This window comes from Streptomyces sp. NPDC046197 (assembly GCF_040646295.1).
GTDB lineage: Bacteria > Actinomycetota > Actinomycetes > Streptomycetales > Streptomycetaceae > Streptomyces.
Genome location: NZ_JBEYZY010000015.1, coordinates 1 through 115343, shown reverse-complemented (window position 1 = coordinate 115343; position 115343 = coordinate 1). Strand labels below are relative to the sequence as shown.

The window sequence follows — 115343 nt, the reverse complement described above, 5'->3', positions numbered from 1 at the left end:
CCCGCGGGAAACCGATGTGATGCGGCCGGGTAACGTCCACGTCGCACGCTGCGGTGCATGACCTCGAAAACGCGTGTGGTGGTGATCGGCGCCGGCCTCGCGGGTGTGACGCTCACCCGGCGGCTCGGTGAGCTCGGCACGCCCTCGCTGCTCGTCGGCGAGGAGGAACACCGCCCGTACAACAGGGTTCTGCTCGCCGAGGTGCTAGCCGGCCGCTACGCCCCGGAGGTGACAGCCCTTCCGGCGCCCGCGCGGCTCGTCCGCGCCCGGGTCACCGGCATCGACCGCGCCGCGCGGCGGGTACGGTGCGCGGACGGATCGGCGATCGCCTACGACACCCTGGTCCTGGCCACCGGCTCCAACCCCGTACTCCCGCCGCTGCGCGGTCTGTTCGCCCCGGGCCGCCACGAACTGCCCGAGGGCGTGCACGCCTTCCGGACCATGGACGACTGCCTGGGCCTGTCCAAGGCGGTCCGGCCGGGGGTGCGGGCGGTCGTCGTCGGCGGCGGGCTGCTCGGCGTGTCCGCCGCCCGCGCGCTCGCCGTGCGCGGCGCCCAGGTGGTGCTCGCCCAGCAGACGGAGCGGCTCATGGAGCGGCAGCTCGACCCGGCCGCCTCGCAGCTGGTGCTGCGGCACCTGACGGACCTGGATGTCGAGGTGCACACCGAGTGCCGGGTGCGGGACGTGCACTGCGCCGGGGGCGCGGTCCGCTCGGTGGAGCTGGCCGACGGCTACGCCCTCGACGCCGACCTCGTCGTCCTCGCCTGCGGCGTCCACCCGCGCGTGGGGCTCGCCGAGGACGCGGGGCTCGCCGTGCACAAGGGCGTCCTCGTCGACGACGAGCTGCGCACGTCCGACCCGCACGTCCACGCCGTCGGCGACTGCGCCCAGCACGACGGCACGGTGTACGGCCTCGCCGCCCCCGCCCTCGAACAGGCGGAGGCGCTGGCCAGGTTGCTCGCGGGTGACACGCAGGCCCGCTACACCGGCACCCGTTCCCTGACCCGCCTCACCCTGGCCGGGCAGGACTCCCCCTTCGACCTCGCCGCGTTCGGCGAGACCGAGGCCCACCCCGGTGACGACGTGGTGCGGCTCGCCGACGCCACCCGCGGCACCTACCGCAAGGTCGTCGTCCGCGGCGACCGCCTGGTCGGCGGGGTCCTGGTCGGCGAACTCGGCACCGTCGGCGCGCTCGCCCGCGCCTGGGAGGGAGCGGAGCCGCTCCCCACGGACGGCGGCCCGCTGCTTCATCTGCTCACCCATGACGGAGGCTCCTGAATGAACGCCACCCTGGGGGCAACCCCCACGATCGTGCTCGTCGGCCACGGCATGGTCGGCCAGCGCTTCCTGGAGGCACTGGCCGAGCGCGGCCTGACCGCCACGCACCGCGTGGTCGTGCTGTGCGAGGAGCCGCGCCCCGCGTACGACCGCGTGCAGCTCACCTCGTACTTCTCGGGACGGACGCCCGAGGACCTGTCCATGACGGACATGGAGTTCATCGCCACGCACGGCATCGAACTGCACATCGGCGACCCGGCCCAGGTGATCGACCGCGCGGCGAGGAAGGTCACGGCCAGGTCCGGCCGGGTCTTCGAGTACGACACCCTCGTCCTCGCCACCGGCTCGTACCCCTTCGTACCGCCGGTTCCGAACAAGGACGCCGAGGGCTGCTTCGTCTACCGCACGATCGAGGACCTGCTCGCGATCGAGGAGTACGCGAGGACGAGGGCCACGACCGGCGCGGTGGTCGGCGGCGGTCTGCTCGGGCTCGAGGCGGCCGGAGCGCTGAAGGGCCTCGGACTGACCAGCCACATCGTGGAGTTCGCGCCGCGTCTGATGCCGGTTCAGGTCGACGACGGCGGCGGCGCGGCCCTGCTGCGCACCATCGAGGACATGGGCCTGACCGTGCACACCGGCGTGGGCACGCAGGAGATCCTGGTGGGCCCCTCGGGCGCCGTCACCGGTATGAAGCTGTCCGACGGCTCCGAACTCGCCACCGACCTGGTGGTGTTCAGCGCCGGTGTCCGGCCCCGCGACCAGCTGGCCCGCGACTGCGGTCTGACGGTCGGCGAGCGCGGCGGCATCACGGTCGACGAGCAGTGCCGTACCGTCTCCGACCCGCAGGTGTTCGCGATCGGCGAGTGCGCGCTGGCCGCCGACGGCCGGGTGTACGGCCTGGTGGCCCCCGGCTACGAGCAGGCCGAGACGGCGGCCGCGACCATCGCGGCGGACGAGGCCGCCTTCACCGGCGCCGACCTCTCGACCAAGCTGAAGCTCCTCGGCGTCGACGTCGCCTCCTTCGGTGACGCGCACGGCACCACCGAAGGCTGCCTGGACGTCGTCTACTCCGACTCCCGGGCCGGCCTCTACAAGAAGCTCGTCATCGGCCGCGACGGCACCCTGCTCGGCGGCATCCTGGTCGGCGACGCCGAGGCCTACGGCACCTTGCGCGCGCTGACGGGTTCGGTGCCCCCCGTCTCCCCCGAGTCCCTCGTCCTGCCCGCCGGAGCGGACTCGGGGGTCCGGCTCGGCCCGGCGGCCCTGCCGGACGAGGCGATCATCTGCTCCTGCCACAACGTCAGCAAGGGCACCATCCGCGGCGCGGTCACCGAGCACAGGTGCACCACCGTGCCCGAGGTGAAGAAGTGCACCAAGGCCGGTACCGGCTGCGGCAGCTGTGCGAAGGTGCTCGGCCAGCTGGTCACCGCCGAGCTGGAGGCGTCCGGTGTCGAGGTCGACAAGGGCCTGTGCGGCTGCTTCGCCCAGACCCGTGAGGAGCTCTACGAGATCCTCCTCGCGCTGCGCGTCAGCACCTACCAGGACCTGCTCGACCGTTACGGCCGCGAGGGCGCCCGGGGCGGCGACGGCTGCGAGGTCTGCAAGCCGGCCGTGGCCTCGATCATCGCCTCCCTCGCCCCGACGATCGGCGCGAGCGGCTACGTCCTGGACGGTGAGCAGGCGGCCCTGCAGGACACCAACGACCACTTCCTCGCCAACCTGCAGAAGAACGGCTCGTACTCGGTGGTGCCGCGCATCCCCGGCGGGGAGATCGCGCCCGAGAAGCTGATCGTGATCGGCGAGATCGCCCGTGACTTCGGCCTCTACACGAAGATCACCGGCGGTCAGCGGATCGACATGTTCGGCGCCCGGGTGGAGCAGCTCCCGCTGATCTGGGCCAGGCTGGTGGACGCGGGCTTCGAGTCCGGGCACGCGTACGGCAAGTCGCTGCGCACGGTGAAGTCCTGCGTCGGGCAGACCTGGTGCCGGTACGGCGTCCAGGACTCGGTCCGCATGGCGATCGACCTGGAGCTGCGCTACCGGGGGCTGAGGTCGCCCCACAAGCTCAAGTCCGCCGTCTCCGGGTGTGCCCGCGAGTGCGCGGAGGCCCAGTCCAAGGACTTCGGCGTGATCGCCACCTCCAACGGCTGGAACCTGTACGTCGGCGGCAACGGCGGGGCCACCCCGCGCCACGCGGACCTGCTCGCCCAGGACCTGTCCGACGCCGAACTGGTCCGGCTGATCGACCGGTTCCTGATGTTCTACATCCGCACCGCCGACCGGCTGGAGCGCACCTCCACCTGGCTGGAGCGGATCCCGGGCGGCCTGGACCACGTACGGGACGTGGTGGTGCACGACTCGCTCGGCATCTGCGACGAGCTGGAGACGCTGATGGCGGCCCACGTCGCGAACTACCGGGACGAGTGGGCGGACACCGTCAACGACCCCGAGAAGCTGGCCCGGTTCGTGTCGTTCGTGAACGCCCCGGACACCCCGGACCCGGTGGTCGCCTTCGTCCCGGAGCGCGACCAGATGAAGCCCGACCTGCCGCTGCTGACCCTCGGCACCCGACCCCTGGAAGGAAGCGCCCAGCGATGACCCTGGCACCCGAGACGACCGAGCTGAAGGTCCGGCTGCGGCTGGACGAGGACTGGTTCACCGTCTGCGACCTGTCGGTGCTGATCCCCGGCCGCGGGGTGGCGGCGCTCCTGCCGGACGGCCGTCAGGTGGCTCTCTTCCGGGACCGCGCGGGGTGTCTGTACGCCATCGACAACCGTGACCCGTTCGGGGGCGCGGCGGTCCTCTCCCGCGGCCTGACCGGCACTCACCAGGGCCGCCCGTTCGTCGCCTCGCCCCTGCTGAAGCAGCGCTTCGACCTGGCGTCCGGGCAGTGCCTGGACGACGAGTCGGTGCGGGTGACGGCGTACGAGGTCGAGGCGGCCTGAGACCGGGGCGCGCCCGGGTCCCGGACCGGGGCACAAAGTGTGCGCGGGCGGAGGCGTGGTGCTCACATCCCTCCGCCCGCGTGCTGCTGCGTCAGGCCTGCGGAGCGCTGTTCCGTCAGGCCTTCAGAGCGTCGTACGACACTCCGGTCAGTTCCTCGGAGGCCGTCCACAGCCGCTGTGCGGCCGTGTCGTTCAGGGTCCAGGGCGCCCGCCAGGACGGTGCCGGGGCGCCGCGCCACATGGCCAGGGACGGACCGGTGAAGGAGTCGGGGCGCACGCCGGGGGCGGTGGCGGCGTACAGGATGGGCAGCGCGCCGGCCTCGGCGGGCTGCGCGAAGACGCGGTTGGTGATCGTCATGAGCCGCTCGGCGCCCCGGCGCCCCTCGGCCCGTGGCCCGGCGGTCTGCAGGTTGGTCGCCGCGTATCCCGGGTGGGCGGCGGCCGCGACCACGTCCGCCCCGGCCGCCGCCAGTCGGCGGGCCAGTTGGTGCGTGAACAGCAGGTTGGCGGTCTTGGAGCGGGCGTAGGCGATCCACTTCCGGTAGCGGCGCTCGCTGTTGAGGTCGTTCAGGTCGAGGCCGGCCAGCGCGTGCATGATGCTGGAGACGGTCACGACCCGGGCCGAGGGGGTGTCGAGCAGCACCGGCAGCAGCAGCCCGGTCAGCGCGAAGTGCCCGAGGTGGTTGACCCCGAACTGCGTCTCGAACCCGTCCGCGGTGGTCCCGTACGGCGGCGCCATCACCCCCGCGTTGTCGACCAGCAGATCCAGCCGGTCGTAGGGGTAGGCGGCCGCGAACTCCCGTACGGAGGCGAGGTCCCCCAGGTCCAGCCGCGCGCACTCGGCGCGGGCCCCGGGCACTTCGGCCACGATGCGGTCCACCGCGGCGGTGCCCCGCGCCTCGCTCCGGCAGCCGAGCACCACCCGGGCGCCCCGGCGCGCCAGCGCCCGCGCGGTGACGTATCCGAGTCCGCTGTTGGCCCCGGTGACGACGGCGATACGGCCGCTCTGGTCGGGGATGTCGGACGCGCCCCAGCCGGATGCGTTCATCACGAAATCATCACCCTTCCCTCATCGCACGGCAGCCGGGCACTACGGTCGTCCGCACCTGTCACATCAGGGGGGACCATATGACCAACCCGTACACCACGCCACCCGTGCCACAGCCCGTCCGGCCCGCTCCGGGATGGGCCCGCAAGCGGTACGTGCTCCCCGCGCTCGCGATGGCCCTCTTCGTGGGCGCCGGGATCGGCGCCGGCGGCCAGGACCCGGCGAAGGACGACGCGAAGCCGGCGGCCGCCAGGCCGCAACCGACCGTGACGGTGACCACCACGGCGACCGCGACGCCGAGCGCGGCACCCGCACCGGCCCCCACGGTGACCGCCACGAAAACCGTCAGGGTCACCAGGACGGTCACCGCCCGGCCGGCGGACGACGGCTCCGGCGGTTCGGTCTCCGGCGGCTCGGGGTCGGGCGGCGCCGGCGGCTCCGGTTCCGGGGGCGGCAGCGTCTACTACGCCAACTGCAGCGAGGCCCGGGCGGCCGGGGCCGCGCCCCTGCACGTGGGCGATCCCGGCTACGACTCCCATCTGGACCGGGACGGAGACGGGGTGGCCTGCGAGTAGCAACGCGGAGGGGCGGCATCCCCGCACAGGACGCCGCCCCTTCTCGTGGACCGGAGTCCTCGTCGCAATCGGTAGTGAGGGTCGGGGACCACGACGAGGACTCCGGGGCTCTACCGGTGGTCGCTGCCCTCCGACCGGGAGGCGGCGCGGCCGGCCTCCAGGCGGGCCACCGGGATGCGGAACGGGGAGCAGGAGACGTAGTCCAGGCCCACCTCGTGGAAGAAGTGGACGGACTCGGGGTCACCGCCGTGCTCGCCGCAGACGCCGAGCTTCAGGTCGGGGCGGGTCTGGCGGCCGGCCTGGGCGGCGGCCTTCACCAGGGAGCCGACACCGTCCCGGTCGATCGTCTCGAACGGGCTGACGCCGAAGATGCCCTTCTCCAGGTACGCGGTGAAGAACGAGGCCTCCACGTCGTCCCGGCTGAAGCCCCACACCGTCTGGGTCAGGTCGTTGGTGCCGAAGGAGAAGAACTCGGCCGCCTCGGCGATCTGACCGGCGGTCAGCGCGGCCCGCGGCAGTTCGATCATCGTGCCGATCGCCAGCTTCAGCTCCGTGCCCGTCGCCGCCTGGACCTCGGCGATGACCTGGTCGGCCTCATCACGCACGATCTCCAGCTCCTGGACCGTGCCGACCAGCGGGATCATGATCTCGGCACGCGGATCGCCCTTGGCGGCCCTGCGCTCGGCCGCCGCCTCGGCGATCGCGCGGACCTGCATGGTGAACAGGCCGGGGATGACCAGGCCGAGGCGGACGCCGCGCAGACCCAGCATCGGGTTCTGCTCGTGCAGGCGGTGCACGGCCTGGAGCAGGCGCAGCTCGTTCTCGTGCGGCTCCTGGCGGGACTCCGCGAGGGCCACACGCACCGACAGTTCGGTGATGTCGGGCAGGAACTCGTGCAGTGGCGGGTCGAGCAGGCGGATGGTGACGGGGAGGCCGTCCATCGCCTCGAAGAGCTCGACGAAGTCGCCCTTCTGCAGCGGCAGGAGCTGCTTGAGCGACTCCTCGCGCTCCGCCTCGGTGTCGGCCAGGATCAGGCGCTCGACCAGCTCGCGCCGGTCGCCGAGGAACATGTGCTCGGTGCGGCACAGGCCGATGCCCTGGGCACCGAAGCGGCGGGCCCGCAGCGCGTCCTCGGCGTTGTCCGCGTTGGCGCGGACGCGCAGGCGGCGCTTGCGGTCGGCGAAGGCCATCATCCGGTGGACCGCCTCGACCAGCTCGTCCGCGTCGTCGGCGCCCGGGTGCATCCGGCCCTCGAAGAACTCCACCACCGGGGACGGGACGACCGGGACCTCGCCCAGGTAGACCTTGCCCGTCGAGCCGTCGATCGAGATGACGTCGCCCTCCTCGACGACGTGTCCGCCCGGCACCGTCATCCGGCGGCGCTTGGTGTCGACCTCCAGCTCCTCGGCGCCGCACACGCAGGTCTTGCCCATGCCGCGGGCGACCACGGCCGCGTGGGAGGTCTTGCCGCCGCGGGAGGTCAGGATGCCCTCGGCCGCGATCATGCCGTCGAGGTCGTCGGGGTTGGTCTCGCGGCGGACCAGGATGACCTTCTCGCCCGAACGCGACCACTTCACCGCGGTGTAGGAGTCGAACACCGCCTTGCCGACCGCCGCGCCCGGCGAGGCCGCGATGCCCCGGCCGACCTGCTCGACCTTCGCGTCCTCGTCGAACCGCGGGAACATCAGCTGCGCGAGCTGGGCGCCCGTGACGCGCTGCAGGGCCTCCGCCTCGTCGATCAGGCCCTGGTCCACCAGCTGGGTGGCGATACGGAAGGCCGCGCCCGCCGTGCGCTTGCCGACCCGGGTCTGCAGCATCCACAGCTGGCCGCGCTCGATGGTGAACTCGATGTCACAGAGGTCCTTGTAGTGGTTCTCCAAGGTCTCCATGATCTGCATCAGCTGGTCGTACGACTTCTTGTCGATGCGTTCCAGCTCCGCCAGCGGGACGGTGTTGCGGATGCCCGCCACGACGTCCTCGCCCTGGGCGTTCTGCAGGTAGTCGCCGTAGACGCCCTGCTGGCCCGAGGCGGGGTCGCGGGTGAAGGCGACGCCGGTGCCGGAGTCGGGGCCGAGGTTGCCGAAGACCATCGAGCAGACGTTGACGGCCGTGCCCAGGTCGTGCGGGATGCGCTCCTGGCGGCGGTAGAGCTTGGCGCGCTCGCCGTTCCAGGAGTCGAAGACCGCCTTGATGGCGAGGTCCATCTGCTCGCGCGGGTCCTGCGGGAAGTCCCGGCCGGCCTCGGTCTTGACGATCTTCTTGAACCTGGTGACCAGCTTCTTCAGGTCGGCGGCGTCCAGCTCGGTGTCGACGGCGACCTTCTTGGCCTCCTTGGCCTTGTCCAGGGCGTCCTCGAAGAGGTCGCCGTCGACGCCGAGGACGGTCTTGCCGAACATCTGGATGAGGCGGCGGTAGGAGTCCCAGGCGAACCGCTCGTCCCCGGCCTGCTTGGCGAGGCCCTGCACGGACTTGTCGGAGAGGCCGATGTTCAGGACCGTGTCCATCATGCCGGGCATGGAGAACTTCGCTCCGGAGCGGACCGACACGAGGAGCGGGTTGTCGGCCTGGCCGAGCTTCTTGCCCATCTTGCGCTCAAGGGCGTCGAGGTGCGCACTCACCTCGTCACGCAGTGCCGCCGGCTCCTCGCCGCTGTCGAGGTAGACCTTGCAGGCCTCGGTGGTGATGGTGAAGCCCGGCGGGACCGGGAGGCCCAGGTTGGTCATCTCGGCAAGGTTGGCACCCTTGCCGCCCAGGAGGTCCTTGAGATCCTTGTTGCCCTCGGTGAAGTCGTAAACGAACTTCACGCCCTCAACGCTCTGTCCCTGCTCGGCTACCTGAGGATCTTTGTTTTCCGACACGGGTCTCGACTCCTTGAGGCCGCGGTGGCTGCCCTGACGGCGAGGAACATACCCAGATCAAAGGCGCCTGGGTACGTCTACTTGTGCGTCATGCGCCTGTAACCAGTCGTCCGCCAGCGGATCGAAAGTCAAGGCTCGGCAACTCGTCAGGGCCGGATGTTTTCACTTCTTGAACGAGTCAACCCCCGTAGACCCGTCCGATCGCTCACATGAGCGCCACACGGCACGACTGAGTTCGATCGATGAACGATCACGGGGTGGCACTCAGTGCCACCCCTTGGAGAAGTGCAGTCGCTCATGATCCGCTCATCTGAGCGCCACACCTATCAAGGGTGGCGAGAATCACGCTGCCACAGGCGACGGCATTTCACCATGCGGACCTGACAGCGGGGCCGGACGCGGCGTTCTGCGACCGCTCGAAACGACCGCCGCCGGTCACACCCCGAGCGCCAGCAACCGCTCTTCCACCCGCTCCGGCGCATACAGGTGCTCCACCACCAGTCCCGCGGCACCCACCAGCCCCGCCCGCTCCCCGAGCCGCGAGGTGACCACGTCCAGATGGGCCGTGGAACGCGGCAGCGCCCGCTGGTACAGCAGCTCCCGCACCCCGGTGAGGAACGGCGTCCCGGCCAGGTCCCCCGCGATCATCAGCACCCCGGGGTTGAGCAGCGTGACGACGGTCGCCAGCACGTCCCCGACGAGCCGCCCCGCCTCGCGCGCCAGCGCGGCCGCCTCCGGGTGCCCGGCCGCCAGCAGGTCCCGCACGTCCGACCCGGAGGCCGCGGGCACCCCTGCCTCGGCCAGCCGCCGCGCCACGGCACCTCCGCTCGCGACGGCGGCGAGACAGCCGTAGGACCCGCACCGGCACAGCGCGTCCGCGCCGACCCGGATGTGTCCGATGTCCCCGGCGCCGCCGTCCACGCCCCGGTAGATCGAGCCGTCGACCACCACCCCGGCGCCGATGCCGGTGGACACCTTGACCAGTACGAAGGCCGAGCAGTCCGGGTGGCCGGTGCGCTGTTCGCCGTAGGCCATCAGGTTCGCGTCGTTGTCGACGAGTACGGGCACGGCCGGCGCGCCGGTGTGCTCGGTGAAGGCCCGGGAGAGGCGGCCCGTTATGTCGTAGCCGTCCCAGCCGGGCATGATCGGCGGCTGCACCACCCGGCCGGTCCCGCTGTCCACCGGGCCCGGTACGGCCAGCCCGATGCCGCACACCTCCTCCGCCCGGTGCCCGGCCTTCGGAAGCAATCGGGCGAACCAGCGGCCGAGTTCGGCCAGCACGGCGTCGGGGCCGTCCTCGACGACCAGCGTCCCGGTGTGCTCGGCGAGCAGTTCGCCGGTCAGTGTCAGGACGGCGGCGCGCGCGTGCCGGGTGTCGAGGTCGGCGGCGAGGACGACGGCGTGGGCGTCGTCGAACTCGAGGGTGATGGACGGGCGGCCGCCCAGCGGCGAGTCCACGGGGCCGCCGGCGCCCTCGCGCAGCCAGCCCGCGCGGAAGAGACGGTCCAGGCGCTGGCCGACGGTGGCCCGGGACAGTCCGGTGACCTGCTGGAGCGCACCGCGCGTGGTGGCCCGCCCACTGCGCACCAGTTCCAGCAGATCGCCGGCGCTCGCCTGACTCCGTCCGTTCATGCGCACCCCCTTGTGTTTCCCAACCCTGCATTACATATTGAGTTTTGCGTGTTAAATAGACGTAACCCTACGGTAGCCATGACCGAACCGGCTCGGCCGGACGTCTTTCGGGGAGTCCCGAGTGGATCGCACTGCCCGCCTCACCAGCAGCCCCGCAGGGCGCGCCATTGCATACGATCCGCCGCCGGTGCCGGATTCGCTGCACGTCAGGGCCGCGCAGGCACTGGCGGACAACTGGACCGGCACCTCCACGGTGCCCTCGCGCGGCCTGTACCCGCACCAGTGGTCCTGGGACTCGGCGTTCATCGCCATCGGCCTGCGGCACGTCTCGCCGTTACGGGCCCAGACGGAGCTGGAGACGCTGCTGGACTCCCAGTGGGGCGACGGGCGCGTCCCGCACATCGTCTTCAACCCCTCCGTCCCGCTCGACGCCTACTTCCCCAGCCCCGACTTCTGGCGGTCCTCGACCGCGGGGCGCGCCGCGGGCGCCCCGCGCACCGTACAGACCTCGGGCATCGTGCAGCCACCGGTGCACGCGCTGGCGGCCTGGCTGGTGCACCGCGCCGACCCCGAGCTGTCGGCGGAGCGCGGCTTCCTGGCCCGGGTGTATCCGCGCCTGGCCGCCTGGCACCGCTATCTGCTGCACCGGCGGGACCTGGGCGGCGGCGGGCTGGCGTCCGTCGTCCACCCCTGGGAGCAGGGCATGGACAACAGCCCCTGCTGGGACGCCCCGCTCTCCCGCGTCACCCCGGCCCCGGCCCGCTCCTTCCGGCGCGCCGACCTCGAGCACGGCGCCCCCGAGGACCGGCCGACGGACCTGGACTACGGGCGGTACGTGCGGCTGGCGACGGACTACCGGGACGGGGAATATGCCGATGGCACGGGCGAGTTCGCGGTGGAGGACCCGGCCTTCAACGCCCTGCTGATCGCCTCCGAGCACGCGCTCGCGCGTATCGCCCACGAACTGGGCGCGACCGGCACGGCCCGGCACACGCGCGCGCAGCGGCTGACGGCGGCCCTGATCGACCGGCTGTGGGACCCGGCCGAGGGCATGTTCTTCTGCCGGGACCTCGCCGACGGGCGGCTGATCGGCGAGCGCAGCGTCTCCGGCCTGATCCCGCTGCTGCTGCCCGAGCTGCCCCGCGACATCGCCGGCGCCCTCGTACGCACCCTGTCCGGTCCGCACTTCGCGCTCGGTACGGGCGCGGGCCTGGTGCCGAGTTACGACCTGCTCGGCGAGGCCTTCGATCCGCACCGGTACTGGCGCGGTCCGGCCTGGTTCAACACCGGCTGGCTGGTGGAGCGCGGGCTGCGCACGCACGGCGAGCGGCAGCGGGCCGACGCGCTGCGCGAGGCGATGCTGCGCACGGCCGACGCGACCGGGTTCGCCGAGTACGTCGACCCGCACACCGGCGAGGCCTGCGGGGCGCTCGGCTTCGGCTGGAGTGCCGCGCTCACGCTCGACCTGCTGCACGGGCCGCCGCCGCACGGCGTGTCCCCGGCGGGCACCGGCGCGTTCGACCAGAAGGACAAGGGAGCAAGGGCCGTCAACGGCGTCAAGGGAGGGGACCGGGGATGACGGAGCGGCATCATCTGCTCGTGCACGGGGCGACGTTCGCCGCCGTGGGCGACGCGGGCAACATCAGCGGCGTACGGAACGGCAGCCTGCCGGACGGGTTGTTCGTGCGCGACGCCCGGCACCTGAGCCGGTGGCAGCTCACCGTCGACGGGGCGGTGCCGGAGACGCTGGCACCGGTGGCGGACGAGGGCACCGCACGCTGCGTCCTCGTGCCGCGCGGCGGCCGCACCGAGCCGCCCTCCTGCACACTCTTTCGCGAACAGGCCGTCTCCGACAGCGCGTTCGTCGAGTGTCTGCGGGTGACCAGCAACCGTCCGGTGCCGACGACGGTCCGCCTCGCGGTCACCGTCGACGCCGACTTCACCGACCAGTTCGAACTGCGCTCCGACCACCGCACCTACGCCAAGACCGGCGTCGTGCGCTCCCGCCAGATCCTCGACGACGGGGTGGAGTTCAGCTACCGGCGCGGCGAATGGCGGTCCTGTACGACGGTGACCGCCGACCCCGCCCCGGACGGTGTCGAGGAGACCGGCACCGGCGCCCGCCGCCTGGTCTGGGCCCTCGATCTGGAACCGCACGGCACCGCGGAACTGACCCTGCGGGTGATGGCCCGGCCGCACGGCGACAAGCGGGCCGTGCGCGTGCCCCGCTCCCCCGCCGCGGTGAGCGACCAACTCCGCGGTCTGGAGGAGGCGTTCGCGGAGGGCGTGGCCTTCCCCACCGACTGGCCGGAACTGGCGGCGGCCTGTGCCCGGGGCCTGGCCGACCTGGCCGCGCTCCAGGTCCCGGCCACCGGCCCGGACGGCGAGGAACTGCGCGTTCCGGCGGCCGGTGCGCCCTGGTTCCTGACGCTGCTGGGCAGGGATGCCCTGCTGACGTCGTTGTTCGCGCTCCCCTACCGGCCACGGCTGGCCGCCGCGACGCTGCCCGCCCTGGCCGCGACGCAGGCCACGCAGACCAGCGCGGGCTCGGTGGCCCAGCCCGGCAAGATCGTGCACGAGGTGCGGCACGGCGAGCTGGCGCACTTCGGGCAGGTGCCGTTCGGGCGGTACTACGGCTCGGTGGACGCCACCCCCCTCTTCCTCGTCCTGCTCGGCGCCTACGTCGAGCAGACCGGGGACGCCGCCATGGCCCGGCGTCTGGAGCCGCACGCCCGGGCGGCGATCGGGTGGATGCTGGACCACGGCGGGCTGACCTCGCGCGGGTACCTGGTCTACCGCGCCGACGAGGGCGGCCTCGCCAACCAGAACTGGAAGGACTCCCCCGGCGCCATCTGCTCGGCCGACGGCACCCGCGCATCCGGCCCGGTGATGGCGGCGGGCGCCCAGGGGTACGCCTATGACGCGCTGCGCCGCACGGCCTGGGTCGCCCGCACGGTCTGGGAGGACGAGGTCTACGCGGCCCTGCTGGAGCAGGCGGCCGGTGATCTGCGGGACCGCTTCCAGCGGGACTTCTGGATGGGGGACCGGTCCTTCCCGGCGCTCGCACTGGACGGCCACGGCCGCCAGGTGGACGCGCTGGCCTCGGACGCCGGGCACCTGCTGTGGTCGGGGCTGCTCGACAAGCAGTACGGGGAGCTCGTGGGCCGCAGGCTCCTGGAGCCGGACTTCTTCTCGGGCTGGGGCGTACGGACGCTGGCGTCCGGGCAGCCCGCCTACCACCCGCTCTCCTACCACCGCGGTTCGGTCTGGCCGCACGACAACGCGCTGATCACGCTGGGGCTCGCCCGCTACGGCCTGCACGACGAGGCCCGCACGGTCGCCCACGCCCTGGTCGACGCGGCGACCGCGACCGGCCACCGCCTGCCGGAGGTCCTCGCCGGCTACGGCCGCGGCACCCACGCGGAGCCGGTTCCCTACCCGCACGCCTGCGTCCGCGAGTCCCGCTCGGCCGCGGCCCCGCTGGCACTGCTCACGGCGGTCGGCGGAGCGTAGGGGGGCGTTTGGATCACCTCGGGTCCGCGCTGATCCAAACGCCCCCCAGCTCTCTCCTCCGTGCCGTTTGACGAGGCATTTGCCGGGTGTTTGCCGTGCTTCCTGAACAGGGGTGGGGGGGCGGCCGTACGGGTGGGTGGCGGGCCCTGCCTCCCCAGCGCGGTCCGCCACTCCGCCATGCCGCGCACGGAAGGACCTCCGGGGTGCCTCAGCACACGAGTACACGCCAGTCATCGGGTACGGCCGGGGCAACCGAGGTCGACGTCCTGCCACCGGACGAAGCGGCGGACGCGGAAGGTCCGGCGAACGGGGCGCCGGAATCCGCCGTACGGTCGCCGGGCACCGCGGAGGCGGAACCGGCGGAGGGCGATGCGCCCACGGAGGGCGACGCCCCTGCGAAGGGTGATGCCCCGGCGGACGGAACCCCACAGACCGGCCCGGACGCCCACGGAGCTCCGGACGCCGAATCCCATCCGGACACCGCGCCCAAAGCCGAAACCCCTCCGGAAGCCGCACCCGACACCGAAGCCGGCCCGGCCCGGCTCGCGGAGCCCGCCCCGGACGCGCCCGCACCCGCGAGCGACGACACCGACACCGACACCGACACCGACACCGACACCGACACCGACAGCGTGCCCCGCGCCGCGCTCCCCCTCCGTGTGCTTCGTGTTCTCGACCCCCGTACCCCGCGCGGTGCCTGGCGGCGCTGGAAGGCCGCGCACCCGGTTCCGGCGCAGGTCGTTTCCCTGTCGGTCACGGTGCTGGCCCTGGGCCTGGTCCTCCTCGCTCTGCTGCTGCCGAACAAGAGGGAGCAGTTCCAGGCGGCCGAGTTCACCCGCATCCCGGTGGAGGCGCTGCTCGGCGCGGCGGTACTGATCGCGCTGCCGCGCAGGCCGCGCGTGCTCGTGGCGGTCCTCGGCGGGCTGGCGCTCGGCGTGCTGACCGTGCTGAACCTGACGGACATCGAGTTCAACCAGTACCTGGGCCGCAGCTTCAACGTGGTCCTGGACTGGCAACTGCTGGGCGACGCCCAGTCCTACCTCAAGGACACGCTGGGCGGGACCATGGCCCTGCTCGCCGCCGTCGCCGCCGTGCTGATCGTGCTCTCGGTGCTCGCCGTGATGGCGCTGGCGGTGGTCCGCGTCGGGAACTTCCTCGGCCGCAACAAGGCCCGCTCCACCCGCGGCCTGCTGCTCGTCAGCGCGGTCTGGATGACGTGTTCGACCCTGAACCTGCAGGTCTCCGGTGTCCCGCTGGCCGCCGAGCACACGATCACGATGCTCAAGTACCACGAGCAGGCGCTGCGCGAGACGATCCGTGACGAGCGGGCGTTCGCGAAGGAGGCCCAGTCCGACGCCTTCGGCGCGACCCCGGGCAGCCAGCTCGTGCCCGACCTGCGCGGCAAGGACATGATCTTCACGTTCATCGAGAGCTACGGCCGCAGCGCGATCGAGGACCCGGCCGAGGCACCCGGCGTCGACAAGACTCTCGGCGTCAGCACACAGGCCCTGGCCAAGGCCGGTTTCCACGCCAAGAGCGGCTGGCTGACGTCGGCGACCTACGGCGGCGGCAGCTGGCTCGGCCACTCCACCACGATGTCGGGCCTGTGGATCGACAACCAGAGCCGGTACCGGACGGTCACCGCGGGCGACCACCTCACCCTCACCAAGGCGTTCCAGAAGACCGGTGCCTGGGACACGGTCGGCGTCATGCCGGGCGTGCAGAAGGGCTGGCCGGAGGCCAAGTGGTACGGCCTCGACAAGGTCTACAACGCATTCCAGATGGGCTACCGGGGACCCAAGTTCAGCTGGTCGACCATGCCCGACCAGTACGCCCTGGAGGCGTTCCAGCGCCTGGAGCACGGCAAGAAGCGCGACAAGCCCCTGATGGGATTCGTCATCCTCACCTCCAGCCACCAGCCCTGGGCGCCGATCCCGAAGATGGTCGGCTGGGACCAGCTGGGCAACGGCTCGGTCTTCGACGCCATCCAGAAGGCGGGCAAGAAGCCGGAGGACATCATCACCAGCTCCCCCAAGTCCCAGCAGGAGTACGGCAAGTCGATCCAGTACTCGGTGACCGCCCTCACCCAGTGGCTGGAGCGCTACGGCAACGACAACACCGTCCTGGTCTTCCTCGGCGACCATCAGCCCATCGCCCGGGTCAGCGGCAACCACGCCAGCCGGGACGTCCCGGTCTCGATCGTCGCCAAGGACCCCAAGGTCCTGGACAGGATCGCCAGTTGGGGCTGGACCGACGGTCTGCGCCCGGCCCACGACGCGCCGGTGTGGAAGATGAGTTCCTTCCGCGACCGCTTCCTGACGGCCTACGGCTCGACCCCGCACCCGTCCAAGGACTGACCGCTCCGAGGACGCCTCCGGCGCGGGGCGCCGCTTCGGCGAACCGCGACCGGCTCAGCCCCCGGAGGTGTCCAGCTCCGCGTCCTCGGTGACGCCCGCGCAGTCGTACGGGTCCTTCAGCCAGCCGTCCGGCAGCACCACCCGGTTGTTGCCGGAGGTGCGGCCGCGGGGCCCGTCGGCGCCGGTGGGCCAGGGCTGGTCGAGGTCCAGCTCGTCCAGACCGGTCCGCAGTTCCTCCAGGCTGGAGGTGATCGCGAGCCGCTTGCGCATCTGCGAGCCGACCGCGAAACCCTTGAGGTACCAGGCGACGTGCTTGCGGAAGTCGATGACGCCGCGCGCCTCGTCACCTATCCACTCGCCGAGCAGGGTGGCGTGGCGGACCATGGCGTCGGCGACCTCGCGAAGCGGCGGCCGTACGAAGTGGTCGGGCCGGCCCTCGAAGGCCGCCACCAGATCCGCGAACAGCCACGGCCGGCCGAGACAGCCGCGGCCGACGACCACACCGTCGCAGCCGGTCTCGCGGACCATCCGCACCGCGTCCTCGGCGGACCAGATGTCGCCGTTGCCGAGCACCGGGATCTCCGGCACGTGCTCCTTCAGGCGGGCGATCGCCTCCCAGTCGGCCGTGCCGCCGTAGTGCTGGGCGGCCGTGCGGCCGTGCAGGGCGATGGCCGTGACGCCCTCCTCGACGGCGATCCTTCCGGCGTCGAGGTAGGTGAGGTGGTCGTCGTCGATGCCCTTGCGCATCTTCATCGTGACCGGCAGGTCACCGGCTCCGCCGACCGCCTCGCGCAGGATCGACCGCAGCAGGTTCCGCTTGTAGGGGAGGGCGGATCCGCCGCCCTTCCTGGTCACCTTGGGCACCGGGCAGCCGAAGTTCAGGTCGATGTGGTCGGCGAGGTCCTCGTCCGCGATCATGCGGACGGCCTTGCCGACGGTGGCCGGATCGACGCCGTACAGCTGGATCGAGCGCGGCTTCTCGGTCGCGTCGAAACGGATCAGCTGCATGGTCTTCTCGTTGCGCTCGACCAGGGCCCGGGTGGTGATCATCTCGCTGACGAACAGGCCCTTGCCACCGCTGAACCCCCGGCACAGGGTGCGGAAGGGCACGTTGGTGATCCCGGCCATCGGCGCGAGCACGACGGGCGGCTGCACCGTGTGCGGGCCGATCTGCAACGGGGTGACGGGCGTGGACGACGGCTTGGACATTGCTCCATTGTCCCGTACGCCGACGGGTGCTTCCCCCGGCCTGTGGACAACCGCCCACCGTGATCGTGTACCAGTCATTAGTTAACCGCACTATCGAATCGCGTACCATGAACGCATGCCCGAGCTCAGCCACCGACGACGTCTGCTCGTCCTCGCGATCTGCTGCATGAGCCTGCTCATCGTGAGTCTGGACAACACCGTCCTGAACGTCGCCCTGCCGTCGATGCAGCGCGACCTGCACGCCACCACGTCGGGCCTGCAGTGGACCATCGACGCCTACACCCTGGTACTGGCCTCGCTGCTGATGCTCGCGGGCTCCACGGCCGACCGGATCGGCCGCAAGCGCGTCTTCATGGCGGGCCTGATCGTCTTCGGCGTCGGCTCGCTGCTGTGCTCCCTCGCGCCCAGCCTGGAACTGCTGGTCGTCTTCCGCATGGTCCAGGCGGTCGGCGGCTCGATGCTCAACCCGGTCGCCATGTCGATCATCACCAACACCTTCACCGGCCCGCGCGAGCGCGCCCGCGCGATCGGCGTGTGGGGTGCCGTGGTCGGCATTTCCATGGCCGCGGGCCCGCTGGTCGGCGGCCTGCTGGTCGAGTCGGTCGGCTGGCGCTCGATCTTCTGGGTCAACCTGCCGGTGGGCCTGGCCGCGCTGCTGCTCACCCTGCGCTTCGTACCCGAGTCCCGGGCGCCGAGGGCCCGCCGCCCCGACCCGGTCGGCCAGGTACTGGTGATCGCCCTGTTCGGCTCGCTGACGTACGCGATCATCGAGGCCCCCGACTCGGACCTGGCCACGGTCCTGCCCTTCGCGACCATGGCCCTCGCGGCCCTGCTCGCCCTTGTGTGGTACGAGCCGCGCCGCACCGAACCGCTCATCGACCTGCGGTTCTTCCGTTCGGCGCCGTTCAGCGGGGCCACGGTCATCGCGATCAGCGCCTTCGCCGCGCTCGGCGGCTTCCTGTTCCTGTCCACGCTCTACCTGCAGAACGTGCGCGGGCTCGACGCCCTGCACGCGGGCCTGTGGATGCTGCCGATGGCCGGGCCGACCTTCCTGTGCGCGCCGCTGTCCGGGCGGCTGGTCGGCAGCCGGGGGCCGCGGCTGCCGCTGCTGGTCGCCGGGTGCGCGATGACGACGAGCGCCGTGCTGTTCGCGGCCTTCGAGGCCGAGACGTCCAACGCCACGCTCTTCGCCGGTTACGTGCTGTTCGGCATCGGCTTCGGCTTCGTGAACGCCCCCATCACCAACACGGCGGTCTCCGGCATGCCCCGCGCCCAGGCCGGGGTCGCCGCCGCCGTCGCCTCGACCAGCCGGCAGCTCGGGCAGACCCTCGGGGTCGCGGTGGTCGGCGCGGTACTGGTGTCCGGGGTGGGTTCGTCGTCGTACAAGGACGCGTTCGTCCCGGCCGCGCGGCCCGGGTGGTGGGTGCTGGTCGCGTGCGGGGTCGCGGTGCTGACCCTCGGCGCGGTCACCTCCGGCCGGTGGGCCAGGAGGACGGCCGAGCGCACGGCCGAACGGCTGGAGGCGGCGGAGGTGCGACAGGCGGCCGGGGTCTCGGCGTAGAGCAGGATCAGTGGCGGGCCGGGCCGGTCCACACCTGACCCGGTCCCGGCGGCACGGCCCCCTGCGTCCGCTGTACCGAACGCCTCTCCAGCGCGATGGCGTGCAGCTTCTCCAGTCGCTCCCGCGACTCCTCGTCGGCCGGCACGTAGGTCACCATGCGCGAACCCACCTCGGGGCTCAGCCACAGGTCGGTGTGGTCGACGGTGATGCGGCCGACGTGGGCGTTGCGGAACTCCTTGCGCTTGGTGCGCGCACCCACCACCTCGTGCCGGTCCCAGGCCTCGCAGAAGTCGGGGGACTCCGCACGCAACCGTTTGAGCAGCATCTTCCAGGCGGGCTCGCCCAGATGACCGGCCATCGCCGCGCGGAAGCGGGCCGCCATCAGCCGCTGGGTCGCCTCCAGATGGACGATCGAGGAACGCCACTCCTCGTGCGTGTACGAAAGGATCATGCAGTTGCGGTCCTCGGGCGGCACCGCGTCCAGGTCGCACAGCAGCAGGGAGTACGTGCGGTTGTAGGCGAGGATGTCGTAGCGGCTGTTCTGCAGGCACGCGGGCACGGGTTCGAGTTGCTCCAGAACCGCCCGCAGGGCCGGGGTGACCGACGGGCAGTTCGTCGCGGGCGTCGGGTCGGTGGCCCCGGCCAGCTGGAAGAGATGGGCGCGCTCGCTGGGGTCCAGCAGCAGCGTGCGGGCGAGCGCGTCGAGGACCTGGACGGAGACCTGGATGTCCCGGGCCTGTTCGAGCCAGGTGTACCAGGTGACGCCGACCGCGGACAGGTGGGCGACCTCCTCGCGGCGCAGCCCCGGGGTGCGGCGCCGGCGGCCGCGGGGCAGGCCGACCTGCTCGGGGGTGATGTGCTCGCGCCGGTGGCGCAGGAAGGCGGCGAGTTCGTGCCGCCGGATCGCCGAGGCGGCCGCTTCGCGGCTTCGGGGGGCCTGGGGTTCACGGACCGGCGTCGCCTGGGCCATCGTGGTCATGTCTCCAGCCTGCCGTCGCCCGGACCCTGTTTCCAGGTACTGCTGCTACCAGGATAAGAACACTCTGGTACCCGTCTGAGTGTGGAAGCAGGCTCGGTGTCGTGACGACCGAAACCATCACCTCACCCACCCTCCGATCGCCCGCGGCGCCACCGGCGCTCAGCGGGCCCGGCCTGTTCACGGTGCTGCTGGCCGCGGCACTTCCGCTCATCGACTTCTTCATCGTCAACGTCGCCCTGCCCACCATCGGCAAGGACCTGAACGCGGGGGAGGCCGTTCTCGAACTCGTCGTCGCCGGATACGGAGTGGCGTACGCCGTCCTGCTCGTCCTCGGCGGCCGGCTCGGCGACCTGTTCGGCCGCCGCCGCCTCTTCCTCGGCGGCATGGCGGCCTTCGGCCTGACCTCGCTGGCGTGCGGGCTGGCGCCCGGCGCCTGGTCGCTGGTCGCCGCACGCGTGGCGCAGGGCGCCTCGGCCGCGGCGATGCTGCCGCAGGTGCTCGCCACCATCCAGGCCGCCACCTCGGGTCCCCGGCGCGCCAGGGCCATGGGCCTGTACGGCGCAACCGCCGGCCTGTCCATGGTGGCCGGGCAGATCCTCGGCGGCGTCCTGGTCGCCGCAGACATCGCGGGGACCGGCTGGCGCTCGGTGTTCCTGGTGAACGTGCCGGTCGTGGTCGCCGGACTGGTCCTGGGCGCCCGCGCCGTCCCCGAGACCCGGTCGCAGCACCCGGAGCCGGTGGACGGGCCCGGCACCGTGCTGCTGGCGGCGTCCCTGCTGGCGCTGCTGGCCCCGCTGACCGAGGGCCGGGCGGCCGGCTGGCCGCTGTGGACGTGGTTGTCGCTGGCCGCGTTCCCGTTCCTGGCGGCCGCGTTCCATGCCGTGGAGCGCCGTGCCGACCGGCGGGGCCGTACGCCGCTGGTGCCGCCGAGCCTGTTCGCGCTCGAGTCACTGCGCCGGGGTCTGGTGATGATCGTGCCGTTCTCCATCGGGTTCAGCGGTTTCATGTTCGTCGTCGCGGTGGCGTTGCAGCGCGGGGCGGGCCTCGGCCCGGTTCCGGCTGGTGTGGCGCTGGCCCCGATGGCCGTGGTCTTCTTCTTCGTCTCGCTCGCCGGGCCGCGGCTGGTCGGCCGGTACGGCACGCGCGTGGTGACGGCGGGCTCGCTGATCCAGGCGGTGGGCGTGGGTCTGATGGCGCTGGCCGCCTGGCGGTCCTGGCCGGACCTGGGCTTCGTCGAACTGCTGCCCGGTGCGGCGGTCGCCGGAGCGGGCCAGGCGCTCCAGTTGCCGATCCTCTTCCGGATCATCCTCTCGGAGGTTCCGGCCGTCCGGGCCGGTGTCGGCAGCGGTGTCATGGTCACCACCCAGCAGTCGTCCCTGGCCCTCGGTGTGGCCACCCTCGGAACGCTGTTCCTCTCGCTGGTCCCCGCCATGGGCATGCGGGACGCCCTGGTGACCACGCTGCTGGTGCAGCTGGCGGGCGTGGCCCTGACCGGTCTGCTCAGCCTGCGGCTGCCCCGCACCGTCAGGTGAGGGCGGGGCAGCCGACCGTCCAGCCGAGGCAGCGTCAAGGAGCGCTGCCCACAGTCTCCTTCGTCAGCCGACCACCTGCTGGGTGACCACGATGTGGCCCTGGTCGGGGTTGAGGACGCCGCCGAGCCGGTCGAAGGCCCCGTCGGTCAGGTCGAGGCACTTGGGTACCTGGGGGGTCTGCTGGAAGGTGCCACGGTCGTTGATGCGCACGACCAGCGACCGGCCGTTGACGACGTTGGTCACCTTCACCTTGGTACCGAACGGCAGTTGGGGGTTCCGGGTCAGGGAGGTGGCCGCGGTGTTCGCGTTGTTGTCGAAGAGTTCACCGCTGGCGGTCAGGGCGCCGGGGGGCTGGGGGCCGTAGTGCGTCGCCCAGCACGTGTCGGCAGCCGGGCGGGCAGTGCCCGCGGGCGCCGCCACACTCGTGGGCGCCAAAGCCAGCACCGCGCAGAGTGCGGCGGCCGCGGTTGCCGGCCGGACGAGCGCTGTGGCACGACTCATTGGTGTTTGCCTCTCTCAGGTGTCGTCGTACGAACGGGAAGTGGAAGCACGCGGAAGAAGGCCGAAGATCGCGGAAGAACGCCGAAGAACGCCGAAGAAAGCGGAAGGAAGCAAAAGGAAGCGACGGAAAGGGACAGAAGGGGGATGGGAGGAAGGGAGGAAGGGAGGAAGGGAGGAAGGAACGAAGGGGGAAGCGGCGGCGCGAGGGGTGGTCGGCCTCGCTCAGCCGGCCGCGCGGTAGGCGGCGCCGACCTGTGTGGCGTTCGGACCGGTGTAGAGACCGGTGCCGTCGCCGCGGCTGGTGGAGAGCGTGAACCAGGCGTAGCGCTCGACGAACGGCAGTCCTTGGAGCATCGCGGTCGACTGCCGTACGAAGGCGGCCTGTTGGGCCTGCGTCGGATACCGCGGTGTGCCCGAGGAGAAGTCGATCAGCGCGTACTCGGTGAGCCAGATCGGCTTGTGGTAGCGGTCGTAGGTGGCCTGGAGGCAGGTCCGCAGCTGGTTGGTGGCGTTCGTGGCGTCGAAGTCCGCGCCGTACCAGTGCAGTGGGACGAAGTCGACCTTGTAGTGGCGGGCGGCGGCGCCCTGCAGGAAGCGGTCGAGCCAGCCGCCGGGGACGTTCGCGCCGGTGGCCACCGCCGGGGCGCCCATCCGCAGACCGGTCGACTGCAACCGGGGCCACAGGTCGAGGGCCTGCTGCACGGTCATGTTCGACTGCCCGGCCATGTCGGGCTCGTTGAACCCCAGCAGGGTGCTGCCCTGTTGCCGGGCCCGGTTCAGTTCCGCGTCGGTCACGGAGCCCGGCCCCCAGATCATGGGGACGAACTCGACGCCGGGCGGGGGGCTGATCCGCTGTGTGTCCGAGGCCCAGGTGTAGAACCAGCCGGACCGGGAGTCCTTGAGCGCGTCGGTGACCCCGGGGAAGTCCCAGGCGCTGACGCCCTTCTTCCACACCGCGTCGGCCGACGCACCGCTCGCGGTGGTGGACGCGCCGGCCTGCGGACCGGCCCACAGCAGGGTCAGCGCCGCGAGCAGTACGGCGAGAACCCGTAATCGGCGCACGGCCTTTCTCCTTCCTGTTCGTGGATGTGTCGTCGGGTGTGCGGCGTCGCGGCCGTCGTGCAGCCGGTCACGCGCCGGGGAGAGCCGGTCACGCGCCGGGGAGAGCCGGTCACGCGCCGGGGTGGAACTCGACCGTGAAGCCACGGCACCGGGTGCACTGCTGCATCACCTGGTTGCCCGGCTCCTGGTCCTGCCGTGACCAGCCGTACGCCTTGGGGCAGTTCGCGGCGATCATGTCGCTGTAGGCGGTCCTGGCGTCGCGGTTGGGGTTGGCGCACAGCATCGGCGTGCCGTCCGGCCATCGCGTCAGGTTGGCGGCGGGGCACTTCGGCAGCAGGTTCTGCGTGCAGCCCATCACGGCGCAGCCGCCGCTGCCGGGGGTCACGGCGGCGGGCGTGATGGTGATGGGCACCGAGAACGCGTTCACGTAGCTGACGTCGTACCAGGGAGCCAGGCCGTCGTGCGGATCGAAGTTGAACTCCGCGAGACTGACGGGCTGTTCGCCGGTGTTCGGCGCGCAGTGGTCGGCGAACACGCCGCAGTCGCCCAGTGCGCAGTGGAAGGTGCTGCCCGGCGTTCCGGTGCATCCCATACGGGCGAAGAACTTGCCGCGCCAGTGGCCGGGTGCCGCCGTCTCGGGGATGGTGACCGTGGCCGACTGTCCCGGCTCCAGGATCGGCAGGGTGGTGAACTGCCGCGATCCGTCTGCGTTGACGTCACTGCCCACCCACACCTTCCGTCCCGTCCGGTTGACGAACGTGACGGTGTGGTCGAACGCCGCGACCGCGGCCGGCACCGCCGTGCGCGGACCCGGGGCGCCGTCGGCCGGTCTCGTCCCGGCCTGGGGCGCGAGCAACACCAGGGCGGCGGCCGCGGCGGCGGCCAGGGTGGTCAGGATCTTGCGCACGACTCCTCCGTCGGATGACGCGATGGGGGCCGGACGAGGCACGGCGACGCTGTCGGGCCTCTCGATTGTTGAGTTCACGACAATCCGTCCCCGAAGAAACCCCTGAGAGCGCTCACAGGACTGGCGGCTCCCTATGACAGTCAGCTCGACCGTGACCTGTCAATGGTCCGGACCAGTTGTCGCGTGGTTTCCGGCCACCCGGCCGCGCGGCCACAGGTTGGCCAACTCGGCGCGAGGAAAACTCCTGTTGATGTTGGTCTTGCTGCACACTCCTTGCTGCACACTCCTTGCTGCACGATCACACAGCACGTTCCGGACTTCGCGGACCGCCGGAGGGCGTCATGCCGCAGATCGACACGAGCAAGGTCAGCCGCTGGGACCAGCACGGACGGGAGCACGTCGTACGGGTGCGGCGCACGGGGGTGCAGCGCACGATCAGATGCGAGACGTGCGGCTGGCGCCGGGGGGCGCAGTTCCTGCCCTGGCTGAAGGCCGAGGAGCACCTCGCCGAGGCGCATCAGGCGACGGTGGACCCGACGGCGGCCTGATCGGTACGGCGGCCCGAGTGGGCTCGGTGCCCACCGACGGCAGCGCCCCCATGGCCCAGGACTCCACCTTCCGTATCGTCTCGACCACCAAGCCGATCACGGCCGCGGGGATGCCGATGCCGGTGGAGGACGGCCGGATCGTACCGAAGGCGTGGCCGAGTGGCAGTCGATCACCGTCGAGGACCTGCCCAGTGGGACCAAAGGTAAGAGTGAGGTAAGAGACGCACGGTCGCCACCCCTGCCCCACCTGCGACTTTACGAAAGCAATGTGCCCTTTTGGTAGCTTTTGTGCCCGTGTCGACATGCCGCGCACCGGGAGAGGGGACAGCCTGGAGTCACGCGGTCACCCAACGGAACGGCTTGGTGACGCGTGGGGGAATCCGTCGACCAACGGGAGTTCGAGATGACGTCCACTGACCGGAGCCGCCGCGCCCGCGCACTCGCCGCCGGCGCCCTGTCCGCCGCCCTGCTGTCGGCCGGATCGGCCGGGGCCGTTGCCGCCACCGGCACGCCGAGCCCGACGCCCACCAGGACGCACACGGGCATGCCGACCATGAAGCCCACCAGGACGCCGAGCCGCACGCCGTCCATGATGATGGGCTCGATCACCGCCAAGCCCAACCACAAGGCCGTACGGGTCGGGAACACCGTGGTGATCACCGGAAAGGTCAAGGACCTGAAGCCCGGGACCAAGCTGGTGGTCCAGCACCTGAAGAACAGCAAGTGGACCACGCTGCAGGCGAGCACCACCGTCACCAAGAACGGCACCTACGTGCTCAAGGCCAAGCTCAACAACAAGGGCCTGGAGCAGCTGCGGGTGGCCGCCGGCAACGTCCACTCCCCGTCGTTCAACGTACGGGTGAGCTGAACGGGCCTAGGCCCGCAGTCCTCGCAGCAGGAGTTCGACGACTGACCTGAACTCCTCCTCGATCCCCGGCCGCTTCCACTCCCGCGCGTAGCACGGGTCGTGGAAGCGGCCGGTGGCATGGAAGAGGGCACGGGCCGTGGCCGCCGGATCCGGCGCGACGAAGACGCCGGCGTCGGCGCCCGCCCGGACGATCCGGGTCAGCTGGTCCGTCAGGTCGGCGATGTGCTCGCCGACCGCCGCGCCGTTCTCGTCGGCCAGAACCGAGTACGTGGCGAACAGCTCGGGGTCGTCGCCCGCCTTGCGTCGCTTGGCCTCGAACAGCGCGCCGAGCCAGTCCCGCAGGCGCGCCTGCGGGTCACGCTCCTCGGCCGCGATGCCGGACAGGGCCGTGGAGGTCCGGTCCAGCCACCTTTTCGTCACCGCCTCGCGCAGAGCCGCCTTCGTACGGAAGTGCCGGTAGACGCTGCCGTGACTGACGCCGAGCGCGCGGGCCACGTCCACCACGGTGGCCTTCGCCGGACCGTGACGGCGCAGTACCTCCTCGGTCGCCTCAAGGATGCGATCGGCGGTCAGGGTCTCGGGGGTCGGTGACATGCCCTAGACCGTACCCGGCACCCCGATCAGCGTTCGCTGTCGAGGTGTGCCATCTGCGCCTCGGGGTAGCGCTCGCCCGCGGCCGCATCCGCCGGCACGGCCTGCTCGATCGCCGCCAGGTCGCCCTCGTCCAGCACCACGTCGAGCGCGCCGAGCGCCTCCGTGAGCCGCTCCCGGGTGCGGGCGCCGACCAGCGGCACGATGTCCTCACCCCGGGCGAGCACCCAGGCGATGGCGATCTGCGCGACCGTGACGCCCTTCTGTTCGGCGATCTTGCGCAGGGCCTCGACCAGGCTCAGGTTGTGCCGGAGGTTCTCCCCCTGGAAGCGGGGCGAGTGGGCACGGAAGTCGGTCGCGGCCAGCTGCCGGTCGCGGGAGAAGTGGCCGGAGATCAGTCCTCGGGAGAGCACGCCGTACGCGGTGATGCCGATGCCCAGCTCGCGGGTGGTGGACAGGATCTCCTGCTCGATGCCGCGGGAGATGAGCGAGTACTCGATCTGCAGGTCGGCGACCGGGGCGGTGGCGGCGGCCCGGCGGATGGTCTCGGCGCCGACCTCGCTGAGGCCGACGTGCCGGACGTACCCCTTCTCGATCAGTTCGGCGATCGCGCCGACGGTGTCCTCGATCGGCACCTCCGGGTCGAGGCGGGCGATGCGGTAGACGTCGATGTGGTCGACGCCGAGGCGCTGGAGGGAGTAGGCGGCGAAGTTCTTCACGGCGGCCGGGCGGCCGTCGTAGCCGCTCCAGTTGCCCTCCGGGTCGCGCAGGGCGCCGAACTTCACGCTGGTCAGCGCCTGTTCGCGGCGGGCGGCCGGTGCGGTGCGCAGGGCCTCGCCGATCAGCATCTCGTTGTGCCCCATGGCGTAGAAGTCGCCGGTGTCCAGCAGGGTGACGCCCGCTTCCAGGGCGGCGTGGACGGTCGCGATGGACTCGGCGCGGTCGGCGTCGCCGTAGAGCGCGGACATGCCCATGCAGCCGAGGCCCAGGGCGGAGACCCGGGGGCCGGCGGTTCCGAGGGTTCGGGTTCGCATCGTCATGCCTTCACCCTGCCATGACAGCTGACAGATTTCAATATCTGTCAGCTGTCATTTGTCATCCGTTGTCTGCCGTTCCCGCTCTGTCACTGCGGCGACATCAACCAGCTGTGCACGCAAAACGCCCACCCACCGGCCCGGGGATCCGAGCGGGTGGGTGGGCGAAAACGGCTGGGGCGCCGCGGAGGTCAGCAGCCCAGCAGACGGCCTGCGAGGTACCCCTCGATCTGGTCCAGCGACACGCGCTCCTGCTTCATGGAGTCCCGCTCGCGGACGGTGACCGCGTTGTCCTCCAGCGTGTCGAAGTCGACCGTGACGCAGTACGGCGTGCCGATCTCGTCCTGGCGGCGGTAACGGCGGCCGATGGCGCCGGCGTCGTCGAACTCGATGTTCCAGTGCTGGCGCAGGGTCTGCGCGAGGCCCTTGGCCTTCGGGGACAGCTCCGGGTTGCGGGAGAGCGGGAGCACCGCGACCTTCACCGGGGCCAGGCGGTGGTCCAGGCGCAGCACCGTGCGCTTCTCCATCTTGCCCTTGGCGTTCGGCGCCTCGTCCTCGACGTAGGCGTCGAGGAGGAAGGCGAGCATCGCCCGGCCGACACCGGCCGCGGGCTCGATGACGAACGGCGTCCAGCGCTCGCCGGCCTCCTGGTCGAAGTAGGAGAGGTCCTGGCCGGAGGCCTTGGCGTGGGAGGAGAGGTCGTAGTCGGTGCGGTTGGCGACGCCCTCCAGCTCGCCCCACTCGTTGCCGCCGAAGTTGAAGCGGTACTCGATGTCGGCGGTGCGCTTGGAGTAGTGGGAGAGCTTCTCCTTGGGGTGCTCGTACCAGCGCATGTTCTCCTCACGGAGACCCAGGCCGGTGTACCAGTTCCAGCGCTGCTCCATCCAGTACTCGTGCCACTTCTCGTCCTCGCCCGGCTTGACGAAGAACTCCATCTCCATCTGCTCGAACTCGCGGGTGCGGAAGATGAAGTTGCCCGGCGTGATCTCGTTGCGGAACGACTTGCCCATCTGCGCGATGCCGAACGGCGGCTTGCGGCGCGAGGTGGTCTGCACCTGGGCGAAGTTGGTGAAGATGCCCTGGGCGGTCTCCGGGCGCAGGTAGGCGACGGAGCCGGAGTCCTGCGTCGGGCCGAGGTGGGTGGACAGCAGGCCGGAGAACTGCTTGGGCTCGGTGAACTGGCCCTTGTTGCCGCAGTTCGGGCAGTTGATGTCGGCGAGACCGTTCTCGGGGAGGCGGCCGTGCTTGGCCTCGTACGCCTCCTCCAGGTGGTCGGCGCGGAACCGCTTGTGACAGGAGGTGCACTCGGTGAGCGGATCCGTGAAGGTGGCGACGTGGCCGGAGGCGACCCAGACCTCGGGGGCCAGGATCACGGACGAGTCGAGACCGACCACGTCCTCGCGCGACGTCACCATGTAGCGCCACCACTGGCGCTTGAGGTTCTCCTTGAGCTCGACACCCAGAGGCCCGTAGTCCCAGGCGGCGCGCTGGCCGCCGTAGATCTCACTGCAGGGGAATACGAAGCCACGGCGCTTGCTCAGGCTGACGATGGTGTCGATCTTGTCGGCGGCCACGGTGCTCTCTTCATTACGACGACGGGCGACGAAGCGAGACGCTTCAGAGCGAATGCTTCAGGGTACCGGCGGGTGCTCCCCCTCAATCAAATCGGTTCCACCTGGGGACCTCCGCGGGCCCCTGACAAGGCTTGTTGACAACGGTTTCCATCTTTGTTGAAAATGACAGTCATGAACATACGGCGACGCCTCATGTCCGGGGCCGCGGCAGCGGCGGCCACCGCGCTCGGCCTCGGAGCCCTCTCCGGCTGCTCCCCCACCGCCGCGGCGGGCAATACGGACAGGTTCGATGTCGTCGCGTCGTTCTACCCGATGGCCTTCCTCGCCGAGCGGATCGGCGGAAGCCACGTCCACGTCACCAGTCTCACCCAGCCCGGCCAGGAACCGCACGACCTGGAGATCAGCGCCCGGCAGACCGCGCAGCTCCAGGAGTCCGACGCGGTGCTCTACCTCAAGAACCTGCAGCCCTCCGTCGACGACGCCGTCGCCCAGTCCGGCATCGGGACGAAGATCGACGCCGCCACCCTGACCTCCCTGGAGGAGCACGGCAACGAGGTCGGCGGCCACGCCGCCGCACACGACACCCACCAGGGCGAGGAGTCCGGCGGCAAGGACCCGCACATCTGGCTGGACCCGGTGCGCTACGCCCAGGTCGCCCAGGGAGTGGGCAAGGCCTTCGAGAAGGCGGACCCGGACCACGCGGCCGACTACCGGAAGAACACCGCGGCCCTGGTCAAGCAGCTCGACGACCTCAACACCCGGTACGCGACCGGGCTGAAGCACACCGGGAGCAAGGTCTTCGTCACCACCCACGCCGCCTTCGGCTACCTCGCCGAGCGCTACGGCCTGACCGAGGAGGCCATCAACGGCCTCGACCCCGACTCCGAGCCCAGCGCGGCCCGGGTGCGGGACCTGGAGACGATGGCGAAGGCCGACGGCGTCACCACCGTGTTCTACGAGACGCTCGTCAGCGACAAGACCGCGAAGACCGTCGCCAGGGACGCGAACCTGAGGACGGACGTCCTCGACCCCATCGAGGGCATCACCTCCAAGTCCCGCGGCAGCGACTACTTCCAGGTGATGGAGTCCAACCTCAAGGCCCTGCAGACGGCCCTGGACGCCAAGTGATCATTACGGAGGACGTCATGGACGCCATGGACGCCAAGGGCGAGCCGGTCATATCCCTACGCGGTGTCCGCGCCGAGCTGGGCTCGCGCCCCGTGCTGCGCGGCATCGACCTCACGGTGCACCGCGGTGAGGTCGTCGCGCTGCTCGGCGCCAACGGCTCGGGAAAGTCGACGGCCGTGCGCAGCGTCATCGGCCAGGTGCCCGTCAGCGCCGGCCGGATCGAGGTGTTCGGCACCCCGCAGCGCCGCTTTCGCGACTGGGCGCGGATCGGGTACGTCCCGCAGCGCACCACCGCCGCGTCCGGCGTACCGGCGACGGTGACCGAGATCGTCTCCTCGGGCCGCCTGTCCCGGACCCGCTTCGGCGTCTTCCGCAGCGCCGACCACGCCGCCGTGCGGCACGCCCTGGAGCTGGTCGGCATGGCGGACCGGGCGAAGGACCCGGTCGACGCCCTCTCCGGCGGACAGCACCAGCGGGTGCTGATCGCCCGCGCGCTCGCCGCCGGACCCGAGCTGCTGATCATGGACGAGCCGATGGCCGGCGTCGACCTGGCCAGCCAGGAGGTACTGGCCCGGACGCTCGCGGAACAGGTCTCCCAGGGCACCACGGTCCTGCTGGTGCTGCACGAACTGGGCCCGCTGGAGCCCCTGATCGACCGGGCGGTGGTGCTCCGCGACGGCTGCGTGCTGCACGACGGCCCGCCCCCCAAGGCGGTTGGCCAGCATGCCCTGCCCGGCCACGACCACGTACACCCGCACGACGCCACGGGCGCCGAACCGATCCGCACGGGACTGCTGAGCTGATGGACTTCCTGAACTACGCCTTCATGCAGCGGGCGCTCCTCGCGGCCGTCCTGGTCGGCATCACCGCCCCCGCCGTCGGCATCTACCTGGTGCAGCGCCGCCAGGCCCTGATGGGCGACGGCATCGGTCATGTGGCCATGACGGGTGTCGGCCTCGGCTTCCTGCTCTCCACCTCCCCGGTGTGGATGGCGACGGCCGTCTCCGTCGTCGGTTCGGTGCTGATGGAGCTGATCCGCTGGTACGGCCGCACCCGCGGCGACATCGCCCTCGCGATGCTCTTCTACGGCGGCATGGCTGGCGGCGTGATGTTCATCAACCTCGCGCCCGGCGGCTCCAACGCGAACCTGACCTCGTACCTCTTCGGCTCCCTGTCGACGGTCTCGCAGTCGGACGTCCTGGCGATCTGCCTGCTGGCGGCCTTCGTGGTCCTCGTGACGCTGGGCCTGCGCCGTCAGCTGTTCGCGGTCAGCCAGGACGAGGAGTTCGCGCGGGTGACGGGTCTCCCGGTGCGCGCCCTGAACCTGCTGACGGCGATCACGGCGGCGGTGACGGTGACCGTGGCGATGCGGGTGGTCGGACTGCTGCTGGTCTCGGCGCTCATGGTGGTCCCGGTGGCGGCGGCCCAGCAGCTCAGCCGCAGCTTCGCGGCCACGTTCGCGATCGCCGTCGCGATCGGCGTGAGCGTGACGATCGGCGGCACGATCACCTCGTACTACCAGGACGTGCCGCCCGGCGCGACGATCGTGCTGCTGACCATCGCCGCGTTCGTCGTCCTGACGGCCCTGGCCGCTCCGCTGGCCCGGCGCCGCGCCCGGGCGCTCGCCGCGGCACAGCCCGCCGGGGACCCGGCGGAGTGCGCGATTCCAGCCACTCGGGGGGTCGCCGACGAGGCCGGCGTCTGACCGCGCGCAGCCCGGGCTGGCACAATGGCCCGGCAGGTGCAGACATGAGGAGGCAACCGGTGACGACCGCTGGACCGCCCGTGAAGGGCCGCGCCACCCGGCAGCGTGCCGCTGTGGCGGCGGCCCTGGACGAGGTCGACGAGTTCCGCAGCGCCCAGGAACTGCACGACATGCTCAAGCACAAGGGTGACACGGTCGGACTCACCACGGTCTACCGCACCCTGCAGTCCCTCGCCGAGGCCGGTGAGGTCGACGTCCTGCGCACCTCCGAGGGCGAGTCGGTCTACCGCCGCTGCTCGACCGGCGAGCACCACCACCACCTGGTCTGCCGGGTCTGCGGCAAGGCCGTGGAGGTCGAGGGGCCGGCCGTGGAGAAGTGGGCCGAGGCGATCGCCGCGGAGCACGGATACGTCAATGTCGCCCACACGGTGGAAATCTTCGGCACCTGCGCGGACTGCGCGGGGACCGAGAAGAGCTGAGCGAGCAGGCCTGTCCGGCGGATCAGAGCCGGGTCAGGTTGCGGTCGAGGATCGCGCGCAGCCGGTCCACGTCGGCGGGGCCGGTCAGGCCACGCTTGGGCAGCACGGTGAAGCAGGTGGCGTTCTTGTCGTCGCTGTACATGACGAACAGCTCGCGGGTCTCCCGATAGCGGGGCTGCGCCGCCCAGTTGATCGTGCTGGAGCTGTTGTCGGCGCTCACCGTCAGCCCGGCCTCGGCCACGACCACCCGGAAGACACCGTTGCGCGCGGCGATGCGCTGCACCGCGCGCCCCTGCAACTGAGGCATGAACAGCAGCATCACCGCGGTGAGGGCCGGCCAGATCAGCAGGAACCAGTCCGTCTTCCCGCCGGTCAGCGTGGTGGCGGCCTGCACGGCGGTCAGGGCGAACATCGCGCCTATCGCCCAGTAGCCCCTGCGCCCCGCCCTGCTGAACCGCCGCCGTTCCCGCAGCGCCGATGTGAAGTCCTTTGCGGTCGGCCGGTACTCCAGCCCGACCGTCTCCGGTACGGCATCCCGCCCCATGTTCATGCCCATGACCATGAGGCGGGATCGTACAGTGCGTGACCGGGAGTCGATCACGCGCGCCCGAAGCAGCGCTCCAGCTCGTCGAGGTCGTAGAAGGCGCTGTTCCTGGTGATCGGGCGGCAACCGGCCTTGAACGCGGTCTCCTTCTCGTTGTAGAGCATGCGTACGAGGTAGCGGTCGCCGTTGCGGAAGACGTCCCACTGGATGTTGGCGCCGAGCGGGGCGACACGCGCGCCGCGCCAGGGATTGCCGGCGTGGGTGTAGGGCTCCCCGGGCGTCGCCGGGCGCGTGCTGCCCGGCAGCCGCATCAGGGCGGCCAGCGGGATGATCTCCTCGGCGTGGGTGAAGCGCAGCTCGGCGCCCAGCGTGCTGGTGCCGTCCCGCTTGGCCTCGGCCTGCTTGAAGAAGTCGTCGAGGAGGACGTCGGCCATGCGGTAGGTGATGTCGCTGTCCGCGAAGCTCGGGCCCTTCTCGTAGAAGTCCTCGGCGTCGCTCAGGTACCCGAACCAGGCGGCGTCGCGCGGGGCTAGGTACCGCTCGAAGTGCCGGCCCTCGCCGTCCGGGCTCTCCTCGCTCATGGCGGGGGCGATGGCGTAGAGGTTGTAGACGGCCTGCGCGGCGCCGATGTCGTCCGTGACCGACGCGAACTCCCCGTCGGCGACGCGCTGCACGAAGGCGGGCGCGAAGAGCCTGCCGAGGACACGCCGGGCGGCGCGGTGGGTGGCCGGCTGGTCGGTCACCGCCTTGACGGTGTCCGCCAGCCGCCGGTCGGTGGCGAGCCACTTCCGATAGGCGGCGCCGCCCGCCGACTTGTGGAAGTACAGCAGGTCCTTGTCGACGCGGGCGGGGCCGACCAGCGGCTTGAGCGCCGGGTAGGAGTCGGTCAGGGCGGTGGTGAAGACGGTCCCGCTGTCGACGGCGCGCTCCTGGCCGGAGCTGACGACGTCGATGCCCTCGCCGTTCGCGGCGACGGTGCGGAACAGCCCGGGCAGCCGCTGCTCGAGACGGACGGCGGTGGCCCGAAGCTCGTCCTTTCCGCGCCCGCTGAGAGCGCCGTATCCGACCTTGCCCATGGCGGCCTCGAGCGCCCGCACGTCGGGGCCGAACTCCTCACCGAGCGGCGTGAGCTCTCCGTCCGCCTCGGCCTTGTCCCACAGCCGGAGGATCAGGGCGCCGTCGTCGCCGCCGGTCGCCGCCCGCGACCCGTGCCGGGAGACGTTCTCGGTGAAGACGGGGACGTAGCCGGCCGGGGGCCGCTGGTAGGTGCGGGGGTTCTGCCCGGGCGCGTAGGGGGACTTGGTGCCGTAGCTCTCGTAGTCTCCGTAGTCTCCGTGGCCTCCGTGGCCTCCGTGGCCGGTGGTCCCCTCGTCCGCCGAGGCGGTCAACGGGGTGGCCAGCAGTGCACAGAGGCCGAGGACCAGGGCGGGGGTGAGACGTCTCATGTCGGACCGTTTCGTCGATGCGGGAGACCGGAGCGGAACTCCCGCATCGTCGGCGGCCGTTGTGAACGCCCGGTGACTACGAGGTGGCCTCGTGGCCCTCCATGCCCAGCAGCTCCTCGTTCGGCACGGCGCCGCCGAACCGCCGGTCGCGGGAGGCGAATTCGATGCAGGCCCGCCACAGGTCGCGCCGGTCGAAGTCGGGCCACAGCACGTCCTGGAAGACCATCTCGGCGTAGGCGCTCTGCCAGATCAGGTAGTTGGAGGTGCGCTGTTCGCCGCTCGGCCGCAGGAAGAGGTCCACATCCGGCATGTCCGGGTAGTACAGGTACTTCTGGATGGTCTTCTCGGTGACCTTGGCCGGGTCCAGTCGTCCCGCCCTGACGTCCTCGGCCATGGCCTTGGCCGCGTCGGCGAGCTCGGCCCGTCCGCCGTAGTTCATGCAGAAGTACAGGGTGAGCCGGTCGTTGCCCTTGGTCTGCTCCTGGGCGACCTGGAGCTCCTTGGCGACCGACTTCCACAGCCTGGGCATGCGGCCCACCCAGCGCACACGGATGCCGAGTTCGTCGAGCTGGTCGCGGGTCTTGCGGATGAAGTCGCGGTTGAAGTTCATCAGAAAGCGCACCTCGTCGGGCGAGCGCTTCCAGTTCTCGGTGGAGAAGGCGTACAGGGAGATGCTCTTGACGCCGATCTCGATCGCGCCCTGCAGCACGTCCAGCACGCGCTCGGCGCCGACCTTGTGTCCCTCGGTGCGGGGCAGCCCGCGCTCCTTGGCCCAGCGGCCGTTGCCGTCCATGACGATCGCGACGTGGTTGGGGACGAGTTCGCCCGGAAGCTTGGGCGCTCGGGCACCGGAGGGGTGCGGCTCGGGCGCCCGGTACTCGCGGCGCTGGCGTCCCAGGAATCCGCGTACGGCCATCTGCTTGTCGTCTCCTCGTGCTTGTTTCAGGACTTCTCTACGTACCGCAGGGAGCGCAGCCCGCGCTCCAGATGCCAGTGCAGGTAGGCGGACACCAGCCCGCTGCCCTCCCGGACGTACCGCGGCTCGCACGCGTCCGCGGTCTCCCAGTCTCCCGTGAGCAGCGCGCCGAGCAGTTCCAGGGCCTGCGGCGAGGGTACGACGCTGCCGGGCACCCGGCAGTCGGCGCAGACGGAGCCTCCGGAGGCCACCGAGAAGAACCGGTTCGGCCCGGGCATGCCGCACCTGGCGCAGTCGCTGAAGCTCGGCGCGTAGCCGTTGACGGCCAGCGACCGCAGCAGGAAGGCGTCGAGCACCAGGTGCGGTGCGTGCTCGCCGCGGGCGAGGGTGCGCAGGCCCCCGACGAGCAGCAGGTACTGCTGCACCGCCGGTTCGCCCTCGTGGTCGGTGAAGCGCTCGGCCGTCTCCAGCATGGCGGTCCCGGCGGTGTACCGCGCGTAGTCCGCGACGATCCCGCCGCCGTAGGGGGCGATGGTCTCGCTCTGCGTGCACAGCGGCAGCCCGCGGCCGACCAGGTCGCTGCCCCGGGCGAAGAACTGCACGTCGACGTGCGAGAACGGCTCCAGCCGCGCCCCGAACTTCGACTTGGTCCGCCGCACCCCGCGCGCCACAGCCCGGACCCTGCCGTGGCCGCGTGTGAGCAGCGTGATGATCCGGTCCGCCTCACCCAGCTTCTGGGTGCGCAGCACGATGCCGTCGTCGCGGAACAGACTCATGACGCCCATTCTCGCCTACGACGCCCCGGCTCCGGGCCGGGTGTCCCCGCGCCGGCGATACCGCCGCCGATGACCAGAGCCCACTTCGTCATGCCGTCTCCCCTGGTGGACACCCGGGTCCTCTGAAAGACTTCTCTCGACGCTCGACCAACTTGACAGTCGAGACGGTTTTAGCTTGCTAGTCGAGGTACTTGAATGCCAAGGGAATCTCTGGAAGAGCTGCGCGCCCGGCTCGGCGAGGAGTCGCAGGGGTACCAGGCCGCGGTCGACGCGGTGGACGAGGCCGCCGCCGTGCGCCTCGGCGTCAACCGGACCGACCTGCGGTGCCTGGAGATCCTGCTCGGGCAGGAAAGCGTGGCCCCGAGCAGGCTCGGCGGCGCGCTGGGCCTCACCACCGGCAGCGTCACCGCCATGCTCGACCGCCTGGAGCGCCTCGGCTACCTGACCCGGACGCCCGACCCCGACGACCGGCGCCGGACACAGGTCCGCATCACACCGGAGGCGGCCCGTCTGGCCTGGGAGATCTACGGGCCCATCGCCGAGGAGGGCGCCGCCGAGACCGCCTCCTACACCGCCGAGGAGCTCGCCACGATCCTGGACTACCTGCGCCGCGGCCGGGCCCTGCAGGAGCGCCACCGCGCCCGGATCGAGGCCATGGCACCGGCACGCGGCCGCGACGGCGGTGAGCCGGGCGAAGCACGGGGCCGCGGCCGCCGGTGAGCCGGGCGCAGCACGCGGCCGCGGCCGGCGGTGAGCCGGGCCGCCAGGGGGTGTCGTTTGGATCACCGCGGGTCCGCCACGCCTGGCACGGCACCTCGCCGCGTCGTCGCGTCACCCGAGTACGTCCAGTACGCGGGTCATGCTCCGCCTTGCGATGCACCGCACCACGCGCCGCGGCCTGATCCGCGCTGATCCAAACGACACCCCCTAGCCGGCCGACACCAGCCCCGCCTCGTACGCCATGATCACCAGCTGGACGCGGTCCCGTGCGTCCAGCTTGGTCAGCAGGCGGGTCAGGTACGTCTTCGCGGTCGCCACGCTGATGCACAGCTCGGCGGCTATCTCCGCATTGGACAGACCGCTGCCGACCAGGGTCAGGACCTCGCGTTCCCGGTCCGTGATCCCGGACAGCTCGCGGCGCGGCCGGGCCGGTCCGGGGCGGCCGGCGAAGTCCTGGATCAGGCGGCGGGTGACGCTCGGGGCGATCAGGGCGTCCCCGGCGGCCACCACCCGTACCGCCCCGATGATGTCGTCCAGCGCCATGTCCTTGACCAGGAACCCGGACGCGCCCGCGCGCAGCGCCCCGTACACGTACTCGTCGTCGTCGAAGGTCGTCAGGACCACCGTGCGCGCGTCCGTCGTGCCCCGGGTGATCCGGCGCGTCGCCTCCAGGCCGTCCATGCCGGGCATCCGGATGTCCATCACCACCACGTCCGGGCGCAGTTCCTCGGTCAGGGACACGGCCTGCGCGCCGGTGGCCGCCTCGCCGACCACCTCCAGCCCCTCGATGTCGGCCATCACCATGCGCAGGGCGGTACGGATCAGCTGCTGGTCGTCGGCGAGGACCACCCGGACCGTCACCGGACACCCGCCGGTACCGGCAGCCGTGCCGCCACCCGGAAGCCGCCCTCCGGACGGGGCGCGGCGGTGAAGTCCCCGTGCAGCAGCGCCACCCGCTCACGCATCCCGGCGAGGCCGAACCCCGTGTCCGTCGACGTGCCGTGGCCCCGGCCCTCGTCCATGATCTCCAGGGCGAGTTCGTCGTCGCCGTAGTCCACGGTCACCCGGCACGCGTCCGTACCCGAGTGCCGTACCACGTTGGTGACCGACTCCTGGACGATACGGAACGCCGACAGGTCGATGTCCGGGGGCAGTTGGCGCGGCACGCCACGGCGTCTCACCTCCACGCGCACGCCCGCCGCCGTCGTCGCGGCGGCCAGCCGGTCGACGTCGTCCAGACCGGCGGGCCACACGGCCGGGTCCGCGCCGTCCCCGTGGCCGGCGTCGGCCGCCCGCAGCACCACCAGCATCCGCCGCAGCCCCGCCAGCGTCTCCCGGCCCGTCGTCTCCACCGCGCGCATCGCCTCGCGCGCCGCCTGCGGCTGGGTCGCCGCCACCCGGGCCGCGGCGCCCGCCTGGAGGGCGATGATGCCGATGCTGTGGGCCACCGTGTCGTGCATCTCCCGGGCGATGCGCAGCCGTTCGGCCGTCACCGCCTGCGCCGCCGTCCGCGCGCTCATCCGCTCGGCGTGCTCGCGGGCCTGGTGCGCGGAGTTGCCGAGCAGCCAGCCGATCACCGTCACCAGGGCCACGGCCAGCTCGGCCGACATGCCGACGTCCCACCGGCACAGCATCCGCCCCGCGATGTACGCGACCAGCGTGCCGACCCCCATGGCCAGGGCGGCGGTCGCGGTGCGGCGCGGCCGGGTGGCCGCGATGAAGTACAGCGCCAGAACGGTCGTGAGGTACTGCGCCATCGGCAGTTCGCCCACGCCGAGCGTGGTCGTCTCGACGACCGAGGCCAGGATCAGCAGGGTGAGGCAGGCCAGCGGCCGCCGGTGCAGCAGCCGAGCGCCCGCAAGCACCAACGCGGCCGCCACCGCGTGGAACAGCAGGCCGTCCCAGCGGTACAGCTGGGCCGCCGGCCAGTTCTGCGGCTCCGTCTCGCCGGGCAGCCGGAACGTGGTCAGGAGCGTGAACAGCGTGCTCGCGCACCAGACCAGCGCGATCCACGCGCTCGACGGCACGCGTTTGAGCAGGGGCAGCGGCGACGTGGCGGGCATGCCGTGATCGTAGGTGCGGGGCCCGGCGGCGGTCATCGGACCGCGGACGTACAACCACGGTCGACTGTGGCCCGCGGCGAATGTCAGCGGCGGCCCGATGCCCCGCGACGGCCGGCCGCGCGACCGTGGTCCTCGTGATCGAAGTCAACCAACTCACCAAGCGCTACGGCGACACCACCGCCGTCAACGAGCTGTCCTTCACCGTACGCCCCGGCCGGGTCACCGGCTTCCTCGGCCCGAACGGCGCGGGCAAGACCACCACCCTGCGGATGCTGCTCGGCCTCGTCGAACCGACCGCCGGCACCGCGACCGTGGGCGGCCACGCCGTCCGCCGGCATCCGCGCGCGCTGCACCACGTCGGTGCCCTCCTCGACGCCGGGGACGTGCACGGCGGCCGTTCCGCGCGGGCGCATCTGGGGGCGCTGGCCCGCGGCAACGGCATCGCGGCCCGCCGGGTGGACGAGGTCCTGACCGAGGTGGGGCTCGCCGGTGCCGCGGCCCGGCGCCGGGTCGGCGGGTACTCACTCGGCATGAGGCAGCGCCTGGGGATCGCCGCCGCGCTGCTCGGCGACCCACCGGTCCTGCTCTTCGACGAACCGCTCAACGGGCTCGATCCGGAGGGCGTGTTGTGGGTGCGGCGGCTCTTCAGGAAGCTGGCCGCCGAGGGCCGCACCGTCTTCGTCTCCAGCCACCTGATGTCCGAGATGGAGCACACCGCCGACGAGTTGATCGTCATCGGCCGGGGCGAGCTGATAGCGGCCGAGAGCCTCGCCGAGTTCGCCGCGCGCGGCACCCGGCCCACCGTGACCGTACGGTCGCCCGACGCGGCCGCGCTCGCCGACCTGCTGAGCGCCGAGGGAGCGGCCGTGGCCCCGTACGACGAGCAGACGCTGAAGGTCACGGGGCTCAGCTCCGACCGGGTCGGCGAGATCGCCTTCGCACACCGCCTGCTGCTGCGGGAGCTGGCCACCGAGGCCGCCTCCCTGGAGACGGCCTTCATGGAACTGACCGCCGACAGCGTCGAGTACCTCGCCGGAGAGCCCCGATGACCACGACCGTCGCCCTGCCCGCCACCCGCTTCACGGACCTGCTGGCCGCCGAGTGGCTCAAGCTCCGCTCCCTGCGCTCCACTTACTGGGCGCTCGGCGCCGGCGCCCTAGCCGTCATCGCCCTCAACACCAACGCGGCCCGCGCCGACTACGCCAACTACCCGCACTACGGCGCGGTCATCCAGACCCACTTCGTCTCCTGGGCGCTGCGCGACGCCTTCACCCAAGGCGCGGCCATGACGATGCTGCTCGTCACGGCCAGCATCGGCGCGATCACGATCGTCGGGGAGTACTCGACCGGCCTGATCCGTACGACGTTCGCGGCCGTCCCGGACCGGCGGGCGCTGATGACCGCGAAGGTGCTCGTCGTGACCGCCGTCATGACGGTGTACGGGGCGGTAGTCGCGGGCGCCTCCTTCGCCGCGACACAGGCCGTCCTCGACGGCCGGGGCCAGGGTGTGCCGATCTCCCACCCCGGCGCGCTGCGCGTGGTCGCGGCGTCGGCGCTCCTCGCTCCGGTGTGCGCGCTGGTCGGCATGGCGCTGGGCGCGCTGATCCGGCACAGCGCGACCACCATGGTCCTCATCACGTTCGTCCTGCTGTTCCTACCCACCTTCGTCACCGACCGCTACCACTGGACGGCCTGCCTCAGGAACGCCCTGCCCTTCAACGCCTGGGTCCGCCTCGTCGACATCGAGTACGGCCACGACCCCTTCACGCTGGTGCCACGCTGGCCGACGACCGTGACCGGCGGCTGGCTCGTGTTCGGCGCGTGGGCGGTGGTGGCGGCAGCCGTCACGGTGGTCGCCGTGGACCGGCGGGACGTGTGAGGGACGCTCAGCGCCGCTCACGGCACCTCACCGCGGCTGCGGGCGTTGGCGTACGCCGTGGCCGCGCTGAGCCGCTCGGCCGGGGTCGCGGCCCGCACCAGCTCCGGCGCACAGTCCCACTCGCGGCCGCCGCCGAGGGGCCGCAACTGTACGTACGGCCCCTCGCGCCCCATGACGACCCCGACCCGGCCCGTCGCGGTGTCCACGGCGTACGAGCCCAGGGGCGGCCGGACCGCGCTCATCGCAGGACCGCGGCGAGCCGGGCGGCCGTCTCCACGGAGCAGCGCCCCAGCTCGACGAGCGGACAGGGAGCCTCGCGGGCGAGCCCCGCCGGGTCCAGCCGCAGCGAGGGCAGGGTGATTCCGGCCTTTTCGAGTGCGGTCCGCAAATCGACGAGGATTTCCTCCGCCTCCTCGACGCAGACCGCCGAGTGGACCGGGTTCCGTGCTGCCACTGTTCGCTTCCTTCCCTTTCTGCGATTTCTCCGATTCGGCGAAGTGTTCACGCTTCGCAGCCCCAAGGTGACGCTCCGCCCCTACACTCCGGAAGGGGCTCGGGCCCTACAAGCACGGGGCAGCACAAGGGGGTTGGCGATGGCCAACGGTTCACGCCAGGCGGCGTGGGAGTTCTTCGGCGCGGAACTCAAGCGGCGACGGGAGGACGCGGCGCTGACGCAGGTGGAGCTGGGGGCGCGGGTCTTCGTCTCCGGCGGCTATATCGGCCAGTTCGAACAGGCGATCAGGAAACCGCAGTTGGACGTGGCCCAGCGAATCGACGTCGTACTGCAAACCGACGGTATTTTCGAGCGGCTGTGCAGGAAGCTGATTGACGATCCGCGGTATGCGGATTACTTCGCCCACGTCGTGGAGCTGGAGCGGCTGGCCACGAGAATCTGCGAGTTCGCGCCGACGGTGGTTCCGGGCCTGTTGCAGACGGACGCGTACGCACGGGCGGTCACGATCGCCGCGAACCCGTTCAAGACGGACGCCTACGTCGACGAGATCGTCAGCGCACGCCTGGAACGGTCACGGATCCTCGACGACGCCGCACGGCCCGAGTACTGGGTGACCCTCCACGAGAACGTACTGCGTATCCCGGTGGGCGGCCCGCAGGCCATGGCGGCCCAACTGGAGCGGATCACACGGCTGACGCGCGAGCGCACAGCGGTGGTGACAGTGCTGCCGTACGCGGCCGGGGCACACGCGGCCATGAACGGGGCACTCAAACTCATGGAGTTCGAGGACGCGCCCCCGGTCGCCTATACAGAGACGTCGTTTTCGGGAACGCTGGTGGACGATCCGGCCGTGGTGAAGCGCGCGTACCGCGCATACGATCTGCTAAGGGTCGCCACGCTGTCGCCGGAGGCGTCCCTGGCCCTGGTCGAATCGGCGGCGGAGGACTTCAGACGATGCGTGAGTACGACCTGACCAACGCCCGCTGGTACAAGAGCAGCTACAGCAACGGCGAGGGCGGCGACTGCGTCGAGGTCGCGTACGACTTCCCCGGCGCCGCCCGCTGGCGCAAGAGCAGCTACAGCGACGGCAACGGCGGCAGCTGCGTCGAGGTCGCCGACGGAGTCCCCGGCGTCGTGCCCGTCCGGGACAGCAAGGTGCCGGACGGTGCCGTGCTGGTGATCGCGGGACCCGCGTGGGCCGAGTTCGTGGGTGCCCTGGGGGCGTCCCGCCTTCAGGAGCCTTGATGGCATTCCCCGCGTCCAGTGATCCCGGGGCCGTCAGCGGCCCCCGGTCGAACCGGTCACCGCTGTTCACCGGGATCGTCCCGCCCGTCTGCACCCCCCTGACACCGGAACGCGAGGTGGACGTCCCCTCGCTGCTCAGGCTGGTCGACCATCTGGTGGCGGGCGGGGTGCACGCGCTGTTCCTGCTCGGGTCCACCTCGGAGGCCGCCTTCCTGACCGACCGGCAGCGCCGGCAGGTGGTGGACGCGGTCGTCGGCCATGTCGCCGGACAGCTGCCGGTCCTGGCCGGGGCGATCGACATGAGCGCGCCCCGCGTCCTCGACCACGTCGCCTCGGTGACCGCGGCCGGTGCGCAGGCCGTCGTGGTCACCGCCCCCTTCTACGCCCGCACCCACCCGGCGGAGATCAGCCGCCACTACCGGGCGGTAGCGGCCCGCAGCCCGGTTCCGGTGCTCGCCTACGACATCCCGGTGTCGGTGCACACCAAACTCCCCGCCGGCCTGGTCCTGGAGCTCGCCGCCGAGGGCGTCCTGGCGGGCCTGAAGGACTCCAGCGGTGATCTGGGCGCCTTCCGTGAGGTCGTCACCGGCATCCGGGCCTTCCCCGGCGCCACCGGCTTCAGTGTGCTGACCGGCTCCGAACTCGTCGTCGACGCCGCCCTGGCGCTGGGTGCCGACGGGGCGGTGCCCGGCCTCGCCAACGTCGACCCGCACGGCTACGTCCGTCTTCACCGCCTGTGCCGGGCGGGCGACCAGGAGGCCGCCCGGTCCGAGCAGGAGCGCCTGTGCGCCCTGTTCGGCCTGGTCGGCGTCGGCGCCCCGGCCCGGATGGGCGCCGGCTCCTCGGCGCTGGGCGCGTTCAAGGCGGCGCTGCACCTGCGGGGCGTCATCGACTGCCCGGTCACGGCGGAACCGCAGATCCCGCTGTCGCGCGAGGAGGTCGAGCAGGTGGGGAAGTTCCTGGCCGCTGCCGGACTGCTCTAGTGCCCCGGCACTAGAGACCGTTCACGGGCAGCCGCCGGAACTCGATCCTCTCGTACGGACCGCTCGCGCCGGTCTCGTAGAGGACGCCGACCGTCTGCGGGTTCACCGGGACGAGATCGGAGTAGGCGGCGGGCCGCCGTGACAGGGTGAGCGCTCTGGAGAAGGTCCGTCCGCCGTCCGTGCTGCGCCACAGCGCCATGGCCCTGCGCGCGGTGGGCACGGACGGCGCGCAGAACAGCAGCGGGGCACCACGGCCGGGCAGTTGCAGGACGCTGCCCTCGACCACTGGCACGTCGTCCAGGGTGGCCTGGACGGCGTAGGGACGGTCCAGGGTCTCGCCGCCGTCGCGGGAGTAGCTGTCGAGACGGTTGCCGCGACTGCTGCCGTTCTGGTTGCGGGCGCTGAGGTACAGGCGGCCGTCGGGAAGCTGGGCGAGGGCCGACTCGTTGGCGTTGTCCACGCCGTCGTAGGTGTCGTCGACGAAACCGAGGTGCCAGGTGCGCCCGCCGTCGTCGCTGTAGATCGCGTGGGCGCCGTAGTACCTGGCCTCCCGCCCGGTGTCCGGGGAACCCCGGGGCGGGGCGGCGGAGTGGTCGGCCGGAACCACCAGCCGGCCCGCGTGCGGGCCCCGGGTGAGGGCCACGGCGTGCCCGGGCCCGGTGGCGTACCAGCGCCAGTTCCTCGGCTTCACCGCGCCGGTGATCTCGCGTGGCGCCGTGAAGTGGCGCCCGTCGTCGGAGCTGCGCTGCACGAAGACGCGCCGGCCCTGCCGGGGCGCGACCTCGCCGCGCATGATCTGCGCCTCGGTCACCCCGCCGCCGTTGTAGGAGGTCACCAGCACCACCGCCCCGGTCCGCGGATCGACCACCGGCGCCGGGTTGCCCCGGGTGTCCCCGTTCCCGGCGGCGACCACCCGCGGCGGGCCCCAGGTGCAGCCGCCGTCGGTGGACCGCCTGAGGACGACGTCGATGTTCCCGGTGTCACCGGCACCGGCCTGCCGTCCTTCGGCGAAGGCGAGGACGGTGCCCCGGCGGGTGGTGACGGCGGCCGGGATCCGGTACGTGGCGTAGCCGCCCCCGCCCGAGACGTACGGCACGGAGGACGCGCAGCCGGGGGCCGCCGAGGCCGCGTGCACCGCGCCGAAGGCGGTGGGAAGGGCGGTGGTGAGAAGCACGGTGCTGAGAAGGACGGTGGTGGCCAGGAGGCTGCGGCTCAACGGGCTCCGGCTCGGGAAGGGCATCGCTCTGCCTCACGGAGTGGCGGACACTGACCTGTCCGTCCCATGCTCTCCGGCTCCACCGCTCCGGGCGCGCGGACCGGCACCCGCTCACCGGTCCCGGTGACTACGAGGGCGTACCGGTGACTACGACGGCGTCCCGGCACAGACGAAGGCGTCCCAGCGCCGACGAAGGCGTCCCAGCGCCGACGGCGGCGTCCCGGCGCAGACGAAGGCGTCCCAGCGCCGACGGCGGCGTCCCGGTGACTACGACGGCGTCCCGGCACAGACGAAGGCGTCCCAGCGCCGACGAAGGCGTCCCAGCGCCGACGGCGGCGTCCCAGCGCAGACGAAGGCGTCCCGGTGACTACGACGGCGTCCCGGCGCAGACGAAGGCATCCCGGTGACTACGACGGCGTCCGCGCCGCCGCCAGCAGGCGGGTCACGTCGTCGGTGCAGATGGTGAGGGCGGCGCCCACGGTCGCGAGGGCCTCGCGCTCGGCGGGCGTGTAGGGGCCGTCGGCCAGGGCGATGCGGGCGGCCTGGAGGAGGATCGATTCGCGGCCGGCGGGGGCGAGGTGCGGGGCCAGCGGATCGAGGGCCTCGTGCAGCTCTATGGCCAGGCTCGCGCTGCACGGCGGGTCGTCGTGCACGCGCCCGGTGTCCGCGGCCAGCGCCTCGACCAGCGCGGCGAGCTGTTCCTCGGTGCAGTCGTCGAACCCGGCCGCGCGGACCGTGGTCGCGGCGGTGTCCAGCGCCGTGCGGGAGCAGGTGCCGCCCGCGGCCAGCACCGCCAGGGCGACGGTGTGCACGGCGTCGCGGAGCATCGCGGAGAAGCGGGTGGTGGTGGGGTGGTCGAGGACGTCGGTGCCGAAGTGGTGCCCGCAGGCGGCGCACTCGACGGCCGGCCCGGTCACCCCGCGGGGCAGCAGGGGCACGCCGAGGACGGTGAAGCGCCGGCGTCCGCTCAGGCGCTGGTAGTTGCGGTCGCCGCCGCAGCCGGGGCAGAAGAACTCGCCGTCGCCGACGGCCGTCCATGTGGTCCGGGTGCCCAGTACGCGCGCACGTGGGGCAGCACGGCCGTCTCGTCCCCGTCCAGGCAGCACGTCGCACCTCCGTAACCCCGCGGCAGCGTCGCCGCGCTGGCGTGATGTTAGCCACATTGATGAGGCGGAGTCAGCACCCCGGACGAGACCTTTCCGTGACCTCCAGGGCCCCTTGGCCGGTATACGACGGGGTCCCGCCCGCCGGAGAGCGGCGGACGGGACCCGAAAAGGCCGGTCAGGGAGGTCAGCGGGCGGCGCGGTTGACCGCCGAGACGACCGCCTTCAGCGACGCACGTGTCGTGTTCGCATCGATGCCGATACCCCACAGCACCTTGTCCTCGATGGCGCACTCGATGTAGGAGGCGGCCTGGGCGGAGGCGCCCTCGCTCATCGTGTGCTCCTGGTAGTCGAGCAGGCGTACGTCGATGCCGATGGACTGCAGGGCGTCGAAGAAGGCCGAGATCGGACCGTTGCCGGTGCCGGTCAGGACGGTGTCCTCGCCGTCGACCGTCGCCTCGACGGTGAGCGTGTCCACGCCGTCGGTGTCGGTGGTCGACTGGCCGGTCCGCACCTGGATGCGGCCCCAGGCGTTGTCGGGGTTGGGCAGGTACTCGTCCTGGAAGACCGCCCAGATCTCCTTCGGCGTGACCTCGCCGCCCTCGGCGTCCGTCTTCGCCTGGATGATCTTCGAGAACTCGATCTGCATCCGGCGCGGCAGCTCCAGCTTGTGGTCGTTCTTCAGGACGTAGGCCACACCGCCCTTGCCGGACTGCGAGTTGACCCGGATGACCGCCTCGTAGGAGCGGCCGACGTCCTTGGGGTCGATGGGCAGGTACGGCACCGCCCACTCGATGTCGTCGACCGTGACGCCCTTGGCCCTGGCGTCGGCCTCCATGGCGTCGAAGCCCTTCTTGATGGCGTCCTGGTGGGAGCCGGAGAAGGACGTGTAGACCAGGTCGCCCACGTACGGGTGGCGCGGGTGGACCTCCATCTGGTTGCAGTACTCCCACGTACGACGGATCTCGTCGATGTCGGAGAAGTCGATCTGCGGGTCGACGCCCTGCGAGAACAGGTTCATGCCCAGGGTGACCAGGTCGACGTTGCCGGTGCGCTCGCCCTGCCCGAACAGGCAGCCCTCGACGCGGTCGGCGCCCGCCATCAGCGCCAGCTCGGCGGCGGCGACGGCCGTGCCGCGGTCGTTGTGCGGGTGGATGGACAGGCAGACGTGCTCGCGGCGGGAGAGGTTGCGGTGCATCCACTCGAAGCGGTCCGCGTGCGTGGACGGCGTCGAACGCTCCACGGTGGCGGGCAGGTTGAGGATGATCTCGCGGCCCGGGCCGGGCTGCCAGACGTCCATGACCGCCTCGCAGACCTCCAGCGCGAAGTCCAGCTCGGTGTCGGTGAAGATCTCGGGGCTGTACTGGTAGCCGAACTCCGTCTCGCCGGCCTCGGAGCCCAGCAGCTTCTCCGCGTACTCCATCACCAGCCGGGTGCCGTCGACGGCGATCTGCTTGATGTCGTCCTTGGAGCCGCGGAAGACGACCCGGCGGAAGACGGGGGCGGTGGCGTTGTAGAGGTGGACGTTGGCGCGCCGGGCGCCCTTCAGGGACTCCACCGTCCGCTCGATCAGGTCCTCGCGGGCCTGGGTCAGTACGGAGATCGTCACGTCGTCCGGGATCGCGCCCTCTTCCTCGATGATCGAGCGCACGAAGTCGTAGTCGGTCTGGCCGGAGGCGGGGAAGCCGACCTCGATCTCCTTGTAGCCCAGCCTGACCAGCAGGTCGAACATGGCGCGCTTGCGGGCGGGCGACATGGGGTCGATCAGGGCCTGGTTGCCGTCGCGCAGGTCGGTGGAGAGCCAGCGGGGAGCGACCGTGATCCGGTTGTCCGGCCAGGTGCGGTCCGGGATGTCGACCTGGTCGTACCGGCCGTACTTGTGGATCGGCATGGAACTGGGCTGCTGGCGGTTCGCCATGATTGCGTGGGCTCCTCGAAGTGTCCGCGGGTCCGCGGGTCCGGAAGGACGGCCGACGGCGCAACGCCAAACTCCGCGGGGAGGGGGTCGGCCTCGACTACAGGCCCTCGCCGCGGCAGCTAAGGAGAAGCAGCCCGAAATGCATGATGCTGCGCAGCCTAGCCGAGCCGCACCCGACACGGGGGCCCGTTCCAGTATGCGAAACCCCCGAGGAGAAAACAGGTGCAGCCGGGACAAAGAGTGCGCCATATCACTCTGCGGGACCCTCCTACCACTTCACCGGAGGTCAATGGTCCACTTGCCCCGATATTTCACCAATCATGGTTGCCCGTAGTGACAGCGAAATAACACAGTGCAATGGTGCGTCCATGACGACCAACGGGGGCTTCGAGCCCGTCTTCTGCACCATCGTGCCGCCCCATGTCCTGGACCGCCTCGCGCGGCAGGAGGACCCGGCGCTCGCCCATCCCGCCCGCCGCACCCTGGAGCGCGACGCCTACGAGCGCACCCACCGCCGCCTGACCACGGTCATCGGCGCACCGTCCGTCGCCCCGCCCGCGGCGGCCGAGCCAGGAAAGCCGCACCGCACGATCTACGACGCCCGGCACGGCACGGACCTGCCCGGCAGCAAGGTCCGCAACGAGGGGGACAAGGACAACAGCGACGCGACGGTCAACCGCGCCTACGACGGCCTCGGCGCCACCTTCGAGCTGTACCTGAAGGCCTACGAACGCGACTCGATCGACGGCAACGGCCTGCCGCTGGACGCCAGCATCCACTACGACCAGCAGTACAACAACGCCTTCTGGAACGGCCAGCAGATGGTGTTCGGCGACGGCGACGGCGAGATCTTCCTCGACTTCACCATCCCGATCGACGTCATCGGCCACGAGCTGACCCACGGCGTCACCCAGTACAGCGCCAACCTGACCTACTTCGGCCAGTCCGGCGCCCTCAACGAGTCGATCTCCGACGTCTTCGGCTCGCTGATCAAGCAGTACTCGCTCGGGCAGACCGCCGCCGAGGCCGACTGGCTGATCGGCGCCGGGCTGCTGGCCCCGCGGGTGACGGGCAAGGCGCTGCGCTCGATGAAGGCACCGGGCACGGCGTACGACGACGACGTCCTCGGCAAGGACCCGCAGCCGGCGACGATGGACGACTTCGTGCGCACCGGCCGCGACAACGGCGGTGTTCACATCAACTCCGGCATCCCCAACCACGCCTTCTACCTGGTGGCCACCGCCCTCGGCGGCCACGCCTGGGAGAAGGCCGGGCAGGTCTGGTACGACGTGCTCACCGGCGGCCGGCTGAAGCAGGACGCGCTGTTCACGGACTTCGCCACGCTCACCGTCGCGGCGGCCCGGGAGCGCTACGGCGCCGGCGAGGAACTGGAGGCGGTGAGCAAGGCCTGGGAGCAGGTGGGGGTGCGCACGCTGTAGATCCGTACTAGAGATAGGTCCCATGCGTATTCAGGTGACGCGCACGGGCGGCTTCGCGGGCATCGAGCGGCACGCCGAGGTGGACACCTCGGGGCGGCCCGATGCCCACGAGTGGCAGGTCCTGGCCCGGCAGGCGCTGGCCGCGGGTCAGGACACGCCGCCGATCGGGGTGCCGGACGGTTTCGGTTACGAGATCACCGTGGACGGCAGGACCGTCTACGCGGCGGATCCCGGGCTGACGGACGAGCAGCGCAGGCTCGTCTCCCGGGTCCTGAAGGAGGGCGCGTGAGCCCGCCCCGGGGATCCCCCGCTTCCGGGTAACTACCGGTTCGCGCCCGGGCGTTGACTTCTGTTACCGGCGGTACGGATGATCCGCGCATGGCGACGAACCCGATACCTCAGTTCCCGGCCGGCTTCCTGTGGGGCGTGTCGACCTCGGCCCACCAGATCGAGGGCGCGGCGGACCGGCGGGAGCCGTCCGTGTGGGACGCGTTCACGGCCGAGCCGGGCCGGGTGAAGGACGGCTCGACCGCGGCGGTGGCCTGCGACCACTACCACCGTCACCGCGAGGACGTGACGCTCCTGGCCGGCCTCGGCGTGGACGCGTACCGCTTCTCGATCTCCTGGCCGCGGGTGAACTCCCCCGGCGGCCTCGGCTTCTACGACCGTCTGGTGGACGAGCTGTGCGCGGTGGGCGTCAGGCCGGTGCCGACGCTGTTCCACTGGGACCTGCCGCTCGCCGTGCACGAGCGGGGCGGCTGGCGGGAGCGGGACACGGCGGCGCGGTTCGCCGAGTACGTGTCGGCCGTGGCCGGCCGCCTCGGCGACCGGGTCACCAAGTGGATCACCCTCAACGAACCCGCCGAGCACACGCTGCTCGGCCATGCGCTCGGCATCCACGCCCCCGGCGAGCGGCTCCTCTTCGACGCCCTCCCGGTCGCCCACCACCAGCTGCTGGCCCACGGCCTGGCGGTCCGGGCGCTGCGCGCGGCCGGGGCCGCGGACATCGGCATCGCCAACTCGCACGGCCCGACGTGGCCGGCCTCCCGGGAACCGGCCGACGTGGAGGCGGCCGAGTTCTACGACGTCCTGCTCAACCGGCTGTTCTGCGATCCGCTGCTGCTGGGGCACTACCCCGAGGGCATCGGTGAACTGCTGCCGGGCGGCCCCGCGGACATCGAGGCCGACCTCGAGGTGATCGCCGAGCCGCTCGACTGGTACGGCATCAACTACTACGCCCCCGTCAGGGTGGGCGCCCCCACCGGCACCGAGATCGAACTCGGCGGACTGACCCTCCCGGCCGGGCTCCCCTTCTCGCTGCGGCAGATCAAGGGCTGCCCGGTGACCGACTTCGGCTGGCCCGTGGTGCCCGAGGGGCTGACCGAACTGCTCACCGGCTTCCGGCGGCGCTACGCCGACCGGCTCCCGCCCGTCGTCATCACCGAGAACGGCTGCTCCTACGAGGGGCTGGACGACCAGGACCGCATCGCCTACCTGGACGGGCACCTGCGCGCCCTGCACCGGGCGGTGGCGGCGGGCGTGGACGTGCGCGGCTACTTCGTCTGGTCGCTGCTGGACAACTTCGAGTGGGCGGAGGGGTACGCGCGCCGGTTCGGGCTGGTCCACGTGGACCATGCGACGCAGCAGCGGACACCGAAGGCGTCGTACGCCTGGTTCCGGGACGTGCTGCGGGCACAGAGATGACGGCGGCCGACGCGGTGCCGTCCCCGCCGGCCGCCCTCGCCGAGCCCGTCGCACGCGTCGGCCGCGGCTGGACGGCCGCGCTGGCGCTCGCCAACGGGGCGATCTGGGTGGGCTGGTACGGCCCGCTGCAGATCCTGCTCGCCTCCCAGGCCAAGGGCTTCGCGCCGGGCTCCGGCATGTCGAAGGAGACGATGCTGGCCTGGGTCACCGGCGCGGGCGCCGCGGTGTCCCTGGTGGCGAACCCGCTCTTCGGCGCGCTGTCGGACCGTACGACGGCACGGTGGGGCCGCCGCACCCCCTGGATCGTGGCCGGGACGGCCGGCGGGGCGCTGTCGCTGCTGCTGCTCGCGGGCGCCGGCGGGGTGGGGACGATGGCGGCCGGCTGGTGCCTGGCACAGCTGACCCTGAACGCCGCGTTCGCGGCGGTGACGGCGGCGGTGCCGGACCGGGTGCCGCGGCGCCAGCGGGGCTCGGTGGGCGGCTGGCTGGGGGCGGCGCAGATCCTCGGGGTGGTCGGCGGGACGGGCCTGGCGACGGCGGCCGGCGGGACCCGGGCCGGCTACCTGGCCTGCGCGGTGTTCACGGTGCTGGGCGTGCTGCCCTACGTCGTGGGCCACGCGGACCTGCGGCTGGCGGCGGCGGACCGTCCGGCGTGGTCCTGGCACGGCTTCCTCGCGGGCTTCTGGCTCAGCCCGCGCCGCCACCCCGACCTGGGCTGGGCCTGGCTGACCCGGTTCCTGATCAACCTCAGCAACGCGTTGGTGCTGCTCTACCTCCTCTACTACCTGCGCGACCGCCTCCACTACCCCGACCCCGACCGGGGCGTGCTGATCCTCACGGCCGTCAACGGGGTCACGCTGCTGGCCACGGTGGTGGCCGGCGGCCTGTGGTCGGACCGGGTGGGCCGCCGCAAGCCGTTCGTCGTCTGGTCGGGCGTGCTGATGGCGGTGGCGACGGCGGCGCTGTCGGGCCGGCAGACCTGGCCGGGCGCGATCGTGGCGGCCGCGGTGCTGGGCGTGGGGTTCGGGGTGTTCACCTCGGTGGACCTCGCGCTGATGACGGACGTCCTGCCGAAGGCACTGGACCGGGGCAAGGACCTCGGCGTCATCAACGTGGCCAACGCCCTGCCCCAGGTGGCCGCCCCGGCGCTGGCCGCGCCGCTGGTGACGTATCTGGGCGGCTACCGGGTGCTGTACCTGGTGGCGGCGGTGATCGGGCTGGCGGGGGCGCTGCTGGTGGGCCGGATCCGCGGGGTGGACTGACGGGCGGACCAGATCCCCGCCAGGGGGCCGGTTCCGTCGGGCGGTGCGCCTTGGCCGGGCAGTTGGGCACCGAGGTACGAAAAGCCCTTCGGCCTTGTCACTGCCGCGTCGTACCCTGGACATCGCGAGGCCGCCCTCAGCTGTGCGGCCATGACGAGGAGGAACCGCAGGCCTTCAGCGCCGGCCCATGACTCAGACACCCACAGCTCACACCCCCGCGCAGGGGCAGGCGAGAACACAGATCACCGTCCCCGCCCAGCACCCGATGGTGATGGTGCTGGGTTCGGGCGACTCCCTGCTGCGCGTGATCGAGACGGCCTTCCCGGGGGTGGACATCCACGTCCGGGGCAACGAGATCAGCGCGGTCGGCGATCCGGTGGAGGTCGCCCTGATCCAGCGCCTGTTCGCAGAGATGATGCTGGTGCTCCGCACCGGGCAGCCGATGACGGAGGACGCAGTGGAACGCTCGATCGCCATGCTCCGGGCGAGCGACAACGGCGAGGGCGACGGGCCGGAGACCCCGGCCGAGGTACTGACGCAGAACATCCTGTCCTCGCGGGGCCGGACCATCCGCCCCAAGACCCTCAACCAGAAGCGGTACGTCGACGCGATCGACAAGCACACGATCGTCTTCGGCATCGGTCCCGCAGGTACCGGCAAGACCTACCTCGCCATGGCCAAGGCGGTGCAGGCCCTGCAGTCCAAGCAGGTCAACCGCATCATCCTGACCCGCCCGGCGGTGGAGGCGGGAGAGCGCCTGGGCTTCCTGCCCGGCACGCTGTACGAGAAGATCGACCCGTATCTGCGCCCGCTCTACGACGCGCTGCACGACATGCTCGACCCCGACTCGATCCCGAGGCTCATGGCCGCGGGCACGATCGAGGTCGCCCCGCTGGCGTACATGCGCGGCCGTACGCTCAACGACGCCTTCATCATCCTGGACGAGGCCCAGAACACGAGCCCCGAGCAGATGAAGATGTTCCTCACCCGCCTCGGCTTCGACTCGAAGATCGTGATCACGGGTGACGTGACCCAGGTGGACCTGCCGAACGGCACCAAGTCCGGTCTGCGCCAGGTCCAGGAGATCCTGGAGGGCGTCGAGGACGTCCACTTCTCCCGTCTGTCGTCCCACGACGTCGTACGGCACAAGCTGGTGGGCCGTATCGTCGACGCGTACGAGAGGTACGACATCAAGAACGGCACCCACAAGGGCGGCCGCGGCAAGGCCGTCCACGGGCACAAGGGGAAGTAGACCAGCACGACCATGTCGATCGACGTCAACAACGAGTCCGGAACCGAGGTCGACGAGCAGGCGATCCTCGACATCGCCCGCTACGCACTCGCGCGGATGCGCATCCACCCGCTCTCCGAACTCTCGGTGATCGTCGTGGACGCCGACGCCATGGAGCAGCTGCACGTCCAGTGGATGGATCTGCCGGGGCCGACGGACGTCATGTCCTTCCCGATGGACGAGCTGCGCCCGCCGTCCAAGGACGACGACGAGCCCCCGCAGGGCCTCCTCGGCGACATCGTGCTGTGCCCCGAGGTCGCCGCGAAGCAGGGCGCGGATGCCCCGACGCAGCACACCATGGACGAGGAGCTGCAGCTGCTCACCGTCCACGGCGTGCTGCACCTGCTCGGTTACGACCACGAGGAACCGGACGAGAAGGCCGAGATGTTCGGCCTGCAGGCCGCCATCGTCGACGGCTGGCGCGCGGAGCGGGGCATGACCGGCCCGTCCCCGGCCCCGACGGTCTCGTAAGCGGGTCCGATGAGTCCGCAGATCGTCGTCGGCGCGATCGCCCTGGTCGTCGTCGCCTGGCTCGCCGCCTGTGCGGAGGCGGGCCTGGCGCGGGTCTCCAGCTTCCGCGCCGAGGAGGCCGTGAAGTCCGGCCGCCGCGGCAGCGACAGGCTCGCCCAGGTCGCCGCCGACCCGACCCGCTACCTCAACGTGGCACTGCTGGTCCGCGTCACCTGCGAGATGGCGGCGGCCGCGCTGGTCACCTACGCCTGCCTGGAGGAGTTCACCAGCACGGCCGAGGCCCTCGTGGTGGCCATCGCGGTCATGGTCCTGGTGTCGTACGTGGCGGTCGGGGTCTCCCCGCGCACCATCGGCCGCCAGCACCCGCTGAACACGGCGACCGCGGCGGCGTACGTCCTGCTCCCGCTCGCCCGGATCATGGGCCCGATCCCGTCCCTGCTGATCCTCATCGGCAATGCGCTCACCCCCGGCAAGGGCTTCCGCCGCGGTCCCTTCGCCTCCGAGGCGGAGCTGCGCGCGCTGGTCGACCTGGCCGAGCAGGAGTCGCTGATCGAGGACGAGGAGCGCCGCATGGTGCACTCGGTCTTCGAGCTCGGCGACACGCTGGTCCGCGAGGTCATGGTCCCGCGCACCGACCTGGTGGTGATCGAGCGCTCCAAGACCATCCGCCAGGCCCTGACCCTGGCCCTGCGCTCCGGTTTCTCGCGGATCCCGGTGACCGGTGAGAACGAGGACGACGTGGTCGGGATCGTGTATCTGAAGGACCTCGCCCGAAAGACGCACATCAGCCGGGACGCGGAGAACGAGCTGGTGTCCACGGCGATGCGTCCGGCCGTCTTCGTGCCGGACACCAAGAACGCGGGCGACCTGCTGCGGGAGATGCAGAAGGAGCGCAACCACGTCGCCGTCGTCATCGACGAGTACGGCGGCACGGCCGGCATCGTCACCATCGAGGACATCCTGGAGGAGATCGTCGGCGAGATCACCGACGAGTACGACCGGGAACTGCCGCCCGTGGAGGACCTCGGCGAGAACCGCCACCGGGTCACCGCCCGCCTGGACATCACCGACCTCGGCGAGCTGTACGGCCTGGAGGAGTACGACGACGAGGACGTCGAGACGGTCGGCGGGCTGCTCGCGAAGGCGCTGGGCCGGGTGCCGATCGCCGGAGCCTCCTCGGTCGTGCAGCTTCCCGACGGCCGGGAACTGCGCCTGACGGCGGAGGCCGCGGCCGGCCGCCGGAACAAGATCGTGACGGTGCTGGTGGAGCCGGTGGGCCCGGCCGGGCCGGTGCCCGATGACGAGGAGAAGAAGCCGGAGTGACACCCCAGGAGCTGCGCGCCCTCTGTCTGTCCTTCAACGCGGCTGTGGAGGACTTCCCGTTCAACCCGGAGACCTCCGTCTTCAAGGTCCGCGGCAAGCTCTTCGCCCTGTCCGCGCTGGGCACGCGGCCCCTGACGGTCAACCTGAAGTGCGACCCCGAGGACGCCGTCCGGCTCCGGGGCGGGTATCCGGGGCTGATCGTCCCGGGCTGGCACATGAACAAACGCCACTGGAACACGGTCACCGTCGACGACGAGCTCCCGGACCGCCTGGTCCGGGAGCTCGTCGAGGACTCGTACGACCTGGTGGTGGCCGGTCTACCGCGCGCCGAGCGGCTCCGCCTCGACCGCCCCTGAGCCCCGGCGCGGGCGCCTCAGTCCGAGCCCGACCAGCACGGCGGCCGCCAGGACGATCAGCGCGTCGAGGGCCATGACCGTGTGCACGCCGGACAGCAGGTTCGTCGACGTGGTGGCCAGGACGCCGAGGAGTGGGATCCCGACGGTGATGCCGACCTGCTGGGTGGAGGTGACCAGGCCGGTGGCCAGGCCCTGTTCCTCGTCGGGGACGCCGGAGGTGACCGTCAGGCCGTAGGAGATGATCGCGCCCAGATGGCACATGCTGGCCAGCGAGACAGCGGCCGTGGCGAGCCAGACCGACCAGGTGTGCGTGTTCAGTGCGAGCAGTGCCGCGATGAGGGTCCCCTGGCCGGCGAGTGAGGCGACCAGCGTGCGGCGGGCGCCGAAGCGGCCGATGACCTTCGCGGCGAGGGAGCCCGCCAGCGCCGACAGGACGCCCTGGACGCCGAAGACGAGGCCGGTCTCGAAGGCCGACAGGTGCAGGATCTCCTGCAGGTAGAGGGTCAGGACGAAGATGACGGTCGACATCATCGAGAAGGTGACCAGACCGCCCAGGTTGCCCCAGGCCACCGTGCGGCGCCGCAGCATGGGCAGCGAGACCAGGGGAGCCTGCGCGCGGGACTCGACCACCGCGAAGGCGGGGAGCAGCACGACACCCGCCACCAGCGCCACGACGACGTCCGCACCGGCGAAGCCGCGGTCGGCGGCCGTGGACAGGGCGTAGATCAGGGACAGCAGACCGCCGGTGACGGTGACCGCGCCGGGGACGTCCAGGCGCGGGCGGTCGGGGGTGCGCGACTCCTGCAGCAGGCCGGGGGCGAGGGGCAGCACGATCACCGCGAAGAGGGCGAGCAGGCCCATGGTGGAGCGCCAGCTCAGCGCGTCGGTGAGGACGCCGCCCGCGACCATGCCGACGGTGAAGCCGAGCGAGAGCAGCGTGCCGGAGATGCCGAGGGCGCGGTCGCGGGCCGGGCCCTCCGGAAAGGTGGTGGTGAGCAGGGACATGCCGGTGGGGACGATGGCGGCGGCGCCCAGGCCCTGCAGGGCCCGGCCGGCCAGGAAGGACGCCGGGTCCCAGGCCAGGGCCGACAGCAGGGAGGCCGCCCCGAAGAGCGTCAGGCCGGTGAGGAACAGCTTGCGGCGGCCGTACAGGTCGCCGATGCGGCCGAAGAGCAGCAGGAAGCCGCCGGAGGGCAACGCGAAGGCCGTCACCGCCCATTGCAGGGCCGACCTGGTCATGCCGAGGTCCGCGCCGAGGTCGGGCAGGGCCACGTTCAGGACGGAGAAGTCCAGCGCGACCATGAACTGGGCCGCGCACAGCACGAAGAGGACGAGTTTGTCGCGCGTCGACAGCCGGGGGTTGTCGAGCGGGACCCGTTCGGGGGCGGTGGAGGTGGTGGTGGAGGTGGAGCTTGGGGTGTCGATCGCCATGGCAAGAGCCTCGGGCGAGCGGAACATCCGTGGGGAGTCGCAACTTATGGTGGTGGTGCCACCACCAGACAGTACGAGGGGGATCTGGACGTGCCCGAGGACGCTCTCAAAAGCCGTCGGCTGCGCGAACTGCGCGAGTTCCTGATGAGCCGCAGGGCCCGGGTGACACCGGCCGAGGCCGGACTGCCGGAGGGGGGCCCGAGGCGCCGTACGCCGGGGCTGCGCCGCGAGGAGGTCGCCGTGCTCGCCGGGGTGGGCGTGTCCTGGTACCAGTGGCTGGAGCAGGGCCGGGACATCTCCGTCTCGCCCCAGGTCCTCGACTCCGTGGCCCGCGTGCTGAAGCTCAGCAACGCCGAGCGGCGCCACCTGTACGTCCTCGCCGGGCTGAACCCGCCCGCGCCCGAAGTGGCGCCCGACAAACGGGAGATGTGCGACGGGCTGCGCCGGCTGATCGACACGTGGATGCCGTATCCGGCCCACATCATGGACATGTACTACAACTGCGTGATGTACAACGACGCGGCCGCGATCGTCCTCGGCATGCGTCCCGGTACCACGCAGAACTGCCTGGTCGACTTCTTCACCGACCCGCTGTACCGCTCCCGCGCCAAGAGCTGGGAGCGCAACGCCCGCACGGTGGTGGCGCAGTTCCGGGCCGCGTGCTCGGCCCGCCCCGACGACGAGGGCTTCCAGGCCGTGCTGGCCGAACTGCAGGACGCCGGGGAGGAGTTCACGGCGCTGTGGGAGGAACGGGACATCGAGGACGCCGGACAGATCCGCAAGGAACTCGACCATCCGCTGGTCGGGTTGCTGTGCGTGGAGTCCACCGCCATGAAGGTGCCGGCCCGGCCCGATCTGACGATCGTGCTGCACACGCCGCTGGACGAGGCGAACACCGCGGCCAAGCTGGAGTGGCTGGCCTCGCCGGAAGGGCGGCGCGGCGCGATGTACCCGGTGGCGGGGTGACCGGACGGCTCCCGCTGCGGCTACGTATGCTCGGGGCATGACCGACAGCAACGCGCTCGATCCCGAGGACCGCAAGATCGTCACCCTGGCCCGTTCGGTGCGGGCCCGCAACGGTGTTCCGGAAGGTGCGGCGGTGCGCGACGAGACCGGCCGGACGTACGCGGCCGGGTCGGTCCACCTGGCGTCGCTCAAGCTGAGCGCCCTGCAGACGGCGGTGGCGATGGCGGTCGCGTCCGGCGCGAAGTCGCTGGAGGCCGCGGCCGTGGTCAGCGAGGCGGAGGGGCTGCCGCAGGAGGACCTGGCGGCCGTCGGGGACCTGGGCGGGCCGAAGACGCCGGTACTGCTGGTCGGGCCGGACGGTGCCGTGAAGCTGACCCTTTCGGCGGGCTGAGGTCCCTGGGGGCCCGGCCCCCAGGCCCCCGTCGGCCCGAACCGCCTCGCCCTCGGTCGCCGGGCGCACTGACGCCGGAGCCGGTGCGTGCAGCCGGTGGCCAGGGGGTGTCGTTTGGATCAGCGCGGATCAGGTCGCGGCGCATGGTGCGGTGCATCGCAAGGCGGAGCATGACCCGCGTACCGGGCGTACTCGGGTGATGCGACGACGCGGCGAGGTGCCGTGCCAGGCGTCGCGGACCCGCGGTGATCCAAACGACACCCCCTACAGCGCGTCCGGGCCCCGTTCGCCCGTCCGGACCCGTACGACCGTCTCGACGGGCACCGCCCACACCTTGCCGTCGCCGATCTTCCCGGTCTGCGCGGCCCGTACGATCGCGTCGATGACGGCGTCCGCGTCGGCGTCCTCGACGACCACCTCGATCCGGACCTTGGGCACGAGGTCGACGCGGTACTCGGCGCCCCGGTACACCTCGGTGTGGCCGCGCTGGCGGCCGTAGCCGCTCGCCTCGGTCACGGTCAGACCGTGCACACCGAGCGCCTGGAGCGCGGTCTTGACCTCGTCGAGTCGGTACGGCTTGACGATCGCGGTGATGAGCTTCATGCCTGGGTCTTGACCTTCTGAGCGGGAGAGACGAGGGAGGAGCCGACCGGGGCGCCGTGCCCCAGGACCCCGTGATCGTAGGCGGTCTCGGCGTGCACCGTAAGGTCCAGGCCGGTGTGCTCCTGTTCCTCGCTCGCCCGGAAGCCCATCGTCCGCTCGAGCAGCCTGCCGATGCCGTAGGTCACGGTGAAGGCGTACAGCGCCACGACCACCACGGCCACCAGCTGCTTGCCCAGCGGGGCGAGCCCGCCGCCGTACAGCAGGCCCTCGGTCCCGCCGGTCATCGCCTTCACCGCGAACAGGCCGATGAGCAGGGTGCCGATGACGCCGCCGACCAGGTGAACGCCGACGACGTCGAGGGAGTCGTCGTAGTTCAGCCGGAACTTCCAGCTCACCGCGTACGAGCAGACGACACCGGCGGCGAGGCCGACGACCAGCGCGCCGAGCAGGGAGACGGTGCCGCAGGAGGGGGTGATCGCGACCAGGCCGGCGACCGCGCCGGACGCGGCGCCCAGCGTCGTCGGGTGGCCGTCGCGCCGCTGTTCCACGAAGAGCCAGCCGAGCAGACCGGTGCAGCCGGCGGCCAGGGTGTTGAGGAAGGCGGCCGCCGCGAGGCCGCTGGCGCCGAGCGCCGAGCCCGCGTTGAAGCCGAACCAGCCGAACCAGAGCAGACCGGCGCCCAGCACCACCATCGGCAGGTTGTGCGGCCGCATCGCGTCCTTCTTGAAGCCCAGGCGCGGGCCGAGGACCAGGCACAGCGCCAGTCCCGAGGCGCCGGAGGTGATCTCCACCGGCAGGCCGCCCGCGAAGTCGAGCGCCCCCAGCCGGTCCACGATCCAGCCACCCGGGCCCCACACCCAGTGGGTGACGGGAACGTATACCAGCAGCGCCCAGACGGGCACGAAGACCAGCCATGCCCCGAACCTCGCGCGGTCCGCGATCGCGCCGCTGATCAGCGCGGCCGTGATGATCGCGAAGGTGAGCTGGAAGGTGGCGAAGAGCAGGGTGGGCACGGTTCCGTGCACGCTGTCCGGGCCGAGGCCTGCCATGCCGGCCTGCCGCAGGCCGCCGATGAGTCCGGCGAAGGTGTCGCCACCGAAGGCGAGGGAGTAGCCGCCGGCCAGCCACACCACCGTGACCAGGGCGATCGACACGAAGCTCATCATCAGCATGTTGAGCACGCTCTTGGTGCGGACCATGCCGCCGTAGAACAGGGCGAGGCCGGGGGTCATCAGCAGCACGAGGGCGGTGGCGGCGAGCAGCCAGGCGGTGTCGCCGGTGTCGATGCGGGTCCCTCCTGTCCGGGTGGTGGCGAGGACTTCGGGGAGGGTCGCGGCCAGGGTCACGTGTCTCTCCAACGGTGTCGGGGCTCGTCAGAGCGTCACCGGCGCGCGTTTCCTGTTGCGTACGGGTGTGTTTCCGTGACGTTTCGTGTTGCGTGGAGGTTTCCGGGACCTCACCGGCGCGGGGGCGCGGGTCCGGCGTGCGGCGGGGTGTTGTGGATCAGGGAGAATGGGCGCCATGAGCGTTCGTACCCAGTCATCCGAGCCCGCCGAGGCTGTCCACCGGGCCGGCTTCGCCTGTTTGGTGGGCCGCCCCAACGCGGGCAAGTCCACTCTCACGAACGCTCTGGTCGGGCAGAAGGTGGCGATCACCTCGAACCGGCCGCAGACGACGCGGCACACGGTGCGGGGCATCGTGCACCGCCCGGACGCGCAGCTGATCCTGGTGGACACACCGGGTCTGCACAAGCCGCGGACGCTGCTGGGCGAGCGGCTGAACGACGTCGTACGGACGACGTGGGCCGAGGTGGACGTGATCGGCTTCTGTCTGCCCGCCGACCAGAAGATCGGCCCCGGCGACCGCTTCATCGCCAAGGAGCTGGCCGGGATCAGGAAGACGCCGAAGGTCGCGATCGTCACCAAGACGGACCTGGTGGATTCCAAGGCGCTGGCCGAGCAGCTGATCGCGATCGACCAGCTGGGCAAGGAGCTGGGGATCACCTGGGCGGAGATCGTGCCGGTGTCGGCCACCGCGAACAAGCAGGTGGATCTGCTGGCCGACCTGCTGATCCCGCTGCTGCCCGAGGGGCCGGCGCTGTATCCCGAGGGTGACCTGACGGACGAGCCCGAGCAGGTGATGGTCGCCGAGCTGATCCGGGAGGCGGCGCTGGAGGGGGTGCGCGACGAGTTGCCGCACTCGATCGCCGTGGTGGTGGAGGAGATGCTGCCGCGCGAGGACCGGCCGGCGGACCGGCCGCTGCTCGACATCCACGCCAACGTTTTCATCGAACGCCCCAGCCAGAAGGGCATCATCATCGGGCCGAAGGGCAAGCGGCTCAAGGAGGTCGGCATCAAGTCGCGCAAGCACATCGAGGCGCTGCTGGGGACGCCGGTCTTCCTGGACCTGCATGTGAAGGTGGCCAAGGACTGGCAGCGCGACCCGAAACAGCTGCGGCGCCTCGGCTTCTGACCCCGCCCGGCCGCCGGCGCACCCGCCCGCCTGTCGCGAGGTCGTCGTTCGTGTGGCCGACCGTGTGGCCGACCGTGCGGTGGTCGGCCACGCGAGCGGTGCGGGGCTTTTTCAGCGCAGGGCGTGCAGTGCCTTGGCGGCTCCGTCGGCGCCGAGTCCGACGAAGACGGGCGTGACGCCCAGGGGCGTGGCGTAGGCCGTGAGGGTCTTCGGGCCGCGGATGCGCGTGCCGTGGCGGACGTCGTACCAGGTGCCCGGCGGCAGGTGGACGGTCCGGGTCGCGCCGTCGGAGAGCTGCGGGGCCGCCAGCACGGCCGGGCCCAGCATCCACTCGTCGGTGACGGTGTAGGCCGCCGGGTCCTGCGGGAAGTCGAAGAACAGCGGCCGCATGATCGGGTCGCCGGTCTTCAGCGTCTGTTGCACCTGGTCCCAGATGTAGGGCGCGAGCCGCTCGTGCCGGGCGATCGCCGCGCGGTAGAGGTCGGTGGTCTCCTGGTCGTAGGTGACCTTCTTGCCGGTCGGCGCGTCGATGGTGTCGACGGGCGAGGTGGAGGAGTACATCAGCGGCATCAGCGCCGCGGACTGGGCCCAGCGCACCAGCACCTGCTTGGTCGGCGCCGGCTGGGCGCTGGAGCCGCCGATCATGTCGGTGGTGACGAAGGGGTAGCCGATCGTGGAGATCGCCAGGTTCTGGGTGACGGACGCGCGCAGCGAGTTCCAGCCGGTGCCCTTGTCCACCTGCCGGGTGACGAACCCGGCCCGGTGGGCGGTGGTGTCCCAGTGGACCCGGATGCCGACGCCCTGGAGGTCGAACTCGTCGGCGAGCCCGGCACCGAGCCGCTGGTAGTCGGTGGGCCGGTAGCCCGGGTGCGGGGCGCACCGCTCGTCGAAGAAGCGGGTGTCGAACTTCAGGCCGTCGATGCCGTAGGCGCTCATCAGGGCCTTGAGCCGGCTCACGTACCAGGCCTTGGCGTCCGGGTTGCCGAGGTCGACGATCCCGGCGGTGCCGTTCCACCAGGTGACCCTGCACGGCTTGGTGGGGTCGGCCGCGTCCTTGAGCAGGTATCCGTGGTCGGCGGCGTACCCGTACTGGTCGGAGTCCAGATTGATCCACAGGGTCACCCAGAGCCCGAAGTCGAAGCCGAGGGCGTGGATCTTCTTCGACATGGCCTTGGGGTCCGGGTAGGCCTTCGCGTCGAAGGTCATGTTCCCGTAGTTCGACTCCCACTTGTCGTCGAGCTGGAGGGCGTGCCCGGTGACGCCGTGGTCATGGAGATCCTGCGCGTAGTCGAGGAGCTTGGCCTGGTCGACGTGGGTGTAGAACTGCGCCCAGCTGTTCCACACCGGCTTGGCGTACTGCGCGTAGGTGGCGTCGCTCTTGGCCGGCCTGCCCACGACGCCGACGTAGTCGCGGTAGACCTCCAGGGGCGTGGACTCGACGAAGACGGTGGCCCGGTAGGGCTCCGCGGACTCGATGTCGAAGCGGCCGAGGCCGTCCTTGCCCTGGTTGATCGCCACGTCCATGACGTGCCCGGTGTCGACGCGCAGCCCGGTCGCGCTCGATGTGTACCAGAAGGGGTCGATCATGTAGTAGGACGCCGGGCCGAAGGACGGGTGCACGACCTCGCCGCTGTCGAGCGGCCAGGGCTGGTCGGTGGCGGGGCCGCCCTTGGCGGTCTGGGCCTCGCCGTGCCCGTACCAGTGCCCGGCGGACTTCAGGTCGTACGCGAGGCCGAGCCGGTCGGGGGCGGCGCCCCGGACCCGCCAGTCGAGCTGGTAGCGGTCTGCGGAGGGCGTCACGCGGGCCTCGACGGTGGCACCGGGGGCGGTCGTGTCGGCGGTGAGGCTCAGTACGCCGTGCTCCCAGGTCCAGCCGGTGACCCTGGTGGCGTGCTGCCGGCTTCCACCGGCGCGGAAGCGCAGGGCGCCGGTGCTGCCGCCCGCGGTGGCGAGGACGGTGGTGCCCGAACGGCGCGTGGTGAGGGCGAGTTGACCCGTCGTCACCTTCAGGTCGTAGCCGGGGGCGTTGCCGCTCGGCGGGACGGTCAGGGTGAGGCCGTCGGCGGCCGGGGTGACCCGGGGGACGCGGGAGGTGGCGGCGGCCTGCGCCTGTTGCCGCGCGGTGAGGCCTACGGGGAGAGCGAGGGTCAGGGAGAGGGCGGCGAGAAGCACTTTGGGTCCGCGTGATGGTCTGCGCACGACGCATGTCCTTCGACGGAGGGAGTCATGGGTCAGATGGTGCAGGAGCCCGTGCAAAATCGTGCTTGATTCCGCCGATAATTGAGCAGCAAAAGTCACCTGTCAATGGCGGGCTCCGGTTGGAGACATCGCTGAGGTCGGTCGCCCGGGTCGGTCGCCGGGATGTGCGGGCAGGGGTCAACGATCAGTGCACCGCGGACAGTTTGCGGACAGGCGTATGGACGGGGCCCGGGACGGAAATTCGCGGTCGCTCACGCCGAACGGCCGAACCCGATCGTGGGCACGGCCCTGCGCCGCGGCCACGGCTCGGCGCTCGCCTCCGGCACCAGGTCGTCCAGGAAGGCGTACCGCCGCAGGGCGGCCGGTTCCTGGCCGTCCACCGACTGCACCCGGTGCCACCAGGCCGCGATCTCGGACCAGCCGGGGGCCGACAGTGAGCCGCCGAACTCCTGCACGGACAGGGCGGCGGTGAGACCGGCGAAGGCGAGGCGGTCGGCCAGCGGCCAGTCGGCCAGGGTGCCGGTGACGAAGCCGGCGACGAAGACGTCTCCCGCGCCGGTGGGGTCGAGCGCCTCCACCGCGATCGCGGGGACCTCGGCGTTCTCGCCGGTGCGCCGGTCGACCGCGTAGGCGCCGTCCGCGCCGAGGGTGACGACCGCGAGCGGCACGTACTCGGTGAGCGCGTGGGCGGCGGTGCGCGGGCAGTCGGTGCCCGTGTAGCGCATCGCCTCCTCGGCGTTGGGCAGGAACGCCTCGCAGTGCTCCAGGTCGGCGAGGGCCGCCAGGTCCCAGGTGCCGGTGTCGTCCCAGCCGACGTCCGCGAAGATGCGCGTGCCGTGGCCCGCGGCCTCGGCGATCCACGGGGCGGACTTGCCGGGGGTCAGCGAGGCGACGGCGGCCCGGGCTCGGGGCGGGCAGTCGGGTGCGGGTACTTCGGGGGGCGGCTCGTGTCCGTGGGAGACCATCGTGCGCTCTCCCTCGTACGCCATCGAGACGGTGACCGGCGAGTGCCAGCCGGGCACGGTGCGGGACGGTGACAGGTCGATGGCCTCGCCCTGTTCCAGCGCGTCCCAGCAGTAGTCGCCGTAGTGGTCGTCGCCGAAGGCCGCGGCCAGCGACGTCCTGAGGCCGAGGCGGGCCAGCGCGGTCGCCATGTTCGCCACGCCGCCGGGGCTGGACCCCATCCCCCGCGCCCAGGACTCGGTGCCGCGCACCGGGGCGGAGTCCAGCCCGGTGAAGATGATGTCCAGGAAGACGGTGCCCGTCAGGTAGACGTCGCACCGGGGGTCGTGCGGCGTGCGCAGGGCGGCCAGCGGATCGACCTGGGCATGGCCGTGCGGTGCTCCGAGGATGTACTCCGGTCCCTCTCCGGCGGACGCGTTGGACGCGGTCACGGTGCGCTCCCTGACGTGGTGCGGATCAGCCCAGTGTGCACCAGATCGCCCAGGGGACGGCGACGGTCACGCCGAAGCCCCGGCAGCACCGGCCGGGCGCGCGCGGTCACATCTGGCGGGGGCGCGCGCCCTCACGCCCGCCGGGCCGCGCGCAGCGCCTACCAGCGGGGCATCACCGGTACCTGCCACTCCGGATCGGTGACGCGCATCGCGGCCGCGTCGTCGCGGTCGCGGAACCGGCCGTCGTCCTCGGCCCACCGGCGGTGCAGGAGGGCCAGCCGGTCCCGGTCGAGTTCGATGCCGAGGCCGGGCGCGTCCGAAACGGCGACCCGGCCGGCGTCGAAGGCGAGGCGTTCGGTCAGGACGTCCTCGGACTGCCAGGGGTAGTGCGTGTCGCAGGCGTGGTGGAGGTCGGGCACGGTGGCCGCCACGTGGGTCATGGCGGCGAGGCTGATTCCCAGATGGGTGTTGGAGTGCATGGACACGCCGACGCCGAAGGTGCGGCAGACGGCGGCCAGGTGCTGGGTGTTGCGCAGGCCGCCCCAGTAGTGGTGGTCGCAGAGCACCACCTGCACGGCGTCCTCGGTGAACGCCTCCCGGATCTCGGGAAAGGTCGTCACGCACATGTTGGTGGCCAGTGGCACGCCGGTCCGCGCCGCCACCTGGGCCATGGCGGGCGTGCCCAGCGCGGGGTCCTCCAGATACTCCAGGACGTCGCCCAGCTCGCGCGCCACACGCACCGATGTCCGAACCGACCAGGCGCCGTTGGGGTCCAGCCGCAGCGGATGCCCGGGGAACGCCTGCGCGAGGGCCCGTACGGCGGCGATCTCCTCCTTCGGCGGGAACACCCCGCCCTTGAGCTTGAAGGACGTGAAGCCGTACCGCTCCTTGAACCTGCGCGCCTGTTCGACGACGCCGGCCGGGTCGAGCGCGGCGCCCCAGTCGTCCGGCGCGCTCGGCATCCCCTCGGGATGGCATGCCCGCTTGTAGAACAGGTACGCGCTGTACTCGACCGCGTCGCGCACCTTCCCGCCGAGCAGCGCGTGCACGGGCAGGCCGAGCGCCTTGCCCAGGGCGTCCAGGCAGGCGACCTCGAAGCCGGAGACGACCGACAGGCGCAGCTTGTCGGCGCTCTGCACGCCGCGCAGTCCGCCGCCGTCCACGGCGCCGTCCACCCGGGCGGGGTCGACCGCCAGGTCGAGCCCCGGCAGGGCGTTGACGTCGGTGACCTGACGGCCGATCAGCAGGTCGGCGAGCGGGCGGGCCAGTTCCAGGTACCTGGTGTCGCCGTAGGTCTCGCCCACGCCCGTGGTCCCGCCCGCCGTCACGACCTCCACGATCAGCCGGGGCGTGTAGGGCTGGTGGACGCCCTGGGTGTTCAGCAGCGGCGGGTCGGCGACCAGGACGGGCGTCAGCCGCACCTCGGTGACGGTCAGGTCGCGGGTCACAGGGCGGCTCCCACCAGGTCGAGTCCGGCGGTCAGCAGGTTCTCCAGGTCGGCCAGGTCGGCGGGCGAGGGGTCGGTCAGCGGGGCGCGCACGGGACCGACGGGGCGACCGCGCAGCCGGGCCGCCGCCTTGACCAGCGACACGGCGTATCCCGGCGCCCGGTCGCGCAGTTCTGCGAAGGGCCCGTAGAAGTCCCGCAGCAGCGTGTCGGCCGTGTCGTGGTCGCCGCACCGCAGCGCCGCGAAGAAGGCGCCCGCGATCTCGGGGGCGAAGGCGTGGACGGCCGAGGAGTAGGCCGGGACGCCGACGGCGGCGTAGGCGCGGGCCTGGATCTCCGCGGTGGCGGCGCCGTTGAAGAACAGGAAGCCCTCGGGGGCGCAGAGGGTGAGTCGCTGGAGCCGGTCGAGGTCGCTGTGGCCGTCCTTCAGGCCGATGACGCCGGGGATGCTGGTGATGCGCCGGAAGGCCTCGGCGCCGAAGGCGACCTGGCCGCGCTGGTAGGCGACGAGCGGCAGCCGGGTGCGGGCGGCGAGCTGCTCCAGCTGGGCCACCAGACCGTTCTGCGGGGCCGCGACCAGGTAGTGCGGCAGGACGAGCAGGGCGTCCGCACCGGCTTGCTCGGCGATGCGGGCGAACCGGACGGCCTGCGCCCAGCCGTACCCGACGCCGGCCACCACCGGAACCCGGCCCGCCGCCTCCTCGACGGTGATCGAGACGACCCGGCGGTACTCGTCCTCGTCCAGGGAGAAGAACTCGCCCGTGCCGCAGGCCGGGAAGACCGCACCGGGGGCGGTGGCGACCTGGGCCGCGAGGTGCGTGCGCAGGCCGTCGGCGTCGAGGGAGCCGTCGGCGTGGAAGGCGGTCAGGGGGAAGGAGAGCACACCGCCCGCCATGCCGTCCCGCAGCCGCCGCGCGACGCCCTGCGTGTCGGTACCGGAACTCAACCGCTCATCTCCCTACATAGATGCCATCCACGTATGAGAACAGAGACTAGGTAGGTGAACGGCACCCGTCAACGGAAGGGCGGCGCCGACTGCCATCGGCACGCGTCGGAGACAGGTGGCGTCCGCGAGGTGAAGTCCGCGGCGCACACGGTCGAGTTGCTGGATGTGCTCGCGGCCCGCGGCGACCGCCCGGCGCGGTTGCAGGAACTGGCGGACGCGCCGGCGGTGCCGCGCAGCTCGATGTACGAGGCGCTCACCGCCAACACCCGCACCACCGGGAGGCGTTGACGGCAGACCTGGCCGAGGTGCGGGAGCGCGGCTACTCGATCGACCGGGAAGAGGGTGTGCCGGGGATCGTCGGCTTCGGATTCGCGTTGCGCCACGCCACACCGGCCCAGGACGCGATCAGCTGCTCGGTGCCGGTCGCCCGGCTGTCCCCGGAGCACGAGGAGCGCATCGTCGCGGTGGTGCGGGAGACCAGGGCAGGGATCGAGGCGACGGCGCCGGGCTCCGGGGGCGCGCCGCACTGGCGCTGAGCGCACCCTCCCTTACCCGTCCGCCATCAGGGCAAACCCAATGTGGCCCACATCACAGTCTTTCAGTTCTCCCGCCGTGCCGCCCTCTTGATACAAATTGCCCGCGCGTTCCTGTCCGTCGACGGTCGTCGCCCATCCCCCCTCTCCAGCTTTTTGCTTTTTCCAGTCGCTCCTCTCGCATGCCCCGGGAACGCCCGTGTCCGCCCCCCGCACTTCCCCCTGGCCGCTCGTCGCCCTGTTCACGGCCGGGTACCTCGCCCCCTATCTGCTGCCCACGACGGTGGGCCGGCTGGACACGGGACTGCCGCTGTCCGCGACACAGGCCGGGGCCGTCGGCAGCGCTCTGCTGCTGAGTTCCGCGGCGGCCGGACTTCTGCTCGCCTCGCGGGTGGAGCGGATCGGGGCGCGCACGCTCGCCCGCGTCGGGCTCGCCCTCGCCGTACTCGGCTACGGCGTGGCCGCGCTGACCCACGCCGTGCCGGCGGTCGTCGCCGGTCTGGTCGTGGGCGGGTTCGGCTCCGGTACCGCCACCACGGTCGCCGCCACCGGCATCGCCGCCCAGCGCGACCCGCACCGCGTCTCCACGCTCGGACTGCTCGGTGTCTCCGGGCTCGCGGGCGCCGTGTATCTGACGGTGCCGCACCTGGGTCCGGGGCACGGTCAGCCACCGGCCGCGATCGCGCTCACCGCGCTGGCCGCATGGCCGCTCACCGGCCGCCTCCCGGTGCGTACGGCCGCCGCCCGGACGGCCGTTCAGGGCGTCTCCCGGCTCCCCCACGCCCGCTCCGGGCTCCTCCTGTGCGCCGCCATGCTGTGCTGGTCCCTCGCCCAGAACTCCCTGTGGGGCGTCAGCGGCCGCATCGGTCTGACCCAGGCGCACCTCGGCGAGGCCACCGTCGGAGCGGTGTTCGCGGTGGCACTCGGCGCCGGGCTGCTGGGGGTGATCGGGGCGGGGGCGCTCGGGTCGCGCATCGGACGGGCGCTGCCGATCGGCGCGGGTACGGCCCTCATCGCGGGCTGCATCGCACTGAGCGCGTCCGCGACCGACCTCCCGGGCTTCGCCACCGGCGAGATCGCCTGGAACACGGTCTACCCGATCGTGCTGTCCTACGTGATCGGCCTCGCCGCCTCCCTCGATCCCCGCGGCCGCTGGGCGGTACTGGTCGGCTCGGCCTCTTCGCTGGGCACGGCGGCGGGCCCGCTGGCCGGCAGCGTGCTGTCCGCGCGGGCCGGGTACCCGGCGATGGGCGCGGTGCTGGCCGTCGGACTGCTGGCGATCGCGCTGCCGATGACCGCCGTGGCCCTGCACACGGGCGGGCGCCCGCTGCTGCCGGGCACCGTCCGCCGCCGCGGCGGCACCCCGGCCGCCGTGGTGGCCGCCTCCGCGGGCACCCCGACGGGCGCGGTCCCGCTGGTCGGCGCCCCCGAACAACCGGTCGTGGAGATCCCGCTGGAGGCCTCCGCCGTGCCCGCGCAGCCGGCCTACGGCACGGCGGGCCCCCTGCAGACGACGGGCGCCGCGGCGGGGCCTGCCGGGCCGTGAGGCCCAGGGGGTGTCGTTTGGATCAGCGCGGATCAGGCCGCGGCGCATGGTGCGGTGCATCGCAAGGCGGAGCATGACCCGCGTACCGGGCGTACTCGGGTCATGCGACAACGCGGCGAGGTGCCGTGCCAGACGTCGCGGACCCGCGGTGATCCAAACGACGCCCCCTAGGGGAACTCGTACGCCTCCACTTCGGCGAGGTAGCGCTGCCGCCGCTCCTCGTCGTGTTCGAGGAAGGAGGCGAGGAAGGAGTTTCGGGCCAGTTCGCGCAGGCGTTCCCCGGTCAGGCCCAGGGTGCGGCGCACGGCGTCGAAGTTGTCACCGGCGTAGCCGCCGAAGTACGCCGGGTCGTCGGAGTTGACCGTGCACAGCAGGCCGGCGTCCAGCATGGCGGGCAGCGGGTGGTCGGCGAGGGTGTCGACCGTGCGCAGGCGGACGTTCGACAGGGGGCACAGGGTCAGCGGGATCCGGTCCCGGACCAGCCGGGCGACCAGCTCGGGGTCCTCCATGCAGCGCAGGCCGTGGTCGACGCGCTCGACACCGAGCACGTCGAGTGCCTCGGTGATGTACTGCGGCGGGCCCTCCTCACCGGCGTGCGCCACCCGCCGCAGGCCGAGGGCGGCGGCGGCCTCGTACACCTCGCGGAACTTCACCGGCGGGTGGCCGACCTCGGCCGAGTCCAGGCCGACGCCGACGATCCGGTCCAGGTGGGGTTTCGCGGCGTCCAGGGTCCGCATCGCCGACTCGGCGGACTCGTCCCGCAGGAAACAAAGGATCAGCTGAGTGGAGACACCGTGGTTCTCCTCGCTGCGGCCGAGCGCCCGCCACAGCCCCTCGACGACCGTGCCCAGGCCGACACCGCGCGCCAGATGTGCCTGGGGGTCGAAGAAGATCTCCGCGTGCCGCACGCCCTGGGCCGCGGCGCGGGCCAGATAGGCGTTCGCGAGGTCCTCGAAGTCCCGCTCGGTGCGCAGAACGGCCATGAGCTCGTAGTACAGGTTCAGGAAGGACTGCAGGTCCTCGAACCGGTAGGCCTCGCGGAGCTCGTCCGTGTCCGCGTACGGCAGAGACACGCCGTTGCGCGCGGCCAGCTCGAACGCCAGCTCGGGCTCCAGGGTGCCTTCGATGTGCAGGTGCAGTTCAGCTTTGGGCAGAGGCATCGAAGCATCGTACGGGCGCGCGGTGAAATATCCGGAACACGGGATTCAGTGCCGCTTCGGAACCGGCACCCGCAGCAGGTCGTGCGCCACGGTCAGCTCGCCCTCGAACCCGGCCGCCCGCGCCTGCCGCTCGAACTCGTCGGCCTCCGTGTAGCGCTGACTGAAGTGCGTCAGGACCAGGTGGCGTACGCCCGCGTCCCGGGCCACCCGGGCCGCCTGTGCGGCGGTCAGGTGGCCGTGCTCCTCGGCGAGTCCCTCGTCCTCGTCCAGGAAGGTCGACTCGATGACCAGCATGTCGCAGCCCTCGGCGAGGGTGTGCACGCCCTCGCACAGCCGGGTGTCCATGACGAACGCGAACCGCTGTCCGCGGCGCACCTCGCTGACCGCCTCCAGCGGGACCCCGTCCAGGGACCCCTCGCGCTGGATGCGGCCCACGTCCGGCCCCTTGATCCCGTGCGCGGCGAGCCGCTCGGGCAGCATGCGGCGGCCGTCGGGCTCGACCAGCCGGTAGCCGTACGACTCGACGGGATGGGAGAGCCGGCGTGCCTCGAGGGTGTACGCCGGGGTGCGTGCGAGCTCGCCGTCGGCGTCGACCGGCGCCTCGGTCAGCCGCACCGTCTCCCGGTAGGCGGTGGCGTACCGCAGGCGGTCGAAGAAGCGCTTGCCGGAGCGCGGGTAGTGCGCGGTGATCTCGTGCGGCACCTGGTCGAGGTTGATCCGCTGGATGACCCCGGCCAGGCCCAGCGAGTGGTCGCCGTGGAAGTGGCTGACACAGATCCGGTTCAGGTCGTGCGCCGCGACCCCTGCGCGCAGCATCTGCCGCTGCGTGCCCTCGCCGGGGTCGAAGAGGATGCCCTCGCCGTCCCAGCGCAGCAGGTACCCGTTGTGGTTGCGGTGCCGGGTCGGGACCTGGCTGGCGGTGCCGAGGACCACGAGTTCACGTACGGACATGTCGGCTCAGCCGGGGGGCCACTGCAGGCCACGGCCGCCCAGGACGTGGGCATGCGCGTGCCAGACGGTCTGGCCGGCGCCGGTGCCGGTGTTGAAGACCGTGCGGTAGCTCTCCAGCTTTTCCTCGTCGGCGACGGCCCGGGTCTCGCGCAGGACGTCCGCCGCGAGGGCCGGCGCACCGGCCGCGAGCGTGGCGGCATCCCGGTAGTGCGCCTTGGGGATCACCAGGATGTGGGTGGGCGCCTGGGGGTTTATGTCACGGAAGGCGACGGTCGTCTCCGTCTCGCGGACGATCGTCGCCGGAACGTGTCCCGCGACGATCTTGCAGAACAGGCAGTCGTCCTGGGGTTCCCCTGCCATGGGGTGCTCCTCTGTGCCGGTGATCTTCTGAGGGCATCGTATCGAGGGGCGCCGTGCCGGTGCCGGTCGGCAGCGGCGGCCCTCACGACGTCAGGGCAACGCCGGGGGCGTCTTCGCCGGTGTCTCCTCCAGTGACGCCAGCGCCAGCCGGATCGCCTCGTCCAGCTGTACGTCCCGCCCGGCCGCGTGGTCCTGCGGCCGCTGCACCACTTCCACGTCGGGATCGACGCCGTGGTTCTCCACGCCCCACCCGTAACCCTCCAGCCAGAACGCGTACTTCGGCTGGGTGATCAGCGTGCCGTCGACCAGGCGGTAGCGGCTGTCGATGCCGATGACGCCGCCCCAGGTGCGCGTGCCGACCACCGGGCCGAGACCGAGCGCCCTGATCGCCGCGTTGACGATGTCGCCGTCGGAACCGGAGAACTCGTTGGCGACGGCGACCACCGGGCCGCGCGGCGCGTCACGCGGGTAGCTCTCCGGCCGTATGCCGCGCGGCACGTTCCAGCCGACGATCCGCCGGGCCAGCTTCTCCACCACCAGTTGGGAGGTGTGACCGCCGCGGTTCTCGCGCACGTCGACCACCAGCCCCTCGCGGGCCACCTCGACCCGCAGGTCGCGGTGGATCTGCGCCCAGCCGGGGGCCTGCATGTCGGGCACGTGCAGATAGCCGAGCCGGCCGCCGGACCGGTCGTGGACATAGGCGCGGCGGTCGGCCACCCACGCGTGGTAGCGCAGGGGTTCCTCGTCCGCCACGGGCACGACCACCGCGTGCCGCGGGTCGCCGCCACCGGCCGGGGAGATGGTCAGCTCGACCGGCTTCCCGGCCGTGCCGACCAGCAGCGGGCCCGGCCCGGACACCGGGTCGACCGGACGGCCGCCGACCGCGACGATCGCGTCCCCGGCGCGCACCGCGACGCCGGGCGCGGCGAGCGGGCTGCGCCCGTCCGGGTCGGAGGTCTCCGCGGGCAGAATGCGGTCGATGCGCCAACTGCCGTCCTCGTGGCGGGAGACGTCGGCGCCGAGCAGGCCCTGCCGGCCGCCGCGGGCGTAGCCGCCGCCCGGCACGACGTAGGCGTGCGAGGTGCCGAGCTCACCGTGCACCTCCCACAGCAGGTCGACCAGGTCGTCGTGGGTGGCGATGCGGTCCAGGACCGGCCGGTAGCGGTCGAGGACGCCCTGCCAGTCGACGCCGTTCATGTCCGGCCGCCAGAAGTGGTCCCGCATGATGCGCCCGGTCTCCTCGTACATCTGCCGCCACTCCGCGGCCGGGTCGGCAATCTGCCGGACCCGGGTCAGGTCCACGGTGATGTTCGAGTCGCTGTCCTCGTCGTTCGACGCGCGCCGGTCGCTGGGCACGACCTTCAGCTTGCCGTCCGTCCACAGCAGGACGCGTTTGCCGTCGCCGCTGACCTCGAAGTGGTCGGCGTCGGCGGCGAGGTGCTCGATGCGCTGCTGGGCGAGGTCGTAGCGCTCCAGCTCGGTCTTGGGGTCGGGGTCGTCGGGCGTGGCGCGGGAGGCGCCGAGGACGCCCTGCACCGGGTGCCGCAGCCACAGCACGCCGTCCCTGGCGGCGCGCAGGTCGGAGTAGCGGGCCGCCTCGACCGGGAAGGGCACGATGCGGTCGGCGAGGCCCTCGAGGTCGATCCGGGTGGCGGGGGTGCCCTCGCTGTCCGGTGTCTCCTCCTTGTCCTGGGCCTCGAAGGGGCGGCCGTGCCGCTGCGGGCCGAACGGGGAGGGGGTGGTCGCCGCCAGGGTGATCAGGTGCGGGCGGGAGCCCTCGACGAAGGCCAGGTCGAAGACGTGCTCGTCGTAGACCGGGTCGAAGGAGCGGCTCGACAGGAAGGCGAGGTGCTTGCCGTCGAGGGTGAACGCTGGTGCGTAGTCCTGGAAGCGCAGCGGAGTCGCCTCCGTGACCGACAGGTCGGTGGTGTTGGCCAGGCGGAGCTGGCAGAGCGGGCGCGGTCCGGGGTGGGACCATGCGAGCCACCCGGAGTCGGGTGAGAAGGCGAGGTCGGACACGTCCCCGTCCTCGCTGCGGTCGACTTCGCGCACCTCTCCGGTCTCACGTTCGACGAGGAGCAGCCGCCCGTCGTGCGAGGCGACGGCGGCACGGCTGCCGTCGGGTGACATGGCGAGTTCCAGGACCCGGCCGAGCTGCCCGGCGGCCAGCCGGCGCGGGGTCGCCGCGACGCCGACCCCGGTGGCGGGCGCGAACTCCAGGGCGTCGTCCCCCTCGGCGTCCGTCACCCACACCGCCCACTCCTCGCCCTCGGCGCGGAAGGTGCGCGGCAGCCGGGCCCGTACGCCGGGCTGGGCGGCGAGCGCGCGGGCGGGACCGGAGCGGTGGGTGACCCAGTGCACGGCGCCGCGCACCGCGACCGCGCTGCCGCGCGCGGTGTGGTCGGGGGCGGCGGAGCCGAACCAGTGGGCGGCGTTCACCGGGACGGGCTGCAGGTTCACGCGCGGCCCGCCGAGCCGGACGTCCAGCCGGCGCGGTTCGGCGCCGTCGAGGTCGTCCAGGAGCCACAGTTCGCCCGCGCTGGAATAGACGACCCGGCTGCCGTCGGTGGCGGCGTGCCGGGCGTAGAAGCCGTCGAGCGGGGTGTGCCGGCGCAGGTCCGAGCCGTCGGCGAAGCAGGAGTAGAGCGCGCCCGTGCCCTCGTGGTCGGACAGGAAGGCGATGCGGTCCCCCACCCACAGGGGGTACTCGATGTTGCCGTCCAGTTCCTCGTGCAGCCGCACGAACTCGCCGTTGTCCTCGCGGTCGATCCACAGCTTGCCCGCCGTACCGCCCCGGTAGCGCTTCCACCAGGCGGCCTCGCGTCCCATCGGGGCGGACAGCAGCACCGTGTGCGGCCCGTACGCGACGTCGCCGACCGGTCCGTACGGCAGTGTGGTGGCCGGCCCCCCGTCGAGCGGCACGGCCCGCGCCCAACTGCGGCGCAGACTGGCCTGCCCCTGGGTGCTGATGGCGAGAACCTCTCCGTCCGGGGTCCAGCCGCGCACCTGGGTCTTCCAACTGCCCCAGTACGTCAGGCGGGTGGCGGGCCCGCCGTCGACCGGCGCGATGTGCACCTCGGGGGCGCCGTCCCGGGTGGAGGTCCAGGCGACGGTCGTGCCGTCGGGTGAGATGCGCGGCTGGTTCACCGGCACGTTGTCGGCGCTGACGCGCCAGGCCCGTCCGCCCTCCAGGGGCGCGAGCCACACGTCGTCCTCCGCGGTGAAGGCGACCAACTCGCCGTGCAGGTGCGGGAAGCGGAGATACGCAGCAGACTGCGCAGATGATGCCGCGGATGCCGCCGATGGCGCCGATGCAGGCGATGCGGGCTGAGTCACCCGATCACCCTACGCAGCGGCGGCAGCCGCGGACAGGGGTTTGGATCACTTCCCGCGCACGTCACGCCGTGGAAGGGGGTCACTTGCCCTCGACCGGCCAGCAGGTGGGATCGCCCTTGCACCAGATCGTCCTGGTGACGGTCACCGTGACCGTCGGTCCGGGCTGTCCGCGGGTGGGCCGGTAGGTGGCGGGCGGCTGGTACGTGGGGCCGCTCGTCGCATCGCAGTCGCCGAGGCCGTCGACGTGGAACCACACCTTGCCCCCCACCGTGGCGGTCAGGTCCCCGCGCACGCACGCGCCGTCGACGGCCCGGGTGACCTTGCCGGTGACGGTGATCCTCCGCCCGTCCTTGGTCTGTCCCTGGCAGTCGACGGAGGCGACGGTGGTCTCCGACGCGGACGGCGTCGACCTGCCGGGCGTGTACGCCTTGCCGCCGCTGCCGTAGTCCGCCGTGCAGCTGAGCCAACTCACCGAAGCGTGCTGCCGGTTCAGTTCCGCCGTGGCGGTTCTGTCGGTGGTGTACGCCACCGACGCCGAGCTCAGCCCACCGGGATCACACGCGGTCAGACCGCCCACGGCGACCGCCGCGAACCCGGCCACGGCCGGCAGCCGGTACCGGCGCACCCACTGAATCCGCCTCACTGCCCCCATGCAGGGCAGCCTGCCACCGGCGCGCCGCCCGCGGTAGAGCGCATACGGTCACTGCGCGGCCGCCGCCCGTCGTCTCGCGCTCAGCCGCGCAGCAGCAGCCACTCCTGGAGTTCGACGAGGTTGCCCTCCGGGTCCTTGAGGTGGGCCACGCGCATGCGGTCGGTCATGGGGGCGGGGCCGTGCAGGAGGGTGGCACCGCGGGCGGTGATCTGCGCACAGTAGGCGTCCAGGTCGTCCACGCGCAGCACCACCAGTGAGCGGTGTCCGGTCGCCTCCTCGCCCAGCTCGCCCAGCACCTCGGCCATCATCGCCCGGTCCTGCAGCGCGATGCCGGCGGAGCCGGTGGCCGCACTGAACTTCTCGTACGGCCCCTGCGCCGCCCCCGACTGCGGCTTGAGGCCGAGCACATCGGCGTAGAAGCGGTAGCAGGCAGGGAAGTCGGTGACGAGCAGCCGGACCTGGGCGAGTTCCACGGTGTTCCCCCCCCGGAAAAGGTCAGGACCAGCGGCCGGTGCGCCCCAGGAGCAGGGCGGTCGCCGCGGTCCCGGCGGTCGATGTACGCAGCACGGTACGCCCCAGCCGGTAGGGCCGCGCGCCCGCCTCCTCGAACAGCGCCAGTTCCTCCGGCGAGACCCCGCCCTCGGGCCCGACGACCAGCACGATGTCGCCCTCGGTGGGGAGTTCGGCGGCGGCCAGCGGCCGGTCGCCGCTCTCGTGCAGGACGGCGGCGAAGCCGGCCCCGGCGAGAAGTGCGGCAACCTGCTTGGTCGTCGCCGTATCCGTCACCTCCGGGAAGCGGACCCGGCGCGACTGCTTGCCCGACTCCCGGGCGGTCGAGCGCCACTTGCCGAGCGCCTTCAGCCCGCGGTCGCCCTTCCACTGCGTGATGCAGCGCGAGGCGGCCCACGGAACGATCGCGTCGACGCCGACCTCGGTCATCGTCTCGACGGCGAGCTCGCCGCGGTCGCCCTTGGGCAGGGCCTGCACGACGGTGATCCGGGGGGCTTCCTCCGGCTCCGTCACCAGGGGCCCCAGGTCCGCGACCACCAGGCGGTCCTTGCCCTCGGCGGCCTTCACCACGCCCTCGGTCCAGCGCCCGCGCCCGTCCGTGAGGACCACGTCCTCCCCCGGCCGCAGCCGCTTCACCGAGACCGCGTGCCGCCCCTCGGGACCGTCGAGCACGAACTCCGGGCCGATGGAGTCCAGTTGGTCGACGACGAACACCGGTGCCGTCATCGCACGTCACCTCCGAACGGGGAGAAGGCCGACAACGCTGTCTTCGCCGCCGCCAGTTCGGCGGCCAGCACCTCCACCAGCCGGCCCGCGGGCAGCGCCCGGGCCATCCGGTGGCCCTGCCCCGCCCACAGCGCCATGCCCTGGGCGTCGCCCGCCTTGGCCGACGCCTGGCGCAGCGGGGAGGTGAGGTGGTGGACCTCCGGGTAGGCGGCGGGGGCGTAACGGCCGTGCTCGCGCAGGAAACGGTTGACCAGCGCGCGGGCCGGGCGGCCCGAGAAGGCGCGCGTCAGCTCCGTGCGGGGAAAGAGCGGGTCGGTCAGCGCCTGCTTGTGCAGGGGGTGCGCACCGGACTCGGGGGTGGCGAGGAAGGCGGTGCCCAGCTGGGCGGCGCGTGCGCCCGCGGCGAGCACGGCGGCGATCTGGCTGCCCCGCATGATGCCGCCGGCGGCGACGACCGGGATGCCCACCACCTCGCGGACCTGCGCGACGAGCGAGAGCACGCCGAGGCCGGAGCCGTCGTTCTCCGGAAGGTCCCGGTGGGTGCCCTGGTGGCCGCCGGCCTCCACGCCCTGCGCGATCACCGCGTCGGCACCGGCCTGCTGCACGGCGAGCGCCTCCTCGGCGGTGGTCGCCGTGGCCAGGAGGTAGCTGCCGGCGCGGTGCAGGGAGTCCACCACGTCGCGGGTGGGCACGCCGAAGTGGAAGGAGACCACCGGCACCGGGTTGTCCAGGAGCACGGCGAGCTTGGCGTCGTAGCCGTCGTCCCGGCCGCTGTCCGGGTCGCCGAGTTCCGTCTCGTACCAGGCGGCCTCGCCGGCCAGCTGGTGGGCGTAGAGGTCGACGGCCGCGGAAGGGGGCGCGCCGCCGGACGCCCCGGTGGAGCCGGTGTTCGCCCCGGGGGGCTCCGGCTGCGGCATGAACACGTTCACGCCGAAGGGGCGGCCGGTCAGCCCGCGCAGCTGCTTGATCTCCTGGTACATGCCGTCGGCGGTCTTGTATCCGGCGGCCAGGAAGCCCAGCCCGCCCGCCTCGGACACAGCGGCGGCGAGCTGCGGCCCGGAACCACCGCCCGCCATCGGGGCCTGCACGATCGGGTGCGGGAAGAGATCGGTCAGCGCGGAGGACATGACGGCATGTTGTCACGTCCCCGGGGCGAGTCCGAATCCGGTCGTCTCCTTGGCACGGGCCAAGGAGACGGTACGGATCAGCGGCCGTTGAACGCGTCCTTCAGCCGGGAGAACAGCCCCTGCTGGCCGGGCTGGAACTGGCCCTGGGGGCGTTCCTCGCCGCGCAGCTTGGCCAGCTCGCGCAGCAGGCGCTCCTGCTCGGGGTCGAGCTTGGTCGGCGTCTGGACCTCGACGTGCACGATGAGGTCGCCACGGCCGCCGCCGCGCAGGTGCGTGACGCCCCGGCCGTGCAGCGGGATCGACTGGCCGGACTGGGTGCCCGGGCGGATGTCGACCTCTTCCAGCCCGTCCAGGGTCTCCAGCGGCACCTTGGTGCCGAGGGCGGCCGCGGTCATCGGGAGGGTCACCGTGCAGTGCAGGTCGTCGCCGCGCCGCTGGAACCTCGGGTGGGGCAGCTCGTGGATCTCGACGTACAGGTCACCGGCGGGACCGCCGCCGGGGCCGACCTCGCCCTCGCCCGCCAGCTGGATGCGGGTGCCGTTGTCGACACCGGCCGGGATCTTCACGGTCAGGGTGCGGCGGGCGCGGACCCGGCCGTCGCCGGCGCACTCCGGGCACGGGGTGGGCACCACGGTGCCGAAGCCCTGGCACTGCGGGCACGGGCGGGACGTCATGACCTGGCCCAGGAACGACCGGGTGACCTGGGACACCTCGCCACGGCCGCGGCACATGTCACACGTCTGGGCGGTGGTGCCCGGTGCCGCGCCCTCGCCGTTGCAGGTGTTGCAGACGACCGCCGTGTCGACGTGGATGTCCTTGGTCGTGCCGAAGGCGGCCTCGTCCAGCTCCACCTCGATACGGATCATCGCGTCCTGGCCCCGGCGGGTGCGCGAGCGCGGGCCCCGCTGCGACGCCGTACCGAAGAACGCGTCCATGATGTCGGAGAAGTTGCCGAAGGAGCCGGCCCCGAAGCCGCCCGCCCCGGCGCCGCCCGCCTGCGAGAGCGGGTCGCCGCCGAGGTCGTAGACCTGCTTCTTCTGCGGGTCCGACAGCACCTCGTAGGCGGCGTTGATCTCCTTGAACCGCTCCTGCGTCTTCGGATCGGGGTTGACGTCCGGATGCAGCTCGCGGGCGAGCCGCCGGAAGGCCTTCTTGATCTCTTCCTGCGACGCGTCGCGGCGCACGCCGAGTACGGCGTAGTAGTCCGTGGCCACTTACGACTCCGCCAGGATCTGTCCGACGTACCGTGCCACTGCGCGTACCGCTCCCATCGTTCCCGGGTAGTCCATGCGGGTCGGTCCGACCACGCCGAGCTTGGCTACTGCCTCACCGCCCGAACCGTAGCCCACCGACACGATGGACGTGGAGTTGAGTCCTTCGTGGGCGTTCTCGTGACCGATGCGCACGGTCATGGCGTCCTTCGTCTCGCCGAGCAGCTTCAGCAGCACGACCTGCTCCTCCAGGGCCTCCAGAACGGGCCGGATGGTGAGCGGGAAGTCGTGCGCGAAGCGCGTCAGATTGGCGGTGCCGCCGATCATCAGCCGCTCTTCGTTCTCCTCGACGAGCGTCTCCAGCAGGGTGGACAGCACCGCCGACACCGTGCCCCGGTCCTCGACGTCGAAGCCCTCCGGCAGGTCCTCCACCAGTTGCGGGACGTCCGTGAAACGGCGGCCCGCGACCTTGCTGTTCAGCCGCGCCCGCAGATCGGCCAGGGACGCCTCCCCGAACGGGGCCGGGCAGTCGATCATCCGCTGCTCGACCCGGCCGGTGTCCGTGATCAGCACCAGCATCACCCGCGCCGGCGCGAGCGCGAGCAGCTCCACGTGCCGCACGGTGGAACGGGTCAGCGACGGGTACTGCACGACGGCGACCTGCCGGGTCAGCTGCGCGAGCAGCCGCACCGTCCGGGCGACCACGTCGTCCAGGTCGACGGCGCCGTCGAGGAAGTTCTGGATCGCGCGCCGCTCCGGCGCGGTCATCGGCTTGACCCCGGCCAGCTTGTCGACGAAGAGCCGGTACCCCTTGTCGGTGGGGATCCGCCCGGCGCTGGTGTGGGGCTGGGCGATGTAGCCCTCGTCCTCCAGGGCCGCCATGTCGTTGCGGATCGTGGCCGGTGACACGCCGAGGCTGTGCCGCTCGGTGAGGGCCTTGGAGCCGACCGGCTCCTCGGTGCCGACGTAGTCCTGGACGATGGCGCGCAGCACCTGGAGCCTTCGTTCACTGAGCATCGCGCACACCTCCAGATGTCGTCCCGCAGCGGCTTTGCCCTGGCACTCGGCGCATACGAGTGCCAGCTTTACCCGGCCCAGTGTACGGCGGTCACCTACGCCCCCGGCAAGGCCGGGCCCGCGACGGCCTGCGAGGTCGTACCGGGGATGCTGTACCGCTAGCGTCGTCGTGTGAGGGTGACTTGGGAAGAGCTGGGATGGGAGCGGCTGGCGGACGGCGTCGGCCGGTGCCGCCTCCCCGGGTGGGACTGCACGGTGGGACTGGTCCTCGGGGAAGGCTCCGCGCTGCTGGTCGACGCCGGGTCGAGCCTGGCGGAGGGCGCCCGGTTGCGGCTGCAGGCGCAGGAGCTCGCGGGCTGCCGTGTGTCGTTCCTCGCACTCACCCACCCCCACTTCGACCATGTCTTCGGGGCCGCGGCGTTCGCCGGCGCACACGTCTTCGCCGCCCACGGCCGGGCCGGGGCGTTCGAGGACGGGCGCCGGGAGCTGCGCGCGGACGCCGTGCGCAACGGCCTGGACGCGGCGAAGGCCGAGGAGGCGGCGGACGCCCTGGTGCGCCCGCACGAACACGTCTTCGGCTCGCTGTCCCTGGAGCTGACGGGCGGCCGGCGGACCGTCCTGACCAACGTGGGCCCCGGGCACACCGCCCAGGACCTCGCCGTGGTGGTGCCCGGCGACCCCACCGTGGTGTTCTGCGGCGACCTGGTCGAGGAGTCGGGCGAGCCCCAGGCCGGCCCCGACGCCGTGCCGTCCCAGTGGCCGGCCGCCCTCGACCGGCTGCTGGAGCTCGGCGGCGAGGACGCCCTGTACGTGCCCGGTCACGGAGCGGTGGTCGACGCGGCCTTCGTCCGGGCGCAACGGGACACGCTGGCCGAGCGGTTCGGCGTGTCGCGCTGATCGGCCGCGGGCCTGTCCATATCGTCACTCGAATGCTCCCACCCGTCTCCCGCCACCGCCCTTCCGACGAGGGCCCCTCGGGCCCGCGGCCTCGTTCGTACTCGTCCGACCTGACGCCACCGTGGAAGAAGCCGAGGGCCGTGCCGGAGGTCTCGGCGGAGCCGGGTCTGGTGGTGGAGGAGCCGGGCACCGGATTCTGCGGCGCGGTGATCCGCTGCGAGGCGGGCACGGTGACCCTGGAGGACCGCTTCGGCAAGCACCGGGTGTTTCCGCTCCAGCCGGGCGGCTTTCTCCTGGAGGGCCGCGCGGTGACCCTCGTGAAGGCCGCCTCGGGGCCGGCCCGGCCCACCCGCACAGCGTCCGGCTCGGTGGCCGTCCCCCGGGCACGCGCGCGTGTGGCGCGCGCCGGGCGCATCTATGTGGAGGGACGGCACGACGCCGAACTGGTGGAGAAGGTCTGGGGCGACGACCTGCGCGTCGAGGGCGTCGTCGTGGAGTACCTGGAGGGCGTCGACGACCTGCCCGCCATCGTGGCCGACTTCGCCCCCGGACCCGACGCCCGCCTGGGCGTCCTGGTCGACCACCTGGTGCCGGGCACCAAGGAGTGGCGCATCGCCGAGTCGGTGACCAGCGATCACGCCCTGGTGGTCGGCCATCCGTACATCGACATCTGGCAGGCGGTGAAGCCGTCCTCCCTGGGCATCGCGGGCTGGCCCGAGATCCCCCGCGGCCAGGACTGGAAGACGGGGGTGTGCCAGGAGCTGGGCTGGCCCCGGAACACGGGGGCGGCCTGGCAGCGGATCCTGGGACGCGTGCGGTCGTACAAGGACCTGGAGCCGGAGCTGCTGGGGCGGGTGGAGCAGCTGATCGACTTCGTGACCGAACCCGCGTAGGGCCTGTCCGGTCGTTCGTGCCGGGCCCCGGCTCAGTCCACCAGGTCCCGCACCACCGCGTCCGCCAGCAGGCGGCCGCGCAGGGTGAGCACCGCGCGGCCCTCCTCGTACGGCTGCTGCTGGAGCAGTCCGTCCGACAGCGCCCGTCGGGACGCCGCGAGACCCTCCTCCCGCAGCAGGTCCAGCGGCACGCCCTCGCGCAGTCGCAGCTCCAGCAGGATCCGCTCCACCCGGCGGTCCTCGCGCGTGAGGACCTCCCGGCCGGCGCCCGGGGAGCGGCCGGCGGCGAGCGCCGCCGCGTACGCGCCCGGGTGCTTCACGTTCCACCAGCGCACTCCGCCGACGTGGCTGTGCGCGCCGGGGCCCGCGCCCCACCAGTCGGCGCCGCGCCAGTACAGCTCGTTGTGCAGGCAGCGGCCTGCCTCGGACGTGGCCCAGTTCGAGACCTCGTACCAGTGGAAACCGGCCGCGGACAGGGATTCCTCGGCGATCAGGTAGCGGTCCGCGTGCACGTCGTCGTCCGTCATCGGCACTTCTCCCCGGCGGATCCGCCGGGCGAGCTGCGTGCCCTCCTCGACGATCAGGGCATACGCCGAGATGTGGTCCGGGCCGGCACCGAGGGCCGCGTCCAGCGAGGCCCGCCAGTCGTCGTCCGACTCGCCGGGGGTGCCGTAGATCAGGTCGAGGTTCACGTGCGCGAAGCCCGCCGCCCGGGCCTCCGCCACGCACCGCTCGGGGCGGCCCGGCGTGTGCGTGCGGTCGAGGATCCTCAGCACGTGCTGCCTGGCGCTCTGCATGCCGAAGGAGATCCGGTTGAAGCCGCCCTCTCGCAGTGCCGCCAGATAGGCCGGGTCGACCGACTCGGGGTTGGCCTCCGTGGTGACCTCCGCGTCGGCCGCGAGCCCGAACTCGTCGCGGATCGCCCCCAGCATCCGTACCAGGTCGTCCGCGGCCAGCAGCGTGGGCGTGCCGCCGCCGACGAACACGGTGCGGACCTCGCGCGGGTCGTCGCCGAGCACCTTGCGGGCGAGGCGGATCTCCTCGACGAGGGTCTCCGCGTAGTTGTCGCGGGAGGCGAGCACTCCGCCGGTGCCGCGCAGCTCGGTGGCGGTGTAGGTGTTGAAGTCGCAGTAGCCGCAGCGGGTCGCGCAGTAGGGGACGTGCAGGTAGAACCCGAGGGGACGCTCGGCGGCCCCGGCGAGCGCGGGCTCGGGCAGCGCGCCGTCGGCGGGGACGGGCTCACCGTCGGGAAGTGCGGAAGGCATGCCTTCCATTGTCCAGCACCCGCACCGAAGCCCCGCTCCCGCGCGCACACGAGCCGAACCGCGCCCATCCGTCGCGGCCGCGACAGGGCTGGCTGGGGGCGGCGGGGGGCGGCCGCACCCGACAGCGGCGGGCGGGGCGGACAGCGGAAGACGGGCCGGACGGGCCGGACAGCGGGAGCCACACCCGACAGCGGCGGGCGGGGCGGACAGCGGAAGACGGGCCGGACAGGGGGGGCCGCACCCGACAGCGGCGGGCGGGCCGGACAGCGGGGCGGGCCGGACAGCGGGAGCCGCACCCGACAGCAGGAGCCGGGCCGGACGGCAGGAGCCGCACTCGACAGCAAGGGCCGCACCAACAGCAGGAGCCGGACCGGACGGCACAAGCCGCACCGGAAGGCACAAGCCGCACCGGACGGTACGAGCCGCGCCAGGCAGCGCGGAGGCCGCCGCCGGACGGCAGGAACCGCGCCAGGCAACGCGCGGGCCGCCGCCGGACGGCAGGAGCTGCCGCATCGGGCGGATCTCGGGGCTCTTACTCCGCCTGCAGGACCAGCAGGGCCAGGTCGTCCTCCGGGGGCCGGGCCCCGAACTCGTGCACCAGCCGGCGGATGCGCTCCGCGATCAGCTCGGCGTCCAGCCCGGCGCATCCGGCGAGGGCGTCGGCGAGCCCGTCGCCGTCGTCGAACTGGCGGGAGCCGGAGCGCCGCTCGGTCACCCCGTCGGTGACGCACAGCAGGGTGTCGCCGGGCCGCAGCTCGACGGTCTCACTGGTGTACGTCTCGTCCTCGACGACCCCGAGCAGGGTCTGCGGGCGCGCGGCCGTCCGTACGTCGCCGTCGTGGCCGAGGATCAGCGGCAGCGGATGCCCGGCGGAGGCGAGGGTGCAGCGCACTCCGCCGTCGAAGGGGGCGAGCTCGCCGTAGAGGAGGGACAGGAAGCGGGTCTGGGGGCCGTCACCGGCGGTCGGGGTGCGGCCGCCCGCGGCCGCCAGCACGCGGGCGGCGGCGTCGGCGGCCTCGGTGGCGTCGTCCAGGAGGAGCTGGTTGAGGCGGTCGAGGACGTCGGCGACGCGGTAGCCCTCACGGGCCAGCAGCCGCAGCCAGGGCCGGGCGAGCCCGATGACGACGGCGGCCTCGGGGCCCTTGCCCTGGACGTCGCCCACGGCGAAGCACCAGCGCCCTTCACCGGCCGGGAAGATGTCGTAGAAGTCGCCGCTGGGCCCGCCCTTGTCGCACGGCTCGTAGACGAGGGCACTGCGCATCCCGGGGATCTCGGCCACGGCGCCGGGCAGCAGCCCGCGCTGGAGTACGGCGCTGATGGTGGCCTGGCGGGCGTACTGCCGGGCCGCGCCGATGGCGAGCGCCACCCGGCGGCTGAGGTCCTCGACGAGTCCGTTGATCTCGTCGGGAAAGCGCGGCAGGCCGGCCCGCCCGATGAGCAGCGTGCCGAGCGGACGGCCGCCCGCTATCAGGCGGTAGGCGAGCGCGGCGCCGTCCGTCGCGCCCGGACCGAGGGCCTCGCCGGGCCAGGGGTGGGGAACGGGCCCGGACTGTAAGTCGTCGGGCGGGTGCGGCGGTTCCTTCTCCAGGGCCCGGCGCAGTTCCTCGATGCGGCTCTCGCTGCCGTGCCAGACGCGGGCCAGCCGCGGCCCGGCCGCGCCGGTTCCGTCGCGCCAGCCGCCGCGGGCCGTGGCCTCGTCCTCCAGCCAGATCGCGCACCAGTCGGCCAGCCGGGGCACGATCAGCTGCCCGGTGAGCGCGGCGACCAGGTCCTCGTCGAGCTGTCCGGCGAGCAGGTCGGAGGCCTCGGCGAGGAAGGACAGGGCGCCGCGGCCGAGCCACTCCCGGTCCCGCTCGGCGCGAGGGGGGTCCGCCCGCTCGAGCGCGGCCGGGAGCGGGAGAGGTTCGGGCGCGAGGATCTCGGCGACGCCGGTACCGTGCTCCCCGGCGTGGGCCTCCGTCTCGTCGGCGACCGGGCTGCCCTGGGCCGGCAGCCGGGCCCACACCGTCTTGGCGCCGCTGCGGTAGGTGATGCCCCAGGCCTCGGAGAGCGCGGCCACCAGGCGCAGACCGCGGCCGTACTCCGGGGCCTCGTACGAGGGTTCGGCGCCGCCGTCGCGGGGGGCGCGCGAGGGGTTGTGGTCGGACACCTCGACGACGAAGGCGGCCGTGGCCTTCGCGTCGTGCTCGTCACCGACGCCGTCGTGCTCGTCGTGTTCCAGCCGGCAGGTCAGCCCCACGTCGGTACCCGCGTGCACGACGGCGTTGGTGACGAGTTCGCTGACCACCACCATGGCGTCGTCGGCCAGGCGGTCGGCGACCACGAGGCCGAGCTCCGTCCACTCCGCGAGCGCCGAGCGGACCAGGGCGCGGGCGGCGCCGGGGGCGAGCGGCCCGCCGGGCAGCGTCCCGTGCGCCTCCGTACGCGCCCCTGCCTCCGCACGCGCCTGAGTCGTACCCGCCCCTGCCTCCGAGCGCGCTCCCGCGCCCTGGGGCCCCGGCACGGCAGCGGCGCGTGCGGGCACCTCACAGGCGCGCAAGACGGTCTCCCGCTGCGTCGGAATGGGCCCCATCCACAACTCCCCGAGCGTTCGGACGAATCGGTTCGTTCGTTGTGGACCAGAGTGACAGACCGGCTGCGCCCATAAGCGCGGAGTTACCGAAGTGACCCGTCATGAGTGAGAGCAGTGGACCGGCAATGCTCGAAGTCGGGCAGAAAGTGGAAGATTCCTGGAATCCCGGAACTCCGAGCATCCGGACCACGCGCTTCGCTCGCGGTCGGCCACCGCCGTACGGTCAGCCCTCGCGGGTTCCCGCGTACATCTCGTCGATGAGGTGCTTGTACTCGCGCTCCACCACCGGGCGCTTCAGCTTCAGGCTCGGGGTGATCTCGCCGTGCTCGACGTCCAGGTCGCGCGGCAGGAGGCGGAACTTCTTGATGGTCTGCCAGCGCTGGAGGCCCTCGTTGAGCTGCTTGACGTAGCCGTCGACCATCCCGACCGTGACTGGGGCGGCGACGACCTCGGCGTACGACTTGCCCTCCAGGCCGTTCTCCTTGGCCCACTCCAGGATCGCCACCTCGTCGAGGGCGATGAGGGCGGTGCAGAAGTTCCGGTCGGCGCCGTGCACCAGGATGTTGGAGACGTACGGGCACACCGCCTTGAACTGGCCCTCCACCTCGGCCGGCGCGATGTACTTGCCGCCGGAGGTCTTGATGAGGTCCTTCTTGCGGTCGGTGATGCGCAGGTAGCCGTCCGGGGACAGCTCGCCGATGTCGCCGGTGTGGAACCAGCCGTCCGCCTCCAGGACCTCGGTGGTCTTGTCGGGCAGCCGGTGGTAGCCCTGCATGATGCCGGGGCCGCGCAGCAGGATCTCGCCGTCGTCGGCGATGCGCACCTCGGTGCCGGGCAGCGGCTTTCCGACGGTGCCGGTGCGGTAGGCCTCGCCGGGGTTGACGAAGGAGGCCGCGGAGGACTCGGTGAGGCCGTAGCCCTCCAGGATGTGGATGCCGGCGCCGGCGAAGAAGTAGCCGATCTCCGGGGCGAGCGCGGCGCTGCCGGACACACAGGCACGCAGGTTGCCGCCGAAGGCCTCGCGGATCTTGGCGTAGACGAGTGCGTCGGCGACCTTGTGCCTGGCGCCGAGGCCGAAGGGCACGGCGTGGGTGCCGGTGCGCTTGAAGTTGTCCTGCGAGACCCTGGCGTACTCGCGGGCGACCTCGGCCGCCCACTGGAAGATCCGGTACTTGGCCGCGCCGCCCGCCCGGGCCTTGGCCGCCACGCCGTTGTAGACCTTCTCGAAGATGCGCGGCACGGCCGCCATGTACGTCGGCTGCACCACCGGCAGATTCTCGATGATCTTGTCGACGCGGCCGTCGACGGCCGTGACGTGCCCGACCTCGATCTGGCCGGAGGTGAGGACCTTGCCGAAGACGTGCGCGAGCGGCAGCCACAGGTACTGGACGTCCTCGGCGCCGATCAGGCCGGTGGAGGCGATCGCCTTCGCCATGTACGACCAGTTGTCGTGCGGCAGCCGGACGCCCTTGGGGCGGCCCGTGGTGCCGGAGGTGTAGATGAGGGTGGCGAGCTGCTCCCTGCTGATCGCGCCGACCCGTTCCTTGATCAGCGAGGGCTGCTTCTCCAGGTGCGCGGCGCCGCGGCTCTCCAGTTCGGCGAGGCTGAGCACCCAGTCCCCGGTCTCGACACCGGCCGGGTCGATGACGACCACGTGGTGGAGGTCGGGCAGCTCGGAGCGCTTCTGGAGCACCTTGGCCAGCTGGTCGGCGTTCTCCGCGATGAGGACCTTGCTCTCGGAGTCGGAGAGGATGAAGGCCGACTCCTCGGCGTTGGTCTGCGGGTAGATGGTGGTGGTGGCAGCGCCGGCGCACATGATGCCGAGGTCGGCGAGCAGCCATTCGACGCGGGTGGAGGAGGCGAGCGCCACGCGCTCCTCGGGCTGCACGCCCAGCTCGATGAGTCCGGCGGCGATCGCGTAGACCCGCTCGGCGGCCTGCGCCCAGCTCAGCGACTTCCATTCGTCCGGGCCCTCACCCGAGGCCGGGGGCACGGGGTACCGGTAGGCCTCGGCGTCCGGCGTGGCCGCGACGCGCTCCAGGAAGAGGGCCGCCACGGACGGCGGACGGTTCTCGATCAGGGTCTGTGCGTCGCTCACGACATCCTCCGGGGCCCGCAACGATGCGGCTGGCTCAGTGCGGCTGGGTGTACTCACGGGCGGTGTTCGAGCTGTTGTTTAACTCGCGAGTAACTATCGAGCAGGGATCAGAGTAAAGCGCGACCGGCCACCGCGTAAGGGGCAGTGGCCTGTCACTTCCTACAGAGAGCGACCGGCCGCACGCACAGGGGCCCGCCACGCTTTCGCACAGCGGACCCCTTTTCCACCCGGTTTGGCGGGGCGGGACGCCCCCACCACGGGTAACCGTCGGTTACTTCTTGCCCCTGGCCGACCCCGCGCTGTCATCGCTGGAGAGCACCGCGATGAAGGCCTCCTGGGGAACCTCCACGGAACCCACCATCTTCATCCGCTTCTTGCCCTCCTTCTGCTTCTCCAGCAGCTTCCGCTTGCGGGAGATGTCACCGCCGTAGCACTTGGCGAGGACGTCCTTGCGGATGGCGCGGATGGTCTCGCGGGCGATGACCCGCGAGCCGATGGCGGCCTGCACCGGCACCTCGAAGTTCTGCCGCGGGATCAGCTCCTTGAGCTTGGCGACGAGCCGGACGCCGTACGCGTACGCCTGGTCCTTGTGGGTGATCGCCGAGAAGGCGTCGACCTTGTCGCCGTGCAGCAGGATGTCGACCTTGACCAGGCTCGAGGACTGCTCTCCCGTGGGCTCGTAGTCCAGCGACGCATAGCCGCGGGTCTTGGACTTCAGCTGGTCGAAGAAGTCGAAGACGATCTCCGCTAGCGGGAGCGTGTAGCGGATCTCGACACGGTCCTCGGACAGGTAGTCCATGCCTAGCAGGGTGCCGCGCCGGGTCTGGCACAACTCCATGATCGCGCCGATGAACTCGGTGGGCGCGAGGATCGTGGCCCGCACGACCGGCTCGTGGACCTCGGCGATCTTCCCCTCGGGGAACTCGCTCGGGTTGGTGACCGTGATCTCCTCGCCGTCCTCCATGATCACCCGGTACACCACGTTGGGCGCGGTGGCGATCAGATCGAGCCCGAACTCGCGCTCCAGCCGCTCGCGGATCACGTCGAGGTGCAGCAGTCCCAGGAAGCCGACACGGAAGCCGAAGCCCAGCGCGGCGGAGGTCTCCGGCTCGTAGACCAGGGCGGCGTCGTTGAGCTGCAGCTTGTCCAGGGCCTCGCGCAGGTCGGGGTAGTCGGAGCCGTCCAGCGGATACAGGCCGGAGAAGACCATGGGCTTGGGGTCCTTGTACCCGCCGAGTGCCTCGGTGGCCCCCTTCGCCTGGCTGGTGATGGTGTCACCGACCTTGGACTGGCGGACGTCCTTCACACCCGTGATGAGATAGCCCACCTCGCCGACGCCGAGCCCGTCGGCCGGGAGCATCTCGGGCGAGTTGACGCCGATCTCCAGCAGCTCGTGGGTGGCGCCGGTGGACATCATCCGGATCCGCTCGCGCTTGTTGAGCTGGCCGTCGATCACACGGACGTATGTGACGACGCCCCGGTAGGAGTCGTACACGGAGTCGAAGATCATCGCGCGGGCGGGGGCGTCGGCGACGCCCACCGGGTGCGGGATCTGCTCGACGACCCTGTCCAGGAGCGCCTCCACGCCCAGGCCGGTCTTCGCGGAGACCTTGAGCACGTCGTCGGGCTCGCACCCGACGAGGTTGGCGAGCTCCTCGGCGAACTTCTCCGGCTGCGCGGCCGGCAGATCGATCTTGTTGAGGACCGGGATGATCGTGAGGTCGTTCTCCATCGCCAGGTAGAGGTTGGCGAGGGTCTGCGCCTCGATGCCCTGGGCGGCGTCGACGAGGAGGATGGTCCCCTCGCACGCGGCGAGCGACCGCGAGACCTCGTACGTGAAGTCGACGTGCCCCGGGGTGTCGATCATGTTCAGGATGTGCGTGTTGCCCGGCTCGTGGGTCGGGGCCCACGGCAGACGCACCGCCTGGGACTTGATCGTGATGCCGCGCTCGCGCTCGATGTCCATGCGGTCGAGGTACTGAGCGCGCATCTGCCGCTGCTCGACCACGCCGGTCAGCTGGAGCATCCGGTCGGCGAGCGTGGACTTGCCGTGGTCGATGTGCGCGATGATGCAGAAATTGCGGATCAGAGCCGGGTCGGTACGGCTCGGCTCGGGCACATGGCTAGGGGTCGCGGGCACGCAGGGTCCTGATTCTTGAGGCGTCCGCATAACGTGTGCTTGTCCGTCTGCGGTCTCGGGTCGGATCGATACGTAGCCTCCATGGTCCCACGGCCGGGGACCTGGGACGGGTTTGGGCCACTGGGAGAGCCACTGGTAGTCTGAGTGGCTGTGTCTCATGCCCCTCCGCCGGAGGTCGCGGGAGGCACGTCTTCAAGAAATCACCGGCGCGTGAGGCGGGCCGCCAGCGGTCCTGTCCTTGCGTGCCTGAATCTGTAGAGGCTCATTCGTGGCGAACATCAAGTCCCAGATCAAGCGGATCAAGACCAACGAGAAGGCTCGGCTGCGCAACAAGGCCGTCAAGTCCTCCCTGAAGACCGCGATCCGCAAGGCCCGCGAGGCCGCTGCCGCGGGTGACGTCGAGAAGGCCACCGAGCTGCAGCGCGCTGCCGCGCGTGCGCTCGACAAGGCCGTCTCGAAGGGCGTCATCCACAAGAACCAGGCCGCCAACAAGAAGTCGGCGCTTGCTTCCAAGGTCGCGACCCTCAAGGGCTGAACCACCCCTTGATCTGACCGCCGGAAGGACCCCGGGCGGGCCCTCTCTCATCCGCCCCCGACCGGCACCCCCGAGTCCGTACGCGGCCTGCGTTCGCCACGCGGGTATGGACTCATCGGCGTGAACCCGAGGCCCCGGCCCCTTCCCCTTCCCCAGGGGAGGAGGCCGGGGCCTTCGGTGTGCCGTACGCCGGGGCGTGTCCCCGGCTACGCCCGCCCTGGACCGGTGCGCCGGGGCATGTCTCCGGCTACGCCCGTCCTGGACTGGTGCGCCGGGGCGTGTCCCCGGCTACGCCCGTCCCCGGGACCGCGCCGCCCGGGCGATCGTCACGACCGCCTTCTCCAGCGCGTACCCCGGATCGTCTCCGCCGCCCTTCACCCCGGCGTCGGCCGCCGCGACCGCCCGCAGCGCCACGGCCACCCCGTCCGGCGTCCAGCCCCGCATCTGCTGCCGCACCCGGTCGATCTTCCACGGCGGCATGCCCAGCTCCCGGGCGAGGTCGGCGGGGCGGCCGCCGCGCGCGGACGACAGCTTGCCGATCGCGCGCACGCCCTGCGCGAGTGCGCTGGTGATCATCACGGGGGCCACTCCGGTGGCCAGGGCCCAGCGCAGGGCCTCCAGGGCCTCGGCCGCGCGCCCCTCCACCGCCCGGTCGGCGACCGTGAAGCTGGAGGCCTCGGCCCGTCCGGTGTAGTACCGCCCGACGACGGCCTCGTCGATCGTCCCCTCGACGTCGGCGACCAGCTGGGCCACCGCCGACGCCAGCTCCCGCAGATCGCTGCCGATGGCATCGACCAGCACCTGGCACGCCTCGGGCGTGGCCGAGCGGCCCCGGGCGCGGAATTCCTGCCGCACGAAGGCCAGCCGGTCGGCCGGCTTCGTCATCTTCGGGCAGGCCACCTCCCGGGCGCCGGCCTTGCGCGCCGCGTCCAGCAGCCCCTTGCCTCTGACGCCTCCCGCGTGCAGCAGCACGAGGGTGATCTCCTCGGCGGGCGCCCCCAGGTACGCCTTCACGTCCTTGACCGTGTCGGCCGACAGGTCCTGCGCATTGCGTACGACCACGACCTTGCGCTCCGCGAAGAGCGACGGGCTGGTCAGCTCGGCCAGCGTGCCGGGCTGCAACTGGTCCGGGGTCAGGTCCCGTACGTCCGTGTCGGCGTCGGCGGCCTTCGCGGCGGCCACCACCTCCTGCACGGCACGGTCGAGCAGGAGGTCCTCCTGCCCGACGGCAAGCGTCACCGGGGCGAGGGGGTCGTCATTCGCAGTCTTCCTGGCCATCGCGTCAAGCATCCCACGGGCCACTGACAACGCCGGCGGACGGACTCCGGGTCTCCGGCTACGGCTCCTCCCGCCAGCCCTCCCACTCCCCCGCGAACGCGTCCAACTCCTGCGGATCCAGCCGCCCCTCCTGATCCCGCAGGACGACGAGCCACTGGGCGTCCTCCGCGTCGTCCTCACCGGCCAGCGCGTCGCGGACGAGCCGCGGCTCCTCCTGGAGCCCGAACCGCTCCCCGAGCGCCTCGGCCGCGTCTTCCGCGGCATCGCGGTCGGGCAGCACCAGCACATGTCTCACATCACTCACGGAGCCATTCTCCGGCACCCCGGCCGACGCGACTCAGCCGCTCCCACCCATGCCCCGCCGCGACTCAGCCGCTCCCACCCATGCCCCGCCGCGACTCAGCCGCTCCCACCGAAGTCCCGCACGGTCGGTGCGGAGGCGAGTGCGATGCCGAACCGGTCCCGGTAGACCGCGAGCACCTCCTCGTCCGAGGTCAGGTCCCGCACCTCGCGCGTCCCGTCGGCCCCGGTCGTGGTGAGGGTCCGGCCGCTGAGGGTGACCCGCCCTCCCCCCTCCGCGAGGCGGGAACAGACCAGTGACCGCGTGAAGTGCGAGGCCGGCGAGGTGCTGTGCCACCAGGCGCCGGCCACGAAGTCACCCAGCACCCGCGGCCGCGCCTCCAGCCGGTACTGGGGCCTGCCGTCCCGCAGGACGTCCACGTCGGCGGAGTCCACCGCTGAGGCAGGCCCCCGCGCCCCGGCCGCGTCCGGCGCCGCCTCCACGATCCTGAACGTGCCGCCGGGCTCGGCCTGTTCGCCCCGCTCGCCGAACGCCAGCGGAAAGTGGCTGAACGCCCCGAAGCCCACATCGGCCAGCCAGTCGCCCCCGTCCACCGTCCGCACCCGCAGCGCGAGATGGTCGTACGGAATCCCGAGCCGCCCCTCCTCTCCGTACACCCGCCCCGCGAGCAGCGTGACGTCGAACCCGAGGGCCGCGAGCAGCGCTCCGAAGGCCCCGTTGAGTTCGTAGCAGAACCCGCCCCGGTGCGCGCCCACCATCTTGTCCAGCAGCCGTTCTTCCTCCAGCACGATCTCCTCACCGAGGTGGATCGACAGGTTCTCGAACGGCACGGTCCGCAGGTGCCGCAGCTGCAGCCCCCGCAGGACGTCGACGGTGGGACGCGCCGGGCGTTCGGCCCCGAGGCGGCGGAGATAGGCGTCAACCAGTGCGGCATTCATGCCCTCAGTCTCGCGCCACCCCCAACCGGGCGCCCGCCCCGGTGACCGCCAGCGCGCCGTCCCGGTCCGTCCGCAGCACCACGGCGCCCTCCGCCCGCAGCGCCGCGACCGTGCTGGGAGCCGGATGCCCGTACGGGTTGTCCGCGCCGCAGGAGATGAGCGCCAGCCGCGGGGCCACCAGGTGTATGAGGTCCGGATCCTGGTGGGCCGAGCCATGATGGGCGACCTTCAGCACGTCCACGCCCACCAGCTGCGCGGCCGTCGACGCTGTCAACAACGCCCGCTGTGCCATGGGTTCGAGGTCGCCGAGCAGCAGCAGCCGCAGTCCGCCCGACCGGACGAGCAGCGTCACGCTGGCGTCGTTGGGCCCCCCGGGGCCGGGGGCCAGGGGCGATGGAGGTGTCTCCCCACCCGGGCTCGGCCGAGGGCCCGGAGGAGGCCACAGCACCTGCCAGGACAGCGTGCCCTGACGCCGCTGTTCCCCGGCGACCGCGCGGGTCAGCGGGATGTGCCGGGCGGCTGCCTGTCTGCGTACGAACTCCGCCTGGTCGGCCGGTTCTTCGAACCCCGTCGTCTCGATCGCGCCCACCTGCCGGCCCCGCAGCACTCCTGGCAGACCGGCCACGTGGTCGGCGTGGAAGTGGGTCAGTACCACCAGCGGAATCCTGGTGATGCCGAGTGCGCGCAGACAACGGTCGACCGGGGCCGGGTCCGGCCCGGCGTCCACCACCACGCCGCTGCCCTCACCCGCCGCCAGCACCGTCGCGTCGCCCTGGCCCACGTCGCACATCGCGAACCGCCACCCCGGCGGCGGCCATCCCGTGATCACCCTGGTGAGCGGCGGCGGTTGCACCACCACGAGCAGGAGCAGCACCCCGCACACGGCGCACAGCCACGGATGCCTCAGCAGCCGCCGCCCCACAAGCACCACCGCGGCGGTGACGAGGGCCAGCAGCAGCGCCCCGGCCCAGCTGCCCGGCCACTCCACTCCCCCGCCGGGGAGCGCCGCCCCGGTCCGGGCGATGTCCGCGATCCACCCGGTCGGCCAACTCGCGCACCAGGCAAACAGCTTCGCCACCGGCATCGCGAGCGGTGCCGACACCAGCGCCGCGAAGCCCAGCACCGTGGCGGGCGCGACCGCCATCTCCGCGAGCAGGTTGCACGGCACCGCCACGAGACTCACCCGCGCCGACAGTACGGCCACCACCGGCGCGCACAGTGCCTGCGCCGCGGCTGCCACGGCCAGCGCCTCGGCCAGGCGGGCGGGCACACCGCGCCGGAGCAGCGCGGCACTCCAGCGGGGAGCCAGCGTGAGCAGGGCGCCGGTGGCCAGTACGGACAGCAGGAAGCCGTAACTGCGGGACAGCCACGGGTCGTAAAGCACCAGCACCAGCACGGCCGTGGCCAGCGCCGGAACCAGCGATCTGCGGCGGCCGGTCGCGAGGGCGAGCAGCGCGACGGCTCCGCAGGCCGCGGCCCGCAACACGCTCGGGTCGGGTCTGCACACGACGACGAACCCCACGGTGAGCAGTCCTCCGCACACCGCCGTCGTCCGCAGCGGGAGGCCCAGCCTCGGCGCGAGGCCGCGGCGCTCCACGTGCTGGGCCAGCGCGGGCGGGCCGATGAGCAGGGCGAGGAGGATCGTCAGGTTGCTCCCGGATACCGCCAGTGTGTGCGCGAGGTCCGTCTCCTTGAACGCCTCGTCCAGCTCCGGCGTGATCCGCGAGGTGTCCCCGACGACCAGCCCCGGCAGCAGAGCCCGCGCGTCCGCCGGCAGTCCGTCGGTCGCCGCGCGCAGTCCGGCGCGCAGCCGGCCCGCCAGCCGCTGCGGCCCGGACGGCCGGCCCACCACCTCGGGTGCGGCCCGGTCCCGCAGTCGCAGCACCGCCGCGATCCGATCGCCTCCCGTCAACGGCGGGGCGAGGCGCGCCGTCACTCTCAGCCGCGTGGACGGCAGCAGCCCGAGCCACGGCGAGCGCTCCGGCCCGTCTCCGGTGAGGCGTCCCGCCGCGGAAGCGCCGCCCCGCCCCGAGGCCGTCGCCCGCGGAACGGCGTCGACCAGCATCAGCACCGGTGTGCGTGTCTCCACGGCCGTCGTTGCGCCCGCCCGCTCGACGCGCCGCACCTCTGCCTCGATCAGCACGGAGGTGCGTGCCATGTGATCGCCGCTGACCCGGGGGCGGGTGAGCCGGGGATCGGAGGTCACCTCGACCTCCGCGGTCACGGTGGCCAGTTGCCGCGCCAGACCAGGTACCGGTCCGCGCCGCAGGTCCGCTCCGTGCAGCCCGGCGGAGGCAGCGGCGGCGGAGGCGCCGAGCAGCACGGCGGCCAAGGAGGCCCGTGCCCCGGCACGCCGGGCGGGACGGGTCGGTGGCCGCGGAGGCCGGGAGTGATGCGCGGGGGGCCACCAGGTCGATGGGGGCGGTGGCGGTTCGACCGGTGGGCCGGCCTGGCTCGCACGCCTCGCATGCCTCGCAGGTGTCGCAGGTGTCGCAGGTGTCGCGGCTGTCGTCTGAGTGGGCAATGCTGCCCTTGTGGTCTGAGTGGCCAGTGTCGCCGGTGTCACAGAAGTCGCAAGCGTTGAGCTGTCGGTTGCGGTCGAAGGGGCTTCTCCTCCGCGCCGGAGGCCGAGCAGCAGTGCGGCTGCGGCGAGGCAGGCGATCGCGAAAGCGGTCACCCATTCCGGCGAAGCATCCAGGGCCAGAGCCGCCGTCGCCCAGGCGGCGAGCGCTGCCGGGACGAGTCGGAGATCCGTCGGTCCTTCCTGCCGCGGACGGGCGGCGCCCAGCCGCTTGCCCGATGCGACGTGCACGGCCGGTCGGGCGCCCGAGGCATCGGCGTCGTGGGGTTCCGTGCGGGGGTCCGGGTGCGGTCCGGAGGGCTCCGCAAGAGGGGGGCCGCCCAGGTGCGTCTGCGGTTGGGGAGGCTCCTCGGGAACGGGGCTGCCCGGATGCATGGGCGACCTGTCGTGCCCGGCGGAGGCGGGGCTGCCCGGGGCCTTTCGGGCGGGGGGCGGATGCCATGGCGTGTCCTCGGGAGATGCGGGAGGGCCGTTCATGGCCGTACCAGGTTCCGCAGGTCGCCGAAACGGTGGTCGCCGATGCCGTTGACTTCGCGCAGTTCGTCCACCGAGCGGAAGCCGCCGTGGCGCGTGCGGTAGTCGATGATGTGCTGGGCCAGCACAGGACCGACGCCGGGCAGGCCCTCCAACTGGTCCGCGGTGGCCGTGTTGAGGGAGACCGGCGTCGCGGAAGCCCCCGGCGTTGCCGAGCCGGCCGCGCCGCCCACTGCTCCGCCCACCGCGCCGGCTGCGGGTCCGATGACCGGGAAGGGGCCACCAACCACCACCTGCTCACCGTCGACGAGAAAGCGGGCCCGGTTGAGACCGCCGATGTCGGTGCCCGGCCGCACCCCGCCCGCCGCCTCCAGCGCATCGGCGACCCGTGAGCCCGCGGGAAGGCGGTGGATCCCGGGGTGGCGTACCTTCCCGCTGACGTCCACCACGATCTCCGGGCCTGCCGACGCCCTGGCGCCGATGGTGCCCGGCGGAGCGGCTGAGGCACCGGACGCGGCGCCCTTTTCCTCTCCCCGGCCTGTGTAAGGGGCCACGGCACGCACCACCTCGGGCGCCCTCACCGGCTGTGTGCGGCCGCTCCAGAAGTGCTGCACGGCGAGGATGACGGCGGCGACGAGCACCACCGTCAGCGCGATCACACTCCTGCGCTCCAGACCACACCGCGTCTGCAACCAGAGCGGCATCCGCTCCCGCAGCGCGAGCCCGGCTCTCCCATGCCAGGGCCCGGCCGTGTGTCGAGCAGCCGTACCGACGTCGGACACGGGTGCCGGGGCCGGCAGGTCCGGCACCCGCAGGTCACGACCCGCCCTGCCCGCGGCGCCGCCCACGCCTTCGGCGACACCGCGCGAGGCCTCCTGGGCGCCGCCCGTCCGGTGCGGGCCGGTCGGCGCGCCGTGCCCTCGCCCGTCCTCCCCAGCGCCCTTCCCCGCGTCCTTCCCCGCGTTCGCCTCCGCGCCCTCCCCCGGGTTCGTCTCCGCGTGCCGCTTCGCCCACGACGGCCGCCTGCTTGGCCTGTGGCTGATCAGTGCCGTTGGTGCCACATCCATCTGCTTGACGGCAGTCTCCGGTGGCCCGCTCCCTGACTCCCCCACCCATGTGGCCCGTTCGGCGAACAGCGCCTCCGCGCGCCGGTGCAGTTCCTCGGCCGACGCGTGACGGTGCCGGGTCCCGCGTCGGGCGGGTGGGCGGCGGTGACGGGTCCGGCCGTCGGATGCGGGGCCGCGGCCCGGACCACTGGTCGCGGTCGCTGTGCGTGAGCGTGATCGAAATGCCATGCGACGAGGATCGAACACCTCGCCACCTTCGCGATGATCTTGCCCAATTCCAGGGGATTACCCCCCGGTTGTGGATAACTCCGTCACCCACACGAGTGCTCGCCCACACTCACCCGGCCCGGGCCATCACCGATGGCGTCACCGAGGCATCAGCCAGACCTCAGCGAGGCATCAGCGGGGCGAGACGACAACTCCCAGCAGGCCAGGCCCCGTGTGCGCCCCGATCACCGCGCCGACCTCACTCACATGAAGGTCGGCCAGCCCGGACACCCGCGCCCGCAGCCGGTCCGCGAGAGCCGACGCACGGTCCGGGGCGGCGAGATGGTGGACGGCGATGTCGACGCCGGCGCTGTTCGCCCGTTCCGCCGCGATCTCCTCCAGCCGGGCGATCGCCTTCGAGGCCGTCCGTACCTTCTCCAGGAGCTCGATGCGGCCGCCCTCCAGTTGGAGCAGCGGTTTCACGGCGAGCGCGGAACCGAGCAGGGCCTGCGCGGCGCCGATGCGGCCGCCGCGGCGCAGGTAGTCGAGTGTGTCGACGTAGAAGTAGGCGGACGTGCCCCCCGCTCGCTTCTCGGCGGCCGTGACCGCCTCGTCCACCGTGCCGCCCGCCTCCGCGGCCTCGGCCGCGGCGAGCGCGCAGAAGCCGAGCGCCATGGCGACCATCCCGGTGTCCACCACCCGCACCGGCACCGGCGCCTGCCGCGCCGCGAGCACCGCCGCGTCGTACGTACCCGACAGCTCGGCGGACAGATGCAGGGAGACGATGCCCGTGGCACCGGACTCGGCGACCTTGCGGTAGGTCTCGGCGAAGAGTTCGGGACTGGGGCGCGAGGTTGTGACCGACCGCCGTTTCTGCAGGGCCTGGGCCAGGGATCGGGTCGAGATCTCGGTGCCCTCTTCGAGCGCCTGGTCACCGAGGACCACGGTCAGGGGCACCGCGGTGATGCCGTGGCGCTCCATCGTCCGCGGCGGCAGGTAGGCCGTTGAATCGGTGACGATAGCGACATGGCGGGACATGAGCTGGAGGTTACCTGCCGTAGCGCCCGGACGGCAGCCCGGGCCCTCCCACCAGGTGCACGAGTGGCCGGATCAAGTCGTGCTCTCGGGGCGGGGCTTCCTCTGCCAGGGGTACCCGGGGCGCTGGCCGGGCGGGGTGATGGCGGGCCGGGCGGCCTCCTGCGCCGAGGGCGGCTGCGGGGTCCCGGGCCATGTCTGACGGTCCGCTTCGGTGGTCGGCGGCTCCGGCCACGGCGGAGGCGCCGGGGCGGGATCGGCCTTCGTCCAGTGGCGCAGCGCGTCGGCCTCCACGTCGATCTGGCTGCTCAGCACCTCCAGGTCGTCGTCGGCGAAGCGGCGCGCACGGTCGCGGGCGGCCCAGCGCAGGGAGTCGGCCGACTGTGTGATGCGCCGGGTGCGCTCGCGCAGGCCCTCAAGCCGCTCGGCGAGGGTCGCCCGGTCGGGCTCGGCCTCCAGACGCTTGAGCTCTTCGTCGAGTTCGCGGCCGTGCACGCTGAGGCGTTCGAAGAGGGAAACGGACTCCTTCAGGGACTCGTCCTCATGTGCGCCCGCGTACAGGGCGTCCTGCGTGGCACGCATCGACGTGCGCAGGGTGAGCCTGAGCTGGGCCAGCTCGCCCGCGGGACCGGGCTGGGCGAAGGATTTGGCCCGCAGTGTGTGGTCCTCGACCGTGCGCCGGGCCTGCGTCAGGGTGCGGTCCACGCCGCGCTTCGCGGCGCCGACCACCTTGACCGTGACGAAGGCGCCCAGCACCAGGAAGAGCACGAAGAGCAGGGCGAGGACGGTGACAGCTGCTTCCACGACGTTCCTCCATCCGGCTCCGGGCGGCACGTGCCGCGCCGCTCTTCAACGGTAAACGCAACGGGCAGGCCCCGGGTTCCAGAAAAACCCCGAACCTGCCCGTAGGGGACTACCCCGAGACGCCGGCGCGCTGCTCCCCGGCAGTTACGCCGTCAGACCCTCGGAGTCACACCCATCACACCCATCACGCCCATCACGCCGGAACGATGTTCACCAGCTTCGGCGCCCGCACGATCACCTTGCGGATGCCCGCGCCGTCCAGCGCCGCGACGACCTTCTCGTCGGCCAGCGCCACCTTCTCCAGCTCCTCCTCGGAGATCGAGGGGGACACCTCCAGGCGCGCCTTGACCTTGCCCTTGACCTGGACGACGCAGGTCACGGTCTCGTCGACGACGTACGCCGGGTCGGCGACCGGGAAGTCCTGGTGGACGACCGAGCCGGTGTGGCCCAGCTTGCGCCAGAGCTCCTCGGCGATGTGCGGGGCCAGCGGCGCCACCATCAGTACCAGCGGCTCGGCCACCGACCGCGGGACCGGGCCCGAGGCCTTGGTCAGGTGGTTGTTCAGCTCGGTGACCTTGGCGATGGCGGTGTTGAAGCGCAGGCCCTCCAGGTCCTGGCGCACGCCGTCGATCGCCTTGTGCAGGGCACGCAGCGTCTTCTCGTCCGGCTCGGCGTCGGTGACGGTGACCTCGCCGGTGGTCTCGTCGACGATGTTGCGCCACAGCCGCTGCAGCAGCCGGAACTGGCCGACCACCGCGCGCGTGTCCCACGGCCGCGACACGTCCAGCGGGCCCATCGCCATCTCGTACAGGCGCAGCGTGTCGGCACCGTACTCGGCGCAGATCTCGTCCGGAGTGACGGCGTTCTTCAGGGACTTGCCCATCTTGCCCAGCAGGCGGGTGACCTGCTCGCCCTGGTAGTGGTACGCGCCGTCGCGCTCCTCCACCTCGGCGGCCGGCACCGCGATACCGCGGCTGTCACGGTAGACGTAGGCCTGGATCATGCCCTGGTTGAACAGCTTGTGGAACGGCTCGGCCGAGGACACGTGGCCCAGGTCGTACAGGACCTTGGACCAGAAGCGGGCGTACAGCAGGTGCAGCACGGCGTGCTCGGCGCCGCCGACGTACAGGTCGACGCCGCCGTGGGGCATGCCCTCGCGCGGGCCCATCCAGTAGCGCTCGATCTCCGGGTCGACCAGCTTCTCGCTGTTGTGCGGGTCCAGATAGCGCATCTCGTACCAGCAGGAACCGGCCCAGTTGGGCATGGTGTTGGTCTCGCGGCGGTACTTCTTCGGCCCGTCCCCCAGGTCCAGGGTGACGTTGACCCAGTCCTCGTTGCGCGACAGCGGCGTCTCGGGCTGGGTGTCGGCGTCGTCCGGGTCGAAGGTGCGCGGCGAATAGTCCTCGACCTCGGGCAGTTCCAGGGGCAGCATCGACTCGGGCAGCGCGTGCGCCACGCCGTCCTCGTCGTAGACGATCGGGAAGGGCTCGCCCCAGTAGCGCTGCCGGCTGAACAGCCAGTCGCGCAGGCGGAAGTTGACGGTGCCCTCGCCGATGCCCTCGCGCCCCAGCCACTCGGTGATGCGCGCCTTGGCCTCGACGACCCCCAGGCCGTCCAGCTGCACGTCGTCACTGGAGGAGTTGACGATCTTCGCGTCGTACGCCACGAACGCGTCGTCCCAGGTGGACGGGTCGGTGCCCCGGCCGTCGGTCGGCTCCACCACGCAGCGCATCGGCAGTTCGAAGGCGCGCGCGAAGGCGAAGTCACGGCTGTCGTGCGCCGGGACGGCCATGATCGCGCCGGTGCCGTAGCCCATCAGGACGTAGTCGGCGATGAAGACCGGGACCTGCTCGCCGTTGACCGGGTTGGTGGCGAAGGCACCGGTGAAGACGCCGGTCTTGTCCTTGGCCTCGGCCTGCCGCTCCACGTCGGACTTGGAGGCGGCCTGGGCGCGGTAGGCGGCGACGGCCTCGGCGGGGGTCGCGTGGCCGCCGGTCCACACCTCGTGCGTCCCCTCGGGCCAGGCGGCCGGGGTGAACTTCTCGACCAGCGGGTGCTCCGGCGCCAGCACCATGTAGGTCGCGCCGAACAGGGTGTCCTGGCGCGTGGTGAAGACGGTGATGTGCTCGCCGTCGATCGGGAAGTCGACGCGGGCGCCCTCGGAGCGGCCGATCCAGTTGCGCTGCTGCAGCTTGATGGCCTCGGGCCAGTCCAGCTCGTCGAGGTCCTCCAGCAGCCGGTCCGCGTAGGCGGTGATGCGCATGTTCCACTGGCGCAGCCTGGCCTTGAAGACGGGGAAGTTGCCGCGCTCGGAGCGGCCGTCGGCGGTGACCTCCTCGTTGGCCAGCACGGTGCCCAGGCCGGGGCACCAGTTGACCGGCGCGTCGGAGGCGTAGGCCAGGCGGAACGCGCCCAGGACGTCGGCGCGCTCGGTGTGGCTCAGCTCCCGCCACGCGCGGGTGTGCCCGGGCACGGGGCGCTCACCGGTGTCGAACTGCTCGACCAGCTCGGAGATCGGGCGGGCCCTGTTCGCCTCGTCGTCGTACCAGGAGTTGAAGATCTGCAGGAAGATCCACTGGGTCCACTTGTAGTAGTCCGGGTCGATCGTGGCGAACGACCGGCGCTTGTCGTGGCCCAGGCCCAGCCGGCGCAGCTGGGCCTTCATGTTCTCGATGTTGGCTTCGGTGGACACGCGCGGGTGCGTGCCCGTCTGTACGGCGTACTGCTCGGCGGGCAGGCCGAAGGCGTCGAAGCCCAGGGTGTGCAGGACGTTGTGGCCGGTCATCCGCTGGAAGCGGGCGAATACATCGGTGGCGATGTACCCCAGGGGGTGGCCGACGTGCAGGCCCGCACCGGAGGGGTACGGGAACATGTCCATGATGAACTTCTTGGGCCGGGCGACCAGCTCGGGGTCGCCGGCCAGGTCCCCCTTGGGGTTCGGCGCGGCGTACGTGCCGTTGGCGTCCCAGAAGTCCTGCCAGCGTGCCTCGATCTCGGCCGCCAGGGCAGCCGTGTAGCGGTGCGGCTCGGCCTCCGCCGACACGGCAGCGGCGGCGGGATTCGTCTCGCTCATGATCCTCAAAGCTCCATCGGTCGTCTCTGCCAGCGGCTGTGACAGCCAAGAAACGAAAAATCCCCTCGCACAGGAGGGGACGCCGCGCCGATTCCGACCATCCGACTCGCCCGGTGGTCGGGGCTGATCAGCGCGGCTCGCTAAGCAGAAGGCGTACGGCACGCATGGCGTCAGGGTACCGCAGGCGTCGCATGCGGGGCGACGAGCCTCCGGCGAGGGCGGGAAGGTGACCGGAAGACGGCGAGGAAGGCGGCCACGCACTTGTGAAGGTTGGGAAAAAATTGAATAAGATTCAAAACTTACCCGGCGTAACAGACCCTATGGGGACAACGCGAGCCCCGAACGTCTCTTTGATAACAACGCAATAACTCAAACGGCGTACTGCTCGGTTTGGAGCCACTTAGAGTTCGTCTCGGGACCGCTTTCCCGAACCGCTCGGAGTTGCCCCCATGAACCCTCGTCGCAGTAGCAGCTCGCTCCCCAAACCGGGCCGGTCGGCCTATGGGGTGGCGACGGCTGTCGTCCTGCTTCTCATCCCCGTGATCGTGCTGTACGGCGGCAGCCAGTTGCAGAACTTCCTCAGCTTCGGTGCGGGCGTCCTGTCGCTGGTGTCCCTGACCTGCTCGGTGATCTGGGGTCTGGTCGCCCAGGACCGGATCTTCCTCAACATCCGGCAGCGCATCGTGGCACAGGGCATCCACAGGGTGACCGCTGTCGCCTCCATCGCGTTCCTGCTGGTGCACATCACCGTCAAGCTGGCCCTGGCGCACACGGTCTTCATCGCCGCGCTCATCCCGTTCTCGCTCGGCGTCACCGGAAGCGCCGGCCTGATCGGGCTGGGGTCCCTGGCGGGACTGCTCATGATCTTCGTGGGCGTCACCGGTGCCCTGCGCAACCAGTTCGCCTCCCCGGCGCCGGTCGCGGCGCGCTGGCGCGCGATGCACATGCTCGCCTACCCGGCCTGGTGCGCCGCACTGGTCCACGGCCTGTTCGCGGGGCGCCCGGCGAAGACGTTCTTCATGGTGTCGTACGACCTCTGCCTCGTCGGCGTCATGGCGGCCCTGGCGCTGCGTGCCGCACCGCGCCCGGTCAAGCGCAGGATCGCCGACCGGCTGGTGTCGGTCCTGGGCGGCGGGGAGCGGCCGGACTTCGAGGACCTGGACGTGAGCCGGGCCCGGATGGCGGAGTCCGCGCTTCCCGGCTACGAGAGCGCCCGGGTGGCCCAGCCGCAGGCCGCGGCCACGACGGGCTCCCTGCCCCGCATCCCGAGCCCCTCCGTCCCGCTGTACGAGTCCCCGGCACCCGCCGCGGCGCCGGAGTCCACCTCCGGCTTCGCGGCCGCCTACCGTGCCGTCTCGACGCCCCCGCGCACCCCGCAGACCTTCGCGGCCGACCAGACCGCACGCATGAACCTGCCGTTCGACATGCAGGCCACGGAGGCGATACCGCGCATGGAGAGCGCGGGCGGCGCCTCGGGCAGCTGGCCGATCCCGTCGCCGCCGCCCGTCGGCGAGGCGCGCCCGTCGGCCTACGACCCGCTGAACGACACGGGATACAACATCCCGCCCTACAGCAATTCGGGCACGAACGCGTACGGCGGACGTGATCTGTACGACACCGGTGAGACGAACCCGTTCTACGGCACGTACAACCCGGATGACACGTACACGAGCGGTCCCGCCAATGAAACACCCCCCGGTACCTCCTTCGACGCACCGGGTTCGGGCGAACCTTGGAACACGCCTTCCGGAGGCTATAGGTGAACGAGGCCCTGCCCGACGTTCCGGAAGTCCGAGTAGTCGGCCTTCCACAGCTCACGTCTGGCTTCGACCTTGTCGAACGACTCGATCTGCCCATGCACCTGAAGGTGCACGGGCCGCTCGAACCCCTGGGCGGTGAGCAGCTCGCGCAGCTCGCCGAGGCCATCAACCTGAGGGGCCGCGGCGGCGCGGGTTTCCCTTTCCACAAGAAGCTGCGCTCGGTCGCCGAGTCGGCGATCAAGCGCGGCGTACGGCCGGTCGTCGTCGTCAACGGAAGCGAGGACGAACCGGCCTGCCGCAAGGACACGGTGCTGATCAACCGTGCCCCGCACCTCATCCTGGACGGTGCTCTGCTGTGCGCGGAGGCCCTGGGCGCCCGCACGCTCGTGGTGGGGGTCACCCGGGAGTCCACGCAGCGCTCGATGGAGGCCGCGCTGGCCGAGCGCGGCCTGAGCAACGGGCGCAGGTCGGCTCTCCGCGCGCGCGTGCAGCGCAACCCGGTGCGCATGGTCACGGGCGCGGCGGCCTCGCTGATCCGTTCCATCGACGGCGGCCCGGCGATCCCGCCGGGCCGCAAGATCAGCGCCTCGCAGACCGGCGTGGGCGGCGCGCCCACGCTGCTGTCCAACGCGGAGACGTTCGCCCAGCTGGCGATCGCCGCCCGTATCGGACCGGAGCGCTACGGCAACACCGGCCTGTACGACGAGCCGGGCACCGTCATGCTCACGGTCTCCGGGGCGGTGGCGCGCCCCATGGTGATCGAGGTCCCGACGGGTGTGCCGCTGCGGTACGTACTGCAGCTGGCCGGCGCCCCGCCGGTGCCGCAGGGTGTGCTGACGGGCGGCTACCACGGCAAGTGGATCGACGCGGCGACCGTCAACGAAGCGATCGTCTCCCGCAACTCCCTGGACGCCGTGGGCGGTTCGCTGGGCGCGGGCGCCATCCTGCCGATCAGCCAGGAGACCTGTCCGCTCGGCGAGTCGCTGCAGGTCGCCAAGTGGCTGGCCGAGGAGAGCGCGGGCCAGTGCGGCCCCTGCTACCTCGGCCTGCCGGCGGCCGCCCGCGGCATGGAGGACATCCTCAACGGCGGCGGACCGGCCGCCCTGGAGGCCCTCAAGCAGGTCGCCAGGAACGTCAAGCGGCGCGGCGCGTGCTCGCACCCGGACGGCTCGGCGATGTTCCTCGAGTCCACCGTCAAGGCGTTCACGGACGACCTGGCCGCCCACGTCCTCGGAAACGGCTGCGGACGGCCCGTGGAGGGCGTTCTGCCGCTCTTCGAGGGCGGCAGAGCGCCGACGGGCGTCCCGGGCGGTGCCGAGGTCGAGGAGACCGGCCCCAGCCGCCAGAAGATCTACGTCGACTGGACGCTGTGCCGGGGCCACGGTCTGTGCGCCGACATCCTGCCGGAGGTCTTCGAACTGGGCGCCGACGGCTTCCCGACCGTCGCCCAGGCACAGGTGCCGCGTTACGCGGAGGCGAAGGCACTGCGCGCGGTGCGCCGCTGTCCGGCGCTGGCCCTGCGCCTGGAGGAGGACACCCGTTCACAGGCACCGTCACGCAACCTGCCGGTCCTCTCCCAGGGCCGGGGCCGCCGCGCGCTGGGCCGCTGAGACACGCACGGCGGGTTCTCCCTCCGGGGGGACCCGCCGTTTCCGTCGGGCGCGCGCACGCCCGGCACCCAAGCCGCCCGTACGACACCGAAGGCGGCACAACGTCGAAGGCGGGTCATCCGATCGGATGACCCGCCTTCGACTTCTGTGGAGCTAAGGAGAATTGAACTCCTGACCTCCTGCATGCCATGCAGGCGCTCTACCAACTGAGCTATAGCCCCTTGCGGCCACGCGGCTGAGCTGCGCATTTGGCCGTGTCGCCCGGTTTCCCCGGCGGCGACGCCAACATTACAGGTGGACGGGGTGCAGCACCAAATCGGTTTCCGTTCTGCCCGATTCGGGCGTTACGCGAATTTGGCCGGGGTTTTTCGGACCCCGGCCCGTGTCACGCCGTGACGAACGAATAGAACCGCTTCAGAGTGCAGTGCTCCTCCAGGAGCCGGCCGTAGATCGGCTCGCCCTCCAGCTCGCGGTACGTCTCGATCGGGTCGCCCTTTATGATCAGCGCCCGGGCGCATTCCTCGCACCAGTACTGGTAGTCGGGGTTGATCGGTTCCATGTCACGGACGATCGGCGTACCGCTGCCGCACCAGTCGCACTTTCGCCTGTGTGCACCCATCGATCAGCTCCAGCTGTGGCCGCAGGCCGTGCACACGTAGGAGATCCCGCCGTTGTCCCCGAGGACTTGAGCCACGTGGAGAGAGCCGCAGGAAGGGCAGACGAGGCGGGTGACCGTGTCCCGTATCAACGCCGCATCAAGGAGGTGACCGCCCTCCTTGAGGATGCTCGCAGGCATCGCTACTCCCTCCCGTCGGGCCGCGCCCCCTTCCGGCCGTTTGATTCTGCCACGGCCGGACCGATACGGTCAGCGACGCCTCGGTACCAGTCCGGCCACGGCAGCCGCCGCGGCCGTCGCGGCCAGCGCGTACATGCAGGACTGAAGCGCCTCCGCAGAGGTATACGCCCCCGGGGCCCCAAGTGACTCAAGCCGGTTCAGGAACAGTGTGCCGAACGCGGCGACGCCGATCAGCTGGCCGAGCTGCGCGACCGTCGCGAGCAGCCCGCTGGCGTCCGCCGCGTCCTCGGGCCGCACGGCGGCCAGCGCCCCGGTGAGCGTCGGACTGAAGCCGAGCGCGAGCCCCAGACCCACGCCGAGGTAGGCGACGCAGAACAGCGGACCGCCCGGGTCCCCGCCCCGAAACGCCAGTCCGACTCCGGTCACCGACAGCGCGATCAGCACGAACCCGGCCGGGACCAGCCGGCGCCGCACCGGCGCGGGCCATCTCCGCCAGGTCAGTCCGGCCACGCCGAAGACGGCCGCGGTCGGCGCGAAGGTGAGGCCGGCCCGCAGCGGGCTGTAGCCGAGGCCGCCCTGGACGTGCAGGGTGAGCGCGAACAGGAAGCCGCCGTTCACGCCCATCACGGCCAGGACGCGGAAGACGGCGAGGCCCATGCCGGGAAGGCGCAGCACCCGGGGCTCGATCAGCGGGGCGCCGCCGCGCCGCGCGAGCCGGGACTCGTACCCGCGGAACAGCGCGAAGAGCACCGCGGCCGCGGTCAGCGACAGCCACGACCACAGCGGCCAGTCCTTCTCCTGCCCGAGCACCAGCGGCACCGTCAGCAGCGAGACGGCCGCACCGAGCAGTACCAGGCCCGGGAGGTCCAGGCCGCGGCCCTGGGCCGCCGGGAGCGCCGGAGCCCCCGTCCGTCGTGCCGCGCCCTCCCGCGGCAGGACGCGCCGGCCCACGATCAGGAGTACGGCGCCCACGGGCACGTTGACGAGGAACACCGGCCGCCAGCCGGTGCCGAACAGGTCCGCGCTCACCAGCACGCCGCCGACGATCTGTCCGGCCGCCGCGCCGACGGCGATGACGGCCGAGTAGGCGCCGAGGGCCCGCACCCGCGCCTCGCCGGTGAAGGTGCGCTGGATCAGGCTGAGCACCTGCGGGATCATCACCGCCGAGCCGGCTCCCTGGACCAGCCGGAAGACGATCAGCTCGGTGGCGCCCTGCGCCAGACCGCAGGCGAGCGAGGCGGTGGTGAACAGGGCGAGGCCGGCGAGGTGGACCCGGCCGTGCCCGAGCCGGTCGCCGAGGCGCGCCCCGGTGATCAGCAACACCGAGTACGTGATGGCGTACCCGGCGATCACCAGCTGCAAGTCGGCGCCCGAGGCGTGGAGTTCGGAGCCGATGGTCGGAGCTGCGACGTTGACGATGAACACGTCGAGCAGGGCCATGAACTGGGCCGCGAGCACGACCGCGAGCAGCGGCCGGGACCGGTTGTCAGTGGTGGGCGCTTTACTGATCGCAGAGCTTGGACGCGGGTGCACGGGTGCAGGACCCGGCCCCGTCCGGGGTGTTGTCGTCATGCCGTCGAGCCTGGCGAGGCCCCGGTACGGGTGCCGAGTGCCCGCTGATGCTGGTACTGACAGCACCTGGCAGGGGACAAGTCGGGCATCGACGATGGGGGACGTGATGATGGGGACGACACAGCGACGCCGGCCCGAGCTGGCGGCCTTCCTGCGCAGCAGGCGCGCCCGGGTGACACCGGCCGACGTCGGGATGCCGCCCGGCCTGCGGCGCCGGACACCGGGACTGCGCCGCGAGGAGGTCGCCCAGCTGTCGGGCGTGGGCGTCACCTGGTACACGTGACAGCACCTCTCCGAACGTAACCTCTTTTGATGGCCAACGACTTAGTACAGCGAGCACACTGGGGAGACCTCACCGGGCAGAACTGGGCCGGACTGGCCCGTCTGTCGACCGAGGAGGCCGAGGGCGAACTCACCTCTGAGGAGTCGCCCAGCACGTCCGGGTTCCGTTTCATGACCGGCCAGGACATCAAGAGCACGGAAGAGCAGGAGAAGGACGGCCGACAGTTCGTCGAGAGCCGAGGCGGACGGTACGTGTACACGTACATGGAGCCGGACACGTCGGCGTGGAAGCGCAAGCGCGTACGCCTGCCCGATGGGAGTGTCGGCTACCGCGTCGTACGCCCGGTCTACGAGGGCGCGCTTGAAGATCTCAAGCAGGGCAAGGCACCTAACGGCGAGCACATCGACGGACTGATCGTCTACGACATCGACCGTCTGACCCGCGACCCCCGCCACCTCGAAGACGCGATCGAAACCGTAGAGCACTACCGCCGGCCGATCATCGACATCACGGGCACCCTGGACCTGTTGACCGACAACGGCCGCGCCATGGCCCGTGTGGTGGTCGCCATGGCCAACAAGCAGTCCGCCGACGCCGCCCGCCGCGTACGCCGCAACCACAAGGCAAGGCGGAACCTGGGGATCCCCGTAGGAGGAACGCGGCCCTTCGGGTGGCAGGACGACAAGCGCACCCTCAACCCGGCCGAAGCCCAGCTCATCCGCGACGCCGCCCAGCGGATCATTCTGGGAGCCCAGTGGACATCGATCGTCGCCGACTGGAACCGCCAGGGAGTCACCACATCGAGGGGCAACCCGTGGAGGTGGATCGGGCTCAGGGACATGATGCGGAACCCACGTCTGTGCGGGTACCGATCCCACCACGTGATCGAGTTCGACCCTGAGACGGGCCGAGAGATCAAGCACATGACGATCGCTCGCAACGACGCGGGCGAGCCCGTCAAGGGGCAGTGGACGCCGATCTTGACAGTCTCCGAGTGGGAGACAATCCAAGAGATCATCGGTGACGGTCCCATGCGGGGAGGAGGCCACAACGCTCGCGTTTACCTGTCCACCGGCACCCTCCGGTGCGGCAAGGAGGACTGCGGCGCACTGCTGCGCGGAACCAAGGCCCCGCCGAGCAGGGGTCGAGGCAAGCCGGAAGGCTACGGCAGCGATCATGGCCGACGTTCTCAGTGCCAAGCTGGGCCGCCGCATCGCACCGGGCGATCTCGGTTTCTTCGACCACACTCGGCCGACCGCCCCAGAGCCGATCGGCTACCCGAGCACGGTCCCCGACGTTCTGGCGGTGCTTGACGGCCTTGCCCAGGAGCATGCCGACACGCCCGTCTCAGATCGACTGATCATTGCGGAGGCCGACCTAAGCTCAGCCGTCCTGTCATGGATGATCGACCGGCCCGACGGCGTCCAGGCAGACAGGCCCGCACCTCAACGAGTCGGCATGCGCGACGTACGCGCGATCCGGGATGCCGCCTCCATGTTCATGCAGCTCGACTTCAAGTACGGCGGAGGCCACGGCCACAAGGCATTACGCCACTACTTCCGTCACGAGGTCCTTCCCCTGCTGAACGCCAGCTACAGCGAGAAGGTGGGCACAGCGCTCTACGGGGCCGCCGCCGAGGTCTCCCAGTTGCTCGCGTGGACCGCATACGACGTCGGTAACCACCGGCTTGCCCACCGCTACCTCACGTCCACACTACGGCTGTCCAAGGTCATCGATGACCGGATGTTCGGGGCGCGCATCCTGGGCAACCTCAGTCACCAGGCCAATTACTTGGGCGCGCACGCACAAGCCATCCAGCTTGCCCGCGCAGCCGTTGAGGGTGCCAAGGGCCGAGCCACCCCGCGCGCCATGGCGTTGAGTTCGGCGATGGAGGCCCGTGCCCTGTCCAACGCCGGCGACCGGGCCGGAGCGGCCGAGGCGATGAACCAAGCGGAACGACACTTCGAGCGGGCCGAAGGCGCTGATGACCCGGCATGGCTGAGCTACTTCGATGACGCCGAACTCTTGGGCGAGTTCTGCCACTGTTTCCGGGATCTGAAGATGCGCCGGGAAGCCGTCGAGCACGCACAGCGCGCCGTCGACAGCACCGATCCCCAGTACGCCCGCACGCTGGGCTTCTGCCGGATGGTGCTCGCCCAGAGCCAGCTACTGAACGGCGAACTGGAAGCCGCCGTCACCACCGCAAGCCTTGCCGTGGACGGCGGCGACTCTCTCCAGTCCTCACGCTTCCAGCGCTACGTCACCGACTTCCAGGCCGAGGTCAGCGCACACGCCGCTCACCCCGCCGTCGTCGCCTTCAACGAGCAGGTGAGCGAAGCTCTCGCCCGCCTGGACGACGAGGACGAGTAGCAGCTACCAGGGGCGCCAATCACGCGGCGCATCGTCGTTGCGCAAGCCAGCGATGCGCCGGCTGTACTCGGCCGCCGTCTCCTCGTCCTCCTGCACGTTCTGCATGAGCCACGTCGTCATGCCGAACTCTTGAAGCCGCCGGAGCGTGTCGTATCCGTGCCAGTCGTAAAGGTCCCGCCCGTACGCCCGCACGAAGTCCGCGTACTGCGCATCGGTCTGCCACCCAAGGCTGTGATGCTCGACCGCCGTGACCATCAGGTCCCACTCCGGGTGATCGAAGCAGAAGGCCTCGAAGTCGATCAGGATCACCTCATCCCGATCGTTCACCATGAGGTTCTGCACGTGGGCATCACCGTGCACCGGCCCCTTCGGAGTCTCGAACGTCAACTCCTCGAACTGACCGCGCAGCTCATGCCACCGCTTGCGGAGGAAGACCCGGTCATCGTCTGGGATCGGTGCCCTACTGATCCGTAGCTCTTGCTTGTCGAAGGGGTCGAACGCAGGCAGCTCAAGGCCCGCGGGCACCCTCATAGAGTGCAGGTCCCTCAGGATGCCGCCCAGTTCGCCGTACGTGGCCTTATGGTCGCCCTCCACAATGAGACGCCAGAAGGTCACCGGGTGGCCGTCGATCAGGAAGGGCTGTTCCAGGCCGTCAACGAGTCGGGACGCCGGAAACCCCTCTGCGGCCACCCACCTGGCAACAGCAACCTCGACACGAGCCTTCGTACCAGCTCCCCTAGTCGCGCGCGATCAACCAGTGCGAGCCTCGGGTGACCAACCCAACGCGCACCGGACACACGAGCACGACGGTACCCAGGAGCAGGCGGTCTCAGCGAGAGCGGGAGCTCTCAGCTTTGGAAGCTGAGGTGATCTAGGGGTGAGTGTCGCGTTGACCTGCGATGGAACGGGGCCCATACCTGGCCTGGGGCCGCCTTGCTGACCGGTGTTCCCCGTTGTTCCCCGCACGATCTGGCACGGCTGTGGCACGTTCTCTGTTGCCTACGGGTGACAGGCCATTGGGCGGCTGCGAAGGCCCCTCATGACCTTGCGCCGGTACTTTGGGGGGTCTCCCTCGGTTCGTCGGAGGGCTTGTCTCGCAGGGTCAGTCCTTCCGTTCGCGTATCGAGGATCGTCCGCTTGCGGAGGTAATCTTGCTGACCTTCACTCTCGACACCAACTGCCTGATCGCGCTGGAGGAGCAGCGGCCTGATGCTCCTGCCGTAGAAGCGCTGGTGACTCGGCACCGGGCTGGCACTGCCGCGGTACGGGTAGTTGCAACTGCGGCAGCGGAGAACCAGCAGGATGGCACCGTGCTGGATAACTTCGCTGGCTTCCAGGAGCGTCTGGCCAGGATGGGGCTCGCCGATCTAGAGATACTTCGCCCGGTGTGCGTAGTTGATCTCAGCTACCTCGATTGGTGTGTATTTGCTCATGACGAAGCTGAGAACGAAGGGCGAGAGTTGCATGCGGTGTTGTTCCCGACGGCGTCCTTCGACTACAAGGACGCTGTTCCTGAAGAGCTAGACGATCTGTCGCGGGCGCAAGCGGAACGCAAGTGGCGCAATCGGCAGTTGGACGTGCTTGTGCTCCAAACTCACATTCTGGCCCGAGGCGACGTATTCGTGACTTCCGACAAGAACTTCAGGAAGCCCAGCAAACAGGCTCGTCTGACGGCCTTGGGTGCTCCCTTGATCCTTGCGCCTGCGGACGCGGCACTCTATGGCGTCTAGTCGCGTGCTCGGCCTTGAGGCGCGCTGCGTCTCAGCTGCCCCTATGGCCAGCAGGCATCTGCCATCGCCCGCTGCTGTGCGTCGGCGCCGTCACGTAATTGGAGGCGCAGCCCTCTGCCGACGTCTGGACTCCGTTGTGAGCACCGCATTAGGAGTGCGGTCTGACCGCCTGTCCACCCGTCCTGCGCGGGGCGGCCGTGGCCGTCTCAGACCGCACCGCCCCGCTGCTGTCCGCTGTCGTTGAGAGTCGGCCGACATTTCATCAACAAGACAGCCTCTGCGTCGGTCAGTCGGCGGGTCAGACCGCCTCGGGCGGCACCACCGACATCCTCACAGTCAGCCATGGATGTCACCTCACACAGGCTGGGGTCACTTCCGACGCTTGCGTGTCCTCGCCTTGCGTTCGGCTTCCTTGCGCTTCTCGATGGTGTACGACGACCACTCGCCACGGTGCAGGTTGCATCGCGACGCACCGACCATCGCCAGCCGCCGGCACCGAGTGCCCTTCTCCGTGAGCGCTCCACACCTGGACTGTGTACGAGCCACGTCTCCCACCCCCCGGTCTCGACCGTTGTGCGGACCAGTGCAGATTGCCGGGCACACGTCCTTTGTGGAAGGCGCACTGCTCCGCGCAGCGGTGCACGGCAGCCCAAGGACGTTGCTCGGGGGCGCATGCTTTCCAAGTCTGTTGGCGGCCCGCCAGGGGCCGTTTCGGGCAATTCACCTGCGTTCATGTCCGTCCGGGCGCTCATCGTGAGCCGTGGGCCGGACTCGCCTGAACGGTGGTGTCCGTCGCTGAATGAGACGGAAACTGAGACGGACGAGCGTGATTGACCAGGCCGTTCGGATTCAGGACCGCTGGCTGCCAGCCAGCAATCGGGCGGAAGGATGATTCGGACGGCGGCGTCGGCAGGTGGCGGCCGGGAAATTTGCTTTCGGCCGCCGGAGTGCGGTGATAGACAGCCGTAGTGCAGAAGAATCTTGAACTCCCTGACCTGCTGCGACTGATCGACGAGCGGGCGACAGCCTTCCGGGCCGCGATCGCCGCCGCGCCCAGCCTGGACGTGCAGGTGCCGACCTGTCCCGAGTGGACGCTGTTCGACCTGGCGCGGCACCTGGGCTCGGGCCGCCCGTTCTGGGCCGCCGTCGTCGCGGCCGGTCCGGCCGACGCCCCGCCGGCCGAGGCCGTGGCGGCGCGCGCTGAGGCGCAGGCGCCCCGGGAGCGCGAGGCGTTGGTGGCCTGGCTGGCCGCGTCGACGCAGGAGCTGCTGGACACCCTGCGGGAGGTCGGCCCGGACGCTGAGTGCTGGACGTGGTGGGGCTCCTCGCAGTCGCCGCGGACCAGCAGTGCCGTCGCCCGGCACCAGCTCCAGGAGATCGCGATGCACACCTATGACGCCCAGCTCACCGTGGGCGCCGCGCAGCCGCTGCCGGCGGAGGTGGCGCTGGACGGCGTCGAGGACTTCCTGTTCACCTGCTGCGCGTGGTCGGGGGCCTGGCCGCACGAGCCGGCCGTCGTCGACTACCACGCCACCGAGGGCCGCTCCTGGCGCTTCACGGTCGAGGCGGACGGCGCCCGCGCCGTCCGCCTCCCGGCTGCCGGCGATGGCGAGGCCCAGGCCCCGGCCGACGCCGCCGCCCGGGGCACGGCCGGTGAGTTGGTCCTGTGGTTCTACGGACGCATCCCGCTGGACTCGGTGAAGATCGACGGCGACCGGGTCATCTTGGAGCGGCTCTTCGCCTGGGACCCGAACGCGTAAGGCGTGGTCGACGACGCGGCGCCCGGTCGCGTCGTCGGCTCATCCGACCGTGCCCTGGGCGGAGCGTCGGCGTGGCGTTACCGTCCTGGCATGGTTGAGAGCAGGCGTTTCGCGTCCTTCGAGGAGTTCTGGCCCTACTAGGCCCTGCGCTCGGGTAGCTACGGCAGGGGGACAAGTAGCTCAGAGTGACCGTGGTTGGCGGTCGGCTGGTCGTGCTCGCGCAGCATCCGTATGACGGTGGCGGGTGGGGTGTTGGCCCTTCTTCGCGCCGGTGGTGATGACGAGGCGCTTGGCGATGTCGCGCAGGCCGTTAGAGCCACATCCCACTCTTCCGGACCGCCAAACACCTTACGGAGCGACTTTGGCCTGGAGCTTCAATGGGCGAGTCAAGCGTGGTCGCGATCAGTAGTCGAAGAGCTGGTTTCAAAGGTCGCCCAAGTCGACTGACGCGATGGGGCGTTGAGCTGACCTGCGCTGATGCGCTCGCTCCCTGTCATCGCTTGTCGACGTTGGTCGCTGTCGGACGGCCCGGAGACGGCCCAGCGCTCGGAGCGGTGCCCCTAGCGCGGCGGTTGCTGGACTTGGCTGCTGTACAGCACCTGTGCCGGCGCTTAGAAGATGCGGGCAGGCCCAAGCTGGCTGGACCGGCGGGCCTGCAGGGTTTCAGCGACAGGCCGTTGGGTGTTGTCCTCGTCCGCGCTCGTCGCCGTCAGCGTTGCCGTCACTACCGTCCGGGCCGTCGTGCGACAGCCGCTTTACAAGTTCGATCACTCCTCGGCACTGCCGGGGAGCCACCCGGCCACGCTGGCCATGCCAGGTCGCCTAGGAGTGCTGGCGTCCGGCGCCGTTGATGTCACTTGCGGATGTCAGAGCGACCCAACTGCGCGCGCTCGCTGGCACGATGGCCCCGTGGTTGACCTGGAGGGCATTGCGGCAGAGATCATGGCGTACTTGAGAGCACTCGACAAGAGTGCCACCCTGCGGCACCACTTCCGCCACGCTGACGAAGAAGGCGGCCTCTGGTGCATCGAGGCCGTACCGAAGGTAGCGAGTTGATCGTCATCAAGCAGGCCGAACTGACCTCGGCCGGCCAGCTCCACCGGTACAGCAGGGAGCACCTGGAGGACGAGCACGGCGGTCTGACAGACCAAGCGATCGATTCTGAGGGATCCGCTGGAGCCCATCCCAGGCGGGGAGTTCCAGCGGATATGGACTCGCTGAGCGCGCTGGACAACCACTTAGACGTCATCTCATTTGGTGAGTCTGCGATAGCAGATGAGGGTGCAGGCGATGCTGGTGAAGGCAAGGAAGTGCTCGGCTTTGCGCTCGTAGCGG

Annotated in this window: 96 protein-coding genes, 1 tRNA gene and 5 pseudogenes; 46 read left to right on the top strand and 56 right to left on the bottom strand. The window is 71.6% G+C overall.

The window, feature by feature from the left end:
• Positions 1-57: 57 nt before the first annotated feature.
• From AB0A61_RS22135 to nirD, 3 genes are read left to right on the top strand one after another with little or no spacing between them, the layout of a single operon-like run.
• A complete protein-coding gene (locus AB0A61_RS22135; protein ID WP_361294640.1) occupies positions 58-1278 on the top strand; it encodes an FAD-dependent oxidoreductase in 1221 nt (406 codons plus the stop codon).
• Entirely contained in the window at positions 1279-3876 is a 2598-nt protein-coding gene (gene nirB / locus AB0A61_RS22130; RefSeq protein ID WP_361294637.1) for a nitrite reductase large subunit NirB, read from the top strand.
• Entirely contained in the window at positions 3873-4223 is a 351-nt protein-coding gene (gene nirD, locus AB0A61_RS22125; RefSeq protein WP_361294634.1) for a nitrite reductase small subunit NirD, read from the top strand. The genes nirB and nirD overlap by 4 nt, the downstream gene beginning before the upstream one ends.
• 115 nt (positions 4224-4338) lie before the next feature.
• Here the strand turns inward: nirD and AB0A61_RS22120 are convergent, their stop codons facing one another.
• On the bottom strand, positions 4339-5271 hold the full coding sequence (locus AB0A61_RS22120) for an oxidoreductase (protein WP_361294632.1): 933 nt from the start codon (positions 5269-5271) through the stop codon (positions 4339-4341).
• Between the two features lie 80 nt (positions 5272-5351).
• Between AB0A61_RS22120 and AB0A61_RS22115 the strand changes: the two genes are divergently transcribed.
• On the top strand, positions 5352-5846 hold the full coding sequence (locus AB0A61_RS22115; RefSeq protein WP_361294630.1) for an excalibur calcium-binding domain-containing protein: 495 nt from the start codon (positions 5352-5354) through the stop codon (positions 5844-5846).
• 110 nt (positions 5847-5956) lie between these two features.
• Here the strand turns inward: AB0A61_RS22115 and ppdK are convergent, their stop codons facing one another.
• The gene (ppdK, locus tag AB0A61_RS22110) at positions 5957-8704 is read right to left on the bottom strand and encodes a pyruvate, phosphate dikinase (protein ID WP_361294627.1); all 2748 of its coding nucleotides are present in this window, start codon (positions 8702-8704) and stop codon (positions 5957-5959) included.
• 435 nt (positions 8705-9139) lie between these two features.
• Positions 9140-10336 carry an ROK family protein gene (locus AB0A61_RS22105; protein ID WP_361294625.1) on the bottom strand — a complete coding sequence of 399 codons (1197 nt, stop codon included), beginning with the start codon at positions 10334-10336 and terminating at the stop codon, positions 9140-9142.
• Positions 10337-10457: 121 nt separating this feature from the next.
• Here AB0A61_RS22105 and AB0A61_RS22100 point away from each other — a divergent pair, with 121 nt between their 5' ends.
• The 3 genes from AB0A61_RS22100 to AB0A61_RS22090 all read left to right on the top strand — a co-directional run bounded on the left by AB0A61_RS22100 (position 10458) and on the right by AB0A61_RS22090 (position 16206).
• Complete coding sequence (locus AB0A61_RS22100) at positions 10458-11915, top strand: hypothetical protein (protein WP_361294622.1); 1458 nt, start codon at positions 10458-10460, stop codon at positions 11913-11915.
• Positions 11912-13849: a glycogen debranching N-terminal domain-containing protein gene (locus AB0A61_RS22095; RefSeq protein ID WP_361294619.1), complete on the top strand. Its 1938-nt coding sequence runs from the start codon at positions 11912-11914 to the stop codon at positions 13847-13849. The genes AB0A61_RS22100 and AB0A61_RS22095 overlap by 4 nt, the downstream gene beginning before the upstream one ends.
• Before the next feature lie 659 nt (positions 13850-14508).
• The gene (locus AB0A61_RS22090) at positions 14509-16206 is read left to right on the top strand and encodes a CDP-alcohol phosphatidyltransferase (RefSeq protein ID WP_361294869.1); all 1698 of its coding nucleotides are present in this window, start codon (positions 14509-14511) and stop codon (positions 16204-16206) included.
• Positions 16207-16260: 54 nt separating this feature from the next.
• Here the strand turns inward: AB0A61_RS22090 and dusB are convergent, their stop codons facing one another.
• Complete coding sequence (gene dusB, locus AB0A61_RS22085) at positions 16261-17415, bottom strand: tRNA dihydrouridine synthase DusB (RefSeq protein WP_361294616.1); 1155 nt, start codon at positions 17413-17415, stop codon at positions 16261-16263.
• Positions 17416-17530: 115 nt separating this feature from the next.
• On the opposite strand from dusB, the gene AB0A61_RS22080 reads away from it, so the two are divergent.
• On the top strand, positions 17531-18976 hold the full coding sequence (locus AB0A61_RS22080) for an MFS transporter (RefSeq protein WP_361294613.1): 1446 nt from the start codon (positions 17531-17533) through the stop codon (positions 18974-18976).
• A gap of 7 nt (positions 18977-18983) precedes the next feature.
• Here AB0A61_RS22080 and AB0A61_RS22075 read toward each other — a convergent pair whose 3' ends face one another.
• The gene (locus AB0A61_RS22075; protein ID WP_361294610.1) at positions 18984-19955 is read right to left on the bottom strand and encodes a helix-turn-helix transcriptional regulator; all 972 of its coding nucleotides are present in this window, start codon (positions 19953-19955) and stop codon (positions 18984-18986) included.
• Positions 19956-20056: 101 nt separating this feature from the next.
• Here AB0A61_RS22075 and AB0A61_RS22070 point away from each other — a divergent pair, with 101 nt between their 5' ends.
• The gene (locus tag AB0A61_RS22070) at positions 20057-21487 is read left to right on the top strand and encodes an MFS transporter (protein ID WP_361294608.1); all 1431 of its coding nucleotides are present in this window, start codon (positions 20057-20059) and stop codon (positions 21485-21487) included.
• A 63-nt stretch (positions 21488-21550) separates the two neighbouring features.
• On the opposite strand, the gene AB0A61_RS22065 is transcribed toward AB0A61_RS22070, so the two are convergent.
• The 3 genes from AB0A61_RS22065 to AB0A61_RS22055 all read right to left on the bottom strand — a co-directional run bounded on the left by AB0A61_RS22065 (position 21551) and on the right by AB0A61_RS22055 (position 23957).
• Positions 21551-21988 (bottom strand): septal ring lytic transglycosylase RlpA family protein, encoded by a 438-nt coding sequence (locus tag AB0A61_RS22065; RefSeq protein ID WP_361294605.1) that lies wholly within the window; start codon positions 21986-21988, stop codon positions 21551-21553.
• Positions 21989-22210: 222 nt separating this feature from the next.
• The gene (locus AB0A61_RS22060) at positions 22211-23050 is read right to left on the bottom strand and encodes a glycoside hydrolase family protein (protein WP_361294602.1); all 840 of its coding nucleotides are present in this window, start codon (positions 23048-23050) and stop codon (positions 22211-22213) included.
• A 109-nt stretch (positions 23051-23159) separates the two neighbouring features.
• Positions 23160-23957: a thaumatin family protein gene (locus tag AB0A61_RS22055; protein ID WP_361294599.1), complete on the bottom strand. Its 798-nt coding sequence runs from the start codon at positions 23955-23957 to the stop codon at positions 23160-23162.
• 341 nt (positions 23958-24298) lie between these two features.
• Between AB0A61_RS22055 and AB0A61_RS22050 the strand changes: the two genes are divergently transcribed.
• Positions 24299-24505 (top strand): hypothetical protein, encoded by a 207-nt coding sequence (locus AB0A61_RS22050; RefSeq protein ID WP_361294596.1) that lies wholly within the window; start codon positions 24299-24301, stop codon positions 24503-24505.
• Positions 24506-24908: 403 nt separating this feature from the next.
• The gene (locus tag AB0A61_RS22045; RefSeq protein WP_361294594.1) at positions 24909-25373 is read left to right on the top strand and encodes a hypothetical protein; all 465 of its coding nucleotides are present in this window, start codon (positions 24909-24911) and stop codon (positions 25371-25373) included.
• A 6-nt stretch (positions 25374-25379) separates the two neighbouring features.
• Here AB0A61_RS22045 and AB0A61_RS22040 read toward each other — a convergent pair whose 3' ends face one another.
• From AB0A61_RS22040 to AB0A61_RS22030, 3 genes are all read right to left on the bottom strand, one after another.
• Entirely contained in the window at positions 25380-25967 is a 588-nt protein-coding gene (locus AB0A61_RS22040) for a TetR family transcriptional regulator (RefSeq protein WP_361294591.1), read from the bottom strand.
• Between the two features lie 26 nt (positions 25968-25993).
• The gene (locus AB0A61_RS22035) at positions 25994-27004 is read right to left on the bottom strand and encodes an aldo/keto reductase (protein WP_361294588.1); all 1011 of its coding nucleotides are present in this window, start codon (positions 27002-27004) and stop codon (positions 25994-25996) included.
• 185 nt (positions 27005-27189) lie between these two features.
• Complete coding sequence (locus AB0A61_RS22030; protein ID WP_361294585.1) at positions 27190-28572, bottom strand: glycine--tRNA ligase; 1383 nt, start codon at positions 28570-28572, stop codon at positions 27190-27192.
• A gap of 171 nt (positions 28573-28743) precedes the next feature.
• On the opposite strand from AB0A61_RS22030, the gene AB0A61_RS22025 reads away from it, so the two are divergent.
• The 4 genes from AB0A61_RS22025 to AB0A61_RS22010 are packed head-to-tail and all read left to right on the top strand — an operon-like array spanning position 28744 to position 31884.
• Entirely contained in the window at positions 28744-29700 is a 957-nt protein-coding gene (locus AB0A61_RS22025; protein ID WP_361294582.1) for a zinc ABC transporter substrate-binding protein, read from the top strand.
• 17 nt (positions 29701-29717) lie between these two features.
• Positions 29718-30503: a metal ABC transporter ATP-binding protein gene (locus AB0A61_RS22020; RefSeq protein ID WP_361294579.1), complete on the top strand. Its 786-nt coding sequence runs from the start codon at positions 29718-29720 to the stop codon at positions 30501-30503.
• Positions 30503-31405 carry a metal ABC transporter permease gene (locus AB0A61_RS22015; RefSeq protein WP_361294576.1) on the top strand — a complete coding sequence of 301 codons (903 nt, stop codon included), beginning with the start codon at positions 30503-30505 and terminating at the stop codon, positions 31403-31405. The genes AB0A61_RS22020 and AB0A61_RS22015 overlap by 1 nt, the downstream gene beginning before the upstream one ends.
• Before the next feature lie 59 nt (positions 31406-31464).
• Entirely contained in the window at positions 31465-31884 is a 420-nt protein-coding gene (locus AB0A61_RS22010) for a transcriptional repressor (protein ID WP_361294573.1), read from the top strand.
• 22 nt (positions 31885-31906) lie between these two features.
• Here AB0A61_RS22010 and AB0A61_RS22005 read toward each other — a convergent pair whose 3' ends face one another.
• The 4 genes from AB0A61_RS22005 to recO form a co-directional block, all read right to left on the bottom strand.
• Positions 31907-32446: a YcxB family protein gene (locus AB0A61_RS22005; RefSeq protein WP_361294570.1), complete on the bottom strand. Its 540-nt coding sequence runs from the start codon at positions 32444-32446 to the stop codon at positions 31907-31909.
• A 35-nt stretch (positions 32447-32481) separates the two neighbouring features.
• Positions 32482-33873, bottom strand: a complete 1392-nt coding sequence (locus AB0A61_RS22000; RefSeq protein WP_361294567.1) for a histidine-type phosphatase — start codon at positions 33871-33873, stop codon at positions 32482-32484.
• 76 nt (positions 33874-33949) lie between these two features.
• A complete protein-coding gene (locus AB0A61_RS21995; protein WP_361294564.1) occupies positions 33950-34789 on the bottom strand; it encodes an isoprenyl transferase in 840 nt (279 codons plus the stop codon).
• Positions 34790-34815: 26 nt separating this feature from the next.
• The gene (gene recO / locus AB0A61_RS21990; RefSeq protein ID WP_361294561.1) at positions 34816-35565 is read right to left on the bottom strand and encodes a DNA repair protein RecO; all 750 of its coding nucleotides are present in this window, start codon (positions 35563-35565) and stop codon (positions 34816-34818) included.
• Between the two features lie 195 nt (positions 35566-35760).
• Here recO and AB0A61_RS21985 point away from each other — a divergent pair, with 195 nt between their 5' ends.
• Positions 35761-36285 (top strand): MarR family transcriptional regulator, encoded by a 525-nt coding sequence (locus AB0A61_RS21985; RefSeq protein ID WP_361294558.1) that lies wholly within the window; start codon positions 35761-35763, stop codon positions 36283-36285.
• A gap of 207 nt (positions 36286-36492) precedes the next feature.
• Here AB0A61_RS21985 and AB0A61_RS21980 read toward each other — a convergent pair whose 3' ends face one another.
• Positions 36493-37146, bottom strand: coding sequence for a response regulator transcription factor (locus AB0A61_RS21980; protein ID WP_361294555.1), 654 nt, complete (start codon positions 37144-37146; stop codon positions 36493-36495).
• Positions 37143-38348, bottom strand: coding sequence for a sensor histidine kinase (locus AB0A61_RS21975; protein ID WP_361294552.1), 1206 nt, complete (start codon positions 38346-38348; stop codon positions 37143-37145). Before AB0A61_RS21975 ends, AB0A61_RS21980 begins: the two co-directional genes overlap by 4 nt.
• A gap of 134 nt (positions 38349-38482) precedes the next feature.
• Between AB0A61_RS21975 and AB0A61_RS21970 the strand changes: the two genes are divergently transcribed.
• Together AB0A61_RS21970 and AB0A61_RS21965 are read left to right on the top strand one after the other, a co-directional pair.
• Positions 38483-39397: an ATP-binding cassette domain-containing protein gene (locus AB0A61_RS21970; RefSeq protein WP_361294549.1), complete on the top strand. Its 915-nt coding sequence runs from the start codon at positions 38483-38485 to the stop codon at positions 39395-39397.
• Positions 39394-40227, top strand: coding sequence for an ABC transporter permease (locus tag AB0A61_RS21965; protein ID WP_361294547.1), 834 nt, complete (start codon positions 39394-39396; stop codon positions 40225-40227). The genes AB0A61_RS21970 and AB0A61_RS21965 overlap by 4 nt, the downstream gene beginning before the upstream one ends.
• 17 nt (positions 40228-40244) lie before the next feature.
• Here AB0A61_RS21965 and AB0A61_RS21960 read toward each other — a convergent pair whose 3' ends face one another.
• Complete coding sequence (locus tag AB0A61_RS21960; protein WP_361294544.1) at positions 40245-40469, bottom strand: hypothetical protein; 225 nt, start codon at positions 40467-40469, stop codon at positions 40245-40247.
• Complete coding sequence (locus AB0A61_RS21955) at positions 40466-40681, bottom strand: hypothetical protein (RefSeq protein WP_361294542.1); 216 nt, start codon at positions 40679-40681, stop codon at positions 40466-40468. The genes AB0A61_RS21960 and AB0A61_RS21955 overlap by 4 nt, the downstream gene beginning before the upstream one ends.
• A 139-nt stretch (positions 40682-40820) precedes the next feature.
• On the opposite strand from AB0A61_RS21955, the gene AB0A61_RS21950 reads away from it, so the two are divergent.
• Genes AB0A61_RS21950 through AB0A61_RS21940 form a run of 3 tightly spaced genes read left to right on the top strand, consistent with a single transcriptional unit; the run spans position 40821 to position 42909 of the window.
• Positions 40821-41654 (top strand): helix-turn-helix transcriptional regulator, encoded by an 834-nt coding sequence (locus AB0A61_RS21950; protein WP_361294539.1) that lies wholly within the window; start codon positions 40821-40823, stop codon positions 41652-41654.
• Positions 41636-41926 carry a DUF397 domain-containing protein gene (locus AB0A61_RS21945; protein WP_361294536.1) on the top strand — a complete coding sequence of 97 codons (291 nt, stop codon included), beginning with the start codon at positions 41636-41638 and terminating at the stop codon, positions 41924-41926. Before AB0A61_RS21950 ends, AB0A61_RS21945 begins: the two co-directional genes overlap by 19 nt.
• Complete coding sequence (locus tag AB0A61_RS21940) at positions 41926-42909, top strand: dihydrodipicolinate synthase family protein (protein ID WP_361294533.1); 984 nt, start codon at positions 41926-41928, stop codon at positions 42907-42909. Before AB0A61_RS21945 ends, AB0A61_RS21940 begins: the two co-directional genes overlap by 1 nt.
• A 10-nt stretch (positions 42910-42919) precedes the next feature.
• Here AB0A61_RS21940 and AB0A61_RS21935 read toward each other — a convergent pair whose 3' ends face one another.
• The 3 genes from AB0A61_RS21935 to leuA all read right to left on the bottom strand — a co-directional run bounded on the left by AB0A61_RS21935 (position 42920) and on the right by leuA (position 47146).
• Complete coding sequence (locus AB0A61_RS21935) at positions 42920-44149, bottom strand: sialidase family protein (RefSeq protein ID WP_361294530.1); 1230 nt, start codon at positions 44147-44149, stop codon at positions 42920-42922.
• Between the two features lie 383 nt (positions 44150-44532).
• The gene (locus AB0A61_RS21930; RefSeq protein WP_361294527.1) at positions 44533-45231 is read right to left on the bottom strand and encodes a TerB family tellurite resistance protein; all 699 of its coding nucleotides are present in this window, start codon (positions 45229-45231) and stop codon (positions 44533-44535) included.
• Between the two features lie 184 nt (positions 45232-45415).
• A complete protein-coding gene (gene leuA / locus AB0A61_RS21925) occupies positions 45416-47146 on the bottom strand; it encodes a 2-isopropylmalate synthase (RefSeq protein ID WP_361294524.1) in 1731 nt (576 codons plus the stop codon).
• 368 nt (positions 47147-47514) lie between these two features.
• Here leuA and AB0A61_RS21920 point away from each other — a divergent pair, with 368 nt between their 5' ends.
• The 8 genes from AB0A61_RS21920 to AB0A61_RS21885 all read left to right on the top strand — a co-directional run bounded on the left by AB0A61_RS21920 (position 47515) and on the right by AB0A61_RS21885 (position 54992).
• Positions 47515-48585 (top strand): M4 family metallopeptidase, encoded by a 1071-nt coding sequence (locus AB0A61_RS21920; protein WP_361294521.1) that lies wholly within the window; start codon positions 47515-47517, stop codon positions 48583-48585.
• A gap of 22 nt (positions 48586-48607) precedes the next feature.
• On the top strand, positions 48608-48874 hold the full coding sequence (locus AB0A61_RS21915) for a protealysin inhibitor emfourin (RefSeq protein ID WP_361294518.1): 267 nt from the start codon (positions 48608-48610) through the stop codon (positions 48872-48874).
• Positions 48875-48963: 89 nt separating this feature from the next.
• Positions 48964-50289, top strand: a complete 1326-nt coding sequence (locus AB0A61_RS21910; RefSeq protein WP_361294516.1) for a GH1 family beta-glucosidase — start codon at positions 48964-48966, stop codon at positions 50287-50289.
• Positions 50286-51551 (top strand): MFS transporter, encoded by a 1266-nt coding sequence (locus AB0A61_RS21905; RefSeq protein ID WP_361294513.1) that lies wholly within the window; start codon positions 50286-50288, stop codon positions 51549-51551. Before AB0A61_RS21910 ends, AB0A61_RS21905 begins: the two co-directional genes overlap by 4 nt.
• A gap of 187 nt (positions 51552-51738) precedes the next feature.
• Positions 51739-52803 (top strand): PhoH family protein, encoded by a 1065-nt coding sequence (locus AB0A61_RS21900; protein WP_361294510.1) that lies wholly within the window; start codon positions 51739-51741, stop codon positions 52801-52803.
• A gap of 12 nt (positions 52804-52815) precedes the next feature.
• Complete coding sequence (ybeY, locus tag AB0A61_RS21895) at positions 52816-53313, top strand: rRNA maturation RNase YbeY (protein WP_361294507.1); 498 nt, start codon at positions 52816-52818, stop codon at positions 53311-53313.
• A 9-nt stretch (positions 53314-53322) separates the two neighbouring features.
• Positions 53323-54636 (top strand): hemolysin family protein, encoded by a 1314-nt coding sequence (locus tag AB0A61_RS21890; RefSeq protein WP_361294504.1) that lies wholly within the window; start codon positions 53323-53325, stop codon positions 54634-54636.
• A complete protein-coding gene (locus AB0A61_RS21885; RefSeq protein ID WP_361294501.1) occupies positions 54633-54992 on the top strand; it encodes an MmcQ/YjbR family DNA-binding protein in 360 nt (119 codons plus the stop codon). Before AB0A61_RS21890 ends, AB0A61_RS21885 begins: the two co-directional genes overlap by 4 nt.
• On the opposite strand, the gene AB0A61_RS21880 is transcribed toward AB0A61_RS21885, so the two are convergent.
• Positions 54954-56423, bottom strand: coding sequence for an MFS transporter (locus AB0A61_RS21880; RefSeq protein ID WP_361294498.1), 1470 nt, complete (start codon positions 56421-56423; stop codon positions 54954-54956). The two genes, AB0A61_RS21885 and AB0A61_RS21880, sit on opposite strands and share 39 nt — an antisense overlap.
• 90 nt (positions 56424-56513) lie before the next feature.
• On the opposite strand from AB0A61_RS21880, the gene AB0A61_RS21875 reads away from it, so the two are divergent.
• Both AB0A61_RS21875 and AB0A61_RS21870 read left to right on the top strand, forming a co-directional pair.
• Complete coding sequence (locus AB0A61_RS21875) at positions 56514-57389, top strand: helix-turn-helix transcriptional regulator (protein WP_361294495.1); 876 nt, start codon at positions 56514-56516, stop codon at positions 57387-57389.
• 37 nt (positions 57390-57426) lie between these two features.
• A complete protein-coding gene (locus tag AB0A61_RS21870) occupies positions 57427-57780 on the top strand; it encodes a cytidine deaminase (protein WP_361294492.1) in 354 nt (117 codons plus the stop codon).
• A 264-nt stretch (positions 57781-58044) separates the two neighbouring features.
• Here AB0A61_RS21870 and AB0A61_RS21865 read toward each other — a convergent pair whose 3' ends face one another.
• Together AB0A61_RS21865 and AB0A61_RS21860 are read right to left on the bottom strand one after the other, a co-directional pair.
• Positions 58045-58383, bottom strand: coding sequence for a P-II family nitrogen regulator (locus AB0A61_RS21865; protein ID WP_361294489.1), 339 nt, complete (start codon positions 58381-58383; stop codon positions 58045-58047).
• Complete coding sequence (locus AB0A61_RS21860; RefSeq protein WP_361294866.1) at positions 58380-59723, bottom strand: ammonium transporter; 1344 nt, start codon at positions 59721-59723, stop codon at positions 58380-58382. The genes AB0A61_RS21865 and AB0A61_RS21860 overlap by 4 nt, the downstream gene beginning before the upstream one ends.
• 181 nt (positions 59724-59904) lie before the next feature.
• On the opposite strand from AB0A61_RS21860, the gene era reads away from it, so the two are divergent.
• On the top strand, positions 59905-60855 hold the full coding sequence (gene era / locus AB0A61_RS21855) for a GTPase Era (RefSeq protein WP_361294486.1): 951 nt from the start codon (positions 59905-59907) through the stop codon (positions 60853-60855).
• Between the two features lie 111 nt (positions 60856-60966).
• Here era and AB0A61_RS21850 read toward each other — a convergent pair whose 3' ends face one another.
• The 4 genes from AB0A61_RS21850 to AB0A61_RS21835 form a co-directional block, all read right to left on the bottom strand.
• Positions 60967-63054: a glycoside hydrolase family 31 protein gene (locus tag AB0A61_RS21850; RefSeq protein ID WP_361294483.1), complete on the bottom strand. Its 2088-nt coding sequence runs from the start codon at positions 63052-63054 to the stop codon at positions 60967-60969.
• Positions 63055-63305: 251 nt separating this feature from the next.
• Complete coding sequence (locus AB0A61_RS21845; RefSeq protein WP_361294863.1) at positions 63306-64406, bottom strand: PfkB family carbohydrate kinase; 1101 nt, start codon at positions 64404-64406, stop codon at positions 63306-63308.
• 200 nt (positions 64407-64606) lie between these two features.
• Positions 64607-65896 (bottom strand): glucarate dehydratase family protein, encoded by a 1290-nt coding sequence (locus AB0A61_RS21840; RefSeq protein ID WP_361294480.1) that lies wholly within the window; start codon positions 65894-65896, stop codon positions 64607-64609.
• Complete coding sequence (locus AB0A61_RS21835; RefSeq protein WP_361294860.1) at positions 65893-66789, bottom strand: 5-dehydro-4-deoxyglucarate dehydratase; 897 nt, start codon at positions 66787-66789, stop codon at positions 65893-65895. Before AB0A61_RS21835 ends, AB0A61_RS21840 begins: the two co-directional genes overlap by 4 nt.
• Before the next feature lie 180 nt (positions 66790-66969).
• Between AB0A61_RS21835 and AB0A61_RS21830 the strand changes: the two are divergent.
• Together AB0A61_RS21830 and AB0A61_RS21825 are read left to right on the top strand one after the other, a co-directional pair.
• Positions 66970-67376 (top strand): annotated as a pseudogene (locus tag AB0A61_RS21830) (IclR family transcriptional regulator C-terminal domain-containing protein).
• 196 nt (positions 67377-67572) lie between these two features.
• Positions 67573-68919 carry an MFS transporter gene (locus AB0A61_RS21825; RefSeq protein WP_361294477.1) on the top strand — a complete coding sequence of 449 codons (1347 nt, stop codon included), beginning with the start codon at positions 67573-67575 and terminating at the stop codon, positions 68917-68919.
• Between the two features lie 167 nt (positions 68920-69086).
• Here AB0A61_RS21825 and AB0A61_RS21820 read toward each other — a convergent pair whose 3' ends face one another.
• From AB0A61_RS21820 to hrcA, 10 genes are all read right to left on the bottom strand, one after another.
• A complete protein-coding gene (locus AB0A61_RS21820; RefSeq protein WP_361294474.1) occupies positions 69087-70079 on the bottom strand; it encodes an adenosine deaminase in 993 nt (330 codons plus the stop codon).
• Positions 70080-70124: 45 nt separating this feature from the next.
• Positions 70125-71030 (bottom strand): ribonuclease Z, encoded by a 906-nt coding sequence (locus AB0A61_RS21815; protein WP_361294471.1) that lies wholly within the window; start codon positions 71028-71030, stop codon positions 70125-70127.
• Positions 71031-71036: 6 nt separating this feature from the next.
• The gene (locus tag AB0A61_RS21810) at positions 71037-71390 is read right to left on the bottom strand and encodes a histidine triad nucleotide-binding protein (RefSeq protein WP_361294468.1); all 354 of its coding nucleotides are present in this window, start codon (positions 71388-71390) and stop codon (positions 71037-71039) included.
• A gap of 90 nt (positions 71391-71480) precedes the next feature.
• A complete protein-coding gene (locus tag AB0A61_RS21805; RefSeq protein ID WP_361294857.1) occupies positions 71481-74624 on the bottom strand; it encodes a S41 family peptidase in 3144 nt (1047 codons plus the stop codon).
• A gap of 181 nt (positions 74625-74805) precedes the next feature.
• Positions 74806-75378, bottom strand: coding sequence for a hypothetical protein (locus tag AB0A61_RS21800; RefSeq protein WP_361294465.1), 573 nt, complete (start codon positions 75376-75378; stop codon positions 74806-74808).
• Between the two features lie 80 nt (positions 75379-75458).
• The gene (locus AB0A61_RS21795) at positions 75459-75851 is read right to left on the bottom strand and encodes a VOC family protein (protein WP_361294462.1); all 393 of its coding nucleotides are present in this window, start codon (positions 75849-75851) and stop codon (positions 75459-75461) included.
• Positions 75852-75873: 22 nt separating this feature from the next.
• Complete coding sequence (locus AB0A61_RS21790) at positions 75874-76614, bottom strand: 16S rRNA (uracil(1498)-N(3))-methyltransferase (RefSeq protein ID WP_361294459.1); 741 nt, start codon at positions 76612-76614, stop codon at positions 75874-75876.
• Positions 76611-77741 carry a nitronate monooxygenase gene (locus tag AB0A61_RS21785; RefSeq protein WP_361294456.1) on the bottom strand — a complete coding sequence of 377 codons (1131 nt, stop codon included), beginning with the start codon at positions 77739-77741 and terminating at the stop codon, positions 76611-76613. The genes AB0A61_RS21790 and AB0A61_RS21785 overlap by 4 nt, the downstream gene beginning before the upstream one ends.
• Before the next feature lie 77 nt (positions 77742-77818).
• Positions 77819-78955, bottom strand: coding sequence for a molecular chaperone DnaJ (dnaJ, locus tag AB0A61_RS21780; RefSeq protein ID WP_361294453.1), 1137 nt, complete (start codon positions 78953-78955; stop codon positions 77819-77821).
• Positions 78956-79969: a heat-inducible transcriptional repressor HrcA gene (gene hrcA / locus AB0A61_RS21775; RefSeq protein WP_361294450.1), complete on the bottom strand. Its 1014-nt coding sequence runs from the start codon at positions 79967-79969 to the stop codon at positions 78956-78958.
• Positions 79970-80140: 171 nt separating this feature from the next.
• Between hrcA and AB0A61_RS21770 the strand changes: the two genes are divergently transcribed.
• Complete coding sequence (locus AB0A61_RS21770) at positions 80141-80866, top strand: MBL fold metallo-hydrolase (protein ID WP_361294447.1); 726 nt, start codon at positions 80141-80143, stop codon at positions 80864-80866.
• A gap of 32 nt (positions 80867-80898) precedes the next feature.
• Positions 80899-81759 carry a DUF3097 domain-containing protein gene (locus AB0A61_RS21765; RefSeq protein ID WP_361294444.1) on the top strand — a complete coding sequence of 287 codons (861 nt, stop codon included), beginning with the start codon at positions 80899-80901 and terminating at the stop codon, positions 81757-81759.
• A 32-nt stretch (positions 81760-81791) separates the two neighbouring features.
• On the opposite strand, the gene hemW is transcribed toward AB0A61_RS21765, so the two are convergent.
• The 4 genes from hemW to lepA form a co-directional block, all read right to left on the bottom strand.
• Positions 81792-83024 (bottom strand): radical SAM family heme chaperone HemW, encoded by a 1233-nt coding sequence (gene hemW, locus AB0A61_RS21760; protein WP_361294441.1) that lies wholly within the window; start codon positions 83022-83024, stop codon positions 81792-81794.
• Positions 83025-83556: 532 nt separating this feature from the next.
• A complete protein-coding gene (locus tag AB0A61_RS21755; RefSeq protein ID WP_361294438.1) occupies positions 83557-85596 on the bottom strand; it encodes a SpoIIE family protein phosphatase in 2040 nt (679 codons plus the stop codon).
• Between the two features lie 223 nt (positions 85597-85819).
• The gene (locus AB0A61_RS21750; RefSeq protein ID WP_361294435.1) at positions 85820-87694 is read right to left on the bottom strand and encodes an AMP-dependent synthetase/ligase; all 1875 of its coding nucleotides are present in this window, start codon (positions 87692-87694) and stop codon (positions 85820-85822) included.
• Positions 87695-87965: 271 nt separating this feature from the next.
• Positions 87966-89834 carry a translation elongation factor 4 gene (gene lepA, locus AB0A61_RS21745; protein ID WP_361294432.1) on the bottom strand — a complete coding sequence of 623 codons (1869 nt, stop codon included), beginning with the start codon at positions 89832-89834 and terminating at the stop codon, positions 87966-87968.
• Positions 89835-90102: 268 nt separating this feature from the next.
• On the opposite strand from lepA, the gene rpsT reads away from it, so the two are divergent.
• Positions 90103-90369 carry a 30S ribosomal protein S20 gene (gene rpsT / locus AB0A61_RS21740; RefSeq protein WP_061922887.1) on the top strand — a complete coding sequence of 89 codons (267 nt, stop codon included), beginning with the start codon at positions 90103-90105 and terminating at the stop codon, positions 90367-90369.
• 288 nt (positions 90370-90657) lie between these two features.
• Here the strand turns inward: rpsT and holA are convergent, their stop codons facing one another.
• The 8 genes from holA to leuS all read right to left on the bottom strand — a co-directional run bounded on the left by holA (position 90658) and on the right by leuS (position 102127).
• The gene (holA, locus tag AB0A61_RS21735; protein ID WP_361294429.1) at positions 90658-91647 is read right to left on the bottom strand and encodes a DNA polymerase III subunit delta; all 990 of its coding nucleotides are present in this window, start codon (positions 91645-91647) and stop codon (positions 90658-90660) included.
• 58 nt (positions 91648-91705) lie between these two features.
• The gene (locus AB0A61_RS21730; RefSeq protein WP_361294426.1) at positions 91706-91951 is read right to left on the bottom strand and encodes a hypothetical protein; all 246 of its coding nucleotides are present in this window, start codon (positions 91949-91951) and stop codon (positions 91706-91708) included.
• A gap of 95 nt (positions 91952-92046) precedes the next feature.
• Positions 92047-92886 (bottom strand): arylamine N-acetyltransferase, encoded by an 840-nt coding sequence (locus AB0A61_RS21725; protein WP_361294423.1) that lies wholly within the window; start codon positions 92884-92886, stop codon positions 92047-92049.
• A gap of 4 nt (positions 92887-92890) precedes the next feature.
• On the bottom strand, positions 92891-95842 hold the full coding sequence (locus AB0A61_RS21720) for a ComEC/Rec2 family competence protein (protein ID WP_361294420.1): 2952 nt from the start codon (positions 95840-95842) through the stop codon (positions 92891-92893).
• Positions 95843-95940: 98 nt separating this feature from the next.
• The gene (locus tag AB0A61_RS21715; protein WP_361294417.1) at positions 95941-97008 is read right to left on the bottom strand and encodes a ComEA family DNA-binding protein; all 1068 of its coding nucleotides are present in this window, start codon (positions 97006-97008) and stop codon (positions 95941-95943) included.
• 399 nt (positions 97009-97407) lie between these two features.
• On the bottom strand, positions 97408-98253 hold the full coding sequence (locus AB0A61_RS21710) for a DegV family protein (RefSeq protein ID WP_361294414.1): 846 nt from the start codon (positions 98251-98253) through the stop codon (positions 97408-97410).
• A 72-nt stretch (positions 98254-98325) separates the two neighbouring features.
• A complete protein-coding gene (locus tag AB0A61_RS21705; protein WP_361294412.1) occupies positions 98326-99054 on the bottom strand; it encodes a hypothetical protein in 729 nt (242 codons plus the stop codon).
• Positions 99055-99247: 193 nt separating this feature from the next.
• A complete protein-coding gene (gene leuS, locus AB0A61_RS21700; protein ID WP_361294409.1) occupies positions 99248-102127 on the bottom strand; it encodes a leucine--tRNA ligase in 2880 nt (959 codons plus the stop codon).
• Positions 102128-102576: 449 nt separating this feature from the next.
• Between leuS and AB0A61_RS21695 the strand changes: the two genes are divergently transcribed.
• Positions 102577-103890 (top strand): cytochrome b/b6 domain-containing protein, encoded by a 1314-nt coding sequence (locus AB0A61_RS21695; RefSeq protein ID WP_361294406.1) that lies wholly within the window; start codon positions 102577-102579, stop codon positions 103888-103890.
• The gene (locus AB0A61_RS21690) at positions 103887-105497 is read left to right on the top strand and encodes an NADH-ubiquinone oxidoreductase-F iron-sulfur binding region domain-containing protein (RefSeq protein WP_361294404.1); all 1611 of its coding nucleotides are present in this window, start codon (positions 103887-103889) and stop codon (positions 105495-105497) included. Before AB0A61_RS21695 ends, AB0A61_RS21690 begins: the two co-directional genes overlap by 4 nt.
• Before the next feature lie 148 nt (positions 105498-105645).
• Here the strand turns inward: AB0A61_RS21690 and AB0A61_RS21685 are convergent.
• From AB0A61_RS21685 to AB0A61_RS21670, 4 genes are all read right to left on the bottom strand, one after another.
• Positions 105646-105718 (bottom strand) — tRNA-Ala (locus AB0A61_RS21685).
• Between the two features lie 164 nt (positions 105719-105882).
• Positions 105883-106116 carry a hypothetical protein gene (locus AB0A61_RS21680; RefSeq protein ID WP_006136074.1) on the bottom strand — a complete coding sequence of 78 codons (234 nt, stop codon included), beginning with the start codon at positions 106114-106116 and terminating at the stop codon, positions 105883-105885.
• A gap of 3 nt (positions 106117-106119) precedes the next feature.
• The gene (locus tag AB0A61_RS21675; RefSeq protein WP_361294401.1) at positions 106120-106293 is read right to left on the bottom strand and encodes a hypothetical protein; all 174 of its coding nucleotides are present in this window, start codon (positions 106291-106293) and stop codon (positions 106120-106122) included.
• A gap of 69 nt (positions 106294-106362) precedes the next feature.
• Complete coding sequence (locus AB0A61_RS21670; RefSeq protein WP_361294398.1) at positions 106363-107751, bottom strand: MFS transporter; 1389 nt, start codon at positions 107749-107751, stop codon at positions 106363-106365.
• 223 nt (positions 107752-107974) lie between these two features.
• Here AB0A61_RS21670 and AB0A61_RS21665 point away from each other — a divergent pair.
• The 3 pseudogenes from AB0A61_RS21665 to AB0A61_RS21655 all read left to right on the top strand — a co-directional run.
• Positions 107975-108145 (top strand): annotated as a pseudogene (locus AB0A61_RS21665) (transcriptional regulator); the annotation flags it as partial.
• Between the two features lie 32 nt (positions 108146-108177).
• A pseudogene (locus tag AB0A61_RS21660) lies at positions 108178-109155 on the top strand (recombinase family protein); the annotation flags it as partial.
• A gap of 157 nt (positions 109156-109312) precedes the next feature.
• A pseudogene (locus tag AB0A61_RS21655) lies at positions 109313-110518 on the top strand (sporulation protein); the annotation flags it as partial.
• A 3-nt stretch (positions 110519-110521) separates the two neighbouring features.
• On the opposite strand, the gene AB0A61_RS21650 reads toward AB0A61_RS21655, so the two are convergent.
• The gene (locus AB0A61_RS21650) at positions 110522-111208 is read right to left on the bottom strand and encodes an aminoglycoside phosphotransferase family protein (protein ID WP_361294395.1); all 687 of its coding nucleotides are present in this window, start codon (positions 111206-111208) and stop codon (positions 110522-110524) included.
• A gap of 461 nt (positions 111209-111669) precedes the next feature.
• Here AB0A61_RS21650 and AB0A61_RS21645 point away from each other — a divergent pair, with 461 nt between their 5' ends.
• The 4 genes and pseudogenes from AB0A61_RS21645 to AB0A61_RS21630 form a co-directional block, all read left to right on the top strand.
• The gene (locus AB0A61_RS21645; RefSeq protein WP_361294392.1) at positions 111670-112248 is read left to right on the top strand and encodes a hypothetical protein; all 579 of its coding nucleotides are present in this window, start codon (positions 111670-111672) and stop codon (positions 112246-112248) included.
• 968 nt (positions 112249-113216) lie between these two features.
• Positions 113217-114008 carry a maleylpyruvate isomerase family mycothiol-dependent enzyme gene (locus tag AB0A61_RS21640; RefSeq protein ID WP_361294389.1) on the top strand — a complete coding sequence of 264 codons (792 nt, stop codon included), beginning with the start codon at positions 113217-113219 and terminating at the stop codon, positions 114006-114008.
• 909 nt (positions 114009-114917) lie between these two features.
• The gene (locus tag AB0A61_RS21635) at positions 114918-115064 is read left to right on the top strand and encodes a hypothetical protein (RefSeq protein WP_361294386.1); all 147 of its coding nucleotides are present in this window, start codon (positions 114918-114920) and stop codon (positions 115062-115064) included.
• Positions 115061-115343, top strand: a pseudogene (locus tag AB0A61_RS21630) (hypothetical protein); the annotation flags it as partial. The gene AB0A61_RS21635 and the pseudogene AB0A61_RS21630, both read left to right, overlap by 4 nt.

Bases quoted from the DNA above. Each gene is read 5' to 3' on its own strand.
- AB0A61_RS22135 (WP_361294640.1), top strand. From the start codon at position 58: ATGACCTCGAAAACGCGTGTGGTGGTGATCGGCGCCGGCCTCGCGGGT.
- nirB (WP_361294637.1), top strand. From the start codon at position 1,279: ATGAACGCCACCCTGGGGGCAACCCCCACGATCGTGCTCGTCGGCCAC.
- nirD (WP_361294634.1), top strand. From the start codon at position 3,873: ATGACCCTGGCACCCGAGACGACCGAGCTGAAGGTCCGGCTGCGGCTG.
- AB0A61_RS22120 (WP_361294632.1), bottom strand. From the start codon at position 5,271: ATGAACGCATCCGGCTGGGGCGCGTCCGACATCCCCGACCAGAGCGGC.
- AB0A61_RS22115 (WP_361294630.1), top strand. From the start codon at position 5,352: ATGACCAACCCGTACACCACGCCACCCGTGCCACAGCCCGTCCGGCCC.
- AB0A61_RS22105 (WP_361294625.1), bottom strand. From the start codon at position 10,336: ATGAACGGACGGAGTCAGGCGAGCGCCGGCGATCTGCTGGAACTGGTG.
- AB0A61_RS22095 (WP_361294619.1), top strand. From the start codon at position 11,912: ATGACGGAGCGGCATCATCTGCTCGTGCACGGGGCGACGTTCGCCGCC.
- dusB (WP_361294616.1), bottom strand. From the start codon at position 17,415: ATGTCCAAGCCGTCGTCCACGCCCGTCACCCCGTTGCAGATCGGCCCG.
- AB0A61_RS22080 (WP_361294613.1), top strand. From the start codon at position 17,531: ATGCCCGAGCTCAGCCACCGACGACGTCTGCTCGTCCTCGCGATCTGC.
- AB0A61_RS22075 (WP_361294610.1), bottom strand. From the start codon at position 19,955: ATGACCACGATGGCCCAGGCGACGCCGGTCCGTGAACCCCAGGCCCCC.
- AB0A61_RS22065 (WP_361294605.1), bottom strand. From the start codon at position 21,988: ATGAGTCGTGCCACAGCGCTCGTCCGGCCGGCAACCGCGGCCGCCGCA.
- AB0A61_RS22050 (WP_361294596.1), top strand. From the start codon at position 24,299: ATGCCGCAGATCGACACGAGCAAGGTCAGCCGCTGGGACCAGCACGGA.
- AB0A61_RS22045 (WP_361294594.1), top strand. From the start codon at position 24,909: ATGACGTCCACTGACCGGAGCCGCCGCGCCCGCGCACTCGCCGCCGGC.
- AB0A61_RS22040 (WP_361294591.1), bottom strand. From the start codon at position 25,967: ATGTCACCGACCCCCGAGACCCTGACCGCCGATCGCATCCTTGAGGCG.
- AB0A61_RS22035 (WP_361294588.1), bottom strand. From the start codon at position 27,004: ATGACGATGCGAACCCGAACCCTCGGAACCGCCGGCCCCCGGGTCTCC.
- AB0A61_RS22025 (WP_361294582.1), top strand. From the start codon at position 28,744: ATGAACATACGGCGACGCCTCATGTCCGGGGCCGCGGCAGCGGCGGCC.
- AB0A61_RS22020 (WP_361294579.1), top strand. From the start codon at position 29,718: ATGGACGCCATGGACGCCAAGGGCGAGCCGGTCATATCCCTACGCGGT.
- AB0A61_RS22015 (WP_361294576.1), top strand. From the start codon at position 30,503: ATGGACTTCCTGAACTACGCCTTCATGCAGCGGGCGCTCCTCGCGGCC.
- AB0A61_RS22005 (WP_361294570.1), bottom strand. From the start codon at position 32,446: ATGGTCATGGGCATGAACATGGGGCGGGATGCCGTACCGGAGACGGTC.
- AB0A61_RS22000 (WP_361294567.1), bottom strand. From the start codon at position 33,873: ATGAGACGTCTCACCCCCGCCCTGGTCCTCGGCCTCTGTGCACTGCTG.
- AB0A61_RS21995 (WP_361294564.1), bottom strand. From the start codon at position 34,789: ATGGCCGTACGCGGATTCCTGGGACGCCAGCGCCGCGAGTACCGGGCG.
- recO (WP_361294561.1), bottom strand. From the start codon at position 35,565: ATGAGTCTGTTCCGCGACGACGGCATCGTGCTGCGCACCCAGAAGCTG.
- AB0A61_RS21985 (WP_361294558.1), top strand. From the start codon at position 35,761: ATGCCAAGGGAATCTCTGGAAGAGCTGCGCGCCCGGCTCGGCGAGGAG.
- AB0A61_RS21975 (WP_361294552.1), bottom strand. From the start codon at position 38,348: ATGCCCGCCACGTCGCCGCTGCCCCTGCTCAAACGCGTGCCGTCGAGC.
- AB0A61_RS21965 (WP_361294547.1), top strand. From the start codon at position 39,394: ATGACCACGACCGTCGCCCTGCCCGCCACCCGCTTCACGGACCTGCTG.
- AB0A61_RS21960 (WP_361294544.1), bottom strand. From the start codon at position 40,469: ATGAGCGCGGTCCGGCCGCCCCTGGGCTCGTACGCCGTGGACACCGCG.
- AB0A61_RS21950 (WP_361294539.1), top strand. From the start codon at position 40,821: ATGGCCAACGGTTCACGCCAGGCGGCGTGGGAGTTCTTCGGCGCGGAA.
- AB0A61_RS21945 (WP_361294536.1), top strand. From the start codon at position 41,636: ATGCGTGAGTACGACCTGACCAACGCCCGCTGGTACAAGAGCAGCTAC.
- AB0A61_RS21940 (WP_361294533.1), top strand. From the start codon at position 41,926: ATGGCATTCCCCGCGTCCAGTGATCCCGGGGCCGTCAGCGGCCCCCGG.
- AB0A61_RS21935 (WP_361294530.1), bottom strand. From the start codon at position 44,149: ATGCCCTTCCCGAGCCGGAGCCCGTTGAGCCGCAGCCTCCTGGCCACC.
- leuA (WP_361294524.1), bottom strand. From the start codon at position 47,146: ATGGCGAACCGCCAGCAGCCCAGTTCCATGCCGATCCACAAGTACGGC.
- AB0A61_RS21920 (WP_361294521.1), top strand. From the start codon at position 47,515: ATGACGACCAACGGGGGCTTCGAGCCCGTCTTCTGCACCATCGTGCCG.
- AB0A61_RS21915 (WP_361294518.1), top strand. From the start codon at position 48,608: ATGCGTATTCAGGTGACGCGCACGGGCGGCTTCGCGGGCATCGAGCGG.
- AB0A61_RS21910 (WP_361294516.1), top strand. From the start codon at position 48,964: ATGGCGACGAACCCGATACCTCAGTTCCCGGCCGGCTTCCTGTGGGGC.
- AB0A61_RS21905 (WP_361294513.1), top strand. From the start codon at position 50,286: ATGACGGCGGCCGACGCGGTGCCGTCCCCGCCGGCCGCCCTCGCCGAG.
- AB0A61_RS21900 (WP_361294510.1), top strand. From the start codon at position 51,739: ATGACTCAGACACCCACAGCTCACACCCCCGCGCAGGGGCAGGCGAGA.
- ybeY (WP_361294507.1), top strand. From the start codon at position 52,816: ATGTCGATCGACGTCAACAACGAGTCCGGAACCGAGGTCGACGAGCAG.
- AB0A61_RS21890 (WP_361294504.1), top strand. From the start codon at position 53,323: ATGAGTCCGCAGATCGTCGTCGGCGCGATCGCCCTGGTCGTCGTCGCC.
- AB0A61_RS21880 (WP_361294498.1), bottom strand. From the start codon at position 56,423: ATGGCGATCGACACCCCAAGCTCCACCTCCACCACCACCTCCACCGCC.
- AB0A61_RS21870 (WP_361294492.1), top strand. From the start codon at position 57,427: ATGACCGACAGCAACGCGCTCGATCCCGAGGACCGCAAGATCGTCACC.
- AB0A61_RS21865 (WP_361294489.1), bottom strand. From the start codon at position 58,383: ATGAAGCTCATCACCGCGATCGTCAAGCCGTACCGACTCGACGAGGTC.
- era (WP_361294486.1), top strand. From the start codon at position 59,905: ATGAGCGTTCGTACCCAGTCATCCGAGCCCGCCGAGGCTGTCCACCGG.
- AB0A61_RS21835 (WP_361294860.1), bottom strand. From the start codon at position 66,789: ATGGCGGGCGGTGTGCTCTCCTTCCCCCTGACCGCCTTCCACGCCGAC.
- AB0A61_RS21820 (WP_361294474.1), bottom strand. From the start codon at position 70,079: ATGCCTCTGCCCAAAGCTGAACTGCACCTGCACATCGAAGGCACCCTG.
- AB0A61_RS21815 (WP_361294471.1), bottom strand. From the start codon at position 71,030: ATGTCCGTACGTGAACTCGTGGTCCTCGGCACCGCCAGCCAGGTCCCG.
- AB0A61_RS21810 (WP_361294468.1), bottom strand. From the start codon at position 71,390: ATGGCAGGGGAACCCCAGGACGACTGCCTGTTCTGCAAGATCGTCGCG.
- AB0A61_RS21800 (WP_361294465.1), bottom strand. From the start codon at position 75,378: ATGGGGGCAGTGAGGCGGATTCAGTGGGTGCGCCGGTACCGGCTGCCG.
- AB0A61_RS21790 (WP_361294459.1), bottom strand. From the start codon at position 76,614: ATGACGGCACCGGTGTTCGTCGTCGACCAACTGGACTCCATCGGCCCG.
- AB0A61_RS21785 (WP_361294456.1), bottom strand. From the start codon at position 77,741: ATGTCCTCCGCGCTGACCGATCTCTTCCCGCACCCGATCGTGCAGGCC.
- hrcA (WP_361294450.1), bottom strand. From the start codon at position 79,969: ATGCTCAGTGAACGAAGGCTCCAGGTGCTGCGCGCCATCGTCCAGGAC.
- AB0A61_RS21765 (WP_361294444.1), top strand. From the start codon at position 80,899: ATGCTCCCACCCGTCTCCCGCCACCGCCCTTCCGACGAGGGCCCCTCG.
- hemW (WP_361294441.1), bottom strand. From the start codon at position 83,024: ATGCCTTCCGCACTTCCCGACGGTGAGCCCGTCCCCGCCGACGGCGCG.
- AB0A61_RS21755 (WP_361294438.1), bottom strand. From the start codon at position 85,596: ATGGGGCCCATTCCGACGCAGCGGGAGACCGTCTTGCGCGCCTGTGAG.
- holA (WP_361294429.1), bottom strand. From the start codon at position 91,647: ATGGCCAGGAAGACTGCGAATGACGACCCCCTCGCCCCGGTGACGCTT.
- AB0A61_RS21725 (WP_361294423.1), bottom strand. From the start codon at position 92,886: ATGAATGCCGCACTGGTTGACGCCTATCTCCGCCGCCTCGGGGCCGAA.
- AB0A61_RS21720 (WP_361294420.1), bottom strand. From the start codon at position 95,842: ATGCATCCGGGCAGCCCCGTTCCCGAGGAGCCTCCCCAACCGCAGACG.
- AB0A61_RS21715 (WP_361294417.1), bottom strand. From the start codon at position 97,008: ATGGATGTGGCACCAACGGCACTGATCAGCCACAGGCCAAGCAGGCGG.
- AB0A61_RS21710 (WP_361294414.1), bottom strand. From the start codon at position 98,253: ATGTCCCGCCATGTCGCTATCGTCACCGATTCAACGGCCTACCTGCCG.
- leuS (WP_361294409.1), bottom strand. From the start codon at position 102,127: ATGAGCGAGACGAATCCCGCCGCCGCTGCCGTGTCGGCGGAGGCCGAG.
- AB0A61_RS21695 (WP_361294406.1), top strand. From the start codon at position 102,577: ATGAACCCTCGTCGCAGTAGCAGCTCGCTCCCCAAACCGGGCCGGTCG.
- AB0A61_RS21680 (WP_006136074.1), bottom strand. From the start codon at position 106,116: ATGGGTGCACACAGGCGAAAGTGCGACTGGTGCGGCAGCGGTACGCCG.
- AB0A61_RS21675 (WP_361294401.1), bottom strand. From the start codon at position 106,293: ATGCCTGCGAGCATCCTCAAGGAGGGCGGTCACCTCCTTGATGCGGCG.